The organism is Variovorax sp. GW821-FHT10B04 (genome assembly GCF_059415645.1).
The window spans coordinates 1-111,693 of sequence record NZ_JBWKNQ010000006.1; the positions used below are offsets into that span (position 1 = coordinate 1).

Sequence of the window (111,693 nt, forward strand, 5' to 3'; positions counted from 1 at the left end):
GCCGCCGCCGCGCTGCTCGAACGCGTGGGGCTCGGTGCGTCGGCGATCAACCGCTTCCCGCACGAGTTCTCGGGCGGTCAGCGCCAGCGCATCTCGATTGCACGGGCGCTGGCACTGAAGCCGCGCCTGCTGATCGCCGACGAAGCCGTGTCGGCGCTCGACGTGTCGATCCAGTCCCAGGTGCTGGCGCTGCTGGCGGAGCTCAAGGCCGAGCTCGGCCTGACCATGATGTTCATCACCCACGACCTGCGCGTGGCCGCGGAGATCTCCAACTCGGTGGTCGTGATGCAGAAGGGCCAGATCGTCGAGCGCGGCGCGCCCGGCGCGCTCTTCAGCAACCCGCAGCATGCCTACACGCGCACGCTCCTGGGCGCGATGCCGGGGCTGGACTTCTTCGAGCACAAGGTGACGGCATGACATGGAACGCAGCCGAGACTTCGGCACGCCAAGAACTGGCCACTCTCTATCGCCTGATCGCGCATTTCGGGATGACCGACCTGATCGACACGCACATCAGTGCCCGCATACCCGATACGCCCGATCACTTCTTGATCAACCGCTACGGCGTGCTGTTCCACGAGATGCGTCCGGAAGACCTCGTGAAGATCGACCCCGCCGGGCGCGCGATCGACGACGTCCGCGGCGCCCATGTCAACGTTGCCGGCTTCATCATCCATTCGGCAGCGCACATGGCGCGCCACGATCTGGCCTGCGTGATACACACCCACACGGCCGACGGGATTGCCGTCTCGTGCCAGTCACAGGGCCTGTTGCCGATCAGCCAGCATGCCCTCAAGTTCCACGGACGCCTCGCGTACCACGATTACGAGGGCATCGCGCTGGATCTGGACGAGCGGTCGCGGCTGGTACACGACCTCGGGACGCACCACGCCATGATCCTGCGCAATCACGGCCTGCTGGCCGCAGGCCGGACGATCGCCGAGGCATTCGCCAACATCTACTTTCTGGAACGCGCATGCCAGATCCAGATCAAGGCGCAGAGCGGCGGACAGGCGCTCTGCGTGCCGTCGACCGCAGTTCAGCAACGCACCGCGGCGCAGTTCGATCCCGACACCAGCGCCTGGCACAGCACGCTGCTTTGGGCGTCCGCCCGGCGGCTGGTCGACGCCTCCTGGACCGAGCCTTGAGCCAAGGCGCTCGCGGGCGCCATGCCGGGTCAGCGGCCGTCGAATTCGGCGACGTCGTAGCGATAGACGCCCTCGGTGCCGCAGACCTCTGACGCGAAGGCGAACTGCGTCGGATCGGACAGCCGCGACGGGTAGAGCCGTCCTTCGAGGTGATCGCATTCGTGCTGCAGCAGCGCCGCGTGGTAGCCCGAGCAGGGGCGTGTGACCTGCTCGCCTTCGGGGGTCTGGAAGTGGATGCGGATATGCTTGAAACGCGGAACCTTGGCGTAGAGACCGGGCAACGAGAGGCAGCGCTCCCACAGATAGGTCTCGTCGGTGCCGACCGGCTCCACGACCGGATTGACCATCGCCGTCCACGGCACCGGCGCGGTCTGCGCGCCGGCGGGAATGCGCGAAGCCGGCAGGCAGTAGAGCACCATCCGCAGCGGTGCACCCACTTGCGGCGCGGCAATGCCGATGCCGGACACCGCATCGAGCGTGTCGCGCATGTCGTCGAAGAGCGCCCGGATCTCGGGTGCGGTCGGGTCGGCCACTTCGTCGCTCACGACGAGCAGGCCGGCATTGCCCATCTTCAAAATTTCTCGAACAGCCATGGTGGGGATGTGTTTCAGTTGAAGGGAATCAGCATCGTCGACGTCAATCCGGCCGGATGCTCATCCGGTCGTACAGGGTCTTCAGTTCGCTCGAGCCGACGAAGTGGCCTCTGTCGAGAATCGGCAGGCCGGCGATCCACATAGACTGGTCGAGCACCAGTCCGTCCGGATGGTTCTCGCCGCCGCCGGGCTCCCACCAGGGCAACCCCATTCCGATCGCATTGCTGCCGGGAAGGCGTATGTCTTCGATGAACTGATTTCCCGTGAATCTCGCGGCGGGATGAAAGCCGTAGGTGAAGTGGACGAAAGTACCCAGCCCGTCCTTTCCGCTTGCGCGGCGCAACGCACGATCGAAGCTCTGCTGGTCCTCGACGCCGGCCCCGGTGAAGCCGGTGATGGTTCCCTCGGAAGAGATCGTGATCGGCTTGCGCAGCTTGCGGTAGTGCTCATCGAAGAGCGCCTGGATCACGATGCGGCCGCGCACGCTGCCCTTGACCGGATACAGGCTCTGGGCGCCGGGGACCGTGTCCATGCCGGGCTTGTCGAACACCCGTGCACGCTTGAGCTTGACCTTGTCGAGCACGAAGCTCACGTCGGTGCCCGCATCGCACTGGAACCGGACGGTCTCGCCCGCCGCAGCCGAGACGAACTCCATGAAGGCGATGTTGAAATCGAGCAGCGCCTGATAGTCCGCGCCGCCGTACAGGCGCTCGAAACTCGCCGCGCTGGCCATCGCCAGCAACCCATAGCGGCAGCGCTGCGCAGCCATTGCCGCACTGTGGATTCCCGAACCAGCGTGATAGGGAAAGCAGAAGTCCAGCCAGACGTCCGATGCCGCGGCTGCAGCGCCCAGCGAGTCGCTGACGTAAGGGTCGGAAAGTCCGCCTTGAAAGGGCAACGAAGGCGCGATGGCGACCAGGGGCTTCGCCCCGGCGCGTGCCACGCTGCTGGCGACAGCGTCGATCAGACTGCGCTCCGTCGCGGCATCCGCGGTGATGAGTACGCTCTCACCAGGCGAGACGGCGAACTGGTCGCGCACGAGGCAGTCGGCGGCACGCGCGAGGCGCGGGGAAGTCAGTGTGTGCATGGGTGAAGCTGTTAGAGGAATGGAACCGCTTGCACGGGCGATCTCACAGATCGAGCACGAGCGAGGCAGTCCTGGCGCGCGACACACACACCGCCATGCAGTCGCCGCGCGCCTTGACCTGATCGTTGAGGAAGTCGTCGCGATGGTCGGGCGTGCCTTCGACGATGTCGACGACGCACATCCCGCATTGGCCCTCGCGGCAGGAATAGGGAACATCGACGTCGTGGTCGAGAAGTGCCTGCAGCAGCGTGCTGTCGGCAGGCACCTGCACCACCTGCCCCGAGCGGGACAGGTGGAGCGTGACGGGCCGGTCGCCGTCCGAAGCCGGCGGGGCACCGCCGAAGCTCTCCCAGCGGACGGCGTCGGGCGGCCATCCGCCCGCGCAGATCGCCCGCACCAGGTCGATGAACCGGCGCGGCCCGCACACATGGACCGCTGCGCCCTGCGAGCCATCGGCCAGGCGTTCGCGGAGCCGGGCATCGACCGTCGGTACGTCGCAGCCGAAGTGGAACGTGACACGGTCGCTGAACGCACAAGCGCCGAGCTCGCCCGCAAAGGCAGCGGCGTCGGCACTCTGCGCGAAGTAGTGGAGTTCGAACGAATGTGCACGCGCCGCCGCTTCTCTCGCCATGGCGATCAACGGCGTGATGCCGATGCCGGCGGCGACGAGGATCAGGTGGCGGCTTTCCCAGGAGACTTCGAAGTCGTTGCGGGGCGCATCCGCCTGGATGACGTCGCCGACGCGCAGCGCATGGACCGCGGCGGAGCCACCGGTCGACGCCGCATCGCGCTTGACCGCGATCAGGAAGGTCTCGCGGTCATCGGGACCATTGCACAGCGAATAGGCACGCACCAGGTTGCGGCCCAGGTGCAGCATGAGGTGCGCACCCGCGCGAAATTCGGGGAGCGCGCCCTGCTCCGGACGCAGGCGCACGGAGACGACGTCGCGCGCCTCGTTCTGGATCGCGGTGACGACGTAGCGCGCGCTCATGGGCACGATGCGCGCCGGGCCCGCGCCGGGCGATCCGCCGGATGCCGCGCGCGGCGCCAGGGTGCGGTCGGCATCCATTGCATCTCTTGCCATGCTCGACGGCCTCAGGCTCCGAACATCCGATCGACATAGCGACCGAGGAAGTGGTGGATCGGCTTCTCCATGACGGACAGTCGGCCGGGTTCGTAGTTGGGCAGCGCCATGGCCAGCTGCATCGACTCGATCATCGACCGGTCTTCCTCGTAGATCGCCGCCTGGTAGGTGCGATAGGTGGCGACCTTGTGCTCGAAGTCCGCATGGGCGTGGAACTCCTCGGGGAACATCATGTAGATCGAGACTTCGCAGCGATCCGGGCCGACCGGCCACGCCGTGATGATCTTGACCATGTCGATCCGACCGAAGAGCGTCATGTTGGGCGGATAGAAGGCCGTGCAGGCGAAGGTGTTGTCCTCGTCTTCGAGCCACGGCGCCTTGCCGAAGAGGCTCTTGCCGTCCGGAGTCGAAGGCGACGATTTGTAGTGCATCGTCAGGCCGCCGTTCGGCTTGAGCACCAGGTTCTCCGGTGTCCATGAGAAGCGCGCGCCAAAGGTCTTCACGTGCAGCACGCCGACGTGGTAGTAGTCCATGAGGTTTTCATGGAAAAACTTCCAGTTGCAGTTGAGCGTCATGCGCGTGACGTCGGCAAGCCGGCAATTCTCCGTGTGCAGGATGGCGAAGTCGCGCTCCAGATCAGCGGTCGCCTCGGTGAAGGTCGCGGGCTCTTCGGCAAAGCTGATGAAGATGTTGCCGCGCCAGACTTCCAGATGGATGCGGGGCAGCCGGCAACCCGAGGGATCGAAGCCGTCGGTCTCCTTCATGTAGGCGGCACCGACCAGTTGCCCGTCGAGGTCATAGGTCCAGCCGTGGTACGGACACTTGAAGGAACGCGCGTTGCCCTTGCCCTCGGCCACCTCGACGCCGCGGTGGCGGCACATGTTGTGGAACGCGTGAAGCTCTCCTTGCTTGTTTCTCGCAATGATCAGCGGGCGTCCCAGGATGCGCCGGGCTTCGTAGTCACCGGGATTCGGAAACTGCTCGACACGGCCCATGAAGAGCCAGTCCTTGAAGAAGTACTCCTCGAGCTCTTTCGCGTAGATGTCCGGCGACGTGTAGATGTTGCCGGGCAGATGGCGCGACTGGCTCAGCTCGGTGGCACTGATGGCGGGCTTGACGCGGGGATGAAACTGGACGGGCTGGATGTTGTCGCTCACAGGCTGCTCCTTCGGATCGTGGGATGGCACTCGGGTCGGCGGCAAGCTCGGACCGGTCTGCTTCGTCAAACTCTATACGAGTGTATTATTGAATGATGCAGCAATTCGAAGGTGGGAGCAAGCGTTTTCAGAGACGGTGCATTCCGGCACGTCGGCAAGGGCGCAGCCGCAAGAGCAATGGCGCCAGGGACCAGCGCATCAAGACTCTATACTTTCGAATAATTTGCGGATGCACGCCGGCTCACATCGATTGCCAGTCATGCGTGCATGCATCGTGCTGATGCCTTCCGCCATCACCGCCCAGGTGACCGCGCGCGGGCAGCAGCGACCCAGCGCTACCGCCCAACCCGATCGGAACGACACGATTCATGGACCCAGCCATCCAGCCGCAGCGGCGCCCATTTCTGAAAAAGGCCGCGGACGTCCGACGCCAGGAACTGATCGACGCCACATTCCGATGCCTCTGCCGGATCGGCGTCTCGGACACGAGCGTCCGGACGATCGCGGCCGAGGCCGGACTGTCGCTCGGGATGGTCAGGCATCACTTCAATTCGAAGGACGAGCTTCTCGCGGCGACCTACCGTTACCTGTCGGATCGGCTGCAGCAGCAATCGCAGGATGCACTCGAGGCCGCCGGCGACACGCCCATGGCGCAGTTGCTGGCCTTCATCTACGCGGGGCTCCAACCGCCTTTGCTCGACCGCGACTATGTCCGGATCCGGTTCCTGTTCTGGGAACTGACGCACACGAATGCGACCGTTCGCACGGTGCATGAGGAAATCTACGAACGCTTCGGCGCGCATCTGACGCTGCTGGTACGTGCCGCGGCATCTGCCGATGTGGCGGACGTCGAATGCGCGCTCATCGCCAGAACCATCACGGCTTTCCTGAAGGGCGTGTGGGCGGAGTGGACGTTGTCGAGCGACGACTTCGACCCGCGCACGCTGGTCGACCAGGTCATGCCGTTCTTCCAGTATTCGCTCACCGGAAGTCGCAGCAGCCTCAAGCCGCGCGCCAAGCGTCCGGCTTCGGCAGCCTGACGCGATGGCGGCGTGCATCGGGTGCCGGGTCGGGTCACCCGTTCAACCGCGCGCCAACGCGCGCTCGTGCCAGGCCTGAAATTCCGGTGGGCGCGGGTGCAGGTCCAGCCGGCGCCCGGCCTTCACGATCTGGCTTGGAATGGCGTGGCCGATCAATCCGGGAAGACGTCGTGCGGACTGCAGTACCACGGACAGGTCGCAACCTGTGCCATAGCCCATCAGTTCCAGCGCATGCACGATCTCCTCGCTGCAGATGTTGCCGCTGGCACCGGGCGCATAAGGGCAGCCTCCGAGGCCGCCCAGCGACGCATCGAAACGGTCGGCCCCGGCGTCGATCGACGCCAGGACATTGGCGAGCCCCATGCCACGCGTGTTGTGGAAATGCAGGGTCAGTTCAGAGCCTGGAAAGCGCCCGCGAAAGCCACGTGTCAACGCTTCGGCCTGCGTCGGAAAGGCCATGCCGGTGGTGTCGCACAGCGTGATGCCGCGCGCGCCGAGCGCGACGAACCGTGCGGCCAACGCGAGCACCACCTCGGGCGGCACCTCGCCCTCCATCGGACAGCCGAACGCACAGGAGAGCGACACGTTGACAGCCACGCGAGCCGCCCGTGCCAGGGACACGACTTCGGACAACGCCGCGACGGACTGCTCGCGCGTCATGCGCAGGTTGGCGATGTTGTGGGTCTCGCTGCACGACATCACGAGGTTCAGCTCATCGGCACGGGCGTCGATCGCGCGCTCCGCACCGCGCAGATTCGGCACCAGGCAGGTGTAGACGATGCCTGGCACACGACGGATCTCGCGCAACACGATCTCCGCATCCCGCAATGCAGGAATCGCCCGGGGCGAGACGAAGGAAGTCACCTCGATCTTCGAGAACCCCGCGTCGGACAGTAGATTCACCAACGCGATTTTCTCGGCGGTGGGCACGAAGGCTTCTTCCATCTGAAGGCCGTCGCGCAAGCCCACTTCCTGCATATGGATCCGGCGCCCGCCGCCTTGCCAGACCGAATGCGCGCCTGCCATCGATATGTTCATGCGACCACGCCTTTCTCGCGCAGCAGCTCGATCTGCGCGTCGGTGAGTCCGGCCTCGCGCAGCACGGCCTGCGTGTCGTCTCCCAGCCCCGGCGCGGCAGTCCGGACGCTGCCGGGCGTGGCGGAGAGCTTGGGCACGATGCCGGGCACGTCCACCGTGTGGCCGTCGCGTGTCTGCTGCGACAGGATCATGTCGCGCGCGCGGTAGTGCGGGTCTTCATGGATGTCCCGGGCGGTGTAGACCTTGCCGGCCGGCACCCTGGCCGCGCCCAGCACGGAGAGCACGTCGGCGATCGGCCGGGCCCGCGTCCATGCACCGATGGCGGCATCGATCTCCTCGACACGCAGCACGCGCCCGGCATTGCTCTGCAGATCGGGCGCGCTGCCCAGGTCGGGCCGTCCGATGGCGTCCATGAGCCTGCGAAATATGCTGTCGCCATTGCCCGCCACCAGCACGTAGCCGTCGGCGCACGGGTAGGCGTTGCTGGGCGCGATGCCCGGCAGCGCGCTGCCGGCCGCGTCGCGTACCGCACCGAAGGCGCTGAATTCGGGGATGAGGCTCTCCATCACATTGAATACGGCCTCGTGCAATGCCACGTCGATCATCTGGCCCTCGCCGCCATTCACCTTGCGGTGATAGAGCGCCGTCAGCACGCCGATCGCGCCGTGGAGCGCGGCCAGCGTGTCCCCGATGGAGACGCCCACGCGCACCGGCACCCGGCCGGGTTCCCCGGTCAGGTGGCGCAGGCCACCCATGGCCTCGCCTATCGCGCCGAAACCGGGCAGGTCGCGGTAGGGGCCGGTTTGTCCATAGCCGGAGATGCGCAGCATCACGAGACCCGGGTTGCGCCTGTGCAATTCGTCCCAGCCGAGCCCCCAGCCTTCCAGCGTGCCGGGACGGAAGTTCTCGATGAGGACGTCGGCCTCGGATATCAACCTGCGCGCGATCTCCTGGCCCTCGGCGCTGCGCAAGTCCAGCGCGATGCTGCGCTTGTTGCGGGACTGCACCTGCCACCAGACAGACGTGCCGTCCTGCATCAGCCGCCAGTTGCGCAGCGGATCGCCCGTGCCCGGCGATTCGATCTTGATCACGTCGGCGCCGAATTCGCCCAGCGTCTTGCTGCAGAACGGGCCTGCGATCAGCTGTCCCATCTCGATGATGCGGACATCGGCGAGTGCACCCCTTGGCGGTGGCGAAGAAAAGGTGGAAGGCATGGCGTGTCCTGGGTTCGCAATGCCGCCCGGGGTTGGATGGCATCGGCTGGCAACCGATGATCGTCGTGCATCGGCCGGCTGCAAAGCACCCATTCGCGAACGCACCATCGCATTGCGCGATGATGCCGCTACCGCACGCGGCTTCTGATCTTCCGACGTCATCCCCGCCCATGAAACTCGACCCGATCTCCCTGCGCCTGTTCGTTGCGGTGATGGAGACCGGCACCATCGCGGCAGCCGCCGCACGAGAACACATCGCTGCGGCCGCCGCCAGCCGACGGCTCGGTGAACTCGAATCGGCCTTGTCCGCGGTGCTGTTCGCACGCAGCAACAAGGGCGCCGAACCCACTGCCGCGGCCTATGCGCTGCTGGGACTTGCGCGCGGCGTGCTCAACGGCCTGGACGACATTGCCACGCAGATGCAGGGTTACGCAGACGGCGTCCGCGGCCAGGTGCGAGTGGCGGCCAACATCTCGGCCATCACGCAGTTCCTGCCTGCTGAATTGCGCGATTTCATGGACAGCTATCCGTTGGTGCGCGTTCATCTGCGCGAGCAGATCAGCACCGCCGTGGCACGCGAGGTTGCAGAGAACGTCGCCGATGTCGGCATCCTGAACGCGGGGCACTACGGCGACCATCGCATCGCATTGCTCCCCTACAGACAGGACGAGCTGGTGGTCATCGTGCCCAAGGGGCATGTGCTGGCGCGCCGCCGGAGCACGACGCTGCGCGACGCATTGGCGCACGACTTCGTGGGCATGCATCCGGGCAGCGCCATCAACGACCGGGTCACGCAAGCGACCGCCAAGATGGGACTGACGCTGACGACCCGCATGCAGGTGACCGGCTACGACGCCCTTTGCCTGATGGTGGCGAATGGGATGGGCTTCGGTGTGCTGCCGTGCGGCAGCGCGAGCCTGTATCTCCGGGCGCTGCCCCTCACGACCGTGCAACTCGATGAACCCTGGGCGCGGCGCGATCTCATGCTGTGCGTGCGACAAGGCGGAGAACTGCCGCCCGCGACGCGCCTGCTGGTCGAGCACCTGAAGCAGCGCCGACACTTGCAGCCATGACGGCGGTGGCGATACGGCGCGTCAGCCGTGCGCCGGCTGACCCAGCAGCACGCTCGCGGCCGTCGCCTCGCGGCACACGGCGCGCGCGATCGGGCCGCCGACCTGCGGATCGAAGCCGCCGGTCGCGCCCAGCGCCGTGAGCACGCCACAGACGCGCCCGGTGTAGTCGTGCAGCGGCGCCGCGACGGCGCTGATGCCTCGCAGATTCGTGTCCTTCACCGCGGCGCAGCCGGCCGCACGCACATCGCGCCGCAAGGTGTCGATCGGCTGGCGCGCATCGAGCTGCGCGCGCAGTTCGGCCGGGGCCTTGGCCAGTTCCCGCTCGGCCATCACGCGCACCTGCGTTTCGTCGACGAAGCCGAGAAAGGCGCGCCCGGTCGCCGACCACAGCATCGACAAGACCGAACCGACGCGCACGTTCACGGTGACGGGCAAACCAGGCTCCTCGAAACGCACGATGGTCGGCCCCTTGTTGCCCATCACCGCGAGGAAGCAGGTGACCTCGAGCTGCTCGCGCAACCGCACCAGCGAGGGTTCCGCCACGCGGATCGGGTCGGCCTGCCGCATCGCGGCCAGACCGATCTGGATCGCCTCGGGCCCCAGGTGGTAGTGCTGCGAGCCGGCGTCCTGCGATACCAGTTCCTCTTCCTGCAGGCTGACCAGGTAGCGATGCACCTTGGCCGGGCTTTCGCCGACATGGGCGGCCAGCGCCGTGAGGCTGGCGCGCCCGCCCAGCCGGGCCAGCCCCTTGAGCACGGCCATGCCGGTCTCGGCAGCCTGGACGCGCTGGCGCCGTTCGCGAACGCGGGCGGCGGGTGGGATATCGGCAGCGTTCACGGAGGGAGCCTGTGGGTGGTCGGATGCATGAGGTCGATCGTACGGACTGGCAGCGGCGGAAGTTCCGGAAGGCCGATTCTTCGTTCAGGGTTAACCCCGTTCTCGATATTACGCAATGCGGATGAAACTTACGCAATACGTGATTAAGAGTTTTCCCTGACCACCTTGAACGAGGAGACACGATGAAGCGATTCTTTGCAGGCTGCCTGCTGGCACTGCCCTTCCTGGCCACCACGAGCGCCATGGCCGCCGACGCCCCCGGCACCTTCACCAAGCCGGTTCGCTGGCTGGTTCCCTATGCCGCCGGCGGCGGTTCCGACTTCCTGGCACGCACCATCGGGCTGACGCTGTCGACGCAGATCGGCCAGGCCGTGCTGGTCGACAACAAGCCGGGCGGCAACACGGCGATCGCCGCTGCCGAGACGGCACGTTCCGCACCGGACGGCTACACGATCCTGTCGGCCGACAACGGCACGCTGGTCTACAACCCGGCGCTGTACAAGACGCTCTCGTACAACCCGACGAAGGACCTGGCGCCCGTCACGCTGATGGGCCGCTTCCCGATGATCCTGGTGGTCGGCCCCGGCATGCCGGTGAAGGACGCCAAGGACTTCATCGCGCAGGTCAAGGCCAAGCCGGGCGGCATCAATTACGCATCGGCCGGCGCGGGCAGCCCGCACCACCTGGCCATGGAACTGCTGCGCGTCGAGGCCGGCCTGACCATGACGCATGCGCCCTACCGCGGCGCCGCACCGGCACTCGCCGACGTGGCCGGCGGGCAGGTGCCGGCCATGATGGTCGACCTGGCCGCAGGTGCAGGCTTCATCAAGGGCGGCAAGGTGCGTCCGCTGGCCGTGGCCAATGCCAAGCGCCTGGCACAACTGCCCGACGTGCCGACCTTCGCCGAACTCGGCCTGAAGAACGTGGAAGCCGCCGCGCTCGTCGGCCTGGTCGTGCCGGCGGCGACGCCCGTCGACACCATCAACGCACTGAACAAGCAGGTCGTGGCAGCCATCAACGACCCGGCCGTGCACAAGAAGCTGATCGACTTCGGCGTCGAGCCCGTCGGCAACACGCCCGCGCAATTCACCGAACTGCTGCAGAACGAAACGGTGCGCTGGCAAAAGCTGATCCGTGACCTGAACATCACGCTGGACTGACCCGCCGCGCCGCCGGGTGGGCCAAGGCGGCACCCGGCGGCGTTCGCTTTTTTTCTCCGCCGCTGCCTGAGCTCCACGATGAACACAATCGCCACCGAACGCCCGGCCACCCGCGGCTGCCCCGTCGCCCACGGCCCCCTGTCGTCCCATGTCGCACCCGGCGGCTGCCCCGTGAGCCAGCGTGCGGCCGATTTCGATCCGTTCGGCGACGGCTACCAGCAGGACCCGCCCGAGTACGTGCGCTGGGCGCGCGAGCAGGAGCCGGTGTTCTACAGCCCGCAGCTGGGCTACTGGGTGGTGACGCGCTTCGAGGACATCAAGGCCATCTTCCGCGACAACATCACCTTCAGCCCATCGATCGCGCTGGAGAAGATCACGCCGACCGGCCCCGAGGCCAACGCCGTGCTGGCGTCCTACGGCTTCGCGCTGAACCGGACGCTGGTCAACGAGGACGAGCCCGCCCACATGCCGCGCCGCCGCGCGCTGATGGACCCGTTCACGCCGGAGGAGCTCAAGCACCACGAGCCGATGGTTCGCCAGCTCGCACGCGATTACGTCGATCGCTTCATCGACGACGGCCGCGCCGACCTGGTCGACCAGATGCTCTGGGAAGTGCCGCTGACCGTCGCCCTGCATTTCCTCGGCGTGCCCGAGGAAGACATGGACACGCTGCGGCAGTATTCGATCGCCCACACCGTCAACACCTGGGGCCGGCCGAAGGCCGAGGAGCAGGTGGCGGTGGCACATGCGGTGGGCAACTTCTGGACCTTCGCCGGCAAGGTGCTCGACAAGATGCGCCAGAACCCGGAGGCGCCGGGCTGGATGCAGTACGGCCTGCGCAAGCAGAAGGAGTTGCCCGAGGTCGTCACCGATTCGTACCTGCACTCGATGATGATGGCCGGCATCGTGGCCGCGCACGAGACCACGGCCAATGCGACGGCCAACGCCATGAAGCTGCTGTTGCAGCATCCGGCGGTCTGGCGCGAGATCTGCGAAGACCCGAGCCTGATCCCCAATGCGGTCGAGGAATGCCTGCGCCACAACGGCTCGGTGGCCGCGTGGCGCCGACTGGCCACGAAGGACGTGCAGGTGGGCGGCGTGGACATCGCCGCGGGCGCCAAGCTGCTGATCGTCACCTCATCGGCCAACCACGACGAACTTCATTTCTCCGATGCCGACCTGTTCGACATCCGCCGCGACAACGCGAGCGACCACCTGACCTTCGGCTACGGATCGCACCAGTGCATGGGCAAGAACCTGGCACGCATGGAGATGCAGATCTTCCTGGAGGAATTCACGCGCCGGCTGCCGCACATGAAGCTGGCCGAGCAGACCTTCAGCTACGTGCCGAACACCTCCTTCCGCGGCCCCGAACATCTGTGGGTCGAATGGGACGCCACGCAGAACCCCGAGCGCCACGACGCCACGCGCCTGCAGCCGCAGACGCCGGTGCGCATCGGCGAACCGTCCAGGCATGCGATCACGCGCACTGTCCTCGTCGAGCAGGCGATGCCGGTGGCCGAAGGCATCGTGCGCCTGCGCCTGGTGTCGCCCGATGGCCGCGCGATGCCGCGCTGGGCGCCGGGCTCGCACATCGACGTCGAATGCGGCGACACCGGGCTGTCGCGCCAGTACTCGCTGTGCGGCGATCCGGCCGACGCGCATGCGCTGGAGATCGCCGTGCTGCGCGAGCCCGACAGCCGCGGCGGCTCGGCCTGGATGCATGCGCATGCCAAGGTTGGCGACCGGCTGAAGATTCGCGGGCCGCGCAACCATTTCAGGCTCGACGAAAGCGCACGGCGCCTGGTCTTCGTGGCCGGCGGCATCGGCATCACGCCGGTCAGCGCCATGGCGCGTCGGGCACGTGAGCTGGGCATCGACTACGTGCTGCACTACAGCGGCGGCAGTCGCCGCACGATGGCGCTGCTCGACGAACTGGCGGCGCTGCACGGCGAACGACTGCAGCTGCACGTGCGCGACGAAGGCGGCCGCAACGACCTGCCGGCGCTGCTGCGCGCGCCGGCCGAGGGCACGCAGATCTATGCCTGCGGACCGAAGCGGATGCTCGACGCGCTCGAAGCGGCGTGCGCGCACTGGCCCGAGGATGCGTTGCGCGTGGAGCATTTCGAATCGACCATCGGCACGCTGGACCCGTCACGCGAGCATGGCTTCGAAGTCGAGCTCAAGGACTCCGGCATCACCGTGCAGGTGCGGCCCGACCAGACGCTGCTGGCGGCGCTGCGCGGTGCCAACATCGACGTGCAGAGCGACTGCGAGGAAGGCCTGTGCGGTTCGTGCGAAGTGCGCGTGCTGGCCGGCGAGGTCGATCACCGCGATCTGGTGCTCACCCGCAGCGAACGCGATGCCGGACAACGGATGATGAGCTGCTGCTCCCGTGCCTGCGGGCAGCGGATCGTGCTGGAACTGTGAGGCGGCGTTGCGGACTGAATCGACCGTCTCCGGCGTCGGACGCGTCCATGACCTCGCCCGAGACAACCGACCGCGCTCTGGCTTAGCATGTCGCCTTTCGGCCTGCATGGCCGAAACGTCGAGCGATGGCTGCCCCGCCAGCGACGGCCTGCCCCACCGCTCACCTTCATCCGCTCTCCGACGAAAGACGCTTCATGACCACTTCCTATCCCTCCACGCAGTTGCTCATCGCCAATGAATGGGTGGACGCCCAGAGCGGCAAGACGATCGACGTGCGCAACCCCGCCACCGGCCAAGTGATCGGCACCGTCGCCCACGCAGGCATCACCGATCTCGACCGTGCGCTGGCTGCAGCGCAAAAGGGCTTCGAAGCCTGGCGCGACGTGCCGGCCAACGAACGCGCGGCCATCATGCGGCGCGCCGCTGCACTCATCCGCGAACGCGCTGCCGAGATCGCGCCCCTGCTCACCCAGGAACAGGGCAAGCCACTGGCCGAAGCGCGCGGCGAAACGCTGGCTTCGGCCGACATCATCGAGTGGTTCGCCGACGAAGGCCGCCGCGTCTACGGCCGCATCGTGCCGTCGCGCAACCTTGCAGCGCAGCAGCTGGTGATGAAGGAACCGGTCGGCCCGGTCGCCGCCTTCACGCCCTGGAACTTCCCGATCAACCAGGTGGTGCGCAAGCTCGGCGCCGCGCTGGCCGCCGGCTGCTCGTTCCTGGTGAAGGCCCCGGAAGAAACGCCCGCGTCGCCTGCGGCGCTGATCAAGGCCTTCGTCGATGCCGGCGTGCCGGCCGGCACGGTCGGCCTGGTGTTCGGTGACCCGGCCGAGATCTCGAACTACCTGATCCCGCATCCGATCATCCGCAAGATCACCTTCACCGGCTCGACGCCCGTGGGCAAGCAGCTCGCATCGCTGGCCGGCCTGCACATGAAGCGCGCCACGATGGAACTCGGCGGCCACGCACCGGTGATCGTGGCCGAGGACGCCGACGTGGCGCTGGCCGTCAAGGCTGCGGGCGCAGCCAAGTTCCGCAACGCCGGCCAGGTCTGCATCTCGCCGACCCGCTTCCTGGTGCACAACAGCCTGAAGGCCGAGTTCGCGTCGCTGCTGGTCAAGCACGCACAGGGTCTGAAGCTCGGCGACGGCCTGGCCGAAGGCACGACGATCGGCCCGCTGGCCAATGACCGCCGCCTGAGCGCGATGGCGAAGATCGTGCAGGACGCCCACGCCACCGGGGCCACGGTCGCCACCGGCGGCGAACGCGTCGGCAGCAGCGGCAACTTCTTCGCACCGACGGTGCTGACCGACGTGTCGCTCGAATCCGACGTGTTCAACAACGAGCCCTTCGGCCCGATCGCCGCGATCCGCGGCTTCGACAAGCTGGAAGAAGCCATCGCCGAATCGAACCGCCTGCCCTTCGGCCTGGCCGGCTATGCGTTCACCTCGTCGATCAAGAACGCGCACCTGCTGTCGCGCCGCGTCGAAGTCGGCATGCTGTGGATCAACCAGCCCGCCACGCCGTCGCCGGAAATGCCTTTCGGCGGCGTGAAGGACTCGGGCTACGGTTCGGAAGGCGGCCCCGAAGCCGTCGAGGCTTACCTCAACACCAAGGCCGTGTCGATCATGTCCTGAGTGCCGGCCGTCAAGGGCGTGCGGACTGGATCGGGATGTAGATCTCGCCGCCGCCGCTCTTGAATTCGGCCGACTTGCCCGCCATGCCGTCTCGCATGGCGGCGTCTTCGTCCAGACCACGCTGTGCCGCGTAGTCGCGCACCTCCTGCGTGATCTTCATCGAGCAGAACTTCGGGCCGCACATCGAGCAGAAGTGCGCCGTCTTGCTCGCATCCTTGGGCAGCGTTTCGTCGTGGAAGTCGCGGGCCGTGTCCGGGTCCAGACCCAGGTTGAACTGGTCCTGCCAGCGGAACTCGAAGCGCGCCTTGCTCAACGCGTCGTCGCGCGACCTCGCCCCCGGATGGCCCTTGGCGACGTCGGCCGCGTGCGCCGCGATCTTGTACGCAATGATTCCCTGCTTCACATCGTCCCGGTCGGGCAGGCCGAGGTGTTCCTTGGGCGTGACGTAGCACAGCATCGCGGTGCCGGCCCAGCCGATCATGGCCGCGCCGATCGCGCTGGCGATGTGGTCGTAGCCCGGCGCGATGTCGATGGTCAGCGGCCCGAGCGTGTAGAACGGCGCTTCGTGGCAGTGCTTGAGCTGCTCGTCCATGTTGGCCTGGATCATGTGCATCGGCACATGGCCGGGCCCTTCGATCATGGTCTGCACGTCATGCTTCCACGCGACCTGCGTGAGTTCGCCAAGGGTGCGAAGCTCGGCGAACTGGGCTTCGTCGTTCGCGTCGGCGCCGCTGCCGGGCCGCAGGCCATCGCCGAGCGAGAAGCTCACGTCATAGGCCTTCATGATGTCGCAGATGTCTTCGAAGTGCGTGTAGAGAAAGCTCTCCTGGTGGTGCGCGATGCACCACTTGGCCATGATCGATCCGCCGCGCGACACGATGCCCGTCATGCGGTCGGCCGTGAGATGGATGAAGGGCAGGCGCAGCCCCGCGTGGATGGTGAAGTAGTCGACGCCCTGCTCCGCCTGCTCGATCAGCGTGTCGCGGTAGATCGCCCAGGTCAGATCCTCGGCCACGCCACCCACTTTCTCCAGCGCCTGGTAGATCGGCACCGTGCCGATGGGCACCGGGCTGTTGCGCACGATCCAGTCGCGCGTGGTGTGGATGTTCTTGCCGGTGCTCAGGTCCATCACGTTGTCCGCGCCCCAGCGGATCGCCCACACCAGCTTCTCCACTTCTTCCTCGATGCTCGAGGTGACGGCCGAATTGCCGATGTTCGCGTTGATCTTCACCTTGAAGTTGCGCCCGATCGCCATCGGCTCGACCTCGGGATGGTTGATGTTGGCCGGAATGATCGCGCGGCCCCGCGCCACTTCGTCACGGACGAACTCGGGCGTGATGATCTTCGGGATCGACGCGCCCATCGGGTTGCCCATGACGCGCTTCGCGCGCTCGGCATTCGCCAGGTACTCGGCCATCCATTCGCGCTTGCCGTTCTCGCGCAGCGCCACGTACTCCATCTCGGGCGTCACGATGCCGCGACGGGCGTAGTGCATCTGCGTGACGTTGCCGCCCCCCTTGGCGCGGCGCGGCATGCGTTGCAGCGCGGCCGCATCGGCGCGCAACTGGGCGATGCGCGCGTTCTCTTCGCCCTTCACGCCGTCGTCAAGTGCAGCAGGCTGACGGCCGGCATAGATCTCTGTGTCGCCACGTTCCGCGACCCATGCGCCACGCACGTCGGGCAGGCCACGGCGCACATCGATGTCGACTGCCGCATCGGTGTAAGGCCCGGAGGTGTCGTAGAGCGATACGGTCTCGCCATTGGTCAACGCGACGTCGCGCACGGGCACGCGCAGGTCGGGCCGGCTGCCGGCAATGGTGGACTTGACCGAGGAAGGAAATGGCTCGCGCGTCAGCGTGAGCAGCGAGGCGAACTTGTCGATGGCGTTCATGGGGCACTCCTGGTTGGCATGGATGTGCTCCGCAATCGCTCGACGGACCCACGGCCCGGAACGGACCTGTGGATCAGGGGAACTGCAGCTCTTCTTCCGCCGGTACTAACCGGTTCAAGTTCGCGGGTTCGGCGATAGGATTCGCCATCTCAGCACGTCATGCACGTGCGCCCCGGAGCGTCGCGGATTCTAGGGCGGCGATGTCGGCGGCGTCCAGTCGAACGATCCTTGTTGCGTACGCAATTCGCTTTGAACGGCGCCTCTCCAAAGCATGCTATACTCCGCCTCTTGCCCATCGAGTTGTTGGGCAATGCCTGCGCAGGCAAGCCGGATCTCATAACGGCACGTCGACCAAGAGTTACCACGACGAGAAAAATACAAGGTAGCTCCTGCAAGTGAACATGCCGTAACGTGGACCGCGTAAGTGTCCACGGCCACATTCCAGAAAAAAGCCGCCCTCGAGGCGGCTTTTTCGTTTCCGAGCGATCGATGGGTGCGCACGTGCTGCGCCGGTTGTTCTCGCCCGTCGCATGGTGCGGTCGCCGTCACGATCCCCTCAGCGGCTGCTTTACATCGTCACCGACACGTGATCCGCGTCCGAGGCTTGGCAAACAGGTCATGAACCCGGCCTTCCCATGCGACATCTCGAAAGGCACTAACGCAGCCTTCGGGACGGCCGTCCCGGGCCGTGCCTGGGCGGCGATGGGGCTCCCGCGTTACCCAACGCTACCAACCGCAGGCCGTTAGCATATTTATCGCGCTTTCAAGACGATCGAACCACGACATCCGATGAAGGCCTGCAGCACAGGCCGTCCGCCTCGACAGCCGATGCAATCGGTGCCGATATCAACGCGCCTTGCCCGCCAGCGCCAGCTTGCGTTCGAGCTCCGCGATCCTCGCTTCCCTGGAAAGCAGCTCGGCTTCCAGCGCAATGATCCGCTGGGTCTGGCTTTCGACGCTTCCCGCCAGGCGACGCCCCGTAATTTCCTGCGCCGTGCCGTACAACGCCGTGACGCCTCCACGTTCGTCGCGTTGCGAAGCACCACGCGCTTCCAGCCAGCCACGGCGCCCGCTGCTGTGGACGTATTCGAGTTCCAGCGTATAGGGCTCGCCGTTCTTCACCGCCTGGTCCACCGTCCGGACCAGGCGCTGCCAGCTTTCGGGCGTGTAGCAGACTGCATGCTCCTGAAAGCTCGGCGGTCCCGCTGCCGGGTCACGACCGAAAAGTGCATGGAGCTGCAACGACCAGGTCATCGTTCCGCTGGTTGCATCCAGGGTCCAGCTGCCGATCTGCCCCAGCGCCTGTGCCTGCCGGAGATTGGCACTGCTCTTCTGCAGTGCGGCCAGGGCCTTCTCCTTGTCGTCGACCTGTTGCTGCAGCTGTACCTGCATGTCGTACAGCCGGGTCACGTCGGTCACCTGCACGACGAAGCCGATGACCTTGCCGTTCACGATGTGCGGAAGGAAGTTGACCAGGCCCGGCCGATGGATGCGCTCCGAGTCTGTCGGCACTCGATCGAACTCCTGCGGTTCTCCCCGCAGCACGCCACGAATGTAGGGCTCGCTCCTCGCGAAGATTTCGGGGCCGAGAAGATCGATCAATGCACTGTCGAACAACTGCGAAGGCTTGACGCCGAACCAGTCCTCGTGCGCGCGGTTCGCGAAACGGCAGCGCAGGTCGCGGTCCCAATAGGACAGCATGGACGGCAGGCTTCGAAGAATGGCCCAGACGGGATCGTTGAAGTCGATCGGTGGTTCTTGGTTCATCGCGCTGTGCTCCTGATCGTCGTTGCCTGAAGCGACACGCACCGGCGACGGCGCATGTCCATGCATGAAGTTTAGGGGCGCCGGTACGGCCTCGAAGACGCGTGCATGGCTTGGCCGCGCGGCAACGCGGTGCGCGCTGCACCAGTTCGGCCGTATCGCCCTGCAATCAGCAGGCCCTTCACGCGCCAACACGGCGCATCCACGCCTCGGGACTTTCCCTGAACGCTGGCCCGAAGCTTGCATCTGCCAAAAATATAGTTGAATATTTCAACTATTGAATATTTCTACAAAACACCATGAAGCCGCTCAAGCTCAAGACCGACTACATCAACGTCCTGCTCGACATGGCAAGCGAGCGCACGCGCGACCGCGGCTCGCGCGTGTACGAGATCGAGATCGGCCTGTCGATCCGCGACATCCGCCTGCTGCGCGCGATCGGCACCACGCCCGGCATCACGATGGGCCAGCTGGTGCAGGTCTGCGCGATCGAGAAGACGCTCGTCTCCAAGCTGATCAGCGCGCTGGTGCAGCGCGAGCTGGTGACGCGGCAGATCGGCAACGAGGACGCGCGCCAGATCCACTTGTTCCTGACCGATGGCGGCGTCGACATCGTCCAGCGCGCCGAGCCGATCGGCAAGGAGATGGAAGCGCGCTTCCTCGACTGCCTGACCGTCTCCGAGGTCGACACGCTGCGCCGCATCCTCCACAAGCTCATCGACGCCGAGGCCGGCTCGCGCGACATCTTCGAGTTCCTGCTGGCCGAGTTGCGCGCCAGCAAGACCGCTTCCAAGGCCTCCACCCCGTCGTCCCGCCCGTCCCGTTCCCCTTCCCCCGCTCCCCGAAAGAAGTAAGACACCATGGCTATTCCAATTTCGCTTCGCCGTGCGCTCGCGCTGTCCGTGTCGGCGCTGGCCCTGACGCTTTCCGCCGGCGCATCGGCCGAAACCGTGCTGCGCACCGTGCCCTCGTCCGACCTGAAGATCCTCGATCCGATCTGGACCACGGCCAACATCACGCGCAATCACGGCTTCATGATCTACGACACCCTGTTCGGCATGGACGAGAAGGGTGTGATCAAGCCGCAGATGGTCGACAAGTACAGCGCCAGCGCGGACAACAAGGTCTGGACCTTCACGCTGCGCCCCGGCCTGAAATTCCATGACGGTGCGCCGGTCACATCGCAGGACGTGATCGCCTCGCTCGCGCGTTGGGCCAAGCGCGACACCCTGGGCCAGAAGATGTACGAGGCCATGGACAGCATCGTGGCCGAGGGCCCGAACGGCTTCCGCATGAGCTTCAAGGTGCCTTTCGGCGTGGTGCTCGACGCGCTCGGCAAGCCGAGCCCGCTGGTCCCCTTCATCATGCCCAGGCGCGTGGCCGACACGCCCGCCGACAAGCAGATCGACGAGATGATCGGCTCCGGCCCCTTCACGCTGTCGAAGGAAGACTTCCGGCCCGGCGACCGCGTCATCTACCGCAAGAACACGGCTTACGTGCCGCGCAAGGAAGCTGCGTCGGGCCTTGCCGGCGGCAAGGTGGTGCACGTCGACAGCGTCGAATGGGTGATGCTGCGCGACCCGCAGACGCAGGCCAATGCGCTGCTCAACGGCGAGGTCGACATGCTCGAGACGGTACCCGTGTCGGCCTTCGTCGGCATGCGCACCGACCCGAAGATCGAGCTGGTGGACGTGATGCCCGCCGGCCCGTTCACCGTGATCTACAACCACAAGGTGCCGCCCTTCAACAACCCGAAGGCGCTGAAGGCCGCGATGCTCGCGATCAACCAGGAAGCGATGCTGCGGGCACAGGCGACCTACCGCGACTTCTACAAGCCCTGCGCATCGATCTATCTCTGCGGTTCGGTCTACGCCAGCGACAAGACCGGCTTCTACACCGGCAAGCCGCAGTTCGAGGAAGCGCGCAAGCTGCTGAAGGAATCGGGCTACGACGGCAAGCCGGTCGTGATCATGCTGCCCGGCGATTCGCCGGCGCTCAACAAGCTGCCGGCCGTGTACGGCCAGTTGCTCAAGCAGGTCGGCTTCAACGTCGACGTGCAGACCACCGACTGGGCGACGCTGGTGACGCGCCGCACCCGCAAGGACCCGCCGGAGAACGGCGGCTGGAACGCCTTCATCACCTTCTGGGGCGGCATCGACGCGAGCAGCCCGCTCACCTACAGCCCGCTGACCGGCAACGGCGACCAGGGCTACTTCGGCTGGCCGACCGACCCCGAGCTGGAGGCGCTGAAGTCGCGCTTCATCGCGACGGCCGACCTCGCCCAGCGCAAGGAAATCGCCACCCAGATCCAGACGCGTGCGCTCGAAGGCGGCGTGATCGCGCCGCTCGGCGAAGGCAAGGCACCCACCGCCGTCCGCCGCGGCACGATCACCGGCCTGCTGCCTTCACCCGCGGTGCTGTACTGGAACGTACAGAAGAAGTAACGCCTCGGAACCCACCGACATGTTCAACTTCCTGACGCGGCGCGGGCTCGCCACCGTACCGGTCCTGCTGATCGTGGCCGTCATCGTGTTCCTGCTGTTGCGCATGACGCCCGGCGACCCGGCCGCCGCCATCGCAGGTGACGGCGCGACCGCGCTGGACATCGAACGCATCCGCACGCAGCTCGGGCTGAACGACTCGATCGTCAGCCAGTTCGCCAGCTGGCTCGGCCATGTGCTGCGCGGCGATCTCGGCTACTCGTTCTTCTACAAGATGCGCGTGACCGACCTGATCGGCCAGCGGCTCGAACCCACGCTTTCGGTGGCCGCGGTGACGGTGGTGCTCACCGTGCTGATCGCGGTGCCGCTCGGCGTGCTGGCTGCGTCGCAACGCGGCGGCCGGCTCGACCGCTTCATCATGGGTGCCTCGGTGCTCGGCTTCTCGGTGCCGGTGTTCGTGGCCGGCTACCTGATGATCTGGCTGTTCTCGATGCAACTCGGCTGGCTGCCGTCGCAGGGCTACAGCCGCATCGCGAACGGCATCGGGCCGTGGCTGCGCAACCTGGTGCTGCCGTGCATCACGCTGGCCGTGATGTATGCGGCATTGATCGCCCGCGTCACCCGTGCCGCGGTCTCCGAAGCACTGACCGAAGACTACGTGCGCACGGCGCGCGCCAAGGGCATCTCGGAATGGCGCATGCTGCTGCGCCATGCGCTGGCCAACGCAGCCGTGCCGATCGCCACCATCATCGGACTCAGCGTGGCGGGACTGATCGGCGGCGTGGTCGTGACCGAGACCATCTACGCGATACCCGGCCTGGGCCAGCTCACGGTCGATGCCGTGCTGTCGCGCGACTACCCGCTGATCCAGGGCATCACGCTGTTCTTCTCGCTGGTCTACGTGGTCGTCAACCTGCTGGTCGACCTGAGCTACCTGCTGCTCGACCCGCGCATCCGCTACTGATGCACCGCGCCCCTTCATCGAAACCGCCGAGCCCCTCGAGACCTTCTCCATGACTTCGATCCCTCTTCCCGCAGGCAACCCTCCGACGCCGGCAAGGCGCAAGCCTTCGTTGCCGCGCCGCGTGCTCTCCAACGGCTCCGTGCGCATCGGCGCGGCGATGCTGTGCCTCATGGTGCTGGTCGCCGTGGCGGCGCCGTGGCTCTACACCATCGATCCCAATGCGATGGACCCGGCCAATTCGCACCTGTCGCCCGGCGCACACGCCGAATTCGTCACGCTGGCCGGCGACAGCTTCGAGCGCTTCTTCCCGATGGGCACCGACAGCATGGGCCGCGACATCTGGAGCCGAACCGCCTACGGCGCGCGCATCTCGCTGTCGGTCGGCGTCAGCGTGGCGCTCGGCTCGACCGCGCTCGGCCTGCTGGTCGGCATGGTGGCCGGCTACTTCCGGCGGCTCGACGGCATCGTCATGCGCGTCATGGACGGCGTGATGGCCATCCCCGGCATCCTCTTCGCCATCGTCCTGGTGGCCGTGTGGCGACCGAGCCTGTGGACCGTGATGCTCGCCATCGTCGTGCCCGAGACGCCACGCGTCGCGCGGCTGGTGCGCTCGGTCGTGCTGTCGGTGCGCGAGGAGCCCTATGTCGAGGCCGCCGTGGCGCTCGACACGCCGACCTGGAAGCTGATGCTGCGGCACATCCTGCCGAACACGGTGGCGCCGCTGATCGTGCAGGGCACCTTCGTCTGCGCCGCCGCGATGCTGGTGGAGGCGGTCATGTCCTTCCTCGGCATCGGCCTGCCGTCCGACGTGCCGACCTGGGGCAACATCATGTCCGAAGGCCGTGCCTATTTCACGACGCATCCGTCGACCGTGCTGCTGCCAGGCGCCTTCCTCGCGCTCACCGTGCTGGCGGTGAACATGCTGGGCGACGGCCTGCGCGACGCGCTCGATCCCAAGTTCAAACCGCGGGGTGCCTGAGATGACGACAGCTGCATCCAACGCGGCGCCCTGCCTGCGCGTGCGCGACCTGTGCATCGACCTGCCGCCGGGCGCCGACCGGCCGCACGCCGTGCATGACATCTCCTTCGACGTGATGCCTGGCCAGGTGGTCTGCCTGCTGGGCGAATCGGGCTCCGGCAAATCGGTGATCGCGCAGGCGGTGATGGGGCTGCTGCCGGCATCGCTGGTGCCGTCTCGCGGGCGCATCGAGGTCCAGGGCGAGAACGTGCTCGACGCCGATGCCGCCCGGCTGCGCGCCTTGCGCGGCGCGCGCATGGCGATGGTCTTCCAGGAGCCGATGACCGCGCTGAACCCGGTGATGCGCTGCGGCGCGCAGGTCGACGAGATCCTTGCCGAGCACACGCAGCTCGGTGCTGCCGAGCGGCGGCGCAAGGTGCTCGAGATCTTCGCGCGCGTCCGCCTGCCGGAGCCGGAACGCATCCACGACGCGTATCCGCACCAGCTCTCGGGCGGGCAGCGCCAGCGCATCGTGATTGCCATTGCGCTGATCCTGCGTCCGGCGCTGCTGATCTGCGACGAGCCGACCACCGCGCTCGACGTGACCACGCAGGCCGAGATCCTCGCGCTGATCCGCGAGATGCAGCAGGAGAACGGCACGGCGGTGCTGTTCATCACGCACGACTTCGGCGTGGTGGCGGACATCGCCGACCAGGTGGTGGTGCTGCAGCTCGGCCGCCAGGTCGAGAGCGGCTTGAAGGACGAGGTGCTGCGCCGCCCGCGCGAGCCCTACACGCGCATGTTGCTCGACGCCGTGCCGCGCCTCGAGCCCGCCACGCGGCCGCCGGTGCCGGACGAAGCGCCGCTGCTCGACGCCCATGGCGTGACCAAGATCTACCGATCGGGCGCCTGGCCGGGCAAGCGCCGCGAAGTGCATGCCGCCGCCGACGTATCGCTGCAATTGCGTGCCGGCGAGACGGTCGGCATCGTCGGCGAATCGGGCTCGGGCAAGTCGACCGTCGCGCGCTGCATCGCGGGCCTGATCGAACCCACCAGCGGCGACGTGCGCATGCCGCGCATCGAATCGCAGCACTCGAAGCGCGCGCGCCTGTCGGCCTTTCGCCGCATGGTGCAGGTCGTGTTCCAGGACCCGAACCGTTCGCTCAACCCGCGCCGCACGGTCGGCCAGTCGATCGTGGAAGGGCCGGTCAATTTCGGCGTACCGCCGGCGCAGGCCTGGAAGCGCGCGGAGGAACTGATGGACCTCGTGCGCCTGAAGCCCGACGTGCTGCACCGCTACCCGAGCGAATTTTCGGGCGGCCAGCGGCAACGCCTGTGCATCGCCCGCGCGCTGGCTTGCGAGCCGCAGGTGCTGATCGCGGACGAGGCCGTTTCGGCGCTCGACGTGTCGGTGCAGGACCAGATCCTCAAGCTGCTCACCGAGATCCAGCAGCGGCTTTCCATCGGCATCCTCTTCATCACGCACGACCTGCGGGTCGCCAGCCAGATCTGCGACCGGCTGATCGTGATGCACAAGGGCCGCATCGTCGAACAGGGCACGGCCCGCGACGTGCTGCTCGCGCCGCAGGAGGCCTACACGCGCTCGCTGCTGGCCGCGGCACCCGGCCAGGGCTACGCCTTCGGGCGCGGCTGAGCCATCGGCGGCCGCACGCCGTCGTCCGACCCTTCGAATCGATCCAACGCAACGCAAGACAAACCATGACCACACCCTTGTACGAACTCAGCGCCGTCCAGCTCCTGGCACGCTACCGCGACCGCGACCTCTCTCCCGTCGACGTGACGAACGCGGTGCTTGCACGCATCGAACACTGGGAGCCGAGCATCCGGGCGACCTACGGGCTGGACGCCGACGCCGCGCTGGCTGCAGCGCGCGCGTCGGAAGCCCGATGGGCCAGCGGCGCACCGCAGGGCGAACTCGACGGCGTGCCCGTCACGCTCAAGGAAAACATCGCGACCCGCGGCACGCCGGTGCCGCTGGGCAGTGCATCGACCGTGCTCGCACCGGCGGCAGCCGACGCACCCGCGGCGGCCCGCCTGCGCGAGGCCGGCGCCGTGATCGTGACCAAGACCACGATGCCCGACTTCGGCTTCCTGGGCGCGGCGCCGTCGAGCTTTCACCCGCTCACGCGCAACCCGTGGGACGTGAGCCGCAACACCGGCGGCTCCAGCTCGGGCGCGGGCGCAGCCGCTGCGGCGGGCTATGGGCCGCTGCACCTGGGCACCGACATCGGCGGCTCGGTACGCATTCCGGCGAGCTTCTGCGGCGTCTTCGGGCTGAAGCCCAGCCATGGCCGCATCCCGGTCGACCCACCGGCGGCTGCACGCGTGATCGGGCCGATGACCCGCACCGTCGCCGACGCCGCGCTGCTGATGCAGGTGGTGACGCACCCGGACGCACGCGACTACATGAGCCTGCCGGCCCAGGACATCGCGTGGCGGCAACTCGGCCGCGACCTGCGCGGTGTGCGCATCGGCCTGTGGATGGAGCCCGCGGGCGGCTGGGCGATCGACGCCGAAGTGCACGACGCCGTGCTGGCCGCGGCGCGCACCTTCGATCAGGCCGGCGCCATCGTCGAGCCGCTGACGGACTGGACGACGCTCGACATGCGGATGGGCATGGCGCACTTCTTCACGATGCGCTGCCGCGTGGACCTCGCCGCGATGCCGCCGGAACGTGCCAGGCTGGCCGCCGACTACATCCACGGTGCGGCGCAATTCGCCGCCCAGCTCACGCCCGAGGACACCTTCCGCGCGTTCTCGCGCATGCAGGCGATGCGCGCCGCGACGGTCGCCGCCACGCAGGCCTTCGACTACGTGCTGTCACCGGTATCGCCCGTCCTGCCGTTCGCGGCCGAGGCCACCAACAGCGGCTCCGAGAACCTGCTGAAGGACTCGCACTTCACGTCGGTGTTCAACCAGTCCGAGCAGCCGGCCGCGTCGATCAACTGCGGCTACTCGGCCGGCGGCCTGCCGATCGGCCTGCAGATCGCCGGACGCCGCTTCGACGACCTGGGCGTGCTGCAGATGGCCGCCTTCTACGAATCGGCGCGCGGGGCGCAGGCGCCGTGGCCGGAACCCGGCCAGGCCAGCCGCTGAGTCGTTCGATGGTGCTCGGGGAAGCCGGCCGGGCTTGAACACAAGCGGGATACACGGCACCATGGCGCCCGGCACGGTCGCAGCATCCGCATGCCGATTCCGCGACTGGCCCCGCCCACAAGGTTTCCCCCACAGACCACAGGAACGCACCATGTTCGGATTGACTCCCCTCGGCCTGGTCCATACGGCCATCAGCCTCGTCGCACTTGTCGCCGGCATCGCCGCGATGATCCGCTTCAGCGAGATCCCGGCGCGACACGCGCTCGGCCGCACCTACATCTGGGCCACGGTGCTGACCTGCCTGACGAGCTTCGGCATCTTCCGGCATGGCGGTTTCGGGGCGCCGCATGCGCTCGGCATCATCACGCTCCTGGTGCTCGCGGTTGCGGTCCTCGCCGGTACCCGGCCGGTGTTCGGGCGCGCGTCGCGCTACATCGAGACCATCGCCTATTCGGTCACGCTGTTCTTCCACATGATTCCGGGACTGAACGAGACCTTCACGCGCCTGCCGGTCGGCGCACCGCTGTTCACCGGCCCGGACGATCCGGCGCTGCAGAAGGTGATCGGCGTGTTCTTCGTGCTGCTGCTGATCGGCTGCGCACTGCAGGTGCGCCGCCTGTACGCAGGCCGGTCGCCCTGGCAGCCGCCGGTCCGGCCCGTGCTCTGACCTGACTGACCTGACCTTGCCTCGGCCGAGATGATCGGCCGCCCGGGTTTCTGCGCTGCATCAAGAGACGGTGCCGAACGCACCGCATGAAGCCCGACGGCAATGCAGGCGCAATCGACCGGGCGCACACTCTGGTTGTGTTCGGCAATGCCGAGCGCTCCGGCGCGCGGCATGCCGACCCTCGTTCATCAACTGCACCTTTGGAAAGCGAACTGCCATGACAACCAACACCGAGAGCCAGTCTGCCCAGCTGCAAGCCCGCCGCAAGGCGCCGCTGGCCACGCCGAGCGACCTCCCCGCCGAGGCGACGCGTGACATCACCGCCGCGCTCAACGGCGTGCTCGCCGATGTCTTCGCGCTGTACCTGAAGACCAAGAACTTCCACTGGCACATGAGCGGCGCGCATTTCCGCGACTACCACCTGCTGCTGGACGAACAGGGCGACCAGCTGTACGCCATGACCGACCCGATCGCCGAGCGCATCCGCAAGGTGGGCGGCACCACGCTGCGCTCGATCGGCCACATCGCACGCACGCAGCGCATCAGCGACAACGATGCCGACTACGTCGAGCCGCTGGACATGCTGGCCGAGCTGCGCGAAGACAACAAGACGCTGGCTGCCCGCATGCGCGAAGCCCACAACGTGACCGACGAGCACCGCGACATCGCGTCCTCCAGCCTGCTTGAAAACTGGATCGACGAGACCGAACGCCGCACCTGGTTCCTGTTCGAGTCGAGCCGCAACGCCGGCTGATCGCCCAGCGCCCGCCATGAGCAAGCAATGCACGCATACCGCCGGCATCCGGCACGTCGTTCCGAGTGCGCTGGGGTGCGAGGACTGCCTGAAGTCCGGCAGCGTCTGGGTCCATCTGCGCGTGTGCCGCACCTGCGGACACGTCGGCTGCTGCGACGAGTCTCCCAACCGCCATGCGCGGGCGCACTTCCACGCGACCGATCATCCGATCATCGAAGGCTACGACCCGCCCGAAGGCTGGGGCTGGTGCTTCATCGACAAGGTCGGGCTCGACCTGGGCGGCGACACCACGCCGCAGAACGGCCCGATTCCGCGCTACGTCTGAACGCGAGACCGGCATGACCATCCGCACGCCCATGGCCGCCCTGCTCCTGGTTGCCGCCGCGGCCGTCATGCCGATGGCGCAGGCGCAGGCGCCGCAGGACGGCACCCGCACGACGGACTACGCAGGCCCGCTGTTCGACACGCACCTGCACTACAACCAGGAAGCCTGGGACGGCAACACAGGGCCCTACCCGCCGGCCGAGGCGCTGGCGCGCATGCAGCGCAACGACGTCCGCGCGATCATCGCGAACTCCCGGCCCAACGCCGGCACGCAAACCCTGGCCGCCGCCCGCGAGACGCGCGAAGCCGGCGTCACGGTGGTGCCCTTCGTGCGCCTGTACCGCAACCGCGACGACTACACCAACTGGTTTCGCGACGAAAGCATCCATGAGATGGTGCAGGCCGAACTGGCGCGTGGCACGCCCAGCGGGCCGTACCGCGGGCTCGGCGAGTTCCACCTGTACGACAGCGCCAACGCCAACGGCCCGGTGGCGAAGAAACTGATGGCGCTGGCGGAACGGCAGCAGCTTGCGGTGCTGGCTCACGTCGACGACGTGGCGGTCGACCTGCTGATGGCCAACACGCCATCCAAAGGCCGGTCGGTGCGGCTGATCTGGGCCCACACGGGCATCGGCGGCCCACCGATCGAGCGGGTCGAGTCGCTGCTGGCGCGCTATCCGCAACTGATGGGCGAACTCTCGTACCGGCCGGGGCTGACCTGCGACGGTGGCCGGCTGTGCCCCGAATGGCGCGCACTGATCCTCAAGTACCCAGACCGCTTCCTGGTCGGCTCCGACACCTGGGTCAACCAGCGCTGGAGCGCCTACGACCAGACCATGCGCGGCTACCGCGTGTGGCTCGGCGACCTGCCGCCGGACGTGGCGCAGCGTGTCGCCTGGGGCAACGCGGCCGCGCTGTTCGACGTTCGCTGAACGCAACCCGACCGAACGCGGGCGCACCGCCCGGGCGCGGTCGATTCCGCGCCGCCGTATCTGGATTACCACAGCCTGGCCGCCCGGCATGGTGACGGCAGCACGGATTGGCCGCGAAAATATCGGCATGGATCAAGTGCTCGCCCAACTCTCCGAAACCGTCGCCAACGCCGCCACTCTGGAAGACCTGACGCGCCCGATGCTCGAAATGCTGGAGGCCGTCACCGGCTGCGAATCCACCTACCTCACCTCGGTCGATCTCGACGGTGGCATCCAGCACGTGGTCATCGCGCGCAATGGCAGGAGCGACGGACTTCTCATCCCCGAGGGCCTCAAGGTGCCTTGGGCCGATACCCTCTGCAAGCGCGCACTCGACGAAGGCCGGCCCTACACGAGCAACGTCGCCGAGTGCTGGGGAGACTCCGACGCGGCACGCGAGCTCGGGATCCGCACCTATGTCAGCGCGCCGGTGCGCACGGACGACGGCAATCTCTACGGCACGCTGTGCGCCGCCAGCATGGCCGAGGTGCCGCTGCGGCTCGACGCGCAGCACGTGCTGGAGCTGTTCTCGCGCCTGATCGGCCAGCATGTCGAACGAGAGCGCCTGGTGTCCCAGCTGCGCGTCGCCAATGCCCAGCTCGCAACGAGCATGCGGACCGACGCCTTGACGGAGCTCCCGAACCGGCGCTCGCTCATGGAGGAGCTGCAGGCCATGATCGCGCGAGGCGCACGCGCCGGGGAATCCGTGCTGGTGGCGTTCATCGATCTCGACGGCTTCAAGGCGATCAACGACGTCCATGGCCACGAATGCGGCGACGGCTTCCTGCGCGCGATGGCCCAGCGGCTCAGCACCACGCTGCGCAAGGGCGACCTGCTCGCCCGGCTGGGCGGCGACGAGTTCGTCGTGATCGGCCCCGGCCCGGCGCTGGGCGAGGTCACCGCCGCGGTGACCGACGCCCTGGCCCAGCGGCTCGGCGACGCCACGATCGGCGACGTCGCGGTGGGTTCGCTGGTCCTGCGCTACACCGGCGCCAGCGTGGGCGCGGTCGCCATCGACCCGCAGATCTGCGGCGCGGACCACGCGCTGCGCAAGGCCGACGCAGCGATGTACGAGGTGAAGCGCCAGCGGGCAGCGACCCGGCGCTGAAGCGCCGGCCCCCAGGGCAATCGGCGCCCTATTGCGGCACCACGCCCGCCGCCTTCACCAGGTCGGCATGAAGCTTGATCTCTTCCGAGATGACCTGGCCCAGCGGCTTGGCGTCGTCGAGTGCCGGCTCCATGCCGATCTCCAGCAGCTTGGCCTTGGCATCACCCTGCAGCAGCGTCTTCACGGACTTGTTGAGCCGGTCCAGGATCGGTTGCGGCGTCCTGGCCGGGGCCAGCAGGCCGATCCATGCGGACAGCACCACGTTGTTGACGCCGCCCTCGCGCAGCGTCGGGATGTCGGGCGCCGACACGGCACGCCTGTCGCTCAGCACGCCGACCGCATACAGCTTGCCCGCCTTGATGTGCGGCAGCGCCTCCGGCAGCGGCGCGAACACCATGTCGACCACGCCACCCATCAGGTCAGTGATGGCCGGTGCGCCGCCCTTGTAGGGAATGTGCAGAAGCTGGACGCCGGTGCGGCTCTCGAACAGCAGGCCCGCGAGATGCTGCGGGCTGCCGTCGCCCGAGGACGCGAAGGTCAGCTTGCCGGGATTCGCCTTGGCCGCCGCCAGCACGTCGGCCACGGTGGCGAAGCGCGCCTTGTCGCGCACGACCAGCACCATGGCCTGGTTGACCAGCTTGGTCACCGGCGCGAAGTCGGTCTCGGGGTTGTACGGCAGCGTCTTGAAGATGCTCTTGTTGGTGGTCAGGAAGGACGCGGGCGACACCATGATGGTGTAGCCGTCTGGCGCCGCCTTCGCCACGGCCGGCACGCCGATCTGGCCGGACGCGCCGGCCCGGTTGTCGACCACGAAGGGCTGGCCCAGGTCGCTCGCCAGCTGCTGGCTGATCAGCCGCGCCACCATGTCCACGCTGCCGCCGGCCGGCAGCGCGACGATGACTTTCACGGGACGGTTCGGATAGCCGTCCTGCGCCGAAGACGGCAGGGCCAGCATCATCAGGCCGGCGGCGGCGCCGAGCGCCAGGGCGAGGGATCGGGTGAACGACATGCGGATCGATCGCTTTCGTGAGGAGGACATGGGCGCAGCGCCTTGGCGCGCGGCGGTGGACGACGGGCGTCTTGCAGGTTCTGTGCCGGCCTGCAGGCCGCGGCATGCGGCGCCACCGCAGTTCAGCGCTTCCGCCAGGTACGTCCGTCGACGGACGTGTAGGTTCCACCGGTGGCGCAACAGCCTCCGGCGCCGAAGGCCTGGCGGCCCAGTTCGACCGTCACCGTTCCCGCCTTGACCGAGAGCGACTGGCGCATGCACGTGGTCCAGAGCGGATAGAAATCCGGCTCCAGCACGCTCGTCCACTTCACGCCGCCGCCTTCACGAGATTCGACGCGAAAGACCTCGCAGTCGTGAACGAGCAGGAAGGTGCTTTCGCCTGCCAGCTGTCCCTGGAACATCAGCTCCTGCGGTGTCTCGCGCGTCGCGATCGCCTCCTTGCTGAGCAAGGGGTCGGACGGCTTCTCCGAAAAAAGGAGATCGCAGCCCGACAAACTGCCGATTGCCAGCAGCGCGGACAGGATTCGATAATGCGTCGGTCTCATGCGTACCGAGCATGCCACCTTCGGCAGCACCGGTCGCCGTGCTCAACGACAGGAGAAAGAATGCTCCCCAAGAACACGATCTGCCTTTGGTACGAAAGCGCTGCCCTGGACGCCGCGCAGTTCTATGCCAAGACCTTTCCGGACAGCGCCGTCGGCGCCGTGCACCGCGCGCCCGGCGACTTTCCCTCGGGCAAGCAAGGCGACGTGCTGACGGTCGAGTTCACCGTCATCGGCATCCCGTGCCTCGGCCTGAACGGCGGCCCGGCGTTCAAGCAGAGCGAGGCCTTCTCGTTCCAGATCGCCACCGACGACCAGGCCGAGACGGATCGCCTGTGGAACGCGATCGTCGGCAACGGCGGCCAGGAAAGCGCGTGCGGCTGGTGCAAGGACAAGTGGGGCCTGTCGTGGCAGATCACGCCACGGGCACTCACGGACGCGATCGTCGACCCCGATCCGGCGGCCGCCAGGCGCGCCTTCGAAGCCATGATGCAGATGACGAAGATCGATATCGCCACCATCGAAGCGGCCCGACGCGGCTGATTCCGCCGATCGTTCGCACCCGCACCCGCGCGGGCGCCGGCGCCCGCGAATTCACTGCAGCCGCATGCCCCGCCCGGCCTGGCGGGCGGCCAGCAGTTCCGCCACCGTGAACGCCAACCGGCTGCGCCCCGTCACGCCCAGCTTCGCGGCCGCGTTCTTCAGGTAGTACCGCACGGTCGTCACCTCCACCGCCAGCGCACGCGCGATCTCCTTGTCGGCGGCGCCGCGGAACACCAGCAGCGCGACGTCGGCCTCGCGCTTCGTCAGGCCGGCCGCCGCCAGCGCCTGGCCGTCGCCCGGCACCGCTGCGGCGCCTGCAGCGGGCTCGGGCTTCGGCTGCAGCCGGACGAAGGCCGCGGTCAGCGCGGGTTCGATCAGGCGCAGCAGTTCGACGTCGTTCTTCTCGAAATCGGGGCGCGCCCGCGAGCGGAACACCAGCAGGTCGCCGACGCACTGGCCGCCGGCCATCGCATACAGGTTCATCCCCCAGTGCATGCCGTGCGGCAGCAGGAAGTCGTTGAAGAACTCGGTGCGGTGCAGGTGCCCCATGTCCATCGCCTGCGTGAACGACGCACAGCCGCGCGGCTTGAGTGCGGGCGTGACCGGGTCGCAGAACTGGTAGTACTGGTCGTAGGCCCGGGCATGGACCGGGTCGATGTTGTGGGCGACGCGGATCGTGTAGGTCGACGTCGAGGGGTCCAGGTCGCGCGACACCGCGGACTCCGCACCGAGCAGGCGCGTGATGGGCGCGCCCAGGTCCTGCCGCAATTCGTCCAGGTCCTGGGCGTTGACGAGCAGCCGAAAGCTCTCGGCCAGCGCGGTGGTCTGTGCGTCGGACAAGTACATGGGGGCTCCAGGACGGTGCAGGCAGGGAATGGTCGCCGCGCAACCGGCCCCTTTCCCGTGCCGTGTCGATGCGGTGCCAGCGCCGCATGCAGGAAGAGTGCCCGCTCGCAGCCGTCGCCGTCCCCTCGGTTTTGAGGGGAGCTTTTCGGACGCCCGATCCCTAAGCTGAAGCCTCGCCGACGGGGGAACCGAGCTTCCCGCAGTCGCTGACCAACGAACGTGAAACCAGTGCCGGGAATCGACATGGAACTGCATGAATACGGGGTGCGCCAGCTCAGGGACGCATTGAGAAACAAGGACTTCAGCTGCGCGGAGCACTCGCAGGCGCTGGCCGCGCGCACGGCCGCGCTGTCGCGGCTGAACGGCTATGTCGACTTCGACGCCGCGCCCTTCCTGGCGCAGGCACGCGACGCCGACGCCGCACTCGCCCGCGGCGACACCGCACCGCTGCTGGGCGTGCCGCTGGGCCTGAAGGACAACATCAACACCGCGCACCTGCCGACCAGCGCCGGCACCGGCGCGCTGCGCGGCAAGACGCCCAACGCCGACGCGCGCATCGTGCAGCGGCTGCGCGGCGCCGGCGCGGTAATTTCGGGCAAGGCCAACATGCACGAACTCGCCTTCGGCATCTCCAGCCACAACGGCGTGACGGGCGCCGTGCGCAACCCGTGGGCGACCGACCGCATCCCCGGCGGCAGCAGCGGCGGCTCGGCCGCGATCGTCGCGGCCGGGCTGGTGCCGGGTGCGATCGGCACCGACACCGGCGCGTCGGTCCGGCTGCCGGCCGCGCTCTGCGGCATCGCGGGCCTGCGCCCGACCGTGGGCCGCATCGACGGCACCGGCATCGCGCCGATCGCCTCGACCCGCGACACCGCCGGCCCGATGGCGTGGAACGTCGGCGACCTCGCGCTGCTGGACGCGGTGCTGGCCGGCGAGCCGTCGCCGCTCGCACCGCCGGCATCGGTCGACCTGCACGGCCTGCGGCTCGGCCTGCCGCGCGCACGCTTCTGGGGTCCGATGGACGCCGCAGTCGCCGCGATGATGGATGAGACGCTCGGCACGCTCCAGCGCGCCGGCGTGGTGCTGGTCGAGGTCGACCTGCCGGGCCTGGACGCGCTGAACGACGCGGTCGGCTTCCCGGTCGCGCTGTATGAATTCATGGTGGAGATGCCGGCCTACCTGCGCGCGTCCGGCCACACGGTCGACATGGCGGCGCTGATCGCGGGCATCGGCAGCCCGGACGTGGCGGCCATCTTGCAGCCGCTGCTGACCGGCGGCGCGATCGGCGAAGACGCCTACCGCGCCGCGATGGCGGCACGCGAGCGGCTGCAGGCGCTGTACCGCGACGCCTTCGCGCGCCACGACGTGCAGGCGCTGGTGTTCCCGACCTCGCCGCTGACCGCGCGCCAGGTCGGCCCGGAGAGCATGACGGAATTCAACGGCGAGGTGCTACCGGCCTTCCCGACCTTCATCCGCAACACCGACCCCGGCAGCAATGCCGGCATTCCGGGCCTGAGCCTGCCGGCCGGCCTCGGCGCCGACGGCCTGCCGGTCGGCCTCGCGCTGGACGGCCCGGCCGGTGCCGACCGCCATCTGCTGGCCATCGGCGCCGCGCTCGAAGCCGTGCTGCCGCCAGTCACCCGGCCCACCGGCCTGTGATCGCCCGATCCGACCGACCACCCGCCCGATTCCTTCATCCACGTCCCTGGAGTTCCACATGAACCGTCGCCATTTCGTCTCCTTCGCCAGCACGCTGGCGGGCGCCTGCGCCGCGCTCGGCACGCAGGCCGCCTTCGCCGCCACGCCGCTCAAGGTCGCGGTGCTCATTCCGCAGAGCGGCCCGGCCAGCCTGTTCGGCCCCTCGGCCAAGGCCTGCGCCGAGCTGGCGGTCGAGCAGCTCAACGCGCGCGGCGGCATCCTGGGGCGCAAGGTCGAGATCCTGTTCGGCGATTCCGGCCTGCCGCCGGCGGAGGCCGCGCAGACCGCGCTGAAACTCTGGAAAGGCTCGAAGGCCGAGGCCGTGATCGGCATGCACGACAGCGCGGTGCGCGGCGCGCTGACCGCGCTCTTCAAGGGCCAGGTGCCCTACTTCTACACGCCGGTGTACGAAGGCGGCGAATGCGCCGCCGCCACCTTCATGAACGGCGAGACGCCCTCGCAGCAGCTCGAACCCGTGATCCCCTGGCTGACCGCCGAACGCAAGATCAAGAAGTGGTACCTGATCGGCAACGACTACATCTGGGGCCGCAACACCAACGGCGCGGCCAAGGGCTACATCACCAAGGCCGGTGCGCAGGTGGTCGGCGACGAGTACGTGGCCTTCAGCGTCGACAACTTCGACTCGAGCCTGGCGCGCATCCGCGACTCGGGCGCCGACGCGGTGCTGGTGTCGCTGGTCGGCGGCTCGTCCGTCACCTTCAACAAGGCCTTCGCCGGCTTCGGCCTGGCCGACAAGGCGGTGCGCCTGGGCAGCCTGATCGAGGAGAACACGCTGGCCGGCATCGGCGTGGAGAACGCGAAGAACCTGTACGCCAGCATGGGCTACTTCGCGAGCCTGGCGACACCCGACGCGGTGGCTTTCGCGCAGGCCTATGCCAAGCGCTTCGGCCCGAAGGCGCCGATGCTCAACGGCCTGGCCGAGTCGGTGTACGAAGGCTTCCTGATGCTCGACGCCATCGCCACCAAGGCCGGCGACCTGGCCGCCGCCAAGCTCGAACGCGCCAGCGAAGGCGCCAGCTACAAGGGCCCGCGCGGCACGGTGACGATGCACGCGCGCCACGTCGACCAGGACATCTTCGTGGCCGACGTCACGCCGCAGGGCTTCCGCCCGGTCAAGACCTTCGCGCACGTGCCCTCGGGCCAGAGCTGCAAGGCCTGAGGCCCGCGCAGCGACATCCAAGTCCACGTCCACGGCGATGAACGACACCCTTCTCCTGCACATCCTCAACATCGTCTACCAGCTCTCGACGCTGGCGATGATCACGCTCGGCCTGGCCGTCGTGTTCGGCCTGCTCGGCGTGCTGAACATGGCGCATGGCGAGTTCGTCATGCTCGGCGCGTATTCGGTGGTCTTCGTGCAGGACCAGGGGCTGCCGCTCGTCACCGCGGTGCCGGTGGCGGTCGCGGTGTGCGGCGCCATCGGCTGGGCGGTGGAGCGCTGGCTGATCCGCCCGCTCTACGCGCGCCCCTTCGACACGCTGCTGGCGACCTGGGCGCTCGCGATGCTGCTGCGCAAGATCGTCGAGGGCCTGTTCGGCAAGGGCTACCGCAACGTCGAGACCGAGATCGCCTCGTCGGTCTCGTTCCTGGGCGTGGGCTATCCGGCGTATCGGCTGGTGCTGATCGCGCTGGTGGTGGTCGTGATGGCCGCGCTCGCGCTCTGGTACCGCCGCAGTTCGGCCGGCCTGCGCGTGCGCGCCATGACGGCCAACCCGGTGCTCGCGCAGGCGCTGGGCATCGACACCCGCAAGCTCGCCTCGCGCGCCTTCGTGATCGGCGTGACGCTGGCCGGCCTGGCCGGCGTGATGCTCGCACCGCTGGTGCGCATCGAGCCCGGCATCGGTGTCGACTACCTGCTCGACTCCTTCTTCGTGCTGGTGGTCGGCGGGCTCGGCACGCTGTCCGGGCTGGGCGGCGGCGTCGCGCTGATCGGCGGCACCAAGGCCGTCGTGTCGAGCATCGCCGACCAGACCAGCGGCTATGCCGTCGTGCTGATCCTTTCCACTCTCTTCCTCTGGTTGCGCCCCCATGGACTCTTCGGCCGCCGTTGACCTCACGCCCGTACCCGCACCGTCCGCACGCGCCGGACGCGCGCAGGCCTGGCGCCCCTGGGCCGGCCCGGCCGCACTGGCCGTCGGGCTGCTCGCGATCGGCCTGCTGGCCGACGATTTCCTGGCCTACCAGATCGCGCTGTTCCTGCTCTACGGCGTGGCAACCCAGGGCGTCACGCTGTGCTGGGGCCAGGCCGGCTTCCTGCCGCTGGGCAACGCGCTCTTCTTCGGGCTCGGCGCCTACCTGTGCGGCGGCGTGCTGAAGGCCGCCGAGCATCAGGCGCTGTGGCTCGCGCTGCTGCCGCTCGCGGTCCTGCTGCCGGCCGCGCTGGCCTGGCTGCTGGCGCACATGGTGTTCGTGCGCAATGCGCAGAGCGGCCCCTTCTTCTCGCTGATCACGCTGGCCGTGACGATGCTCGGCTTTCTGGCCGCGCAGCAATGGAGCGACGTCACCGGTGGCTTCAACGGACTGGCGGGCATTCCCGACCTGCCGGGCACCGAGCGCTTCGGCACGCTGTACTGGGCGATCGCCGCGCTGGCGCTGCTCAGCACCGCGCTGCTCACCGTGCTGCTGCGCCGGCCGGTCGGCGTGCTCTGGCGCGCCATCGCGCAGAACGAGGACCGGCTGCAGTTCTTCGGCTTCGCCACGCACCGCTGGAAGGCCGGCGCCTTCGCGCTGTCGGCCGGGCTGACCGCGCTGGCCGGTGCCTTCTTCGCGGCGCACCAGGGCATCGTCACGCCGCTCGCGATGGGCTACGTGCTGTCGACCGAGTTCGTGATCTGGGCCGCGGTCGGCGGCAAGGCCAGCCCGCTCGGCGCCCTGCTGGGCGCGGTCGTCGTGGGCTATGCGTCGTCCGAACTGCGCGACCACTTCAGCGCGTGGGAAGTGATCGTCGCGATCGCCTTCATGCTGGTCGTGCGCTTCCTGCCGCAGGGCTTCGCGGGCCTCTTCGCGAAGCGCGCCGGCCACGCCGCACCGGCCGTGGCGCGCAGCCCAGCGCCGGCCATCGCGGCGCGCGGCACGCCGTCGCTGGTGTTCGACCAGGTCGCGACCGGCCACTCGGGCGTGGTGATCCTCGACGGCCTTCGACTGGCCGTCGAAGGGCCGGGCATCCGCTGCGTGATCGGCCCGAACGGGGCCGGCAAGACATCCAGCTTCAACGTGATGACCGGACGCCTGCCGGTGCGCGGCGGGCAGATCCGCGTGGGCGGCGTCGACATCTCGGGTTGGCCGGCCTGGCGCGTGGCGCGGCTGGCGGTCGGGCGCAAGTTCCAGATCCCGTCGGTGTTCCCCGCGCTGAGCGTGGCGCAGAACCTCGCGATCGCGCTCTGGGCAGGCCGGCTGAAACCGCTGCAGGCGCTGGCCTCGGCGCCGCTGGGCTGGCAGAGCCCGCTGCTCGGGGAGATGCTCGCGCTGTTTCCGATGCTCGGCCAGCAACTCGACGTGCCGGCCGGCGCCCTCGCGCAGGGCGACCGGCAGGCGCTGGAGTTCGTCATGACGGTGCTGCCCGAGCCCGCGCTGCTGCTGCTCGACGAGCCCTGCGCGGGCCTGTCGCCCGCGGAAACGCGGCGGATGATCGACGCCATCATGGCCAGCGCCCGCATGCTCGACGCGGCGGCACTTGTCATCGAGCACGACATGGCGGCGGTGTCGGTCATCGCCGGCCACGTCTTCGTGCTGAGCCAGGGCAAGCTGCTTTCGGAAGGCACGCTGGCGCAGATCCAGGCCGACCCGAAGGTGCGCGCCGTCTATGCCGGAGGCCGGAAATGAACACGACCGTGCCGTCGACCGCGGCCCACGACGCCTTGACCTTCGACGACCTGAGCGCCGGCTACGGCGACACGACCGTGCTGCGCAACGTGAGCGGTTCCGTCCGCGCGGGCGAGGTGCTGTGCGTGCTCGGCCGCAACGGTGTCGGCAAGACGACGCTGATGCGCGCGCTCGCCGGCTTCCTGCCGCTGATGGGCGGCCGCGTCGCCTTCGGCCCGCTCGACCTGGCGCGGCGCCCGCCCCATGCGCGCCTGGCGGCCGGCATCGCCTACGGGCCGCAGGAGGACATCGTCTTCACCGAACTCAGCGTGGGCGACAACCTGCGCCTGCATCTGCCCGACGGCGACCTGTCCCGCTATGCGGACTACTTCGACGCCTTTCCCCGCCTGAAGGAGCGCACCGCGCAACGCGCCGGCTCGTTGAGCGGCGGCGAGCGCAAGCTGCTGGCCTTCACCCGCACGCTCGCGCTGGAGGCGCCGGTCAGCCTGCTGGACGAGCCGACCGAAGGCGTGCAGCCGGAGAACATCGACCGCATGTCGCGGCTCGTGCGGATGCGCGCGCAGGCCGGTGCGTGCTTCGTCATCGTCGAGCAGAACCTGTCCTTCGTGCTGCAGACCGCCGACCAGGTGCTGCTGCTCGATCACGGCGCGGTGGTGGCCGGCGGCCCGATCGCGCAGTTTCCGCGCGAGGCGCTGGAGGACCATCTGGCGGTGTGACTCAGGCCCCTTGCACAGCCGGCGCGGGCCGCAGCGCATCCGCCCTCAGCGTCTGCGAGGGAAGCTCCGCGAACAGGCGCCTGTATTCGGACGCGAAGTGGCTCAGGTGCGAGAAGCCCGCCTGCGTCGCGATGTCGCCGATGCCGACCTGGTGCGGCAGCGTCCGGTGCAGCGTGCGGCGCACGAGGTTCAGCCGCATGCATCGCAGGTAGTCGGTCGGCGTCGTTCGCGCGACCTTCTGGAAGCTGTCCTGCAGCGAACGCCGGCTCGTGCGCAAGCGGACGCAGAGTTCCTCGATCGTGGGTGGCGAATCCGGCCGGGCCATGGTCAGGCGGTGGCACTCGCTCACGAGCACGTGCGCCGACAGGCCCTTGACGCGACGGCCTTCCCGGTTCGCGTCACGCAGCACACCGAGCAGCAGGGACTGCACGAGGTCTTCCATGGCGAAGTCGGAGCGTGACGGCAGCGCGTAGTCGGTGCCGCCGGTTCCGCAGACGAACATCGCGCCCAGACTGGCCTTGAGCCGGGCCAATGCGGCCGGCGCGGCGTCGAACACGGTGCGGCGCAACAAGGCCTGCAGCGGCACGGCGTCGGGCTGCTGGCTCAGGAGCTGGCCGAACTGGCGCTCGTCGACGGTCACGGCCAGCAGTTCCATCTGCGCCGGCCGATGCAACACGAATTCCTCACCGCCGCGAATCACGAAGACGCTGCTGTCCGTGACCTCGCGGCCCTGCATCCGCGCCGGTCCGGTGGTGCGCGCGAGGAAGGCGAAGCAGAGCTTCCCCACCGGTGGGCAGCCTTGCTGGACGACACGCTGGTTCATGGTCTTCCAGAACAGATGGGTGCCCCCGACCGTGATCTCGGTCATCGCGCTGCGCATCGCACCGCGGGATATCTGCTGGTAGCGCTGGTTCCATTCCGGCGCGGAAGCACCGTAGGTATGGAAGTCGTCGAAGTGGTCCAACTTGAACTGCATGGTGTCGATGGCGGAACGGAGCGAGGTCGGGCGAAGTGTGGCGAAGCGGGGGCGAGATGGCGCGTCGGTCGCCGAGGTTTGCACGCGGGTCCTGCGGCGTCAACATCCGGACCTTGCCGCGGGCCTGCGTTTCTGCCGATTTGGGCTACCGCATGCGGGCGGAGGTGCCCGACACTGCGCCGCCATTCTGAAAGGTTTCCCATGTGGACACGCCGTGTCTCGATCTCCCTGTCGTTGGCGCTCGCGGTCGGCCTTGCCGGCTGCGCGTCGACGGCTTCTCCACCCAAGACTGAAGGAAGCACCGCCATGAACCTCGACCAGACCCGACAAGCCCTGGTGGGCGAATGGGTGAGCATCGCACCCGAGATCCGTCCGAGCGCCAGCAAGAACCCCGACGGCACGCTCAAGCCCTTCTATCTGAAGCGCGACTTCAACTACGCCGCGGGCGACCGGTTCGAACTGAGCATCGTCAACTTCGCCGACCCCCACGGTGCCGTGCCGCTGACCCGCATCGTCATCAAGGGCCACATGGTCTGGCGCGGCGACCATCCGATTGCGGCCGGCGCCCAGAAGGTGGACTTCATCGCCGACGAAGGCTATGAGGTGACCCCGCTCATCCAGGGCTTCGCGGACCTGCTGAACAAGGTCGCCGGCAACGGCTTCCAGAAGTGGGAAGTGAACGGCACGCAGAGCGTCTTCGGCAAGACCTTCATTCCCTTCGGCCTGGCGGAAGGGAAGAACTTCATGGAATTCGACCTGGTCTACCTGAACCACGACATGCTGTTCTGGGGCGCCCGCAACATCGACGGGCGCGGCTTCGACACGGAGCAGAACCGCCCCACCAACCTGCAGATCCCGCTGGTCCGCAAATAGGCGAGGCCGGCCGCCCGGTCACTTGTTGCGCTGGGCCGCCACCATCTCCGGCGTCACCTTGCCCGCCTTGTTGCCGAACTGCGCGATGACGTAGTTGGCGAGCAAGGCGACTTCGGTGTCGGTGTAGGCCTTGCCGAACGCCGGCATGTACACGTCGTTGCCACGGACCCGCATGTTCACGCCCTGCAGGATCATCTGCGTCACGTTCGCGCCGTCGGGGTCGTTCACGCTGCGTGAACCGAGCAGCGCGGCGTACGGCGTCTGCTGGCCCTGGCCGTTCCATTGGTGGCAACTGGCGCAGGCCGCCGCAAACAGCTTCAGGCCCTGCGCGTGGCCTTCGGCCGTGTTGCTGGCCGGCGCCGCCGCACTCGCAGCCACCGCCCACGGCGCCTTGGCATCGATGGCGACCGGCGAATCTCCCTGCCGCGGCGGCACGCTGCGCAGGTAGCTGACCAGCGCGGCGATGTCCTGCGGCGCCAGGTACTGCAGGCTGTGGTCGACCGCCTCACCCATGGGTCCGCCGGCCGAGCCGCGCCCGTCCGCATGGCCGGTGGCGAGGTAGCTCGCGAGTTCGGCGTCGCTCCAGGCACCCACGCCGGATTTCGGGTCCGACGTGATGTTCCAGGCGCGCCAGCCCTGCAGCGTCGCGCCGGCCAGGTCGTTGCCCTTGTCCATCGCGAAGCCCACGTTGCGTGGCGTGTGGCATTCGGCGCAATGGCCCAGCGCCGTGGCCAGGTAGGCACCCTGGTTCCACTGCGCCGGCTTCGCCGGGTCGGCGACGAAGCGTTCGCTCTTGAAGAACGCGGCGTTCCAGAACCACATGGCCCAGCGCTGGTTGAACGGGAAGCCGAGGTCCGCCTCCTTGTTCGGCTGGCTCACCTTCGGCAGGCTGAAGATGTAGGCCTTGATCGCCAGCACGTCGCTTCGGCTGAGCTGCGTGTACGAGGTGTACGGGAACGCCGGGTACAGCCGTTGGCCGTCGCTGCGCACGCCGTTGTGCACCGCGCGCACGAACTCGTCGTCGGTCCACCGGCCGATGCCGGTGTCGGGATCGGCGGTGATGTTGGACGAGTAGATGGTGCCGAACGGCAGCACGAAAGGCACGCCGCCCGCGAACGGCTGGCCCTTGCCGGCCACCGTGTGGCAGGCGATACAGTCCGCCGCCTTCGTCAGGTATTCGCCACGCACCAGCACCGACGCGTCGACGGGTGCGCCGGCCAGCACCGGCGCCTGGCCTTCGGATGCATCGGTGCGGTTCAGGAACAAGCCGAGTGCGGCGCCGATGACCAGCAGCGCAACGATCACGATCGACAGCCGCTTCATGCTGCGCTCCCTTCTTCGCTGCGCGCCGGGCCCATGGCCACCTTCTTGAGCGCCTCCTTGCCTTGCACCAGCAAGGCACGGTTCACCGGCAGCTCGCGCAGGCGCACGCCGGTTGCCGCGAAGATCGCGTTGGCCAGCGCCGGCGCCGCGATCGCGGTACCGACCTCGCCGAGCCCGCCCGGGTCCTCCGCGCTCTTGACCACATGCACCTCGACCGTCGGCGTCTCGTTGATCCGCAGGCTCCGGTAGTCATGGAAGTTGCTCTGCTGGATCGCGCCGTTCTCGATCGTGATCTCGTTGAAGAGCGCCGCGCTCAGCCCGAACAGCAGGCCGCCCTGCGCCTGGGCCTCGACCGAGCTCAGGTTGACCGCGATGCCGCAATCGAGCGCCACCACCGCGCGCCGCAGCCGGACCTCGCCTTGCGGCGTGACCTCGACCTCGACCATCGCGCAGACGCGGCTGCCGAACGGATCGCCCACCGCCACGCCGCGCCCGACGCGTGCGGCCAGCGTGCCCTTGCCCCATCCCATCTTGTCGGCCGCCAGGTCGAGCAGGGCCAGGGTGCGCGGGTTCTTCTGCAGCATCGTGCGGCGGTAGGCCACCGGATCCTGCCTGGCGCGCGATGCCAGTTCGTCGATGAAGCTCTCGATGACGAAGAGGTTGTGCGTCGGCCCGACCCCGCGCCACCAGCCGACGTCCAGGCCGGGCGGCATGTCGTGGCGCACCCACTCGACCTTCAGGTTCGGGAAGTCGTAGGCCGGCTCGGCCACGCATTCGATCAGGTCGCCGTCCATGCCGTTCTTGCCCATGAACGCTGGTGCCCAGCGGCCCAGCACGGTGCCGCCGCTGATGCGGTCGCCGAACCAGAGCAGCTTGCCGGCGGCATCGACCACCGCGGAGATGTTGTCGTGGTACATCGGCCGCACGATGTCGTGGCCGATGTCTTCCTCGCGGGTCCAGACGACCTTGAGCGGATACGGCACCTGCCTGGCGAAGGCCACGGCCTGTTCGACCGAATCGGTCTCGAGCCGCCGGCCGAAGCCACCGCCCAAATACTGGTTGTGCAGCACGACCTTGGCTTCCGGCAGGCCGGTGATCTTCGCCGCGACGCTCACGCAGCGCGCGGGCACCTGCGTGCCGACCCAGATCTCGCACTGGCCGGCCGTGACGTGCACCGTCGTGTTCAGCGGCTCCATGGTGGCGTGCGCCAGCATGGGCAACTGGTAGGTCGCTTCGACCAGCGTGCCGTCGGGCCGCTTGCCGACCTCGCGGCCGACGATGGACTTGCCCTTGGCCAGGCTGTCGGCCAGCGCGTCGCGCAGCTTGCGGGTGCTGAGGCCGGCGTTCGCGCCGGGTGCCCACTTGATCTTCAGCGCATCGAGCCCCTGCTTGGCCGCCCAGAAGTGCTCGCCGACGACGGCGACCGCGTTCGCGATGCGGATGACGTCGATCACACCCGGAATGGCGCGTGCGGCCTTGTCGTCGACCGATGCCAGCGTGCCGCCGAGCGTCGGACACGCCTTGACCGTCGCGACCTTCATGCCGGGCAGGCGGACGTCGATGCCGAACTGCGTGGCGCCATTGACCTTGTCCGGCGAATCGACCCGGCGCAGGGGCTTGCCGATGACGGTGAAGTCCTTCGGGCTCTTCAACGTGAGCTTGCCCGGCATCGGGAGTCTGGCCGCGTCCGCCGCCAGCGGGCCGAAGCCGAGTTGCCGGCCCGAAGGCGCATGGCTCACCACGCCGCGGGCGACCGTGCACGTCGCCGGATCGACCTTCCAGCGCGCGGCGGCCGCGGCCACCAGCAGCGTGCGCGCGACCGCGCCGGCATCGCGCAGCACGCCCCAGGTGCTGCGCGTGCTGGTCGAGCCGCCGGTGATCTGGCCGCCCAGGAGCGGCATGCCGTAGAGCGCTTCGTTGGGCGGCGAATGCTCGACCCGGACCTGGTCGAGCTCGACCCCCAGTTCCTCGGCGACCAGCATGGCCGAGCCGGTGTAGATGCCCTGCCCCATTTCGACCATGGGCATGACCAGCCGCACGCTGCCGTCCGCATCGACGCGGATGAAGGCGTTGGGCGCGAAGGGCGGGTTGCCGTCGGCCAGCGCAGCGGCCGGGTCGCCGGGCTGCTGGCGTGAATTGATGGCGGCAATGGCCTTGCCTGCGCCGCCGAGCCATGTGAAGGCGATGGCGAGGCCGCCGGCCTGGAGCAGGCGCCGGCGATCGAATGGTGGCACCGGGTTCATGAGGCGCTCCCGGCCGGTGCGGACACGATCGACTGCAGCACCTCGGGCTTGCCCGTGGCCGCCTGCTTGATGGCGGCACGGATCCGCACATAGGTCGCACAGCGGCAGATGTTGCCGGACATGGCCAGGTCGATGTCCGCATCGCTCGGGTTGGGAACGCGCTTCAGGAGCGCCGCCGCCGACATGACCTGCCCGGACTGGCAGTAGCCGCACTGCACCACGTCGACGTCGAGCCATGCCTTCTGCACCTGCTTGCCGCTGGCGGTCTCTGCGACGCCTTCGATGGTGGTGACCGGCTTGGCGCCGATGCTGCCGACCGGCAGCACGCACGAGCGGACCGCCTGGCCGTCGACGTGCACGGTGCAGGCACCGCACTGTGCGATGCCGCAGCCGAACTTGGTGCCCGTCAGCCCGACGACGTCGCGCAGGACCCAGAGCAGGGGCATGTCCCTGGGTACGTCGACGGCATAGGGCTTGCCGTTGATTTGGAGATCGATCATGGGGTTCCTTTTGTTATCTTTTCGCTCGCCCATGTTTCCGGGCAGCGCCGTCACACCGGAAGATTCCACCACGATTCGCTTCTTCGCGTCGAGACTGTGCAGCGCGCGCACACCGAACCGACGGCCTGGTCACAATCCTGCGGGTACTGAAAGTGAGAAGCCGATGACCCGTCTTTCGAGAATGCTCGCCATGCTGCTGCCCTTCGGGGCCATGCTGCTTGCCGCCTGTTCGACCTTGCCGCCGCCGGTCGACCGCACGCCGGTGGCCGCGATCGCCGCCAGCCCGCAGGAGCTTCTGGGCCGCGTTGCGGCGCAGAGCGTGCCGGCGGGCAAGGGCTCGGGCTTTCGGCCGCTCCCGCTGAGCGCCTGGTCGATGGACGCGCGGCTCACGCTGGTGCGCAACGCGCAGAAGAGCCTGGACCTGCAGTACTACCTGCTGCAGAACGACGTGACCGGCCACACGCTGGTCCGCGCGGTGCGCGATGCGGCCCTGCGTGGCGTGCGCGTTCGGCTGCTGGTCGACGACCTCTACACGGCCGACAGCGACGCGATGCTGCTGGCCCTGGCGGCCTATCCGAACGTGGAGATCCGGCTGTTCAACCCGTTCCCCTCGGGCCGGTCCTTCTTCCTCACGCGCTGGGCCTTCGCGCTGGGCGACTTCTCCCGCATCAACCACCGCATGCACAACAAGATGCTGATCGCCGACGGCGCCTTCGCGGTGGCCGGCGGACGCAACATCGCCGACGAGTATTTCTTCGGCAGCAAGGGCGGCAATTTCGTCGACTTCGACCTGCTGATCGCCGGCGCCGCCATACCGCGCCTGGCCGGCATCTTCGACGTCTACTGGAACAGTCCCCGCATCTATCCGCTGCACGCGGTGGCCATGAGCCGAAAGACCACCGACACGCTGCGCGAGGACTTCGAGCGGCTCACGGCCGACGCCGTCTCGGCCTATCCGAGTCCGCCTGCCGACAAGCCCGACCTGCTGGGCTATCTGCCGCTGAGCGCCGACATGGCGAGCCCGCCGCTGCGGCTGCTGTACGGACACATCGACGCCTTCGCCGACGACCCCGAGAAGGTCAATGGGCGTGCGCAGGACGGCAACGATCCCACCACCGTCACCGCGCGCGTGGGCAGGGCCATCTCGCAAGCCAAGGCCGAGGTGGTGCTCGGCTCGCCTTATTTCATTCCCGGCAAGCCGGGCATGGACGGCATGCGCAACGCGCTGCAGAACGACGTGCGCGTGGAGGTCATCACCAATTCGCTGGCATCGAACGACGAGCCCTTTGCCAGCGCCGCCTATGGCCGCTATCGGGTCGACATGCTGAAGATGGGTGTCGAGCTGTACGAGATCGACTCCAGCCAACTGCACAACGATTCGCTGATCAGTGCCGCGCTGCACGCGTCGATCGGGCGCTCGCATTCCAAGCTCATCGTGTTCGATCGCGAGACCACCTTCGTCGGCTCGATGAACATGGACCTGCGTTCCTCGCGCGTGAACACGGAGCTCGGCATGCTGGTGCATTCACCCGAACTGGCGGAAGACGTGCTGCGCCTCGCCGGCCGGCTGCGCGAAGCCGGCAGCTACCGCCTGCGCCTGAAGCAGCCGGGGGACCACCTGCAATGGGTCGGCGTCGAGAACGGCGTGGAGACCGTGCATGACAGCGAGCCGAACGTCGACTTCGGCACGAAACTGCAGCTGTGGCTGGTGTTTCCTTTCGTCAGCGAGAGCCTGCTGTAGCGGTGGGTTGCGCCGCAGGCCCCACGATCGCTTCACGCAAGGGCGGCGCCCACCCGGTCGGCGAGCACCATGAGGCGCTTCTTGTCCACCAGGTTCAGGTTCGAAGGCGGTTGCTGGCTCGGATCGGCCGGGAAGAACAACGGGGTCCGCACGTGCAGTTCGAAATCCTCGTCGGTCTGGAACACATGGCCTCCGTTCACGGCCCTGAGATAGCAGGCCGCGAGCGGTCCCGCGACCTGTATGACCTCATGGCAGCTCGCGAAGAAGCTGTTGGGCAACAGCGGGATGGCGTCCCGGACCGCCGCCTGCACGCGCGAGAAGCTTGCACCGTCTGCATCCAGCGTCGTCCGTCGCAGCGCATCGGCCAGCGCCTTCTTCTGAGGTGTCACGCCGCGTTCGCCAGATACCGGCCCCGGTGACTCAAACGCAGGTGCCGCGCCGGACGCTTCCATCAACGCTTTCGACAGCTTGGCGTGCAATTCAGCATGGAGCACCTTGTCGTTGCGCTGCAAGTGCTGACGCAACTGCCACACCGTCTTCTGGAATTTCGGATCGTTGCTCAGTTCCCCGATCTGCCCGAGGAGCGCCAGGTTGGTACCGGTTGCAGGGACATGGCCCTTGTCGAGCGCGAACTTCTTCGACAGGTCCGACAGCTTCTGGATGGGCGTGCCTGTCGGCAGTGTCGTGTCGGGCGTCGCAACGGAGGCCGCACTCCCGGACGGATTCAGTTGCGGGAGCGGCAGGCCGCCGAGGTGCTGGGTCTTCGTGAATCCTGCGGGAGCGATCATGGCAAGTCCTTGGTGAAACGCCGAAGCGGCGCGGCCGCACTATCCCGTGCGCCGCCAGCCAGCGCCGTCAGCAGCGCGAAGCGACGCCCACCGGCGCGAGCCTTCGGCAGCGGCCTGGGTCCGGCACTGACCCGCGCGGTCAGCCCATGCCTACAGGCGCGCGCCGCGCCCGCGCCACCATGCATGGATGCCCGAGCAAAGTCCCCTGCGCCTTCTTTCCCTGTTCGTCGACGAGCTGGAAAGCGGTGCCTTTCACTGGTTTCTCTGCGAGCGCGATCCGGTCAGCCTGAAGTGGGAAGAGATCGAGAGCGGTGGCTATCCTTTCGAGATGTGGATCGACGCCTGGGATGATGGCTGCCTCGCACTGCATGCACAGGTGGGCGACATGCGCATCGGCCCGCGCCGGCAGGCGTAGGCATCGATAGATACGAACAGACAAGGGCACACCCATGCGCGGCGGCATCGACCTCAGTTCCTGGCAAGGCGCCGTTTCGACGCTGTTCGGGCTCGTCATCGTGTCGCTCGTGGCGGTCGGCATCCGCCTGCTGGTGATGCACAGCGTGCAGCAGCGGCGCGAGCGGCAGAACCGGCAGGTCAACGAGCGGTTGAAGATCCTGATCGCGGCCTACAAGACGCTGGGCGGCTCGTTCACCGGCGACCTGGCGGTCGACCCGAGCCACATGCGGCAGCTGCGCATGCAGGCCGATGCCGCCGACGCAGCGCTGGAGCGGGCCGAGGCGGCGATCGAGGCCCAGGGCCAGCCCGCTGCGGCGCCGCGCCCCGCCACGGAAAGCTCGGACCGGCGTCGCCGCATCCGCGACGCGGTGGAAGCCGCGCTGTCCGACGTCATCCTGCTCGGGACGCAGGAGCAGGTGCAGTTGGCGGTTCGCGCGGCCAACGACATGGTGGCGGGCCGCGTCATCGAGACGGCGGACCTGGTGACGTCGCTGCGCACCTTCATCCGCGACGTGCTCGATCTCGAAAGCCTGCCGCCGGCGCTCGTGATCCCCAAGCAGGGGCCGGTGCGCGTGAGCGGCACGGCCAGCAGCCGCAACCGTGCGGGGCAGAACGCAGGCGGCGGAGGCTCCGGTGGTGGTGGTGGTGGCGGCGGACGTGGCGGGGCGGACCAGGGCGGAGGCGGCAGCGTTGGGGGCGGCCATGCAGATGCCGCGTTCTCGCACCGCGACAGCGCACTCGACCCCGACGCGACGCATCACGCATAGAGATCGCGCAGACAGACCACGACGGAAAGGGACGTAAAGGGACGGAAACGAACGGAAAGGCGACCGGCACCGGCCGCCGGACGATGGACGCCAGCCGAATTCAGCGCCCGGCCACCTCGGTCCTGCCCCGCTGGCGCCGCTTGACCACGTACAGCGCCGCATCCGCGCTGGCCATCCAGGCCCGGGAGGACGCCATCGCCGGCTCATAGCAGGCGATGCCGGTGCTGATGCTGATGGCCGGATCGCCGCCGATCAGCGCCATGCGCAGCCGCAGGTCGACCTGCAACTGCTCCGCGAAAGCGATCGCCTGCGCAGCGCCCGCGTCCTGCAGCAGCACGACGAACTCGTCGCCGCCGTAGCGCGCCGCCAGGTAGCCACGGCGAGCCCGCATGCGCAGCACTTCGCCCATCTCGCGGATGACGAGGTCACCGGCCGCATGGCCGCCGGCATCGTTGATCTGCTTGAAGTGGTCGACGTCGCACAGCAGGAGCACGGCGTCGGGCGTCTCCGGCGCGGCGCGCATCAGGCGGAAGATCGCGTCGAAGGTGTCCTCGAAGCTGCGGCGGTTGTGGACACCCGAAAGCGCGTCCTCCAGGCTCATGCGGCGCAGCGCCTCGCGGCTGCGGTGCAGGTTGCGCGCGAGCAGCAGCATGGTCCAGCCGAAAGCCGGAAAGTAGAGCGCCAGCACCGGCAGGCAGGCGACCTGCACGCGCAGGCTGGAGTCGGGCGTGAAATGCCAGGGCAGGAACAGGGATGTCGCCACCATGCCCAGCACGCCGGCGCCGACGCCCTGGCACCACAGGCGCCAGCCGCCGACCGACAGGTTGTTCATGCTGATGATGGTCAGCGCGATCGCGCTCGGCACCAGGTTGCCGCCGATGACATAGACGCCGTAGGTGGCCAGCGCCGCGTCCACCAGCAGGTTGCGCTTCTCGGCCTGGTCGGGCGTGCGCGAGCGCATGGAGCGCTGGTACGCGATGTGGGGCCAGATCAGCGCGCCGAAGATCACCATCGCCCATGTCCAGGGCGGGCCGCCCCGCTCGAACAGCGCCATCGCCATTCCGAGACCGCCCAGCCCGAGGCCCGCAGCGCGCGGCAGATAGATCTGCTGGGGCAGACCGGCGCCGGCACGCGGCGGTCGGGGGTCGAAGATCGGCATGGCCGATCATCGCAGCAGAAGCGCTCGGATTACCAGTTCAAGAGGCTGCCTTGGCGTCGCGCAGGTTGTCCCGCAGCCATTCCGGCACGCGTTCGTCGAAGCCCAGCGCCACGCGCCGCACTTCGGGTGTGTCGGTCGGTGCGTGGCCGACGCCCAGCGCGCTCGCGCGCGGCGCGTCGACCGCCACCACGGTGCCCGCGACGCGGCCGAGACCGGTGATCTCGCAGGCCACCTCGCTGCCCGCATCCACCGACCGCGAATGGCAGGGCGTGCCCATCAGGATCACGTCGCCGGCCACCAGCGTGATGTGGCGCGCGATGTCGGCGATCACGTAGTGCGGTCCCCAGATGGTCTCGTCGCCGATGTGCGCCTCCTGCACGATGCGGCCGTTGACGAAGGTTCGCAGCGTCTGCGCGAACAGGTCGACGCCGCGCACGATGCCGGGGCCGATCGGCAGCAGCGTGTCGGCGCCCTTCACGCGCAGCATCGAACCCTGGTCGGTGTCGCGGAAGTCCTGCAGGCCCATGTCGAGCGCCGGGCAGAAGCCCTCGATGAAGTCCCAGGCCTCGTCGGGCGTGACGTTGCGGCAGGTCTTGCCGATGACGACCGCGTACTCGCCCTCGTAGTTCAGGTACTTGCAATCGGCCGGCTTCAGGATCTGGCCGCCGTGGCCGTTGAGCGACGTCGGCGGCTTGGTGAAGTAGGTCGGCGTTTCGCTGGGCTTGGGGCGCTGCCGCGTCTCCTGGCTGCGCGAGCTGTACGAGATGTGGACCGCGATGATCTTGCTCGGCGCGACCGGCGGCAGGTAGTTCTGTTGCGCCGGATCTAGCAGCCGGCCGTCGTCGAGCCGCAGCCGGCCCTGCGACGGGCCGTCCTCGACCATCGTGCCCCAGAAGGCGCTGCCGCCGAGCAGCACGCGGCGGCGTTCGACCCGCGGGCCGCTCAACACGGCGGGCAGGGTATGGAAGGGAAATTCGAAGTTCATGTCGGTGTTGGCGTGGCGTCGAACCACACGTGGATGTTGCCGGTGCCGCGCGCGTTCTCGTAGTCCGACAGCGGCTCGCCGACCGCGCGGCAGGCCACGCCGCCCATGGCGCCGAGCATCTGGAGGTAGTGCGCGCCGAAGGCTTCCCACGGCCTGCGGCGGTAGTCGTCGTTCCAGCGCGCGAGGATCTCGTCGTGCCGGCCCTGGCGCATCCAGTCGATCGCGGCCTTGTCGCTCACCACGTTCTCGGGGCTCGACACGTTGCTCTCATGAAAGATGCGCGGATTGCGCGGGCGCCAGTCGATGCCGTTGAAGCGGTGGCTGAGCGCGCCCGACGCCAGCAGCACCACGTTCAGGTCGCTGCGCCGGATCGCCTCGCCGATGTCCTCGCCGGAGCGCAGGAAGTGCGGCCATTCGCAGTTCTGGCAGGAGCTGACCGTCAGCACCCGCGTGCCGCGCAGGTCGAACTGCAGTTGCTTGACGACGTTGATCGTCGCGTAGTGCTTGCCCAGCCCCGGATGGCGGATCGCACGCACGTAGCCCTGGCGCTCGCGCGAGACCGCCTCGATCTGCACCGCAAGGTCCGGGCAGCCGCGGTAGTCGTAAGGCACGCCGTGCAGGTACCACGGCATCTCGTCGGAGATGTAGCTGCCCTGGTAATGGTCGCCGCCATCGACCAGGTGGTAGCCGGTCGTGAACCAGTGCGAATCGAAGATCACGACCACGTCGGGCGCAAGCGCCTCGATGCGGCGGCGCAGCCGGCCGTAGCCGGCGATCAGGTCGGAATCGGCGCCTGCGCCCTGCAGCACGCGGAACTCCTCGCACTGCATCAGGCCGGGGTGGTGCGAGACGATCGCGGCACCAAGGATGTGTCCCATGGGTGGTTCCCTCGTTCTGGAATCTTTGAACCGGTTGTGGCTTCAGCGATGGCTGAAGCTGGCCCTGAAGGGCTTCTTGGGCAGCACGATGTCCTTCACGTCGCAGAAGAACTCGAAGCTCCAGTCGCCGCCTTCGCGGCCGACGCCGGAGCGCTTGATGCCGCCGAAGGGCGCGGCCAGGTCGCGGATGCCGAAGCTGTTGACCCAGATGAAGCCGGTGCGCACGCGCTCGGCCACCTGCGCCGCATGCGCCGTCTCGCCGTAGCACACGCCGCCGAGCCCGTAGTCGGTGCCGTTGGCCAGCGCGACCGCTTCGTCGTCGCTGTCGAAGGTCTGCAAGGTCAGGACCGGGCCGAAGACCTCGTTCTGCACGATCTCGCTGTCCTGCGCGACGTCGGTCAGCAGGGTCGGCTGGTAGTACTGCGCACCGAACGCATGGCGCGCGCCGCCCCACAGCACGCGGGCGCCGGCCGCGACCGCGCGCTCGACGAAGCCCGCCACGCGCTCCAGCTGGCGCGGATGGATGATCGGGCCGACCTCGGTCGCCGCGTCGCGCGGATCGCCGACCGTGAGCCGCTCGACCTGCGCGCGCATCGCAGCCACGAACGCATCGGCCACCCGCCGGTGCACCAGGATGCGCGTGCCCGCCAGGCAGACCTGGCCGGCGTTGCGGTACATCAACGCGCCGGTCGCGGCCGCCTGGTCGAGGTCGGCATCCTCCAGCACGATGAACGGGCTCTTGCCGCCCAGCTCCAGGCTGCAGGGCACGAGGTTGGCGCCCGCGGCCTGCGCGATGCGCCGCGCGGTCGGCACCGAGCCGGTGAAGGACACGCGCGCGATGCGCGGGTCGCCGACCAGCTGGGCGCCCGTGGTGGCGCCCGCGCCCTGCACCACGTTGAACACACCCGGCGGCAGGCCGGCCGCATGGGCGGCATCGGCCAGCAGCGAGCAGGTCAGCGGTGCCCATTCCGGCGGCTTCAGGATGCAGGTGTTGCCCGCGGCCAGTGCGGGGCCGAGCTTCCAGGTCGACAGCATCAGCGGCGCGTTCCAGGGCGTGACGATCGCGACCACGCCGGCCGGGTCGTGGCGCACGCGGTGGAGCGCCTGCTCGGTATCGATCTCGCGGTTCTGCAGGTCGAGCGCGTGCTGCGCGAACCAGGTGATGTTGAGCATCGCGCGCGGCGCCACGCCGTGGCGCATGCGCGAGAGCAGCACGCCGGCATCGTTGCTCTCCAGCAGGCAGAAGGCGTCGGCGCGCTGGCCGATCTCCTCGGCGAAGCGGTCGAGAAAGGGCTTGCGTTCGGCCGCCGTCAGCACGCTCCACGCCGGGAAGGCCTGCTGCGCCGCCGCGATGGCGGCGTCCACGTGCGCAGGCAGGCCTTCGGCGATCCGGCCCAGCAGGCGCTGGTCGATCGGGCTGTGCAGTTCGAACGTTTCGTCCGAGGCGATCCGCCGGCCGCCGATGTAGTGGTCGGGCGACACGGCGATGCCGGCGATGTCGAGGAGGCTCGAGGTGACGGAGGACATGGGTAGGCTTTCTGGCTGCCGCATCACACGAAGCGTGCGGAGATGGAACCGAGCGGGCCGTAGTCCGCGTGGAAGACGTCGCCGCGGCCGCAGGCCACCGGCCGGGTGAAGGAACCCGCGAGCACGATCTCGCCGGCCTCCAGCGACTGGCCGTGCGCACCGAGCCGGTTCGCGAGCCAGGCGATGCCGTTGGCCGGATGGTTGAGCACCGCGGCGCCCAGCCCGGACTCCTCGATCACGCCGTTCTTGAACAGCAGGGCGCCGGCCCAGCGCCAGTCCACCGCATCCGGCCGCATCGGCCGTCCGCCCAGCACGATGGCACCGTTGGCCGCGTTGTCGGCGATGGTGTCCAGCACCCGGCGCGGTGCGCTGGTGTGGCGATCGAACTGCTCGATGCGGGCATCGATCAGCTCCAGCGCGGGGACGACGTAGTCGGTGGCGTTGAGCACGTCGAAGATCGTGACGCCCGGCCCGCGCAGCGGGCGCGCCAGGATGAAGGCGAACTCGACCTCCAGCCGCGGCACGATGAAGCGATCGACCGGTATCTCCGCGCCGTCGCGCAGCAGCATGTCGTCGAGCAGCGTGCCGTGGTCGGGCTCGGTGATCTGCGAAGCGATCTGCATCGCGCGCGAGGTGAGCCCGATCTTGTGGCCGATCACGCGGCGGCCTTCGGCCAGGCACAGCGCCATCCAGGCGCGCTGGATCGCATAGCTGTCGTCGATGTCCATGTCCGGATGCAGGCGGGAGAAATGCGCGAGCTGCAGGCGCGAGCGCTGCGCGTCGTGCAGCTGGCGCGCCAGCTCGGCATGGGTGTCGGGAAGGAGATTCACGGTCGCTGGGGCGGGCCCGGAGTGGATGGCGGTCGCAGTATCCGAGCACCCTTCCTTCACGACAATCGACAAATATTGACCGATTAGTAAGCAGCGCCGGACAATCGCCGCGCGCCGCCGCGCCCCACCTCATGCACGCACGCCAACCATGCCCCTGACCCGTTTCACGCTCCGCCAGTTCGAGGCCTTCGCGGCCGTCGCCGAGTTGCGCAGCTTCTCCGCGGCCAGTGCGCAGATGGGGCTGTCGTCGTCCGCGGTGAGCCAGTTGATCGCCGAACTGGAAACGACGCTGGGCTTTCGCCTGTTCGACCGCAACACGCGGCGGGTCGACCTGTCGAGCGCGGGGCGCGACTTTCTCGGATCGGCACGCAGCGTGCTGCGCCATGCGCAGATGGCCGAGTCCGCCGCGTCGGATGTGCGCAACCGGGCCTCGGGCGTGGTGCGGGTCGGCGCGCCGCTGGTGCTGGCCAGCGCGGTGTTGCCGGGCGCGATCCGCGCGTTCTGCGCCGACCGGCCGAACGTGGTCGTGCGCATCCGCGACACCGCCGTGGACGACCTGGTCGACCGCATCGCGGGCGGCGACCTGGACCTGGCCGTTGGCCCCGACCGCAGCGGCATCGGCCAGGTCGAAGCCATGCCGGCCTTCGACAGTCCGTGGGTGCTGTGGTGCTCGCCGGGCCATCCGCTGGCCGCGCGCAAGTCGCTCGTCTGGACCGACCTGCGCAACGTCCGCCTGGTCGCCGCCGGACGCGATCACGAACGCAGCGTCGCGCAGATGCACCTCAACGCGCCCGAGGGCACGCGCATCCAGGCGGTCGACGTGGTCGACAACATCTCGACCGCACTCGGCATCGCCGCCCAGGGCCTCGCGGCGACGCTGGCACCGGCCTACGTGGGCGTGGTCGCGCTGCCGCTCGGGCTGGTGATGCGGCGCGTCCGGGCACCGGAGGCGATCCGCCAGGTCTGCGTGTACCGGTCGACGGTACGTGCATCGCCGCCGGCGGCGGAAGCCTTCCACGAGTTCCTGCTCGGCTGGTTGAAGGACTGGCATCGGGCGTCGAAGGCACGTCCGGCAGCGAGGTGACGGGCGCTCGCTGATATGTGCATAATGCACACATATTCAACCTGACCGAAGCGTGCCCTGCGTGCGCCGGTCATCGCATCGGCGGAGCGGAACATGAAAGCAGCGATCGTTGTCGAGGCGGGCCGGGCTCCGGTCTACGGTGACTTCAAGGACCCGACGGCATCGGCCGGCCAGCGCCTCGTCCGGGTGACGGCCTCGTCGATCAGCCATGTGACGAAGAGCCGTGCATCGGGCACGCACTACAGCGCCGGCGGCGCGCTGCCCTTCATCCCCGGCATCGACGGCACGGGCGTCGACGAGAACGGACGGCGCGTCTATTTCATCCTGCCGGAGCCGCCGTACGGTGCGATGGCCGAGCATTGCGTCGTGGACGCGGACCATTGCATCGCGCTGCCGGACGGCCTCGGCGACGACACCGCCGCGGCGATGGCGATCCCGGGCATGTCGTCATGGGCGGCGCTGCGCGAGCGCGCGCAGTTGCGCGCCGGCGAGACCGTGCTGGTCAACGGCGCGACCGGCAGCTCGGGCCGGCTTGCGATCCAGATCGCCAGGCACCTCGGCGCCGGCAAGGTGATCGCGACCGGCCGGCATGCCGCGTCGTTCGACGACCTGCGGCGCCTCGGCGCCGACGTCACGATTGCGCTCACGCAGGACCGCGACGCGCTGGAGGCGGCGTTCAAGGCCGAGTTCCGCCAGGGCATCGACGTGGTGCTCGACTACCTGTGGGGGCCAAGCGCAGAAGCGCTGGTGGTGGCCGCCGCCAAGGCCGGGCCCGAGGGCGTGCCGATCCGCCATGTGCAGATCGGCGCGGCCGGCGGCCAAAGCATCGACCTGCCGAGTGCGGCACTGCGGTCGTCCGCCCTGCAGCTCATGGGCAGCGGGATCGGCAGCATCCCGTTCCCACGGCTGCTGCGGGCCATCGAGGGCGTGCTGGCGGCGGCACCCGATGCGGGCTTCGAGATCGCGACCGGGACGATGCCGCTCGCGGACATCGCAACGGCGTGGGCTGCCGGCACGACGGGGCACGCGGGCGCGAGGATCGTGCTGCGGCCGTGAGCCGTGGCCCACGGCGCATGCGCCATCACGCATCCGGCCGCTCTTCGAAGAAGAAGCAGTCCGGCAGGAAGGCCGGCGCCACGTAATCGATGTCTTCGGCCGAGACACCGCACGAGAAGAAGCCATCGCGCCAGTGCCGCGCGACATCGACGATCCGGTCGATTTCGGCGCGCGCTGCCTCTGCCGACAAACCGAAGCGGCCCGCCTGCGACAGCAGGTTGTAGATGCTGGCGGTGCGGCCGTAGTTGCCGACTGTCAACGCGAGGTCGCGCCGCTCCAGGCTGACGACGGGTGCCGGCACCAGGTCGTAGGCCGGCGACAGGCGCCACCCCTTCTGCCGACGCAGCAATGCATGGTTGCGCGGATGGTCATCGTTGTTGGTCACTGCCGCATTGAAGACCATTCGCCTGAACAACTCGGCGCAATCGGCCTCGGGCTTGTCGGACCACCGGCGAAGGTTGTCGGCCATCAGCGGGTAGGACCAGCGTTCCCGATCCAGATGGCTGTCACCACATTCCAGCACCGTGAGTCCGCTGACGAGCCCGATGCGCAGGTAGCCTCCGTCCGTGTATTCGCGGTCGAAGCGCTGCAGCATCAACACGTCGTTCTCGCCGACCGCCTGCAATCGCGCCTGTGTGACGTTCAGTCCGCAACGGCGCGCGAGATCGAGCGTTGCGAACTCCACCCGCTGCATGTTGAAGCGGTCATCCCTGGCCGGGAACTTGCCAAGCCAGAGATTCTGCGCATCTTCGATGGTGGCCTTCGGCCGCGCACCGCCCATGCTGGTGCCGGGATCGAGTTGTGCGAGCAGATGCGCACCGACGGCGCGCCCCTCCTCGATCGCCTGCGTCGCCGAAATCAGTTCGGCCAACTGATGCGTGCGGTTGTACTGGCGCCTTGGCGCGGGCGGCTCGGCTGTCAACCCGAAGCTCAGGCAGCCCGCGCCATCCTGCGGCCCATGCAACAGGTAATCGACCTCCTGGAGATCGGCCGCGCTGCGCTCCAGCTTGTGTTCGATGACGCGTCGACCCCAGGCGTCGGGACTGGCATCTCGCACCGCACCCGGAATTCCCTTGAGCAGGGTGAACTCGAAGACTTGCCTGGCAAGCGGCAGTTGAAACGGATCGAGTGCGATGGCCTCCGCCCGCTGCAGGTAGCGGTCGCCGTAACGGAACCGCCCGACCTGTGTGCCGTTGGGCAAGGTCTGCACCCTGAGCAGCGCTGCCGGCACGGTCTCCAGGCTGCCGGGCAGTTGGAGGTAGACGTAAGCCTGGCGCTCAGAAGTCATAGTCGTCGTCCGCCTTGCGCGGCTTGCCTGCGCGTACCGGGCGGCGCGAGGCTTCGAGTGCCTTGCCATGGAGATCGGCATCGGGGTCGGCGACCGCGTCCAGCGACTTCTCGATGCCCAGCGCCCACAGCACGGTGATGCAAACCCCCAGCGCGGTACCCGGCTTGCCAAGCTCGAGCGACGTCAGCGTGTTGCGGGTGATGCCGGCCTTGGCGGCGAGCTCCGCAGCCGACCAACCGCGACGCAGTCGCGCAGTTCGAATGCGCTGGCCGATCTGCGCAACCTGCTCCGCAAGCTGCGGCGGCATTGTGAATTTGCTCATTAAATTGGGCATTGAGTTCTTCAATGCCCAACATATTAAGCTTTCAGGAGAAACCTGCGCGCCTCACTGCGCCGTGACGTGCACCCCTGGCCGTTGCCCGGCGTTCCACTTGCCGCCCAGCGCGCGCTCGATCTGCGCGGCCAGCTGCAGCAGCAGGCCGTCGTTGGCCTGGCGTGCCTGCGCCTGGATGCCCAGCGGCAGGCCGGTCTCCTGCTGCGCCATCGGCAGCGAGATGCCCGGCATGCCGCACAGGTTGGCCAGCGGCGTGTACGCGAAGTTCTGCCACAGGTTGGCAAACCAGTCGTAGACCGACGGATTGGTGCTGGTCGTCAGGTACTCGGTGGTGCCGACCCTGGGCGTCGGCAGCGCGGTGATCGGCGTGAGGATGATGTCCCACTCCTCGAAGAACTGACCGAAGGCGCGCGACGTGGTGTTGAACACCGCCTGCATCTTCGAGCGTTCGGTGTACGAGGTGTTCAGGCCGGCTTCCCAGATCTTGATGTTGATCGGTTCGAGCAGATCGGCCGGCGGCCGCTCGTAGCCCAGCCGGGCGATCTGGCCCGCGATGACCTGCGCGAAATTGCTGATGTAGCAGGTGGTCTGCGCGGCAAAGGCGCCCTGGAAGTCGACCTTCGGCAGCGCCCATTCCACGTGATGGCCCAGGCCTTCGAGGAAGCGGCCGACGCGCTCGAGTTCGGCGACGAAGTGCGGCGTGGCGCGGAAGTCGCCCCACTCGTGCGACAGCGCGATACGCAGCTTGCCCGGGTCGCGCCGGACCAGTTCGCTGTAGGGCTCGGCCGGCGACCAGAAGGGCATGAACTCGCCCGGCGCGCCGCCGCGGACATGGTCGACGAAGGCGGCCGTGTCGCGCACGGTGCGGCTGTGGCAGCCCTGGATCGACACCAGGCCCGACAGGTCCGACAGGCCGGGCGCCAGCGAGAACACGCCACGCGACACCTTCAGGCCGATGTTGCCGTTCACGCCGGCCGGAATGCGGATCGAGCCGCCGCCGTCGGTCGCGTGCGACATCGGCAGCACGCCGGCCGCGACCGCTGCCGCGGTGCCGGCGGACGAGCCGCAGGTGGTGTAGTCGAGATCCCACGGGTTGCGCGTGACGAAGAGGCTGTTCTCCACGGAACTGCAGACACCGAACTCGGGCGTGGTGCTGCGGCCGATGATGTTCAGGCCGGCCCGGCGCAGCTGGCCGGTGAGAAAGCTGTCCTCGGCCGGGCGATGGCCCTGCATCAGCAGCGAGCCGAATTCCTGCAGCCGGCCCTTCAGCGTCGGGCCCAGGTCCTTCATCAGATAGGGCACGCCGGCGAAGACGCCGTCGGGGTTCATGCCGTCCTTCAGCGGGTCGGCCACCACGTCATCGAAGACCTGGACCACGGCGCTCAGCGACGCATCGGTCTTCGCGATGGCGGCCGCGGCCTGCGTCGCCAGTTCGGCTGGCGTCACCTCGCCCTTGCGCACCCGATCCGCCAACGCCACCGCGTCGTGATCGGCCCATTCGTCCCAGCTCATTGCCAGCGTCATGTCGGTTGTCCGTTCTCTTCCGTGAATGCGGCGCCCCATGGCGCCGCGGTTGTCGATCCGGGGCCGGCCAGGCCGCACCCCGATCCACGGAGGTTAGCCTCTACCGACGGAGATCGTCACGGCCGGCCCGTTTCGCCGAGCGCGCCAGTACAGCAATGCGCCGACCGGCCGCGCCGTCGACCGATCACCAGACCTTCCACCAGGGGTCGTCCTTGGAGCGGAATCCGCGGGTGACGTACTCGCTCTTGGGGTAGTTGGCCGACAGCACGCGCTTGGTGTCGTCGCGCAGGTCGTTCAGGCCCAGCGCGTCGTACGACTGCACCATGATGTACAGCGCCTCTTCCAGGGCCGGCACGCCGCGGTAGTCGTTGAGCGCGAGCTGTGCCCGGTTGATCGCCGCGAGGTAGGCGCCGCGCTGGTAGTAGTAGCGCGCCACGTGCACCTCGTACTGCGCCAGCGAGTTCACCACGTAGGTCATGCGCTGGCGCGCGTCGGGCGTGTAGCGCGACTCGGGGAAGCGCGTGACCAGTTCCTTGAACGACTCGAAGGATTCCTTGGCCGCCTTCTGGTCGCGCTCGGACAGGTCCTGGCGGGTCATGAAGGAGAACATGCCCAGGTCGTCGTTGAAGTTGATCACGCCCTTCAGGTAGAGCGCGTAATCGATGGCGGGGCTGGCGGGGTGCAGCTTGAGGAAGCGGTCGAGGGTGGCGATGGCGGCAGCCTTCTCGCCGCCCTTGTACTGGGCGTAGGCCTTGTCGAGCTGGGCCTGCTGGGCCAGGGGCGTGCCTGCGGCGCGGCCTTCGAGCTTCTCGTACAGCGGCACGGCCTTGTCGAAGGCGCCGGAGTCGGCCTCGTCCTTGGCTTCGCTGTAGATCTTGTTGGGACTCCAGTTCGCGGTCTCGTCGACCTTCGTCGTCGAGCAACCGGCCACCAGCCATGCGGCTGCGCACAGCGCCAGCAACGCGGGCCGGGCCAATGGATGGCGGAGTGCCGGGTCGGCGACCGGGGCGGATGTGCGGACGTAGGGCATGCGGTTCGTAGATGGAGAAATGGGTGCGCGCTGCGCGCCGTGGGTGGTCGTCATTCGCTGCGGTAGCCGAAGATACCGCCGTTGCGCGTCACGACCACGACGGTCCGCCCGGCCAGCACGGGCGGAGCGGCAATGCCCGACCCGTCGGGCGTGACGCGGCCGAGCAGCGTGCCGTCCTCGCTCGACACGAAGTGCAGCGTGCCCGAGTCCTCGCCGATCGCTAGCATCGGTCCGACGGCCAGCGGCGCGGTGAGTTCGCGGTAGCGCAGGCGCTGCGACGTCCAGGCGGGTTCGCCGTCGCTGCGGCGCCAGGCCACGACATCGCCGTTCGCTTCGGTGCCATAGACGCGTTGTGCGTCGCCGCCGAGCCCTTGCGCCCCCATCGATGGCCGCGACCAACGCAGCGTCGCCTGCGCGGTGTCGACGCAGCCAACGGTTGCCTGGTAGGCGCGCGCGCAGACCACGTCGCCCACGCGGCTCGCGGGGCCGGTCAGGTCGACCAGCCGCTCGACGTCGTTGGTGCCACGCGGCGCCGCGAGAGAGGCTTCCCAGCGGCTGCTTCCGTTGGCCGGATTCAAGCCGATGAGCCGGCCGCCGGCACCGGCGACGAGCGTGTCGCCGACGGCCAGCAGCACGCCGGGCCGCTTGAGCACGAGGTTGTCCGCCGTGCGCGGCTGCGACCAGAGCCGGCGGCCGCTCGCGCCGTCCCACGCGCTGAGCGTGCGGTCGGCCGTCTGCACGAAGACCCGTTGCCCCGACACCCACGGCGCCGTGTAGCCCTGCGCCGCCAGACGCTGGCGCCAGAGCGGATGCCCGTCCTTCAGCACCACGAGTTCGTTGTCCTGCGTGATCACCGCGGCCAGGCTGCCGTCGCTGCCGACGCCCGCCAGCAGCGGTGCGCCGACCGACACGCGCCAGCGCTCGGTGCCCGATGCGGCATCGATGGCCGCCACGGTGCCGTCCGACGCGGCCACCGTCACGGTGCCGTCGTTGACCGCGATGCGCAGCGGAAACGTCGTCGCCGGAAGGTGCGCCGCCCAGGCTTGCCGGACATGCGGCGATCCGGCATCGGCCGGCAGCGCAACGGGCTTCGGCTTCTCGCCGTTCGACGCGCAGGCAGCGAGCGCGGCCAGCATGCAGGCGACGGCGAAGGCACGGACCCCGGCCGACACGCGCGGCGAAGAAAGGGCAACCGCGCTCACGGCTTCGACTCCAGGGGCGGGTAGCTGGTGGGCAGCGGCGCCTTCGCGGTCGGCACGGGCGCGGCTGCGGCCGGCGGGAACCTGCGCAGTTCGTCCTCCGAGGCCTCGAGCCGTGGCACCTTGCCCACGTGCCGATGCGGGTCGAGCATGGCGACGAAGTCCTGCTCGCTCGGCATGCGGTCGGCCACGATGCGGCTCAACGCATCGCCGTCGAAGAACAGCGCCAGACCCAGGCGCTGCTGCGCCACGCCCTGCCGGTCGATCGTGAAGATGTAGTCCCAGCGGTCGGCATGGAAGATGTCGGTCAGCAGCGATGTGCCGACGATCTCTCGCACCTGCTGGCGCGACATGCCGACCTTCAGCGCGTCGACCTGCTCGCTCGATACGACGTTGCCCTGGACGACTTCGACCTGGTAGGGCGTGACGGCGGCAAGCGCGCCTTGCGTGCGGCCGGTCAGGCTGCCGCAGGCGGAAAGGCCAAGCACGGCGATGAGCGCCAGCGGGCACCACCTCAGTGGACGGGGAATGGAAGGAAGCATCGAAGATGAAAGGCTGCGCAGCGATGCCGGTGAAGGAGGCTGCATGGGGGAAAAGGCGACGCACGCGCGGCGGTGACGCGCCACGCGCACAGGACGCGAGAACGATCCGGACACGCCTGCAGGATGGCCGACAACCTTGGAGAAATCTGGTTCGGCACCGCAAGGCCCGTGCGGACGCCAGGCATGCCGGAGATTGCATGACAAGAAACGGAGTTTCGAGATGGCGACGCGCACCTAATGTCCGCTTCGGTCAGCCGGGTGCATGCATCTGCCCGACCGATCCGTTCACATCAAGGAGGCAATCATGAAATCGATCATCGACAGCGGCAACGGCCGCAATGGCCGTCGCCACGTCATCGGGCAGCTCGGCGCAGGTGCCGCAGTGCCTGCCGCGGCCGTGGGCGCCAACGCGGCACGCGCGAAGTCCCGGGATGACGAAGACGGCGTCACCGCACTCCAGCAGCTCGGACTGATCCGCAAGGCCTGAAGGATGGGCACGCGACCGACATCCCCGGCGCTGCCGTTCGCGGTGCCCTTCGACACAGAGAGCGTCGGGCGCTCGCTCGACGCGCATGGCCATGCGGTGCTGCGTTCGCTGCTCGACGTGCAGGCCTGCCGGGAACTGGCCGCCCTGTATGCGCGGACGGACGTCTATCGAAGCCGGGTCGTCATGGCCCGCCACGGGTTCGGCCGCGGCGAATACAAGTACTTTGCCTATCCGCTGCCGCCGCTGCTCGAAGGGTTGCGCCATGCGCTGTACTCGCAGTTGGCACCGATGGCGAACCGCTGGAACCGGCTGCTGGGGATCGACGTCCGCTATCCCGATACCCTCGACGACTTTCTCGCCCGATGCCATCGGGCGGGTCAGACGCGGCCCACGCCGCTCATCCTCGAATACGGCACCGGCGACTTCAACTGCCTGCATCAAGACCTGTATGGGGAGCACGTCTTCCCGCTGCAGGGGGCGATCCTGCTGTCCGAACCGGAGACAGACTTCACCGGCGGGCATTTCGTCATGACCCAGACCGCCGGCAACCGGCAACATGCCGATGTCGTGCCGCTGCAGCAGGGCGACGCCGTGGTATTCGCCGTGCATCGGCGGCCGGTGCCGGGCAAGCGCAGCGGCACGCGTTCCGTGACGATGCGCCACGGCGTGAGCCGGGTCCACACGGGACGGCGGCATACCGTGGGCCTGATCTTCCATGACGCGCTCTGACCGTCTCCGCGGCATGGGCCGGCGATGCCGGAATTCGACAGCAAGAATCGGATTTCCCATGGTCGCAGGCGCGCCTATCCTGAGCCCGTTGATCGATCGTCAAAGGGGGAAATTGCCATGAGTGAAGTCCACAAGGATCCGACGGCCTATGCGACGGACGAGCTGCGCTGGCAGGCGGTGCAGGAAGGCGATCCGGCCGCGGACGGCCACTTCGTCTATGCCGTGCGCACCACGGGCATCTATGGCCGGCCCAGTTCCTCGGCACGCATGCCGCGGCGCGAAAACGTGTTCTTCTTCGAGTCCGCGGAAGCAGCGGAAGCGGCGGGCTACCGGCCGAGCCGCCGCGCCCACGGAGACCGGACCCGCGTCGCCGCCGCGCGCGCCGAGGTCATCGCACAGGCTTGCCGCCTGATCGAATCGTCCGAGACGCCGCCCAACCTCGACGAACTCGCCGCAAAGACAGGCCTGAGCCCCTTCCACTTTCATCGCATGTTCAAGGCGGAGACCGGCGTCACGCCCAAGGCCTACGCGGCAACCGACAGGGCCCGAAAGCTGCGGCAGGAGCTTGGCAGCGATGGCGTGTCGGTGACCGATGCGATCTACGGGGCCGGCTTCAATTCCAACAGCCGCTTCTACGAAGCGTCCGAACAGTTGCTGGGCATGCGCGCGCGGGACTACCGCGCCGGCGGCGTCGGCGCGGTCATCCGCTTCGCGGTAGGCCAGTGTTCGCTGGGCGCCATCCTCGCGGCACAGAGCCAGCGAGGCATCTGCGCCATCCTGCTCGGCGACGATCCGGATCGACTGGTGCGCGATCTGCAGGACCGCTTCCCGAAAGCGCGGCTGATCGGCGGCGATGGCGACTTCGAGCAGTTGTTCGCGCAGGTGGTCGGCCTGGTGGAGGCACCCGCCATCGGCCTGAACCTGCCGCTCGACGTTCGCGGCACCGCGTTCCAGGAACGCGTGTGGCAGGCCCTGCGTGAAGTGCCGCCCGGCACGACGGTGAGCTATGCCGAGATCGCCCAACGCATCGGGTCACCGAAAGCGGTCCGCGCCGTCGCGCAGGCCTGCGGCGCCAACAACATTGCCGTAGCCATCCCCTGCCATCGCGTCGTGCGGCGCGATGGCGATGTCTCCGGCTACCGCTGGGGCGTGGAACGCAAGCGCGAATTGCTCCGGCGCGAAGCAGGATCGTGAAGGGCGGCCAGTCGATGGCGCCGGCCATGTCCGCGACGGCCGCCACAGACGTCATCCGCGACGAGGACTGGCGGGCAGTCCACCGGCAACTGGATGCGGAAGGCCATGCGCCCCTCCCCACGCGACTCGATGCGGCGCAGATGCAATGCTGCGCGCGCATGGCCCGGGAAGGCACGGGACTGCACCGCGTTGCGCCGGTACCGGACGGGCTCGGGCGCGGCGACCTGCTTCGTTTCGACGGCGACCTGCCCGCACCGTTGTCGGCCTGGCAAGCGATGCTCTACCGCCAGTTGGTGCCCATCGCCAACGCGTGGAACGAGAGACTGGGCATCGATCGCCGCTACCCGCCCGAGTTCGAACGCTTCATCGAACACAACCGCCGCGCCGGGCAGACCCGTACGCAGTCGCAGCTGATCCGGCTGCGCGAACACGACCACCTCGCGCTGCATCAGCGCAACGACGGGGAGCACGTCTTTCCATTGCAGGTGGTGGTCTTGCTGTCCACGCCCGGGCGCGACTTCACGGGTGGCGAATTCGTCATGACGGAGCAGCGTCCACGCATGCAGTCGCGCCCCGTCGTCGTGCCGATGAATCGCGGCGACGCGGCCGTCATTGCAACAGGCCAACGCCCGGTCGATGGCGCCAACGGCCCTTACCGGGTCAACCTGAAGCACGCCATTGGCCATGTGCGCGGCGGCGAAAGGCTCGGCCTCGAACTGACCTTCCACAACGCGTCCTGACGCCGCAGCGCATCAATCAATGCACAGGCAGCCTCGTCACCGCGCCCCGCACCTCCGCGATCAGCGCCAGCACGCTGGGCGCTGCGATCGCACCCTCGCGCTGCGCGATGCCGATCTCACGCCGCGTGGTCGCCAGCGGGAAGTTCAGCACCTGCAGCATGCCGGCATCGATCTCGTAATGCAGTTGCCGGGCCGAGATCGCAGTCACCATGTCGCTCTGGAGCAGCAGGCCGCGCAGCAGCGCGAGGTCGCCGGTTTCCACCGCGGGCTCCGGGGAGGCCCGGCCGGAATGCAGGAAAAACCTTTCCAGCAGCTCGCGTGACGGCGCACCCGGGCGCGACAGCACCCAGCGCGCGCGCTGCAGGTCGTCGAAGCCGATGCGGCGCTTCGACGCCAGCGGATGGCCGCTGCGCGCCACCAGCGAGATGTAGTCGTCGAACAGCGGCTCCTGCCGCAGGTCGCGGGCTTCGGCCGGCGGCCGCAGCGCGCCGAGGATGAAGTCGACGTCGCCGCTGCGCAGCGCGGCGGCAAGCACCTCGTAAGGACTCTCGACCGTGCTGACATGGACGCGTGGATGGCGTGCCAGCAGGCCCGCCACCGCATCCGGCAGCACCAGCGTGCGCGACAGCGGCAGCGCACCCACGACCACGCTGCCCTGCACCACGCCACGGATGCCCGCCACGTCCGAATCGATGCTGCGCAGCTCGGCCAGCACGCGCTTGCAGCGGAACGCGAGTTGCGCGCCGACGCGCGTCGGCACCACGCCGCGCGCCGAACGCGTGAACAGGGTGCAGGCCGTGCGCGCCTCCAGTTCGCGAATGAAGGCGCTCAGCGCCGGCTGCGTCACGCCGAAGGCACGCGCGGCGGCGGGCATGTTGTGCAGGTCGGAAAGGCTCGCGAACAGCGCCAGCCGGCGGCCGCTGAACATCGCGGCCATCAGGCTGCGTGCATCGAGCGCACGCGTGGCATGGCCCTGCGCCAGCTCCTGGCAGGCCGCGGCGAATTCACGCTCGACGCGCTCCGCCCGCACCAGCACCGCCTTGCCATGGCCGTTCAGCAACATGCCTCGCGCCTTGCGCTCGAACAGCGGCGTGCCCAGCGCGGCCTCCAGCTCGGCCACCGCGCGCGTGACGGCGGACGCCACGCGAAACAGCGCCTCCGCCGCACGCGTCACGCTGCCCGTCGCCGCCACGGCTGCAAAGGCCTGCAGATGGCGCAGGTTCAGCTTCAGCGCGGCTTCGCCGACGACGCGTGCCGTGGAAGTGTCGATAAGTTTTGTCGCTGCCATGGGTATCGCCTTCGTTCGATTGCACTCGGAGCGGCTGCGGGCCGACGCCAGGGTTAACCCTATTCGATAAAGAAGTGAGAACGCAGCGCAAGCAGAACTCACGCAACACGACGCGCAGCCGCAGGAGACTTGGCCGCATGGCTTCACTCCTGTCCGACGACCTCATCGCACTGCCCTGCATGCTCTGGCGCGGCGGCACGTCGAAGGCCGCGTTCTTCCATGCCAGCGACCTGCCCGCACCCGGGCCGGCACGCGATGCGCTGATCCTCGCGGCGATGGGCTTCCCCGACACGCGGCAGGTCGACGGCATCGGTGGCGGCCATCCGCTGACCACCAAGGTCGCGATCGTGTCGCCCTCCGCGGACCCGCGTGCCGACGTGGACTATCTGTTCGCGCAGGTCGTGCCCGCGGAGTCGCGCATCGACTACGCGCCGACCTGCGGCAACATCCTGTCGGCCGTCGGCCCCTTCGCACTCGAGGAAGGCCTCGTCGCTGCGCAGGGCGAGGTGTCGGTGGTGCGCATCCGCATGGTCAACACCCAGTCCTACTGCGACGCGGTGATGCAGACGCCCGGCGGCCGCGTGGCCTATGCCGGCACGACGCGGATCAGCGGCGTGCCCGGCATGTCGTCGCCGGTCGAGCTGCGTTTTTCCGACGTCATGGGCTCCAGCTGCGGCGCGCTGCTGCCCACCGGCGAAGCGCTGGACCGCATCGACGGCATCGACGTCACCTGCATCGACAACGGCATGCCGGTGGTGCTGATGCGGGCGGCGGACCTCGGCTGCAGCGGCGACGAGTCGCCCGCCGAACTCGACGCGAACCTGCCGCTGAAGGCCCGCATCGAGTCGATCCGGCTGCAGGCCGGCGTACGCATGGGCCTGGGCGACGTGCGCGCCAAGGTCGTGCCGAAGATGACGCTGGTCTCGCCGGCCCGCGCGGGCGGTGCGCTCGGCACGCGCACCTTCATCCCGCACAAGTGCCACGACGCCATCGGCGTGCTGGGTGCGGTGTCGGTCGCGTCGGCCTGCGTGATTCCGGGCACGGTGACCGAGCCGCTGTGCCGCCCCGCGCCAGCCGCGCTGCACGACCTGTCGATCGAGCACCCGACCGGTGAATTCACCGTGCGCCTGCCGATGGACGAAAGCCGCACCGCCATCACCGGCGCCGCGCTGCTGCGCACCGCCCGCCCGCTGATGCGCGGGCAGGTGCTCGTGCCCTCGCCCTCCACAACCGAACAGGAACCCGCCGCGGGCCTTTCATGATCATCGACTGCCACGGCCACTACACGACCGCACCCAGGGCGCTCGAACTCTGGCGCAACCGCCAGATCGCCAGCCTGGGCAACCGCGCCGAGGCGCCCTCGGTGTCCGAGCTGCGCATCAGCGACGACGAGCTGCGCGAATCGATCGAGCAGAACCAGTTGCAGAAGATGCGCGAGCGCGGCAGCGACCTCACGATCTTCTCGCCGCGCGCGAGCTTCATGGCGCACCACATCGGCGACGTCGAGACCAGCGCGACCTGGGCCGCGATCTGCAACGAGCTGTGCCACCGCGTCGCCGAACTCTTTCCCGACCACTTCATCGGCGCGGCGATGCTGCCGCAGTCACCGGGCGTCGACCCGCGCAGCTGCATTCCGGAACTGGAGCGCTGCGTGAACGGCTACGGCTTCGTCGGCATCAACCTGAACCCGGACCCGTCGGGCGGCCACTGGACGTCGCCGCCGCTGTCGGACCGGCACTGGTATCCGGTCTACGAAAAGATGGTCGAGCACGACATCCCGGCGATGGTCCACGTGAGCACCAGCTGCAACGCGTGCTTCCACACCACCGGCGCGCACTACCTGAATGCCGACACCACGGCCTTCATGCAGTGCCTGACCTCGGACCTGTTCACGGACTTCCCGACGCTGCGCTTCGTGATCCCGCACGGCGGCGGCGCGGTGCCCTACCACTGGGGGCGCTTTCGCGGGCTCGCGCAGGAGCTGAAGAAGCCGCTGCTCAAGGACCACCTGCTGAACAACATCTTCTTCGACACCTGCGTGTACCACCAGCCGGGCATCGACCTGCTGACGCGCGTGATACCGGTCGACAACGTGCTGTTCGCCAGCGAAATGATCGGCGCGGTGCGCGGCATCGACCCCGAGACCGGCTTCGCCTTCGACGACACGCGGCGCTACATCGACGCCGCCACCACGCTCGACGCGGCGCAGCGCCGGCAGATCTACGAAGGCAATGCGCGCCGGGTGTATCCGCGGCTGGACCGCACGCTCAAGGACAAGGGACTCTGAAGCACATGACCACATCCACCCACTTCCAGGCGCTCGGCGTCGTGCACCGCCGCATCACGCGCGCCGACCCCGCGGCGGTCGAGCAGCTGTCGCGCTACGGCGTGTCGACCGTCCACGAAGCGATGGGCCGGCTCGGCCTGATGCAGCCGCGCATCCGCCCGATCTACCCGCAGGCGCGCTGCTGCGGCACCGCCATCACCGTGCTGCTGCACCCGGGCGACAACTGGATGATGCATGTGGCGGCAGAGCAGATCCAGCCCGGCGACGTCGTCGTCGCGGCCTGCACCGCCGACAGCACGGACGGCTTCTTCGGCGACCTGCTGGCGACCTCGTTCAAGTCGCGCGGCTGCCGCGGCCTGGTGATCGACGGCGGCGTGCGCGACGTGCGCGACCTCACCGAGATGGATTTCCCGGTGTTCAGCCGCGCGATCCATGCCAAGGGCACGATCAAGGCGACGCTCGGCTCGGTCAACGTGCCGGTGGTCTGCGCGGGCGCACTCGTGAACCCGGGCGACGTGATCGTGGCCGACATCGACGGCGTGGTGGTCGTGCCCGCGGCGATGGCCGCGCAGGTCGCCGCGGCGGCGCAGGCGCGCGAAGCCAACGAGGCACAGAAGCGCGCGCGGCTGGCCAGCGGTGAACTCGGGCTGGACATGTACGCGATGCGCGAGCCGCTGGCCAAGGCCGGACTGCGCTACGTGGACTGAAGGAGACCGACCATGGCCCGCATCATCGGCGCGATCGCCTGCTCCCACACGCCCACCATCGGCTTCGCCTTCGACAAGAACAAGCAGCAGGACCCGGTCTGGGCACCGATCTTCGCGGCCTTCGAACCGGTGCAGCGCTGGCTCGCCGAGCGCAAGCCGGACGTGCTGTTCTTCATCTACAACGACCACGTCAGTTCCTTCTTCTTCGACCATTACTCGGCCTTCGCGCTGGGCGTGGGCGAGCAGCACCGCGTGGCCGACGAAGGCGGCGGCGCGCGCGACCTGCCTGCGCTGGCCGGGCATCCGGCACTGGCGCAGCACATCGGCCGCTCGCTGGTGGCCGACGAGTTCGACATGTCCTTCTTCCAGGACCGCGCGCTCGACCACGGCGTGTTCTCGCCGATGTCGCTGCTGTGCCCGCACCAGCCCGAATGGCCGATCCCGGTGGTGCCGCTGCAGGTCGGCGTGCTGCAGTCGCCGGTGCCTTCGGCGCGACGCTGCTGGCGGCTCGGCCAGGCGCTGCGCCGCGCGATCGAGAGCTACCCCGAAGACATCGACGTGGCGATCGTCGCCACCGGCGGCCTGTCGCACCAGGTGCACGGCGAACGTGCCGGCTTCAACAACACGGCGTGGGACGCCCAGTTCCTCGACCTGATCGAGAACGACCCGGTGCGCCTCACCGAAATGACACAGGCCGAACTCGCCACGCTGGGCGGCCTCGAAGGGGCGGAAGTGATCATGTGGCTCGTGATGCGCGGCGCCATGTCGAGCAACATCCGCAAGACGCACCAGAGCTACTACCTGCCGTCGATGACCGGCATCGCCACCGCGATCTACGAGAACCTGGCGAGCCCGCCGGTCGCGGGCGAGGTGCGGCGGCACCGCGCGCACATGGCCACGCAGCTCGCTGGCGTCGAGGCGCTCACGGGCACCTACCCGTTCACGCTGGAGATGGGCGTGCGCGCCTACCGGCTCAACAAGTTCCTGCACGGCATGACGCAGCCGGCGCACCGCGCGGCCTTCGTCGCCGACGAGGAACTCGCCTTCGAGACCGCCGCGCTGACCGCCGAGGAGCGCGACCTGCTGCGCCGGCGCGACTGGCGCGGGCTCATCCACTACGGCGTGATCTTCTTCATGCTGGAGAAGCTCGGCGCGGTCGTCGGCGTGTCGAATCTGCACATCTACGCCGCCATGCGCGGCCAGTCGCTCGAAGAATTCCAGCAGACGCGCAATGCGCCCGGCGCGCTGTATTCGGTGGCGGGCAAGGACGCTGCACCGCAGGGCTGGGACGCGCCGGCACCGGCCGCGCGCTGAGCCCTCCTCCACAAGAAGACGAGCATCCTCATGAGACATCGCCTGCGTTCCTTCATCGCCGCGGCCGGCCTGCTGGCTTTCGGCGCCCTCCACGCGGCGGGCGCGGCCGACGCCTACCCGACGAAGCCGATCCGCGTCTTCGTCGGCTACAGCGCCGGCGGCGCGGTCGACGCCATCGCGCGCACGGTCGGCCAGAAGATGGCGGCCATCCTCGGCCAGCCGGTCATCGTCGAGAACAAGCCCGGCGCCGGCACCAACATCGCGGTGAAGGCGCTGACCACCAGCGCGCCCGACGGCTACACGCTGCTGCTCGCGGCCAACGCGCTGTCGGTCAACCCCGCGCTCTTCAAGCCCGCGCCCTACGACCTCGACAAGGACCTGCTGCCGGTGGCGCTGGTCGGGCGCGTGCCGGTGGTGTTCACGGTGCGCGAGGGTGCCGAGTTCAAGACGCTGCAGGAACTGGTCGCGGCCGCCAAGGCCCGGCCCGGTGCCATCACGGTCGCCACGCCGGGCAACGGCTCGACGCCGCATCTGGCCATGGAGCTGTTCCAGCACACGGCCGGCCTGTCGGTGCGCCACGTGCCGTACAAGGGTGGCGCCCAGGCGCTGACCGACGTGCTGGGCGGGCATGTCGACGTGGTCGCGGTCAATGCGCTCGAGGCCCTTCCGCTGGCCACGGCCGGCAAGCTGCGCGTGCTGGCCGTGATGAGCGCCGAGCGCTCCGACGTGCTGCCGGGCGTGCCGACCGTCGCGCAGTCGGGGTATCCGGGCTTCGAGGCCAGCGTCTGGTACGGCTTCGTCGTGCCGGCCGGAACGCCCAAGGCGATCGTCGCGACGCTGCATGACGCGGTGCAGAAGGCATTGGCATCGGACGACGTGCGCAAGCAGCTCGCCGCGGCCGGCGGCGTGACCTTGCCCGGCCCGACCGAGCAGTTCGCCAGGTTGCTCAAGAGCGACGCAGCGCGCTATGGCCAGCTGATCCGCGAAGCCGGCATCCAGCCGGACTGACGAACCCGATGGGCCGAGGCACGGGCATCCGCGCCCTCGCTGCCTCGCCCTACCTCGCCCTGCCCGACACCCCAAACCGGAGACCTCCATGCCCCAAGGCATCACCCGCCGCCAAGCCTGCCTGTCGGCAGCCGCCAGCGGCCTGCTGGGCGTCCGCCCCGCTTTCGCCGCGGCCGACTACCCGAACCGGCCGCTGCACATCGTCGTGCCCTTCACGCCCGGCGGCTCGTCCGACCTGCTGGGCCGCGCGATCGGCCAGGAACTCGGCCGCGCCTGGAACCAGCCGGTCGTGATCGACAACCTCGCCGGCGCGGGCGGCTCGGTCGGCGCCGAGCGCGTCGCCAAGTCGCCGGCCGACGGCTACACGCTGCTGATGGGCCACATCGGCACGCTGGCGGTCAACCCGTCGCTGTACCCGAAGCTGGAGTACGACCCGGTGCGCAGCTTCGCCCCCGTGGCCTGGGTGGCACGCGTGCCGAACGTGCTCGTCGTGCATTCGTCGGTGCCTGCGCACTCGCTGGCCGAACTGATCGCGCTGGCCAAGGCCAAGCCCGGCCAGCTGGCCTTCGGCTCGGGCGGCAATGGCAGCGCCGCGCACATCACCATGGAATACCTGAAGCTGCAGACCGGCAGCTCCTTCCTGCACATCCCCTACCGTGGCACGGCGCCGTCGATCAACGACCTGCTGGCCGGCCAGCTGCAGGTGCTGTTCACCGGCGCACCGGCGCTGCTGCCGCACATCAAGGCCGGCAAGCTGCGCGCGCTGGCGGTGTCGAGCCCGCACCGCGTCGCGATGCTGCCCGACGTGCCGACGGTGGCCGAGAGCGGCGTGCCCGGCACGAAGGGCTTCGAGGCCGACCAGTGGTATGGCCTGGTCGCGCCCGCCGGCACGCCGCCGGCGATCGTCGCGGCGCTGAACCAGCAGATCAACCGCTCGCTGACGTCGAACGAAGTCAAGACGCGCCTCGCCGCCGAAGGCGCGGAAGCCACGCCGACCACGCCGCAGGCCTTCGCGCAGTTGATCTCGACCGAGATCGACCGCTGGGCCCGCGTGATCAAGACCGCGCACGTGACGGTCGACTGAGCATCCGCGGCGCACGACGGAGACACGCATGCGAACCCTGATCCGAATCCTCTCGACCCTGCTGCTCGCAGCCTGGCTGCCCGCCGCGTTCGCGCAACCGGCCGACGGCAAGACCGAGGTGCTCTGGCTCGGCCAGTCGGCCTTCCGCATCACCACGCCCGGCGGCAAGGTGATCGTGACCGACCCGTGGCTCAAGCAGAACCCGCTGACGCCGCCCGAGTACAAGAACCTGGAGGCACTCGGCAAGGTCGACGTGCTGCTGGTGACGCACGGGCATCTCGACCATTTCGCCGATGCGCCGGCGCTCGCGCTGATGCACCAGATCCCGATGTATGCGCCGGGCGACATGAACCAGACGGTGAGCTTGCTGGGCATCCTGCCGCCCAACCTGGCGCCGCGCTTCAACAAGGGCGGCACCATCACGCCCGCACCGGGCATCAAGGTGACGGCGGTGCATGCCGAGCATTCCTCCGTGATCGTCTGGAAGAACCCGGCCACCGGCAAGGACGAGGCGCACGTGGGCGGCGAACCCGTGGGCTACATCATCGAGCTGGAGAACGGCTTCCGCATCTACCACATGGGCGACACGGGACCGTTCTCCGACATGGCCTTCATCGCGTCGTACTACAAGCCCGACCTGGTGCTGATGCCGATCGGCGGCCATTTCACGATGGGGCCGGCCGACGCGGCCTACGTGACCCGCGAATGGCTCAAGCCGCGGTTCGTGATCCCGATGCACTACGGCGCCAATCCGCTGGGCAAGGGCACGCCGGAAGAGTTCGTGCGTGCGCTCGGCGACAGCCCCACGCGCGTGCTGGCGCTGAAGCCGGGCGAGGCGGTGCGCTTCTGAGCCTGCAGGCCTTCGAGCCTCTGGACCTCGACGCGATCGGCACTTCCTTCGGCTGTTCGGGCATCCGGCTGGCCGATGCGGCACGGGCCAGCGGCGGCAAGGTCACGACCATGGAGCTGCACGCGCACAAGTCCGCCTACGCACGCGAGATGGCGGTGAAGCCCGGCGCTATCGCGATGCGGTGCGCGCCAAGCCCGGCATCAGGAGCGTGCTGATGCCGGTGGGCACCGGTGTCGAGATCAGCCGGTTCGATCCGCTGTGACGGCAACCGGCCGCGCTATCCGAACGTGAAGGCATAGCCCCGGGCACCGGGATCGAGGAACTCGACCTCCACGGTGCGCGCCTTCACCGCGCCGCGCTGGCGCACCAGCTGGTAGAGGCGGGTCGCGTCCATGACCCCGTTGCCTTCCGCGTCCACGTCGGTCCCGTGATCGGGGCCGGGCGGCTGGCCGTCCACGGTCACGCGAAAGCGCATCCGCTGCGTGGCGCCGGCCTCGAGCACCAGGTTCGCATCGCGGGCCTGGAAGCGCATCGCCAGCCTGTTGCCGGGCTGGTTGGCTTCCACGAATTCCGGCGTCAGCGTCCAGTTGCCGGCCAGCGACCAGGTGTTGAGCTGCAGCGGCGCAGCCGTGTAGTTCGCCGGCTGGTCGGGCCTGGTGTTGCCGCCGATGCGCGGGCTGCGTCCCTTCTCGTAGCCGAGATAGGTTTCCGGGCTGCGGAGCGTGTCTTCGTCGGCCGCCAGCCCGAGGCCCCGGGTGTCCGGCACGGCGCCGGCCTGCACCGCACTGCTGCCGGGCGAGGCCCCGGCTTCGCGCAGCAGGTCCTCGATCACGCGCTCGGAGGCCGCATAGCCGCCTTCGCCGAACTGGTGATGCCGCACGCGGCCTTGCGCGTCGACGAAGTACAGCGCGGGCCAATACTGGTTGCCGAAGCCGCGCCAGATGCGGAACTCGTTGTCCTGCACCACCGGGTAGCCGATCTTCAGGTCCTGCAAGGCCTTGCCGACGTTGCTCGAATCCTTCTCGAACGCGAATTCCGGGGTGTGCACGCCCACCACCACGAGCCCGCGGTCCGCGTACTTCTGCGCCCATGCCTTCACGTACGGCAACGTGCGCAGGCAGTTGACGCAGGAGTAGGTCCAGAAATTCACGAGCACGACCTTGCCGCGAAGCGCGGGTATCGACAGCGGCGCGCCGTTCAACCAACGCGTGCCGCCTTCGAGGCTGGCCTGCATCGATTCGACGGGCAGCCTGCTGGGCACCGGCGCGCCGTCGCCCCGGTCGCCGACCCGCTCCGCAGCGTCGGCACGCGGCATTGCGCGCTGCAGCAGCCCGGCTTCGAACCCGCCGCCGCCTTGCCCGCCGAAGCCGGCGAGCACGGTGGCATCGACACCGGTCGCGACGGCCACGACGCACGCCAGCATGGCGGCGCCCGCCATGCGGCGGCTGGCCGTGCCGGGCAGCCACCGGGCCTTCAGCGCGCGCAAGGTCCCGGCGCCCAGCCGCAGTGCCACGCCGAGTGCCACGGCGGCACCGGCGCCATACGACAGCAGCAGGAGCGAGGTGTGCGTGCCGGGGCCGAGCAGCGCGGCGGTCGAGAGAAGCACGCCCAGCACCGGGCCGGCGCAGGGCGACCAGACCAGCCCGGTGGCCACGCCCAGCAGCGCGGAGCTCAGCCAGGGGCTGCCGGTCTCCAGGCGCGCCAGGCGCTCGCCGGCATCGACCAGCGGACGGCTCCACCACGCGGCCATGCGCGGAAGCATGAGCGACGCCGCGAACAGGGCCAGCGACACCAGCGCGAGCCAGCGGCCGATCTGGTTCAGGTCGGCCGCCCATGCGCCCGCCACCGCGCCCAGGGAGGCGACCACCGCGAACGTCACGGCCATGCCTGCGAGCAGGGGCAGGCTGCCTTGCGCGAAGGGGCGGTCGTGGCGGGCGAAGACGAAGGGAAGGACCGGCAGGATGCAGGGGCTGAGCAGGGTCAGCATCCCGCCGAAGAACGCGACGATGTAGAGAGTCATGACGGCTCCAGCGAATCGATGGATGCGGGCTCAGAGCCGCGTGACGTCCATCACCGCCTGTGCGAAGGCCGCCGGCGCTTCCTGCGGAAGGTTGTGGCCGATGCCGCCGTCCAGGTTGCGGTGCTGGTACCTGCCGGTGAACTTCCTGGCGTACGCCGCCGGATCGGGATGGGCCGCGCCATTGGCATCGCCCTCCATCGTGATGGCGGGCACCGCGATGTCCGGCGCCGCGGCCAGCCGCGCTTCCAGCGCGTCGAAGCGGGACTCGCCGGCCGCCAGGCCGATGCGCCAGCGGTAGTTGTGGACCACGATCGCCACGTGATCCGGATTCTCGAAAGACTGCGCGCTGCGTTGATAGGTCGCATCGTCGAACTGCCATTTCGGCGAGGCCTGCTGCCAGATGAAGCGGTTGAAGGCGGCGCGATTGGCCGCATAGCCGTCGCGGCCGCGGTCGGTCGCGAAATAGGACTGGTACCACCAGGCGAACTCCGCCGCGGGCGGCAGCGGCCGGGCGTTGGCCTTCGGGTTGCCGATCAGGTAGCCGCTCACCGACACCAGTCCGGCGACGCGTTCGGGCCAGATGGCGGCCATGATGCAGGCGGTGCGCGCGCCCCAGTCGAAGGCGCCCAGCACGGCCTGGCGGATACCCAGTGCATCCATCAACGCGATGATGTCCTGCGCCACGGCACCCTGCTGGCCATTGCGGAAGGTGTCGGCCGACAAGAACCGCGTGCCACCGTAGCCGCGCAGCGACGGCACGATCACGCGGTAGCCCGCGGCCGCCAGACGCGGGGCGACGTCGACGAAGGCATGGATGTCGTAGGGCCAGCCGTGCAGCAGGATGGCGACGGGGCCGTCGGCCGGGCCGGCTTCCGCATATTCGACGCGCAGGTCGCCCGCGTCGACCGTCTTGAGCGATTCGAAGCGGGTGGCACCGGCACTGTTGCTGCTTGCAGCGGCACGCGCCGGGACGGCGAGCAGGCTGCCGAGCGAGGCGATGTTCAGGCCCGCCAGGCTCAGTGCGGCGCCGCCGAGGAAGCTGCGGCGACGGGTCTGCGGGGTCCGCGTGGCATGTGGGGTCTGGGTGTGGAGGGCGTTCATGTTCCGGCCTTTCAGGGTGGGTTTGGCGACAACCGACGCAAGGTCGTCGGCTGGCTCCAGTACACCGCCGCGATGTATGCGGCATGTGTCCCCGATGCCCCGGAACGGAATGACCGTGTACCTGCTCAGGCCTGCGGATACACGGCCATACAAAGCCGTCGCCTAGGCGTCCTGCGCCTCGACCTGCATCGCCAGGACGTAGCCCTCGCTGCGCACGGTCTTGATGTAGCGCGGCTCGCGCGCGTCGTCGCCCAGGCACTTGCGCAGGCGGCTGATCATGAGGTCGATGGAGCGCTCGAACAGGTCCGCCTCGCGCCCCTGCGTGATCGACAGGATCTGGTCCCGGCTCAGCACCTTCTGCGGATGGTCCACCAGCACGCGCAGCAGCCGGTATTCCGCGCCGCTGAGCGACACGACCGTGCCTTCCCGGTCCAGCAGAACCCGCTCGACGGTGTCCAGCCGCCAGTCGCCGAAAGCCAGGTAGCGTGCCTCGTCGGTGCTGCGCATGTTGGGCGGCAGCATGCGGGTCCGCCGCAGCACGGACTTGATGCGCGCCAGCAGTTCGCGCGCCGCAAAGGGCTTGGGCATGTAGTCGTCGGCGCCCATCTCGAGCCCGAGCACGCGGTCGGTCTCGTCGCCACGCGCGGTGAGCATGATGACCGGCAGCGCCTTGAACTTGCCGGCGCGCAGATCCCGGCAGAGCGTCAGGCCGTCTTCGCCCGGCAGCATCAGGTCGAGGACGACGAGGTCGAAGGGGCCTGCCGTTTCGAGCGTCTGGCGCATGTGCCGGCCCGTGGGCACGGTGGTGACGCGCAGGCCGTTCTTCTGCAGGTACGCGCTGACCAGATCGCGGATCTCGCGGTCGTCATCGACCACGAGGATGTGATCGATCGATGGGACGGTGCTTGTCATGGTGGTGATGATGGTTCAGGCAGGCAATCGAAGGCTGGCCCGCAAACCGCCCTCCGGACGGTTGTGCAGCGACAGTTCTCCGCCCAGCGACAGCGCCAGCTGGTGCGCGATCGCAAGGCCCAGCCCGGTGCCGCCGGTTTCCCGGTTGCGGGAGCTTTCGACCCGGTAGAAAGGCTGCAGCACGGCCGCCAACTGGTCTTCAGGGATGCCCGGCCCTTCGTCGCGGATGTCGATGTGCAGGCACCCGGCCTGCAGCCGTATGCCGACCTCGGCGCTCTGCCCGTACTTCAGCGCGTTGTCGACCAGGTTGGTGATGACGCGGCGCAGCGCGTTCGGGCGGGTCTGGAGGGGCACGCCCGTCTCGCCCGCCATCGTGACCGGGCTGCCGGTGTCCGCATAGTCGTTGACGACGCTGCGCACCAGGGCGTCGATGTCCAGGCGGCGCACCTTCTCGTCGGAGCCCTGCAGCGTCTTCGCATAGGTCACGCCTTCCTGCACCAGCAGGCGCATGGCTTCGAGGTCCTGGCGGAACTTGTCGGCCTCGGGCATGCCCTCCATGAGGTCGACGCGAAGACGCATGCGGGTGATGGGCGTCTGCAGGTCGTGCGAGATCGACGCGAGGATCTGCATGCGCTCATGCAGGTAGCCGGCCATGCGCTTCTGCATCGCGTTGAAGGCACGCGCGGCTCTCCTCACCTCGATGGACCCGGTCTCAGGGACGACCGACGGCTGCAGGTCCGGGCCGAGCCGGTCCGCCGCGACCGCGAGACGCTCGAGGGGCCGCGTGACCAGGCGGATGCCGAGCCAGGCGAAGGCCGCCAGCACCAGCAGTTGGGACAGCAGAAGCCAGGTGACCCAGTCCGAGACCGGCATCGGCACCCGGCGCGCCAGGACATAGAGCGACGTGCCGTCACCGAGCCGGACCTGCAGGCGAACCGCTTCGCGCACACCGCTCAGCTGACCCACGGACACGACCGGGTAGGGGCGCAGCGCGTTCACCAGCACGTCCACGAAACGGCTCAATGCCGGCGAAGTCGGTGGCGGCGTGTCGACGACACCTTCCAGCGAGAAGCTGTAGTTCGGGCGCTCGAGCTTCTGGAACCACTCGCGGCGTTCTCCGGCGGGCAGGCGGTCGAGGATCGCCACCGAACTCGCGATGTCGCGTTCGACACCGCTGATCATCAGGTTCATGAGCGTCTGCCCGCGTTCGTAGCGGATCGCCACGTACGTGAGCAGCTGCGCGACGGCCATGCCCAGCACCACCAGCAAGGTCACCCGTGCCAGCAGGGTGGACGGCCACAGGCGCCGGAGAAATGCGGACACGGGATTCCTTGTGGTGTGGGCCCGGCCCGGGCGGGACGCGCCGTGTTCAGGCGACAGACAGATCGACCTCGATGTTGCCTCGGATCGCCCTGGAATAGGGGCACAGCTGGTGCGCGCCCTGCACGACGGCCAGCGCCTTGTCGCGGTCGATGCCGGGCACGGTCACTTTCAGGCGAGCCGACAGCGCGAAGCCATCGGCACCTTGCACGAGATCGACCTCGGCGTCGACGGCCACGTCGTCCGGCAGCTTCAGGCCGAGAGGCTGCGCCGCACGCGCCATCGCACCCATGAAGCAGGCGGACCAGCCCGCCGCGAACAGCTGCTCGGGATTGGTGCCGTTGCCGACGGCGCCGAAGCGTGTGAGCACGATGTCCAGACGGCCATCGTCGCTGCGCGACACGCCGTTGCGGCCGCCGGTGGTGTGCGTGCGGCCTGTGTAGAGAACCTTGTCTCCTGCTGCGGTCATGGTGAATCCTCCAAGGGGTTGCCTGTCGAAATGACGGCGCGATTGTTCAACCGCCCCGCGCCCCGCCCGAGGGGATTCCTGACCCCATGTAGCGCCTCCAGGGCACGCGTACAAAACTATACAAAACTCTCCGGGGCCGGTCGTCTGCGAATGGACGTGATGCGCGACGCGCCGGCCTACCCTTCGGGCCGCGCGCGGATTTCATGCACGAGGGCCACCAGCGCACGCAGCGCCGCGGGCACATGGCGATGTCCCGAGTAGTAGAGACACAGCCCCGGCGACTGCGGTGCGCAGTCGTCGAGCACGGTGCTCAAGCGGCCATCGGCAATGTCGTCCGCCACATACCAGCGCGCCAGTTGCGCCAGGCCCATGCCGCTGCGCGCGGCTTCCCGCATGAGCAGCGGGGCATCGAACACCTGCGAGCCCGGTACGTCGACATGGACGGGCTTTGCGTTCGCGACCAGCTGCCACGGCGAGAGTGCGCCGTTGGGAAGCCGCGCCCGGATGCACCTGTGGCCGGCCAGGTCAGCGACCTGGCGCGGCTTCGGGTATCGCGCGAAATACTCGGGGGACCCGACGATGGCCATCTGCACGCCGGAGCCGAGCTCCACACGGATCATGTCCTTCGGAACGAGATGGCTCGGCCGCAGTCCGGCGTCGAAACCGTCGGCAATGATGTCGACCATCTGCCCTTCCGTCACGATGTCCAGCGTCACATCGGGATAGCGCCGCGAGAACTCGCCGAGCAACGGACCGTAGCTCATCAGCGCCGCGCCGAGCGAGCTGTTGATCCGGAGCGTTCCCGAGGGACTCAGCCGTCGGTCGTTGACGGTGGCCTCCGCGTCCTGGATCTGCTTGACCGCCGGTGCGATCTGTTCGACGAACAGCCGGCCCGCATCCGTTAGCGCCACGCTGCGGGTCGTTCGATGGAAAAGCCGCACGCCCAGGCGTGCCTCCAATCCGGCGACGGCACTGCTGACCGCCGACGTCGACATGTCCAGTTCGGCCGCCGCGGCACGGAAGCTGTGTCGCCGGGCGACGGCGAGCAACACCTGGAGATCGATGAGTCCACTCTTGTGCATTGTGCTGATTATCAGCATGACTCATCGCGGTTTGGACATATTGTCGGAACAAAAGCCACTGCCTAGACTGCCGCTCCCGTCGTTCCCTCGGCGATATTTCAAGGAGCAGTCATGCGTGAATTCAACAAGGCCTATATCGACGGCGGCTTCGTGCCCGTGCAAGGCGATACGGTGCTTCGAAGCATCGACCCGACGACGGAACGAGTCATCGGACACACCACACTGGCCAATCGCGACGATGCCCGGTCGGCCATTGCCGCAGCCAGCCGCGTGCAGGCCTGGATGGGCAGGACCACCAAGGCGGAGCGAATCGAGATGCTGAAGCGGCTGGAAGCCGCGGTGCTTGCCGGCGCCGACCGGATCCGGGACGTCACCATCGAGGAATACGGCGGGCCGCTGTCGCGTTCGCAATGGGTCAGCCAATACGCATCGCAATGCTTTGCCAGGACCGCGGAGATCCTTCGCGATTACGACTTCACGCGCCGCATCGGCGATACCGTCGTGCGCATGGAGCCGGTCGGCGTCGCCGCCTTGATCGCACCCTGGAACAGCGTCGCGGGGACGATCTGCAACAAGCTGGCCTCCGCCATCGCCGCCGGCTGCGCCAGCGTCATCAAGCCCAGCGAGCTGAGTCCCTGGCAGACCGAGGTGACCGCCGAGGCCCTGCACGCCGCGGGCTTGCCCGCAGGCGTCTTCAACATCCTGCTGGGCCGTGGCGACGATGTAGGCGACGAACTGAGCACCAGCCCCGACGTCGCCAAGATCTCGTTCACCGGCTCTACGCAGACGGGCAAGATCATCGCGCAGGCGGCGGTCGGCACCCTGAAGCGCGTGAGCCTGGGCCTGACGGGGAAGTCGGCCAGCATCGTCCTCGACGACGCCGACTTCTCGCAGGCGATTCCCCAGGCCCTGGGTGCCGCCTTCATGAACAACGGCCAGGCCTGTGTGGCGGGCACGCGCCTGCTGGTACCAGCGCAAGGGCTGGATGAAGCCATTTCGCGCGTGCAGGCGCATGTCGCAGCCCTGCGCGTGGGCCGTCCGCAGGATGCGGCCACCGACATCGGTCCGCTCGCCAGCATCGGCCAGTACGAGCGGATCCAGCGCTACATCCGGCGGGGCCTGGCGCAGGGAGCCACGCTCGTCGCGGGTGGCGAGGGCCGGCCCGACGGTTTGGAAACCGGCTTCTTCGCAAGGCCCACCGTCTTCGCGCACGTGCGCAATGACATGGACATCGCACGCGAGGAGATATTCGGGCCGGTACTTTCGATCCTGTCCTATGCCGACGACGCCGACGCCATCGCGATGGCCAACGACTCGATCTATGGGTTGCAGGCCTATGTGTTCTCCTCGGATGCAGAACGAGGCCGGCATGTCGCAGAGCGACTCGAAGCCGGAACGGTCCTCGTCAATCGGATCATGACGGACCCGCTCGCACCTTTCGGCGGACTGAAGCAGTCGGGCATCGGCAGGGAGAACGGCCTGTTCGGCCTGGAGGCATTCCTGGAGCCGAGGGCCATCGTCGTTCGCTAGAAGAACCATTGCGCTGTCGCGCGGCAACCCGTCGAAGGCGTTGCTGCCGAGGATCGGGGCGCGTTCGGCCGGTCAGGCTTCCCTCAGGTTCGCACGGCAAGCTCGCTCACCGATCCGACGGAGAGAAAAAGAATGAGGACACGTGCGGCCCCGACCCTCTGCACCTGCGACGAACGCGAGCTGGTGCGCATCCATCGGACGTGGTGGATGCGGCTCGTGTCGTCCAAGCGCCTGTACGAATGCCGGGGCTGCGGCGCCCGGCTCTTCGTGCCGAAGCAGGCCGTCGAGCGCATTCCACGGCAGCTTCCGCCCGTCCTCTGATCCGGTGGCCCCTGGAACGTGGGGCAGGCACGAGGCGCATGCCGTGCAACACTGCACGGCATTCGACCCCGTCGACTGACGAAGGACATCGGCCCCATGTATCCGAAGAACCGCCTCGAAGCGCTCACCGACGGCATCTTTGCCGTGGCGATGACCCTGCTCGTGCTCGACCTCCGGATACCGGAAGACGCCGGTCCGACGGACGAAGCCTCGCTCGTCCGGGCGCTGGTCGCACTCACACCGAAACTCGTCCCGTACCTGCTGAGCTTCTACCTGCTCGGCGTCAGCTGGCTCTCGCTGATCAGGGTCCGCTCGCGCAGCGAAACGGTGGGGTCCGCCTATGCGAGATGGTGCCTGCTGTACCTGCTGTTCGTCACGCTGCTGCCCTTTTCCACGGTGGTCATGGGCCGCTTCACGGCCGACGCCGCGGCGACCGCGCTGTATGCGACCAACCTCGGCCTCGTGGCGGGCACCGCCTTCATCCTGATGTCGGTGCTGCCCGAACCGATACGCGACGAGAACTGGCTGGTTCGCCGCGTGTCGCTGGTGGTGCTGTTCACCTCCTGCGTCCTGACCTTCGCCGTGAGCTTTGCCAGCCCCGGCAATGCCTTGTGGGCGCTGGCGCTGAACGTGGCGACGGGCCCGATGGCACGGGTGTACCGGCGCTTCGCCCGAGGCGCCTGACGGCACCGGTCATCACTTCGCCCGCATCAGCAGGCCCGTTCCCGCAGCGAGGTTGTCGACCGACAACGGCGTGTCGAACGAGAACTCGGGCGCCGCACCCGTCGACTTGTCGACGATGCCCAGCGTCCGGGCGCGGCCGAGCCGCTCCAGCGCCTGCGGGTCCAGGGCCGAGGTCGCGCGGTAGCTCACCACGTCGGCCGCCTCCGCACCCTGGCTCCACGCGCGCAGCGGCTCGGTGCGCAGGCGCTCGCCGTCGACCTCGATGACGATCTGCGGCATCTGGCCGACCGGGAAGCTGGCGATGCGCGCGTCGGGCAACAGCGACCGGCGCATGGCGAGGCCGGCCGCCACCACCAGGCGGCCGTCGACGACGGTCAACACCAGCGTCGCCTCCCGCCCGGGCGAAAGGGGCTGGCGCACCCGCAGGAAGGGCAGGCCGTCGGCACGCGCGCCGATCTCCCACCGCACCAGTGCGCCGCCGATGCTGTCGACCTTGAGCGTGCGCATCTGCGCGGACGACAGCCAGTACATCTTGTCCGGCGGAACGACCGATGCGATGTCGACGATGCGCCGGTCCAGCCCCATGTCTTCCACGTAGCGCGACAGGACCACCAGCGTGGTCTGCGTGGCGCTGTCGCCGATGTTGCCGGCGCGCGAGGCGAACTGGTGGACACCGAAGCGGCCGCCTTCGGCCACGGTCCGCCGGACGCCGCCCATGAAAGCCAGCGTGCAGGCCGAGGCGCACACGGCACCGCTGACGAAGGCCGAAGACGCCGTGCCGGCAATGCCGGTGCCGTCGGCTCGCAGGTACGTGCCGGCCACACGCGTCGACAGTTGCAGCCGGCGGATCAGCCGCCCCATCGCCATGCTGCCGGCGACGCTGCCACCCGGGCTGTCGAAGGCGACGACGGGATGCGGCGGCAAGGGTTCGCCACGGGCCTGCGCGTCCTGCAGGAAGCGTTCGAGCTTCGCGCCCGAGTCGCGTTCGACGGACCCTTGCGCCAGCACCTGCGGTGCGCAGGCATCGCCGCTGTCGCCACAGGGCCGGAACACCGAAAACGCCATCGGCGCAGCGACCGTCGCATGGGCCGGCGCAACGGCCAGCAGCGCCAACCCCGCCGAAACCGCCAACCCCGTCGACATCGCCGTGGCGGCCATCCAGATCGATCGGACCATTGCGCTTTCTCCCGGGTGAGCTGACTGAAGCCACCGAGTCTCCCGCAGAAAGCGCCGATGCGGCAATGCGGGCCGCCCCGGGGCCGGCGCCCGGTCGCTCAGTGGCCCGTCTGCGTGCGCCGGCGCTCCAGCCGCGCCAGCAGGCGCGTCATCGGCCACAGCAGTGCGAGGTACAGCAGTGCCGCCAGCACGATCGGCGACGGGTTGTAGACCAGCGACTGCGTGTCGCGCGCCGCGCGCAGCAGTTCGGGCAGGCCGACCACGCTCGCGATGGTGGTGAGCTTGACGATCTCGATGCAGTTGCCCAGCAGGTCGGGCAGCACGTTGCGCACGGCCTGCGGCAGCACGACGTGGCGCAGCGCCTGCATCTTGGTGAGGCCGGTGGAGCGCGCGGCCTCCATCTGGCCCCTGGGCACCGCCTCCAGGCCGGCGCGGAACACCTCGGCGAAGTAGCTCGCGTTGTTCAGCACGAACGCGATCACGACCGCGCCCAGCTTGGGCACGTCGCCGCCCAGGAAGGGCAGGCCGAAGTACAGGAAGATCAGCAGCACCAGCGGCGGGAAGGCGCGGAAGAAGTCGATGAAGGCGACGATCGCCCAGCGCACAGAGCGGCGCGTCGACTGCGTCTGGCCGAGTGCCAGCGCCAGTCCCGCAGCCGCGCCCAGCGGTATCACGATGACCGACAGCCACAGCGTGGTCCAGAGCCCGCCCAGCAGATAGGGCAGCACCTGGCCGTAGACCGGCAGGTTGAAGAAGTTCTCGATCAGGGCGTCCATCGGTCGTTCCCGTTCAATGCCGGCCGGCGCGGTGTTCGAGCCAGCGCGCGAACACCACGATGGGCAGGAAGACCAGCAGGTACATGAAGGCCCCGACGGTCAGCGGCGTCGGATTGCCGGCCACGGCGGACGCGGCCTGCGCGTTGCTCAGGATCTCGCCGAGCGCCACGACCGAGCCGAGCGCGGTGTTCTTGGTGGTGGAGATCACGCGGTTGGTGAGCGGCGGCACGGCGCGGCGCAGCGCCTGCGGCAGCACCACCCAGCGCATCGCCTGCCACCAGCCCAGGCCGGTGGAACGCGCGGCCTCCATCTGGCCGTGCGGCAGCGAGGACATGCCGGCAAAGATGCTCTCCTGCGCATAGGCGGCCAGCACCATCGACAGCGACAGCCAGGTGGCGGTGAAGGACGACAGCGGCAGCCCGAGCGAGGGCAGGCCGAAATACAGCACGATGATGATGACCAGCGGCGGCAGCGAGCGCAGCACGTCGGAGAACACGACCACCGGCACCCGCAGCAGGGCACGGTCGGTGGCGCGCGCGATGGCCAGCGCCAGGCCCCACAGCACGCCGGTCACGACCACCGCGACGCCGACGCCGACGGTGACCACCATGCCCCAGGCGATCTCGCGCCAGTACTGCGCGGCGACCGCCGGGTTGAAGAAGGTGAACAGCAGGCCGGAGCTGGGGCCGCTCATGGAGACACCTTCATGCCGCGCTCGCCGTCTTGGCGTTCATGTAGCGGCCCACGAAGCTGCGCGTGCGCAGGTTCTGCGGCCGTTCGAAGATGTCGGCGGCGCTGCCCTCCTCGGCCACGACGCCGCCGTCCATGAAGACCACGCGATCGGCTGCCGCATGCGCGAAGGCCATCTCGTGCGTCACGACCAGCATGGTCATGCCGCTGTCGCGCAGCGCGCGCATCACGCGCAGCACTTCGTCGACCAGTTCGGGGTCGAGCGCGCTCGTCGGCTCGTCGAACAGCATGACCTTGGGCTTGAGCGCCACCGCGCGCGCGATGCCCACGCGCTGTTGCTGCCCGCCCGAGAGCTGGGCCGGAAAGGCGTCGGCCTTCTCCGCCAGGCCGACCTGCGCCAGCGCCTCGCGGCCGATCTGCTCGGCCGCGGCCTTGCCGTGGCCCTGCACGCGGCGCAGTGCGAGCGTGACGTTGCCCAGCACGCTCAGGTGCGGGTACAGGTTGAAATGCTGGAACACCATGCCGACACCCTGGCGCACGCGGTTCACGTCGACGCCGGGCCGCATGATGTCCAGCCCGTCGACCACGACCTGCCCGCCGCTCGGCTCCTCGAGCCGGTTGCAGCAGCGCAGCATGGTGCTCTTGCCGGAGCCGGACGGCCCGATCACGCACACCAGCTCGGCCGGCCGCACGCGCAGGTCGACGCCGCGCAGGACCTCCTGCGCCCCATAGGACTTGCGCAGGCCGACCAGCTCGAGGATGGGAGCATTCATGGGTGCGTCAGATCAGGAGCACTTCGGCGTGACCGGGGTCGCGTCGTAGTTCTCGGTGCCGGGCACGCCATGGCCCGGGGCGACGGTCTTCTCGACGCTGCCGGCCGCGGGTTCGACGCCATACCACTTGGTCGCCAGCTTGGCGATGGTGCCATCGAGCTTCATGCACTTGAGCGCGTTCGACACCAGGTCGCGGCCGGCCTTGTCGTTCAGGCGGAACGGAATGGCCCAGACCAGGCCGGTCTTGACCGTGTAGCCGGTCTGCAGCGCGGCGTTCTGCTTGGCGGCCCAGCCGACGACGGTGTTGCCGGCGAGGTTGTAGTCCGCGCGGCTCGACATCACGGCCTGGATCGCGTCGGCGTTGGTGCCGTACACGTCGTACTTGAAGCCGTATTTCTCGGCGTTGTCCTTGGCCCAGCCTTCGTAGTTGGAGCCCTTGTTCACGGCCACGACCTTGCCCTTGAGCGCTTCGAGCGTCTCCAGCTTCGGCGCGCTCTTGCGGCCGAGGAATGTGTAGTTGGTCTCGGTGTAGCCCTCGGTGAAGAGCAGCGTCTTGGCGCGCTCGGGCGTCACGGTGACGGGTGCGAGCAGGAAGTCGTACTTGCCGCTGTTCAGGCCGGGCACGAGGCCGGAGAACTCGGTCGCCTCGATGTCGAGCTTGCGATGCAGGCGCTTGGCCAGTTCTTCGCCGAGCTCGACGTTGAAGCCCTGGATGCCGCCGCCGAGCTTGACCATGGCCTGCGGCGCGAAGGTCGGGTCGAGTGCGGTCTTGAGCGGCGCGGGTTCCTGCGCGGCAGCGCCGAACACGGTGCCCAGGGCGAGCGTCAACGCGGCGACGCGGAAGAGGGAGAAGTTCGGGGACGACATGGATTCAGCTCCTGAAAAAGAAAGCGACGGTGAAACAGGCCAGGGAAGGAAAACGGAAATCGATGTGGATCGGCAGGTGTCAGGCGGCGCGCTCCAGCCCGACGAGCGCGCTGAACGCGCCACGCCCGCCAGCCGCCGGCGTGGGCGCGCCGAGCGGCTTCGACGGGCCGCGTGCGACGAAGAGGCCGGAGCCGCGTTCGGCATGCAGCGCACCTGCGCGCACCACCGGACGGCCGCGGCTGAACACCTCTTCGGGCCAGCCCGTGAGCTGCATGCCTTCGTACGGCGTGTAGCCCACGTTGTCGTGCAGCATCCCGGCGCTCACCGCGACTTCGCGCGTCGGGTTCCAGATGGCGATGTCGGCGTCCGCGCCCACGGCGATGGCACCCTTGCGCGGCGCCAGGCCGTACATGTGCGCATGGTTGGTGGAGGTCAGCGCGACGAACTGCTCGACCGACATGCGGCCCTTCATCACGCCCTCGGAGAACAGCAGCGGCAGCCGCAGCTCGATGCCCGGCACGCCGTTGGCCATTTCCTTGAAGGTCGTGGCGTCGCCCTTGGGCAGCTTGCCCGACGCATCGAAGCGGTACGGTGCGTGGTCGGACGAATACACGCCCAGCGTGCCGTCGAGCAGGCCGGCCCAGACGGCCTCCTGCGAGGCCTTGTCGCGCGGCGGTGGGCTGCAGCAGAACTTGGCGCCTTCGACGCCCGGCAGGTCGGCGTCCGACGCTTCGAGAAACAGGTACTGCGGGCAGCTCTCGGCATGCACCTGCGCGCCCAGGCGGCGCGCCTGGCGGATGACCTCGACCGTCTCGGCGCCCGCGACGTGGACGATCAGCACCGGCACGTCGACCAGGCGCGACAGCAGGATCGCGCGGTTCGTCGCCTCGGTTTCGGCCAGCGGGTCGTGCGCCACGCCGTGGAACTTCGGCGCCACGTGGCCGCGCTCCAGCAGGCGGTGCGCGATCCAGCGGATCATGTCGTGGTTCTCGGCATGCACCATCACCATCGCGCCTTCGCGGCCGGCGGTGGCCATGACGTCGAGTAGCGCATGGTCGTCCAGCCGCAGCCGGTCGTAGGTCATGTAGACCTTCAGCGAGGTGATGCCGCCGCGGATCGCCGCCGGCAGGTGCACCTTCAGCGCCTCCTCGTCGGGCCGCGTGAGGATCAGGTGGAAGCCGTAGTCGATCACCGCCTTCTCGCGCGCCAGCTTCGCATAGGCGTCGAGCACCTCGGGGATGCTGTCCTCGCGGTGCTGGGCCGCGAACGACAGGATGGTGGTCGTGCCGCCGAAGGCCGCCGACACGGTGCCGGAATAGAAGTCGTCCGCGCACATCACGCCCATGCCCGAGAGCTGCTCGATGTGGCAGTGGCTGTCGATGCCGCCGGGCAGCACCCAGCGGCCGGTCGCGTCCACGTCCTCGCGGCCCGGCGGCAGGCCGGGCGCGATGGCGGCGATGCGGCCGTCGCGCACGCCCACGTCGGCGTCGATGCTGCCGTCGGCATTGCAGACGCGGCCGCCGCGGATCGTGAGGTCGAAGGAAGTGGACATGGTCGTTTCGCTCGGGAGATGCTCAGGCGGCGCTCAGAAGGTGCCGGGGTACACGCCGCCGTCCATCAGCAGGTTCTGCCCGGTGATGAAGCCGGCCTGCGCGCTGCACAGGTAGGCGCAGGCATCGCCGAACTCGGCCGGGTCGCCCAGGCGCTTCGCCGGGTTGGCGGCGCGGCGCGCGTCGAGTTCCTGCGCGACCGTGCGGCCGCTCTTCTGTGCCCACTTGGTGGCGGTGTCGACCAGGCGGTCGGTCTCGAACGGACCGGGCAGCAGGTTGTTGATGGTGACGTTGCGCGCCACCGTCGTGCGGGCCAGTCCGGCGACGAAGCCGGTCAACCCGGAGCGTGCGCCGTTGGACAGGCCCAGGATGTCGATCGGCGCCTTCACCGCGCCCGAGGTGATGTTGACGATCCGGCCGAAACCGCGCGCCATCATGCCGTCGACCGTGGCCTTGATCAGCTCGATCGGCGTGAGCATGTTGGCGTCGATCGCGGCGAGCCAGGTGTCGCGGTTCCAGTCGCGGAAGTCGCCGGGCGGCGGACCGCCCGCGTTGTTCACGAGGATGTCGGGCGACGGGCAGACGGCCAGCACGGCCGCGCGGCCTTCGGGCGTCGTGATGTCGGCAGCGACCACGTTGACGCGCACGCCGGTCTCGGCGCGGATCGCCTCGGCCGTGGCTTCGAGCGTGGCGGCGGTACGCGCCACCAGCGTGAGCTCGCAGCCTTCGCGCGCCAGCGACAGCGCACAGGCACGGCCCAGGCCGCGGCTCGATGCGCAGACCAGCGCGTGGCGTCCTTCGATTCCGAGTTTCATGGGGCGGCGTCCTCAGGCGATGGCGAACACGCCGCGGTGTTCGAGCGACAGGCCGACGCGGGCCACGGTGGCTTCGAGCTCGCGCGCGGTCAGCGCGTCGATGCGCATGCCGGGCGAACGGATGGCGCTGCTCGCGATCACGCCGCGCTTCTGGTAGGTGTACTTGCGCAGCGCCAGGCCGATCTTGGGCTGGAACTCGTAGCGGATCAGCGGGCAGTAGCGGTCGAAGGTGGCGGCCGCGCCGACCAGGTCGCCGGCCGCGAACTGCGCATGGATGCGCACCAGGATCTCGGGGAAGGCAAAGCCGGTCATGGTGCCGACCGCGCCGCGCTGCAGCTCCTCGAGGAAGTACACGCCACCCAGCCCGCCGAACACGCGCATCGAGCCCTCGGCCAGGTCGAGGATCTTCGAGATCTTCTGGCCGACCGGCGGCTCTTCCATCTTGATCATGCCGACGCCGCCTTCGCGGCCCAGGCGCGCGACCAGCTCGGCGCTGATCTCGGTGCCGAAGGAATCGGGGAAGTCATGGATCACGACCGGGATCTTCACGGCGCGCGCCAGCTCCTGGTAATAGGCGAACTGCTGCGCGTCGGAGGCCTTGTCCATCGGCGCGGCGAACACGGCCTCGGCACCCAGGGCCTCGGCCTCGCGGGCCTGCTCGATGGCGCCGGCAATGCCGAGGGCGCGCACGCCCACCCACACCGGTACGCGGCCGGCCGCTTCCTTCACGAAGCTGGCGACGACCTGCGTGCGCTCCGCCTGCGACAGCTTGTGCGCCTCGCCCAGGAAGCCCAGGATCGCCAGGCCGGTGACGCCGGCTTCGATCTGGAACGCGACCAGCGAGGCGATGCTCGCCAGGTCGAGCGCGCCGTCTTCGCCGAAGGGCGTGGGGCAGATGGTGAACACGCCGCGGGCTTTTGCAAGCGGGTCGGTGGAGGAGGTAACGATCGAAGTCATGCGGTGGTCTCTCTGTGGCCATGCGAGTGCGTGGCGTTGGAGAAATTATTCGGGCGCAACCCCGTGGTGTCGCGTGCCTTTTTGTGGGCAGCCCTTAACGCCTTGTTAATGGCGGGTGGTTCAGGCGTCCACGGACACGGGCACCTGCGCGGTCGCGAAGCCTTCGCTCTTCATCAGCTGGCGCAGCACCTTCACGAAGGACTGGGCCAGTTGCGACATCGGCTCGAAACGCGGATGCACCAGGTTGGCGTGCAAGGTGGGAGTGCCTTGCACCGGACGCACCACGAGCTGGCTCGCGGGCCAGCTGCGCACCGAGAACTCGTCGACCAGCGCGATGCCCGCACCGGCCTGCACCAGCGAGCACGCGTTCTGCGGGGAGCCGACCTCGACCGCGGCGCGCACGGTTTCGCCGGCCGCCTCGAACAGCTCGCCGACCATCTTGCCGAAGGGCGAACTGCGGTCGTACGAGATCAGCGGATAGGGCAGCAGGTCGGCCACGGAGAGCGTGGCCCGGCGCGACAGCGGGTGGTTGTAGGGGCAGATGCAGACCAGCCGCCCCGTGCCGAGCGAGGTCATCTCCAGGTTCGGGTGCTCGACCGGCAGGATCGTGACGGCGATATCGGCCTGGTGATTGAGGATGCGCTCCACCAGCGGCGTGTAGCCGAGGTACTGGAAGGTGATCTTCACGTTCGGATGGCGCGCCCTGAATGCCGCGACCGCCTGCGGAATGACCATCTGCCCGACGCTCGGGCTGGAGACGATGTTCAGGATGCCTTCGCGGTTCTCCTGCAGGTCGCGCGCGAGCTCGTTCACGCGCTGCACGCCCGCATAGACGTGCTCGACTTCGCGGAACAGCTTCTTGGCCTCGGGCGTCGCATAGAGGCGGCCCTTGATGCGCTCGAACAAGGCGAAGCCGACGCGTGCCTCGGTATGGGAGAGCAGGCGACTGATGGCCGGCTGCGAGACGAACAGCAGTTGCGAGGCGCCGCTGATGGAGCCCGTGATCATCACGGCGCGGAACACCTCGATCTGCCGGAGGTTGAGAGACATGAATCCGGTGCCGACGCACCATCCATAACAAAGGGTTAATGACGACGCACAAGTTAGCAAGTGCCATGCCGCGCACGCCGTCCTAGACTGAGTCATGCCCAAGGCCATCTACGTCATCAACCCCAACAGCAATGCCGCGGTGACCGCGGAACTCGACGCCGCGGTCGCGTCGCTGCGCCTCGCCGGCGGACCCGACATCCGCTGCGTCACGCTGGCCGACGGCCCGCCGGGCGTCGAGTCGCAACAGGACGTCGACCGCGCGGCGCTGGCCGTCCACGCGTTCGCGCAAGCGCACCAGGACGACGCGGCCGCCTTCGTGGTCGCCTGCTTCAGCGACCCCGGACTGCACCTGCTGCGCGAGACCGTGCGGATGCCGGCCCTGGGCATCAGCGAGTCGGGCGTGCTGACGGCGCTCTCGATGGGTCAGACCTTCGGCGTGATCGCGATCCTGCCGCGCTCCATTCCGCGCCACCTGCGCAACTGGGGCGCGATGGGCGTGACGCAGCGGCTGGCCGGCGAGTTCGCGATCGGCCGCGGCGTGTCGCAACTGGCCAACCGCGAAGCCACGCTGGCCGCCATGTGCGACGCCGGGCGCCGGCTGCGCGACGAGCGCGGCGCCCAGGTGCTGGTGATGGGCTGCGCCGGCATGGCGCCGTTCCGCGAGCCGCTGCAGGAAGCCACCGGGCTGCCGGTGGTCGAGCCGACCCAGGCGGCCGTCGCGATGGCGCTGGGCCGCGTCCAGCTCGGCTGGTAGACCCTTTCCACCCACGAACACAGACACCCCCGCAGGACACGAGCGATGTACTCCCCCGCCGACTTCGCGCAGGCTCCGGCCGCGCCCCATCCCGAGCTGATCCGCCGGCTGCACGCCGTGGTCGGCGATGCCGGCCTGATCACCGACACCGAGGCGCAGGCGCCCTACCTGACCGACTGGCTCGGCAAGTGGCGCGGACGCACCGCGCTGGTGGTGCGCCCGCGAGACACCGACGAGACCGCGGCGGTGATCCGCATCTGCCACGAGACGCACACGCCGGTCGTCGCCCAGGGCGGCAACACCGGCATGAGCGGCGGCGCCACGCCGGATGCGAGCGGCGCGCAGGTCGTGCTGAACATGTCCCGCATGAACGCGATCCGCGCGGTCGACCCGATCAACAACACGCTGACGGCCGAAGCCGGCGTGCTGCTGGCGCACGTGCAGCAGGCCGCGCAGGACGTGGAGCGCTTCTTCCCGCTGAGCCTGGGCTCCGAAGGCAGCTGCACCATCGGCGGCAACCTCGCGACCAATGCGGGCGGCATCGCCGTGCTGCGCTACGGCAACACGCGCGACCTGGTGCTCGGCATCGAGGCCGTGCTGCCCGACGGCCGCGTGTGGAACGGCCTGCGCGCGCTGCGCAAGGACAACACCGGCTACGACCTGCGGCACCTGTTCATCGGGTCGGAAGGCACGCTCGGCATCATCACGGCGGCGGTGCTCAAGCTGTTTCCGAAGCCGCTGGGCCGTGCCACGGCCTGGGTCGGTGCGTCGTCGCTCGACTCGCTGATCAGCCTGCTGTCGCTGCTGCGTTCCCGCGGCGGTGAGCGGCTGGTGGCCTTCGAGATGATGTCCGACGCGTCGCTCGCGCTGGTGCTGCAGCACGTGGTCGACACGCGTGCGCCGCTGGCCGGCACGCACGCCTTCCACGCGCTGGTCGAGCTGGCCGACACGCAGCAGGAAGGGCTCGACGAATTGCTCGAAGAAGGCCTGGGCGCCGCGCTGGAAAGCGGCCTGGCCGAGGACGTGGCGGTGAGCCGCAGCCAGGCGCAGACGACGGCCTTCTGGAAGATCCGCGAAGGCATCTCGCAGGCGCAGGTGCGCGCGGGCAAGGCCATCAAGCACGACATCGCGCTGCCGATCTCGTCGCTGGCCGATTTCGCGCGGCAGGCCGATGCGGCGCTGCGTGCGGTGCAGCCCGGCGTGAACATCATCAACTTCGGCCACCTGGGCGATGGCAACCTGCACTACAACGTGCTGATGCCGGCCGACATCACGGCCGAGCAGCTGGCCGCGCAGACCGAACTGCTCAACCGCGTGGTGCACGACCTGGTCACGCACATGGGCGGCAGCATCAGCGCCGAGCATGGCATCGGCCAGTTGCGGCGCGACGAGATGCGCCACTACAAGCCGGCGCTGGAGTTCGAACTGATGATGCGCATCAAGCAGGCGCTCGACCCCAACCACCTCATGAACCCGGGCAAGCTGCTCTGAGCGGCCGGGCTTCTTCCTTCCTCCCTTGTTTCAGGACGTCCCGCAATGAGCCGAGTACCACTGGTCGACATCGATCCCTTCTTGAACGGCAGCGCCGCCGACCGCGACGCGGTCGCACGCCAGGTCGACGCCGCCTGCCGCGATTCCGGCTTCCTCATGGTGGCCGGACACGGCATTGCGGCCGAACTGATGGCGCGCTACGAGAAGCACCTGACCGACTTCTTCGCGCTGCCGCTGGAAGACAAGCAACGCATCGGCGTGACGCGCGACAGCAACCGCGGCTACCGCGGCCGTGACGCGACCGCCCTTGCCCATTCGCGCGGCGAGTACACGCCGCCCGACCTGATGGAGCGTTTCACCACCGGCCGCACCGACATACCCGACGACGAATACCACCGTGCGCGCGCGCACAACCACTTCCAGCCGAACCGCTGGCCCGCCGACCCGGACTTCGTCGAGACCGCGATCGCGTACTACGCGGCGATGGAGCGCCTCGCATCCGACCTGATGGAGGTGTTCGCGCTCGCCCTCGCACTGCCCCGGGACTACTTCGTCCCCTATTGCGATCGCCACATCTCGCACCTGGTCGCCAACTACTACCCCACGCAGACGCAAGCCGCCGCGGCCGGCCAGTTCCGCGCCGGTGCGCACACCGACTTCGGCGCACTCACGCTGCTCAACCCGGCGCGCTCGCCGCGCGGCCTGCAGGTGCAGGCGGCTGATGGCGGGTGGGAAGACGTGGAACACGTGCCCGGCAGCTTCATCGTCAACATCGGCGACCTGATGGCCCGCTGGACCAATGACCGCTGGGTGTCGACGATGCACCGGGTCGTGCCGCCTGGGGGCGCGGGCGACCGCATGTCGATCGCCTTCTTCCTGCAGCCCAACGACGACGCACTGATCGCGTGCCTGCCGACATGCACCGATGCCGTGCATCCGCCGCTGTATGAACCGGTGACATCGGGCGCGCACTACCAGATGAAGAGCAACAGCTCCTGGATCGGCAAGAAATCATTGCCGACCGCCGCGGCAACCTGACGCCATCTTCGTTATTGAATTGGGGCGCAATCGCATCACAATGGTGCATGCGATATGCGCCGCCTTTGAATTCAATTCAATGTGCAAGTCAACTTGTACTCGTCACTTTTGTGGCCGAAATAGCTGAATCTAGAGAATTCTTCCGACTGATTCGGTGAGTCGTATGACGACCATAGACTGCCAATTTGCTGCTGCCTTCAGGGCGTGGGAATTGAGATCCTATGACACGCATACGCATACCTCCGCAGCAAGGAGCCGCCACGGCTCCGATTCGCCGGACGACAAAGCACATCAGTCGTCGTATCGAATCACGACGCTGTATCGATGCGAATGCATCGAACAGATCGACAGACCTCCTGTCCAAGAGAAATAGGTCCTCGCGCAGGCAGGCCAGCCGGCGCAGGCCACCCGTTCTCGAGTCTCTCCATTTGCCGCTTCGCGTTGCGCCGCGAACGTGCAATATGTCTTTCGTTTCTCCAGAAAGTCAGTGCAGGTATCCAGCATGCAGTGCCCAATCGGCACGCCTTCCTGCGGCCAATTGCGACTCGGTCAAATCATCTTCTTTGCGTTGCGATCGATATCGATTTTCAGTCATCGAACTCGAAACGATTGTTCACTTTCCGGACCATCACCTGCTTCGCTAGCAGGAACGGATGTTCGCCAGCCCCCCTGTCGTTGACGACACGCCTCCTAACCTGACACCCACATACCAGGAAGTGAAGACGCGAATGATTTATCCGAATTACCTAGCCGCCATCCAGATTCTTCGCATGGGAGAACAATTGCCTCGACGACTGCAGGAGTTGCTTGCGGAAGACCGGTATGCCGAGGCGGCAACCATCGTCCGTGACGCATTGTCGACCGGTGGAACGCCGCTCTTCATGGCCCAGCACTGGCAGTTGCTGGGCGACATTCAGTTGTTGATCGGTAACTTTGAAGCCGTCGAGACCATTCACGAAAAGTCCCTGGCCTTGATGGACGGCCATCCGTTGTTGAGTTCGATGTCCTGTCGCACCACGGGTCTGCTGATGCTGGTTCGCGGGCGGATCGAGACCGCCTCGCGCTGCTTCGTACGCAACCTGCAGAGTCCCGACGAGGGTATGCGACTCGAAGCACTCGCAGCGTGTGCATTGCTGTTCCGCGAAGGCGGCATGCTGCGCGAAGCAGCATCGTTCTCTACGCAATTGCTGGATGCCGCATCGGCCATTCACCATGATGGATGGCGTTATCTGGCGCACACGCTCAACCGTGACATCGGCGTGTATCGAGAACTGCTGAGCTCGCCGCGCCTGCACGACCACGTCTACTGGCACGCCGGCCCCTCGGGTGCTTCGCCATCGAACACCCTGACACCCAGCGTGATCTTTCCGAACACTCCGAATGCCGTGCATTCGATCCTCGAGCATCGCCAGCATCAGCTGACACAGCTTCTCGCCGTGGCGCATGGCGAGACTCCGGTTCAGCGATCGGGCGAATCCGGAGTGCGCTCGTCCCACCCTTGGCCGAGCAGTGCCGCATGGTCCGCGCGAATGAGCCTGCAGGAACTCGCGCTGGCGGCATTGGCCGGAGGTCAACCCGCCACAGCGGCACGGCTGCTCGCCAACGTTCCCGCGAACATCGCCAGCATTGCTCAATCCGCCCCGATCGCCGGGGTGGTCAGGCCCGCACAGATCGAGTTTGCATACTGCATGGCCAAGTCGATGATGGAACGCGGGCAACCTGCCGAGGGACTGGCGCTGTATCGGCGGTACCTGAAGCTCGCGATGGACACGATCCGCAGCCTCGCCGCAACGCTCAATCAGCTTCATGACAATGTCCCGTGCACGCCCGAATCCGCACTGCCGGCGTCCGATGATCCCGTCACCTTGCTACCGCAGCGCTATCGCCGCGCCTACGAGTATCTGCGGGAGCATCACGGCCGCGTCGACCTCTCCGTCCACGAAGTGGCTGCATCCATCGGCGTGAGCGAACGAGCGCTGCAGATGCGATTCAAGAGCGTGCTTGGCATCTCGCCGCGCGAAGCCATTCAGCAGCTGCGCGCGCACCGCTGGGTTGGCAATGCGCCAGTTGCGCGCGGTGCATGAATGAGCAGAAAAACAGGAGACAACGATGATTCACAGACAGTACCTTCTGGCGATGACCGCGGCATGGGTGCGCGAGCTGCCCAATGCCACACTGTTCCTGCGCCAGGTCGAGGCCGGCCGCCCGGTCTCGGCGCGCGAACTGGCCTTGCACGCGGCCGAACACACGCAGGACCCCGTGCACTCGGCCCTGTGGCTCCAGGCCAGTGCCGACATGGCATTGCTGGCAGGCAATCTCGACGAGGCGCATTCGGCTTATGGTCGATCGCTGCGCCAGGCACATGGGTCGTTCGCAACCTTCCTCGCCGAGCGTGCCGATGCGCGCAAGGCGTTGTCGGGTGCTCCCGTCACACCGGCGGCACAGGCGTTCTGGCGCTCGCCAGCAACGGGCGGACCATGGGATGACGGCATGGAGCGCCTGGCAGGATGCGCATTGCTGTGCCACGACGGTGCATTTCCTCAAGCTGCACAGCGCCACGCGAACGACCTCGCGGCGCGCGCGCTCGCACGCCACGACGCGGATTGGCACTGCATCGCGGATGTCCTGTTGCAGGACCTGAATCTGAGCGATCGCATTCATCGGCTTCAGGAACTCAGCGACCATGTCTATTGGGTATGCAACGACGCATGGGGAATTTCGACGCTCGAAGCCGTCCCCGTCATGCCCATGGAATGTGAGCAAGGATGGGCTTTCAACCTGATGTCCGTGAGATGCGTCCAGCTCCGGAGATTGTTCGACACCATGGCCGGCGCACGTACAGCGTGCACGTCGTCGGAGGACAGCGCAACTTACTCCCAGTTCGCTGCATCGGTCCAGCAGGCCGAATATCTCGAGTCTGCGATGGTTTCCCTGGCCGTCAAGCGGCTTCCTCAAGCCGAAGAGCTTCTTCAACGATTCGAGCGGCAGGACAACGCGCACATCGCTTCGAACGATTCGCTTCAATGCGAGCTTCTCTATTGCCTCTCCCGACTGCGGATGCTTCAAGGACGCCAGGAGGAAGGCGCAGACCTCTATCGGCGCTACGCCAGCAGTGCGGTACGACGCGTCAGGCAGCGCCAGGTAACGATACGCCGGCTGGGCGAATTGCCGGGCATCTCACAGCCTGCCGTGAGCGACGACATCGGCGCCCGGCTGCCGGCACGCTACCGCAGAGCCTACGACTGGATGGTCTCGCACATCGGTGATGCAGGGCTTTCCGTCAAGGACGTCGCGGCCACCGCCGGCGTCACCGAACGCGCGTTGCAACAGACCTTCAAACGCCACATCGGAGACTCGCCGACCGAAGTCATGCGCCAGTTGCGCATGCAGCAGATCCACCATGCCTTGAAGCACGAAGGCAACGGCCGCGAACTCATCATGGACATCGCGCAACGCTTCGGCGTCAACAACCGGACCACGCTGGCAACGTCCTATCGAAAGTACTACGCGCAGTCGCCTTCGCAGTCGCTGGGACTGTAGGCGAGCAGGGGGCCAGGTCGGGGATGATGCCCCGCTTCGCCTGTCCGAACCGGGATTCGTTTGACGGCGCACTCTCCACAGCAGTTTTTCAACAATGGGGGATGCCTGAATTTCCACGGATCGAAACGCAACGGCTGGTGTTGCGAGAACTCCTTCCCGCCGACGCACCGGCACTGCTGGCCATCTATCAGCAGAAGGAGGCCATGCGCTGGCGCGGCGCAGATTGCCCGACATCCCAGGAACAGGTCGAGCACATGCTGGCATGGTTCTCGAATGCCAGAGCGGCCAGCGGCGAAACGCAGTGGGGCATCGAGAAGAAATCGACGCCGGGGATCATCGGCATCACCGGACTGCGCGCTTGGGACTTCCACGCACACCAATGTCTGCTGGGCTACGAGCTCTGCCCATCCCAGCGAGGCAATGGCTATGTGGCCGAAACACTGTTTGCCGTACTTGAATGGGCCTTCGACACGATCGGATTCAACCGGATCGCGGCCTGGGTGCACCCTGAAAATGAGTCGTCGCTGCGGGTGCTGAGAAGGTCGGCGTTCCGGTTCGAGGGCCTGATGCGCCAGGCTGGCCGGTGGAATGACACCTACCACGACTTGATGGCGTTCAGCCTGCTGCGCCAGGATTTCCAGGCCGTCGCACAGGCGCGTCGAGACCGTGCGCTCGCATCCTCACCGGCACCCGAGCGGCAGCATTCGACGGCATAGCCGCACACGCAAATGCAGCGAGCCCGCCGCCCGCTGTGGAGGCGGTCCCTTCAGTGCTGCGCAGGCGGTTTCAGCTCAGCGAACTGCCGGACCATGGCGCCGAAGCGCAACAAGGTCGAGGCAAGTGAAGGAGGGTCGTAGAACTCGGCGTTCAGCGCCATCGTGAGCAACAACCTTCCGGCCCCGTCCATGGCGGCGCTGGCGCCGAGACACATGCCTGCGTGGACGTTTGTCTGCAATACAAGACGTATCGTGGCCGCGTCTTCGTTGTCCAGCATGTCGAGTCGACTCACCAGCATCAGCTTGCACATGGGCACCTGCACTTCGGCAGGCGTCTCCATCAAGATGACGCGATGTCCGTCGATCGACAGCATCGATGCACTCGCCGCGTCGCGGGCATCCGCTTGCGACAGGCCCAGACAGCGTGCGGCCTGCTCGAGCGTGCTCCATGCCGTACCGGACAGGGCAAATTCCGTACTTTCTTCTTCGTCCATCGGATGGCCTCGTCAACGGCCTGCGTGAATCAGGTCCAGTGCACCGACAGCCGCGGTAAGCGCGTCCGCGAACAACAGAGCGTCCTGCGCGGCGGCGCGGGGGAGTGTTCGAATGGCATCACGGGCTTCGTTGGCCGATTCCGAGAGCGCATGTCGCGCGAGCGCAAGGTCCTCGGCGCTCAGCTGTCCACTGCCCACGGGGCTTGCAAGTTGCGCAACCAGAGTGCACAGCTCCAGGGTCAGTAGCGGATAGGGTACGTTCGCCATGAATCGACTTTCTGTGTGATCTTGGAAAGAGGCGATGCAGCAGCGCGGGTAGGCATGGCTGCATCGCCCTTCTGCAGATGGCTGGACTACTGCATGCAGCTCATCGACGCACAGGTGCAGGCACCGCCGCCACAGGACGGACAGCCCATGCTTTGCGCACAGCCGGAGCCCGCTTTTGCGTCCTGGATCGCTTTTGCGGCAGCAGCGGGGGAATAGCCCATGCGCACCATCTGGTCGATGGCATCCTGGTCGGGATTCGTTGCGATGCCGCCGCCACCGCTGCATCCACCACTGCCGCATCCACCTCCGCTACCGGGGACGGCACCTGCAGCCCGCCTTCGCGCGCTTTGCTGCTCAAGCGCCTTCAGGGCATCCGCCGCCGCCTGCCGTTCCTGATCCGCCTTGGTCCGATTCGGATCGCCCTGATTGGAGATCGGCGGCGACCATCCTGCGGAAGGTGTGCTTGTTGCTCCGACAGTCATGGATCACATCCCCTTCCCGAAGAGGAACTCGTTCTCCTTCAGCTTCGCCATGTTCTTGGCGAGCCCCAGAGAAGCGGCAAGCGGAGAATTTGCGCCAAGAAGGTTTTTCAGAGCGCCGGCCCCATTTCCGAACAGTTCGGCGACCATCCCGTTCACTCCGCCCCCGGTTGCCAGGGAGCTGAGGACATCCAAACCCTTGCTCAAGATCGATCCGATCATTTCATCTCTCCTTTAAGAACCCTGCCCAGCGACATGATGGACATGAGGTCGACTTGAGCGTAGGTCGGCTCGGCCGTGCACTCCGGGTCCGACGCGCAGCGGCATTCACTCCAGCGAAGCATTCATGTCTCCCACATCACCTGGCATTCAGCCCCGCAGGAACACCATGCGGCGATCGCGGTTCGCGTTCACGGAGGGCACCGCCTCCGCTGGCGCAGAGGCGACGAGCGGGGGATCCACCCGGTCGGTCGCAGGCGGCACGCCGGGATGGTCCGCGACGACTTCGGCTTGTGCCTTTGCCGCTGCCGGCTTCGCGTCCGTGTCGCCGCGCAGCGACTTCATCAGGAAAACGCCATTCGGATCCCAGCCCTCGTCGATGACGATCTGCGCCTGAACGAGCCATGACGGATCGCCTTGCGCACACAGCACCATCGCGAGCAAGGTGCGCGCGGATCCGGACTCGGATCCCAGTGCTTCGACGGCCGCTGTGAGATGGCGCGTCGCGCCCAGCAGGTCGCCACGGCGCATGCAGAACCAGCCCTCGAAGGAATCGACCCGCGGCGACTTGGGCCGGAAGCGGCTGACCAACTCGAACATGGGTTGCGCAAACTGGTCGGCGTCCCGCGACAGCGCCAGTCCCGTGAGCGCCATCAGCATGTTGATCTTGTGCGGATGCGCGGTGTCGATGTCTTGATTCATGGTGTCTCCTGAGGTCGGCGATTGATCTCGCGCCGCAAGCCGTCGATATCGGCTTCCAGTCGGTGAAGGCTGGCCGCCAATGTCGCCGGCGGGGTGCTGCTACTGGCGGCGAGCACCGCGTCCCGCCGTGCGAGCGTGTCTGCGAGCTCGGCCTGCAAGATGCCGCGAGCCTCGCGGTCGCGCGCGCCCTGGACTGCAGGCTCGATGCGGCTGTTCGATCGTTGCGGCGTGGCGGGCGCGGTGAGCGTGGTGCGCGGCGCAGCGGCGATCACGGAAGCCGCGTTGGCGGGCATGCATGAGCGCATCGCACGGCCCACTGGCTGATCGGTGAAGACATCTCCGCATTTCCATAGGTCACCGCCGTGCGCAACGGGAAGCGCGAGCAGGCAAACCAGGGTCGCAATCCATCGAATCATGGGCTCACCTGACCTATCGGCACGAGTTCCAGGTAGGCGCCCAGCTCTTGAAAGGAATACACCTGCAGCCAGGGCAGGCGTGGCTGGATCATCTTGCGTACGTAGCGCCGTATGTCCATGGACGTGACGAGCGCCAAGCTGCCGTTGGGCACCGGACCGGCGCCCTGCGCGATGCGCTCGACCAGGCGCGTGATGTCGTCCTGCGGCAGAGTGAGAAAGTTGCCGGTGGGCGTGGGCTTGATGGCCTGGCGTATCTGCTGCTCGACCTCGACGTCGAGAAACAGCGCATCGATGCGCGGCGCACCGCCCGCCGCGCGGAACGCGATCAGGCGGCCGAGGTCGCCGCGCACGTACTCGGTGAGCATCAGCACGTCCTTCTCCTTCGGCCCCCAATAGACCAGGCTCTCCAGGATGTTGCGCATGCCGCGGATCGGCACCTGCTCTTCCAGCAGGCGCCGCAGCACGTCGGCGATGCGCTGCAGCGGCAGCACCTTCTGGACTTCGGTGGTCAGGCCGAGGTATTCGGCATTGAGCTTGTCCATGATCCATTGCGTCTCCTGGATGCCCACGAAGAGATGCGCCTGCTCGGTCACGCATGCAGCGATGTAGCGCGCGATGACGGTCTCCAGCGTCAGCAGCGACGCATCGGCGCGCGATGCAGCTTCCGGCGATGTCCAGAACACGCCGGGCAGCTGGGCGATGGCCACCCAGCCCTCCGCAGGCGCACCCGCACAAGCGATGGCGACACGCCCCTTGGGCACCGACAGGCGGCCCGCCGGGACTTCCTGCAGCAGGATCTCGCATTCCTGGGACGGAATCGCCGCCGCGCGCCAGACACCCATTCCGGGAAACGGCAGGCCCAATTCGCCTTCGAGTGATTCGCGTGCCTTGAGCATCGCCTGGTCCAGCGCGGGCGACGAGATGCGTGCATGCAGGTCATGGGACAGCCGCAGCCCGATCGGTGGCGAGAACGGCGGCGCGCTCAGCCCGATGACCGGGCCTTCACCCTTCGCGCCGAAGCCACGCAACGCCGGCATCGCCTCCAGGCCGGCGCCATCGCCGCCTTCGGCCAGTGACTTCGACGGCGCCTTCCCCAGCGCCCTGCCACCCGCAGCGAGCAAGGCCGCAAGACCCAGGAAGAGCCACATCGGAAAACCCGGGATCAGCGAGAAGCCGGCCAGCAGGCCTGCCGTCATGTACAGCGCGCGCCGGTCCTTGAACAGCTGCCGCATGATTTCCTGCCCCAGCGGCACCTGGCGCGCCTGCTGCTTGTCGGCCACGCGCGTGGTCAGCACACCGGCCGACACGGAGATCAGCAGCGACGGAATCTGCGACACCATGCCGTCGCCGACCGACAGCACCGCGAAGCGCTGGGCCGAATCGCCCATCGTCATGCCGTGATAGACCACGCCGACCGCAATGCCGGCGACGATGTTCACGACGGTGATCAGCAAGCCGGCAATCGCATCGCCCTTGACGAACTTCATCGCGCCATCCATCCCGCCGAGCAGTTGGCTTTCCATCGCCAGCTGCGAGCGCTTGCGCTTGGCCTCGTCGGACGTGATCGAGCCGGCACGCTGCTCCGCATCGATGCTCATCTGCTGGCCCGGCAGACCGTCCAGCGCAAAGCGTGCGCTGACCTCGGACGAGCGCTCCGAGCCCTTGGCGATCACGATGAACTGCACCACGGCAATGATCAGGAAGACCACCAGGCCGACCACCAGGTTGCCGCCGACCACAAGATTGCCGAACGCATCGACGATGTGGCCGGCCTCGGCATGCAGCAGGATGGCCTTGGTCGTGGCGATGTTCAGCGACAGGCGCAGCAACGTGGTGAAGAGCAGCATCGACGGAAAGGTCGACAGCGAAGTAAGTGACGGCGCATAGAGCGCCACCATCAGCAGCAACACCGACAGTCCGATGTTCATCGACAGCAGCGCGTCGATGGCGACCGGCGGCAACGGCAGGATCATCAGGCTGAGGATGGCCACCAGCAGGCCCGCAACGGCGAACTCGCCGCTGCGGCTCATGAGCAATGCGGCCAGCTTCATGCGAGCTCCTGCACGGGCGGCGCAGCCACGCGATACAGCCACTGGGCCATCAGGCGCACGGGCAACATGCAATCGGCCGGCACGGGGGCTGGCGGAAACACGTGCGCCATGCGTGTCGCCAACCGAGCGTGCTCCACGATGGGAACGCCTGCCTTCACGGCCATGCCGCGTACGGCGAGAGCACGCAGCCCCTGTTCGAAAGCAGTGACCTGGTACGTGCCATCGGCATTCGGTGCCAGCACCCTCGCGGCGAAGCCCGGTCCGAGCAGCACGAACACCCCTTGACCTTGCAAGACTGGCAGCGGACGCTGCGATGCGCCAGGCATCTGCCCGAAGACCCGTACCGGCGGCATCGCCGAGCCGGTGCGCAGCAGCCGCCACATGAAGGCCGGCAGGCTGCGACGCCGGACCCGACCAGACCATAGTGCAAACATTCGCGGCACCGCTGGCGCATATGCAGCTCGGGCCAGTATCGGCATGCGTGCCGACACGACTGCGCCTGCACGCACGCCGGTCCAACGAAAAGTGTTCAGGAACATTCGCAAGACCAGGTGAGCTCGCCACGAGCACACGGCTCCAGATTGCCAGCGCACAGGCAGGGCCAGCGCGCCTGCTGCTTGATGTGCCCACAGTCGAGCTACCGCGACAATGTGTGCGAAGCCGGACCACCACATGCCGTGCTTCACCATGACAAGGATGGCAATCCCCTGCCGCGGCGGGCGCAGAGGCGACAACCCGCGCCGTGTGCCCATCGAGTCCCCGCGCGAGGCCCATGCGTGCGTGCAAGCCGCCGCTGCGAATGCCAGTGCGAAGAGCACAGGCAACCCGGCGACCTGCCAGGGAATCGACATGCACAGCCTCGAACCGCCACGCCACAACTCCGATGACACGGCGTCGAAGACCAGCCACGCCCGTGCATCGAACAGGCCGGGCCTCTCGGCGAGCGCGCCGGACGCATCGCGCATTGCGTCATCCGACCTCATGGCATGCGCCGAGTGGGCGTGCGAGCCCCGATGGCACGTACCCATTGCAGGACGATCGCCACGGCCTGATAGGTTTCCGGCGGCACCGGATGCCCGACCTCCACCAGATAGAGCCGCCGTGCCAATGCAGGTTGCTCTATCACCGGCACCAGCGCATGTTCTGCCCAGATGCGCAATGCCAGCGCCTTCTCGTCCTCGCCTTTCGCGACGACAGTCGGCACACCTTGTCCATGCACATAGCTCAGCGCGACCGAGTAATGGGTCGGATTGGCGAGCACCACGTCGGGCCGACCGGCCATGCCTGCCGGCGTCTCGTTGGCCGCCTCGCGAGCGAGCTCCTTCTGCTTGCCCTTGATCTCCGGGTTGCCGTTCAGGTCCTTTCCCTCGCGTTTGACCTCTTCCTCGCTCATGCGCTTGTCGCGGACGAACAGCCAGCGTTGCAACCGGAAATCGATCGCCGCAGCCACGCCGATGAAAACGGCCGCGGTGAACATGAGCTTCAGCGACAAGTCCCAGAGCAGTGAGGCCACCATCTCGGGCGGCCGCGATGCGGCACCGGCAAGCAACGGCAACATGCTGCGGATGCTGAACGCCAGCAGCGTTCCCATCAGCACCAGCTTGACCACGGTCTTGACGCCATCGGTCATGGTGCGCGCGGAAAACAATCGGCCGACACCGGCTATCGGGTCCGCGTTCTCGAACTTCATCTGGACCTTCTTCATCGACATCGTGACGCTCCCCTGCAGCGCCACGCCGACGATGCCGGCCAGCGAGGCAGCCAGAGCGAAGGGCACCGTCGCTATCGCCAGCTGCAGGCCCAGCGCGTAGATACGGCTGGTCAGTGCTTCAGGCGGCATCGTTGCGAAGTCCAGCGCCAATCGCACGATCAACGTCAACCTGTCGGCCATGCCCGCCGCACCGGCCGACAGGACCACCAACGGCAGAACCAGCGCCACGGCGGCCGTGAGATCCTGGCTGACCGCAGTTTCTCCGTCTTCCCGCGCCTTGCGGAGGCGGTGCGCGGTGGGTGGCTTCGTCTTTTCGCCGGACATGTCGATGCTGCAGCGGGCTAGCAGACGATGCCGTCCCCCATCTGCAGGTCGAGCCAGCCTCCGCTGTACGTGGGCAGGAGACAGCGCATGCTCGTCGTGCTGCCGTCGGTCAACCGGCTGTACGAACTTCTCGCGAACCGCTGCTGGCCGATCTCGCTGAGCGCGTAATCCAATGGAGCGACTCCCGCATTGGGGCAATCGCACGTGCAGGGCATCGGAATGGTCTTCGAGCGACGATCGACGGGAACGAACTGGTTCACCGTGTAGGGCGGGCCCATCGAGGCCATCCGGCGAGCGTCCTGTCGACGCGCATCCTGACGGCGGGCGTCGCGCACGTCGGCATCCTGCCTGCGCTCCTCTTGCACGCGCTCCTCCTGCATGTGCGTTTGTCGTTGCGAATCCCGAATCCAGCTCAGCTTCGATTCATCTATTTCGTCCCAGGCTTTTCTGTCCGTCCAAACCGGCGAGTCCGGAGGGGTGTACATGAACGCACCACCCTTGTTCAACGCACTCAGCAACGCTGGGTAGCCACCCCTTATCAAGTCGTTGCGATCGACGCTCGCCTGCGTGATTTCCTGGCCTGTCTGAGGATCGACCAGCCGCCCTTTGACAGGGTCGAATTTCATCTGGTTGGCCCATTGCAGATTGAGGATCGATGTCGTCAGGCCCGGACTGTTCGGATAGCTCTCACCCATCCGCAGCGGTCCGTCGCCATGAAGGTTGTCGATGGTGACGATGCCGTCCTTTTCACTGCCGATCATTACCGAGCCGTTGAAGGTCGGTTCCTTCTGGCCCGGGATGGGCGTGCCGTTGTCGGCAGTGACTCGCTTGAGGACGATGGTGGTCCCGTTCGGCTCCGGCAACGGGATCGTGACCCCCATGTCGCCCGACGAATCGAAATGCTGACCTGGTCCCGACTCGCCCGCCTTGCTGACAGTTTCGTGCGGATCTCCGGTGCTCTCGCCCTGGGCGGTCACGATCCCGCGATCGAGCGTCTGCCATGTGACTCGACCACCGTCGGCCTTGCTCGCCGTCACGATGAGGTTGTCGGACGAGACCCTGATATCCCCATTGGGCAATGTGTCGACTTTCCAATTGTTGGATGCCGGCTGCGGCTGTGGCAACGGCGCCCATAGGCGCGACGACATCATCGTGGTCGTCGTGGTGGTCTGAGTGAGAGTGGTCATGCGCTGCTCCTGGTCGAAGGCTGGAATGAAATGGGTGAAGACAGCTTATGGCCGTGCCCTTGCGCCATGAACCGCCTTCCGAAGCCCTGCGCACCCGCGCGAAGCAGTCAAGGAAGAATCCGCGGCGACACGAGAAACAGCCGAACCGCACTCTGGGTCGACTTCGTGTCGTAGCGAAACAGCCGGCCGATGCCGGGCAATGACGAAAGGCCGGGCACGCCGCTGCGCCGCACTTCTTCCTTCTCCATGGTGTAGCCAGCCAGCAGCAGGCTCTCGCCGTCCGAGACCACCGCCTGCGTGTCGATGCGATTGTTGGAAATGATCGGAATGCCGCCGACCGACTGCTCCTGCAGGGTGCCGTCCTGCACACTCACGTTCATGCGGATGCGCCAGACGCCGTCCTCGTTGGATGCAGAAGGTGTCACGCGCAGGACCGTGCCCGCCTGCAGCGCGAAGAGCTGCGCACTCTGATAGGCCTCGACCTTCACGTACAGGGTCTGCTGGCTGCTCATCACCGCTTCCTGATGGTTGAGCGTTGCGACCTTGGGTCGCCCCACGATCCGCGCACGCCCTTGACCGGCATACGCGCCAATGCGTGCGAGCAGATAACGCCCGGAGTTGCCGAGGACGGCTGTCAGCAGGCCACCCTTCACGGCTGTCTGCGCCGCATCCGCCGCGCCTGGCAGCGCGCCGCTGAAGCCCGCCTGCGTACCCTGTCCCGATCCGGTCTGTGCGTCCACGCGATTGGAATGGAGACGCCAGTCGACGCCCAATTCATCGAGCGCGTCGCCCTGAACGTCGATGATCTGCACCTCTACCTCGAGTTGAGACACCCGTCGGTCCAGTTCAGCGATCAGCACCTCGTACTGCGCCAGGCGCTCGGGCAGGTCACGCACGACGACGGAGTTGCTCGCGGCGTCGGCCTGAAAGACCGGGAGCTGTTCTTTCTCGGCTTCGTCTTCGGACTCGTCTGCACGCAGCGTCGGCGTGGGCTGCACGGCCTGCGAGGCCTTGCCCTCGTCCCCGCGTCCGCCGCCTGCCCAGGCCGGCGTGCTGCGGATCGGAGGCACGCCTGAACCCATTGCCGGCAGGGCGTCCAGGGATTCGCCACCCACGAGGGTGCGCTGCATGAAGCGCATGCTCGCAGCGGTGTTCCTGGTGGACTGGGACGCGAGGGACTGGTCCGCACGTCCGTGCAAATCCCGCAGCAAAGACGCGACGCCGCGCACCGGCGGACTGTTCGGCTGCTCACCGGGGCGGTCGGCAGCCCATGCATTGCGCAACGGAAACACGCGAACCTGCGCCGTGCCCTGCTTCGCGCTGCGTGCCTCGAGACGCGCAGCCATTTCCACCACCAACGCCACGTATGGCACCGGCCCCTGAACGATCGCGGTGTTGGTGTCGTCGTCGTACTGCAAGGGGAAGCGCTCGGCATCCAGGCCCAGCCGTCCGATGGCTTCACGCAGTTGGCTGGTCCGGGCCGCCGATAGCTTGAGCACCCGCGTCTGGATGTCCTTGGCAGACACGATGTGCAGAACCGCACCGTCGAAGTACCAGAGAAAACCGTACGCACGCGCCATCAGATCCAGGAAGCCACCGGGCGCCAGATCGAACTTGCCGGCCACCACGCCTTCGAGGTCGTTCGAGATCGTGACGGCCATGCCCTGGCTGGACGCGAAGTCGCGCAGAACCTCGCGAAGCGGCTTGCCTTCAGCTGCGTACTGGTAGCGCCGACCAGACCACGCCGGCGTCACGGCGACAGCCGCCTGCGAGGCCAGGCACACGGCGACAGCCAGGAGCATGGCACGTGGAATGGACTTCAGAATGTCTCGCATGGCGTCTACTCTTTTTCGTTGGATCTCAGGCTTCGAGCTGCACGCTCGACAGGGTCGGCAGCGCGCCGCGAAGGCGTTTGACCAGGCTGTTTGCATGCTGGGCGAGCAGCTCGCGGCTGCCCCAGTCGGAGGTCTCGAAGCGGAGCGTCAGCACGCCGTGCTCGCAGTTCAGATGCAACGTCGTGGCCACGAGCAGATCGGCCGACAGCGGCACATGCGCGGCCCAGCCGCCATGCGCAGACGCATGAACGGCGAAGGCCACCACGAGCCCGCCGAGCCTGGCCAGCGCAGGAGGCAGCTGACCGTCGGACTGGCCTTGCCCACCGGCTTCCATCGGCACGGGCGCACCGGTGTGCGGGTCGTCCCGGGCGTCCTGCCGGTCGCTGCCCGCGCCCCCGTCCTGCACGGCAAGCAGGGCCCCCGCGCCGACGTGCCGCGGTTCGAGTTCCTGATGCGACTCCGCAGCATCCCAGTCCATCTGTGCCGGTGCCGAGAAGTCAGGCACGGGCCCTGGCCTGGGCACAGGACGTGCAGAACGCGTAGCAGGCAGTGGCACCGGGGCCTGGCCCGGACGCGCCGGTGCGACCGGCGGCACGCGACGCACCGAATCGCTCATCTCGGCAGCTCCAGCCGCCGCAACATCGACATGAGTTCGCCGAGTTGCAGGCCGGACTTGATCTCGTCCATGAACAGCCCGGCGAACAGGATCAGCGAAAAGATCGCCGTGGCGGCCTTCACGGGCGTCGCCATGGAGGATGTGTCGACACCCTTCGCGGCCCGCGACACCAATGCCATGGCGATGTCGATCAAGGTAAGCAGGAAGAGCAGCGGCATGGCCGCCGATGCAATCAGCCGCATCATTGAATCCAGCCCGGCGCCGACCGCCGCCGCGCCGTCGCCGCCGATCCAGCCCGGCCACTGTGGCAATGGCTGCCAGACCGGCCACCAGCGCCAGCTCTCGAAAAGCGCAGCCGCCAGAAAGGTGAGTCCCCCCATCACGAGAAATGCCGCAGCCGCGAGTTGAAACAGGATGTCGGACAGCGGTGTGCTCTGCTCCGGACTGGAGGGATTGAGCAACTGAACGTTGTTGTAGCCGGCCAGGTTGTCCACCAGCGCCCCGACGCTCTGCGCCACCCAGAACACCTTGCCGGCCACCAAGGCCAGCACCAGGCCGACAGCGGCCTCTCGCACCAGCGTCAACGCCATCGTCTGGGCAGTGGCCGCCATCATGGCTTCGGTGGGCGCTCCGGCCGCAGCGAATACGGCGATGGCCAGCCCGAACTGGAAACGCGCCGTGGCCGTGAGGATCGGCTCATCGGTTGCCGGGAACATGCCCAGCATCACCATCGGACGTACCGCATACAACGCGACCATCGCCAGAAACTGCTGCCAGCCAATGCTCAGGCCGAGCAGGTCCAGGCCCATCATGGCCCCACCTCCAGTTCCCCTTGCGCAGCGACAGCCGCCGCGCGCGCCGCCATCAGCAGCCGGCCGGCATAGGCTTCCTCCCGCTCGTCTTCCTCTGCGTCCTCCACGCCCTGCGCGTGGGCCGCCAGCGCTTTCTCTCGCAGGCCTTGCAGCGACTTCACCTGTTCGTCGTTGGCGGCGATCAAGCGACGCTGTTCGGCGCATTCCGCCGCGCGCTGCACGACATCGCGGTCAGCGGATTCGCGCGTGCGTACCGCGTCGCGATGTTCCTCTTCGAGCGTGTCGCGCCGTGCCCGCAGGCGCAGTGCCTCGTCCACCTGCATCGCGACGCGCGACGACAACCGTGCACGCAGCCTGTCGACGCCGGTGCGGAACGCCGCCATCGCCCGGTCCTGGGCGTCGGCGGCCTGCCGAGCGACGGCAACCTGGTCCTGATGCGCCCGCACGCGGCGCTGCAGCTCGGCCTGCAACCTGCGGCCGCGAGCCTGTCGTGCATGCACCAGCAC

109 protein-coding genes and 1 riboswitch (1 of these 110 only partly in view) are annotated in these 111,693 nt (G+C 68.1%); of the genes, 51 read left to right on the plus strand and 58 right to left on the minus strand.

The features are described 5' to 3' along the window. On the plus strand, positions 1–417 hold a 417-nt coding region (locus tag AC07PZ_RS16185; RefSeq protein ID WP_495296136.1), incomplete at its 5' end, for an ATP-binding cassette domain-containing protein. Continuing rightward, positions 414–1,148 carry a class II aldolase/adducin family protein gene (locus AC07PZ_RS16190; RefSeq protein ID WP_495296137.1) on the plus strand — a complete coding sequence of 245 codons (735 nt, stop codon included), beginning with the start codon at positions 414–416 and terminating at the stop codon, positions 1,146–1,148. The genes AC07PZ_RS16185 and AC07PZ_RS16190, both read left to right, overlap by 4 nt. 29 nt (positions 1,149–1,177) lie before the next feature. Here the strand turns inward: AC07PZ_RS16190 and AC07PZ_RS16195 are convergent, their stop codons facing one another. Genes AC07PZ_RS16195 through AC07PZ_RS16210 form a run of 4 tightly spaced genes read right to left on the minus strand, consistent with a single transcriptional unit; the run spans position 1,178 to position 5,069 of the window. Then, entirely contained in the window at positions 1,178–1,741 is a 564-nt protein-coding gene (locus AC07PZ_RS16195) for a peptide deformylase (RefSeq protein ID WP_495296138.1), read from the minus strand. A 43-nt stretch (positions 1,742–1,784) separates the two neighbouring features. Then, positions 1,785–2,828, minus strand: coding sequence for a 2,5-dihydroxypyridine 5,6-dioxygenase NicX family protein (locus AC07PZ_RS16200; RefSeq protein WP_495296139.1), 1,044 nt, complete (start codon positions 2,826–2,828; stop codon positions 1,785–1,787). 43 nt (positions 2,829–2,871) lie between these two features. After that, positions 2,872–3,897, minus strand: coding sequence for a PDR/VanB family oxidoreductase (locus AC07PZ_RS16205; RefSeq protein ID WP_495296140.1), 1,026 nt, complete (start codon positions 3,895–3,897; stop codon positions 2,872–2,874). A gap of 26 nt (positions 3,898–3,923) precedes the next feature. Further along, positions 3,924–5,069, minus strand: a complete 1,146-nt coding sequence (locus tag AC07PZ_RS16210; protein WP_495296141.1) for an aromatic ring-hydroxylating oxygenase subunit alpha — start codon at positions 5,067–5,069, stop codon at positions 3,924–3,926. A gap of 368 nt (positions 5,070–5,437) precedes the next feature. Between AC07PZ_RS16210 and AC07PZ_RS16215 the strand changes: the two genes are divergently transcribed. Further along, a complete protein-coding gene (locus AC07PZ_RS16215) occupies positions 5,438–6,109 on the plus strand; it encodes a TetR/AcrR family transcriptional regulator (RefSeq protein WP_495296142.1) in 672 nt (223 codons plus the stop codon). Positions 6,110–6,151: 42 nt separating this feature from the next. Here the strand turns inward: AC07PZ_RS16215 and AC07PZ_RS16220 are convergent, their stop codons facing one another. Continuing rightward, on the minus strand, positions 6,152–7,147 hold the full coding sequence (locus tag AC07PZ_RS16220; protein WP_495296143.1) for a hydroxymethylglutaryl-CoA lyase: 996 nt from the start codon (positions 7,145–7,147) through the stop codon (positions 6,152–6,154). Then, positions 7,144–8,361 (minus strand): CaiB/BaiF CoA transferase family protein, encoded by a 1,218-nt coding sequence (locus AC07PZ_RS16225; RefSeq protein ID WP_495296144.1) that lies wholly within the window; start codon positions 8,359–8,361, stop codon positions 7,144–7,146. Before AC07PZ_RS16225 ends, AC07PZ_RS16220 begins: the two co-directional genes overlap by 4 nt. 170 nt (positions 8,362–8,531) lie before the next feature. Between AC07PZ_RS16225 and AC07PZ_RS16230 the strand changes: the two genes are divergently transcribed. After that, positions 8,532–9,434 carry a LysR family transcriptional regulator gene (locus AC07PZ_RS16230; RefSeq protein ID WP_495296145.1) on the plus strand — a complete coding sequence of 301 codons (903 nt, stop codon included), beginning with the start codon at positions 8,532–8,534 and terminating at the stop codon, positions 9,432–9,434. 21 nt (positions 9,435–9,455) lie between these two features. On the opposite strand, the gene AC07PZ_RS16235 is transcribed toward AC07PZ_RS16230, so the two are convergent. Continuing rightward, complete coding sequence (locus AC07PZ_RS16235; RefSeq protein WP_495296146.1) at positions 9,456–10,271, minus strand: IclR family transcriptional regulator; 816 nt, start codon at positions 10,269–10,271, stop codon at positions 9,456–9,458. A gap of 182 nt (positions 10,272–10,453) precedes the next feature. Here AC07PZ_RS16235 and AC07PZ_RS16240 point away from each other — a divergent pair, with 182 nt between their 5' ends. From AC07PZ_RS16240 to AC07PZ_RS16250, 3 genes are all read left to right on the plus strand, one after another. Next, complete coding sequence (locus AC07PZ_RS16240) at positions 10,454–11,431, plus strand: Bug family tripartite tricarboxylate transporter substrate binding protein (RefSeq protein WP_495296147.1); 978 nt, start codon at positions 10,454–10,456, stop codon at positions 11,429–11,431. A 78-nt stretch (positions 11,432–11,509) separates the two neighbouring features. After that, on the plus strand, positions 11,510–13,861 hold the full coding sequence (locus AC07PZ_RS16245) for a cytochrome P450/oxidoreductase (RefSeq protein ID WP_495296148.1): 2,352 nt from the start codon (positions 11,510–11,512) through the stop codon (positions 13,859–13,861). 194 nt (positions 13,862–14,055) lie between these two features. After that, positions 14,056–15,495: an NAD-dependent succinate-semialdehyde dehydrogenase gene (locus AC07PZ_RS16250; protein ID WP_495296149.1), complete on the plus strand. Its 1,440-nt coding sequence runs from the start codon at positions 14,056–14,058 to the stop codon at positions 15,493–15,495. Between the two features lie 10 nt (positions 15,496–15,505). Here the strand turns inward: AC07PZ_RS16250 and thiC are convergent, their stop codons facing one another. Beyond that, the gene (gene thiC, locus AC07PZ_RS16255) at positions 15,506–17,386 is read right to left on the minus strand and encodes a phosphomethylpyrimidine synthase ThiC (RefSeq protein ID WP_495296150.1); all 1,881 of its coding nucleotides are present in this window, start codon (positions 17,384–17,386) and stop codon (positions 15,506–15,508) included. Between the two features lie 74 nt (positions 17,387–17,460). Continuing rightward, positions 17,461–17,571, minus strand: a riboswitch (TPP riboswitch). 661 nt (positions 17,572–18,232) lie between these two features. Continuing rightward, positions 18,233–19,345 carry a PAS domain-containing protein gene (locus AC07PZ_RS16260; protein ID WP_495296151.1) on the minus strand — a complete coding sequence of 371 codons (1,113 nt, stop codon included), beginning with the start codon at positions 19,343–19,345 and terminating at the stop codon, positions 18,233–18,235. 104 nt (positions 19,346–19,449) lie between these two features. Between AC07PZ_RS16260 and AC07PZ_RS16265 the strand changes: the two genes are divergently transcribed. From AC07PZ_RS16265 to AC07PZ_RS16320, 12 genes are all read left to right on the plus strand, one after another. Then, positions 19,450–20,004: a MarR family winged helix-turn-helix transcriptional regulator gene (locus tag AC07PZ_RS16265; RefSeq protein ID WP_495296152.1), complete on the plus strand. Its 555-nt coding sequence runs from the start codon at positions 19,450–19,452 to the stop codon at positions 20,002–20,004. Between the two features lie 6 nt (positions 20,005–20,010). Further along, on the plus strand, positions 20,011–21,594 hold the full coding sequence (locus AC07PZ_RS16270; RefSeq protein ID WP_495296153.1) for an ABC transporter substrate-binding protein: 1,584 nt from the start codon (positions 20,011–20,013) through the stop codon (positions 21,592–21,594). 19 nt (positions 21,595–21,613) lie between these two features. Then, positions 21,614–22,555 carry an ABC transporter permease gene (locus AC07PZ_RS16275; protein ID WP_495296154.1) on the plus strand — a complete coding sequence of 314 codons (942 nt, stop codon included), beginning with the start codon at positions 21,614–21,616 and terminating at the stop codon, positions 22,553–22,555. Positions 22,556–22,604: 49 nt separating this feature from the next. Continuing rightward, on the plus strand, positions 22,605–23,534 hold the full coding sequence (locus AC07PZ_RS16280) for an ABC transporter permease (protein WP_495296155.1): 930 nt from the start codon (positions 22,605–22,607) through the stop codon (positions 23,532–23,534). Between the two features lies 1 nt (position 23,535). After that, positions 23,536–25,167 (plus strand): dipeptide ABC transporter ATP-binding protein, encoded by a 1,632-nt coding sequence (locus AC07PZ_RS16285; RefSeq protein ID WP_495296156.1) that lies wholly within the window; start codon positions 23,536–23,538, stop codon positions 25,165–25,167. Between the two features lie 65 nt (positions 25,168–25,232). Then, on the plus strand, positions 25,233–26,630 hold the full coding sequence (locus tag AC07PZ_RS16290) for an amidase (RefSeq protein ID WP_495296157.1): 1,398 nt from the start codon (positions 25,233–25,235) through the stop codon (positions 26,628–26,630). A gap of 151 nt (positions 26,631–26,781) precedes the next feature. Beyond that, positions 26,782–27,297 carry a DUF2306 domain-containing protein gene (locus AC07PZ_RS16295; RefSeq protein ID WP_495296158.1) on the plus strand — a complete coding sequence of 172 codons (516 nt, stop codon included), beginning with the start codon at positions 26,782–26,784 and terminating at the stop codon, positions 27,295–27,297. A gap of 86 nt (positions 27,298–27,383) precedes the next feature. Next, positions 27,384–27,518, plus strand: coding sequence for a hypothetical protein (locus tag AC07PZ_RS16300; protein WP_495296159.1), 135 nt, complete (start codon positions 27,384–27,386; stop codon positions 27,516–27,518). After that, complete coding sequence (locus AC07PZ_RS16305) at positions 27,515–28,051, plus strand: Dps family protein (RefSeq protein ID WP_495296160.1); 537 nt, start codon at positions 27,515–27,517, stop codon at positions 28,049–28,051. The genes AC07PZ_RS16300 and AC07PZ_RS16305 overlap by 4 nt, the downstream gene beginning before the upstream one ends. 16 nt (positions 28,052–28,067) lie before the next feature. After that, complete coding sequence (locus AC07PZ_RS16310) at positions 28,068–28,376, plus strand: UBP-type zinc finger domain-containing protein (protein WP_495296161.1); 309 nt, start codon at positions 28,068–28,070, stop codon at positions 28,374–28,376. 73 nt (positions 28,377–28,449) lie between these two features. After that, positions 28,450–29,307, plus strand: coding sequence for an amidohydrolase family protein (locus AC07PZ_RS16315; RefSeq protein ID WP_495296461.1), 858 nt, complete (start codon positions 28,450–28,452; stop codon positions 29,305–29,307). 127 nt (positions 29,308–29,434) lie between these two features. Continuing rightward, a complete protein-coding gene (locus AC07PZ_RS16320; protein WP_495296162.1) occupies positions 29,435–30,454 on the plus strand; it encodes a sensor domain-containing diguanylate cyclase in 1,020 nt (339 codons plus the stop codon). A gap of 28 nt (positions 30,455–30,482) precedes the next feature. Here AC07PZ_RS16320 and AC07PZ_RS16325 read toward each other — a convergent pair whose 3' ends face one another. Then, positions 30,483–31,493, minus strand: coding sequence for a Bug family tripartite tricarboxylate transporter substrate binding protein (locus AC07PZ_RS16325; protein WP_495296163.1), 1,011 nt, complete (start codon positions 31,491–31,493; stop codon positions 30,483–30,485). Between the two features lie 92 nt (positions 31,494–31,585). After that, positions 31,586–32,038 (minus strand): hypothetical protein, encoded by a 453-nt coding sequence (locus AC07PZ_RS16330; protein ID WP_495296164.1) that lies wholly within the window; start codon positions 32,036–32,038, stop codon positions 31,586–31,588. A gap of 30 nt (positions 32,039–32,068) precedes the next feature. On the opposite strand from AC07PZ_RS16330, the gene AC07PZ_RS16335 reads away from it, so the two are divergent. After that, positions 32,069–32,548, plus strand: a complete 480-nt coding sequence (locus AC07PZ_RS16335; RefSeq protein WP_495296165.1) for a VOC family protein — start codon at positions 32,069–32,071, stop codon at positions 32,546–32,548. A gap of 51 nt (positions 32,549–32,599) precedes the next feature. Here AC07PZ_RS16335 and AC07PZ_RS16340 read toward each other — a convergent pair whose 3' ends face one another. After that, positions 32,600–33,394: a helix-turn-helix transcriptional regulator gene (locus tag AC07PZ_RS16340; RefSeq protein WP_495296166.1), complete on the minus strand. Its 795-nt coding sequence runs from the start codon at positions 33,392–33,394 to the stop codon at positions 32,600–32,602. Between the two features lie 243 nt (positions 33,395–33,637). On the opposite strand from AC07PZ_RS16340, the gene iaaH reads away from it, so the two are divergent. The 5 genes from iaaH to AC07PZ_RS16365 are packed head-to-tail and all read left to right on the plus strand — an operon-like array spanning position 33,638 to position 39,651. After that, complete coding sequence (gene iaaH, locus AC07PZ_RS16345; protein ID WP_495296167.1) at positions 33,638–35,053, plus strand: indoleacetamide hydrolase; 1,416 nt, start codon at positions 33,638–33,640, stop codon at positions 35,051–35,053. Positions 35,054–35,111: 58 nt separating this feature from the next. After that, entirely contained in the window at positions 35,112–36,272 is a 1,161-nt protein-coding gene (locus AC07PZ_RS16350) for a substrate-binding domain-containing protein (protein ID WP_495296168.1), read from the plus strand. A 37-nt stretch (positions 36,273–36,309) separates the two neighbouring features. Next, a complete protein-coding gene (locus tag AC07PZ_RS16355; RefSeq protein WP_495296169.1) occupies positions 36,310–37,164 on the plus strand; it encodes a branched-chain amino acid ABC transporter permease in 855 nt (284 codons plus the stop codon). Next, positions 37,142–38,935, plus strand: a complete 1,794-nt coding sequence (locus tag AC07PZ_RS16360) for a branched-chain amino acid ABC transporter ATP-binding protein/permease (protein ID WP_495296170.1) — start codon at positions 37,142–37,144, stop codon at positions 38,933–38,935. Before AC07PZ_RS16355 ends, AC07PZ_RS16360 begins: the two co-directional genes overlap by 23 nt. Then, entirely contained in the window at positions 38,932–39,651 is a 720-nt protein-coding gene (locus AC07PZ_RS16365) for an ATP-binding cassette domain-containing protein (RefSeq protein ID WP_495296171.1), read from the plus strand. The genes AC07PZ_RS16360 and AC07PZ_RS16365 overlap by 4 nt, the downstream gene beginning before the upstream one ends. A 1-nt stretch (position 39,652) precedes the next feature. Here AC07PZ_RS16365 and AC07PZ_RS16370 read toward each other — a convergent pair whose 3' ends face one another. Continuing rightward, the gene (locus AC07PZ_RS16370; RefSeq protein WP_495296172.1) at positions 39,653–40,627 is read right to left on the minus strand and encodes a helix-turn-helix domain-containing protein; all 975 of its coding nucleotides are present in this window, start codon (positions 40,625–40,627) and stop codon (positions 39,653–39,655) included. A 306-nt stretch (positions 40,628–40,933) separates the two neighbouring features. On the opposite strand from AC07PZ_RS16370, the gene AC07PZ_RS16375 reads away from it, so the two are divergent. Beyond that, complete coding sequence (locus AC07PZ_RS16375; RefSeq protein WP_495296173.1) at positions 40,934–41,500, plus strand: hypothetical protein; 567 nt, start codon at positions 40,934–40,936, stop codon at positions 41,498–41,500. 18 nt (positions 41,501–41,518) lie between these two features. Here AC07PZ_RS16375 and AC07PZ_RS16380 read toward each other — a convergent pair whose 3' ends face one another. From AC07PZ_RS16380 to AC07PZ_RS16390, 3 genes are read right to left on the minus strand one after another with little or no spacing between them, the layout of a single operon-like run. Further along, positions 41,519–42,823: a c-type cytochrome gene (locus AC07PZ_RS16380; protein ID WP_495296174.1), complete on the minus strand. Its 1,305-nt coding sequence runs from the start codon at positions 42,821–42,823 to the stop codon at positions 41,519–41,521. Beyond that, the gene (locus AC07PZ_RS16385) at positions 42,820–45,066 is read right to left on the minus strand and encodes a xanthine dehydrogenase family protein molybdopterin-binding subunit (RefSeq protein WP_495296175.1); all 2,247 of its coding nucleotides are present in this window, start codon (positions 45,064–45,066) and stop codon (positions 42,820–42,822) included. Before AC07PZ_RS16385 ends, AC07PZ_RS16380 begins: the two co-directional genes overlap by 4 nt. Then, positions 45,063–45,566 (minus strand): (2Fe-2S)-binding protein, encoded by a 504-nt coding sequence (locus AC07PZ_RS16390; RefSeq protein WP_495296176.1) that lies wholly within the window; start codon positions 45,564–45,566, stop codon positions 45,063–45,065. The genes AC07PZ_RS16385 and AC07PZ_RS16390 overlap by 4 nt, the downstream gene beginning before the upstream one ends. Positions 45,567–45,729: 163 nt before the next feature. Here AC07PZ_RS16390 and AC07PZ_RS16395 point away from each other — a divergent pair, with 163 nt between their 5' ends. Beyond that, positions 45,730–47,307: a phospholipase D family protein gene (locus AC07PZ_RS16395; protein ID WP_495296177.1), complete on the plus strand. Its 1,578-nt coding sequence runs from the start codon at positions 45,730–45,732 to the stop codon at positions 47,305–47,307. A gap of 32 nt (positions 47,308–47,339) precedes the next feature. Here AC07PZ_RS16395 and AC07PZ_RS16400 read toward each other — a convergent pair whose 3' ends face one another. Then, positions 47,340–48,095 carry a hypothetical protein gene (locus AC07PZ_RS16400; protein WP_495296178.1) on the minus strand — a complete coding sequence of 252 codons (756 nt, stop codon included), beginning with the start codon at positions 48,093–48,095 and terminating at the stop codon, positions 47,340–47,342. Between the two features lie 187 nt (positions 48,096–48,282). On the opposite strand from AC07PZ_RS16400, the gene AC07PZ_RS16405 reads away from it, so the two are divergent. Next, positions 48,283–48,510, plus strand: coding sequence for a hypothetical protein (locus AC07PZ_RS16405; protein ID WP_495296179.1), 228 nt, complete (start codon positions 48,283–48,285; stop codon positions 48,508–48,510). Positions 48,511–48,544: 34 nt separating this feature from the next. Continuing rightward, on the plus strand, positions 48,545–49,318 hold the full coding sequence (locus AC07PZ_RS16410; protein WP_495296180.1) for a hypothetical protein: 774 nt from the start codon (positions 48,545–48,547) through the stop codon (positions 49,316–49,318). A gap of 100 nt (positions 49,319–49,418) precedes the next feature. Here AC07PZ_RS16410 and AC07PZ_RS16415 read toward each other — a convergent pair whose 3' ends face one another. Genes AC07PZ_RS16415 through hpaH form a run of 5 tightly spaced genes read right to left on the minus strand, consistent with a single transcriptional unit; the run spans position 49,419 to position 54,697 of the window. Continuing rightward, on the minus strand, positions 49,419–50,477 hold the full coding sequence (locus tag AC07PZ_RS16415) for a diguanylate cyclase (RefSeq protein ID WP_495296181.1): 1,059 nt from the start codon (positions 50,475–50,477) through the stop codon (positions 49,419–49,421). A 37-nt stretch (positions 50,478–50,514) separates the two neighbouring features. Next, the gene (locus tag AC07PZ_RS16420) at positions 50,515–51,462 is read right to left on the minus strand and encodes a fumarylacetoacetate hydrolase family protein (protein WP_495296182.1); all 948 of its coding nucleotides are present in this window, start codon (positions 51,460–51,462) and stop codon (positions 50,515–50,517) included. After that, positions 51,459–52,340 (minus strand): DODA-type extradiol aromatic ring-opening family dioxygenase, encoded by an 882-nt coding sequence (locus AC07PZ_RS16425; RefSeq protein WP_495296183.1) that lies wholly within the window; start codon positions 52,338–52,340, stop codon positions 51,459–51,461. Before AC07PZ_RS16425 ends, AC07PZ_RS16420 begins: the two co-directional genes overlap by 4 nt. Before the next feature lie 42 nt (positions 52,341–52,382). Then, complete coding sequence (locus tag AC07PZ_RS16430) at positions 52,383–53,867, minus strand: aldehyde dehydrogenase family protein (RefSeq protein WP_495296184.1); 1,485 nt, start codon at positions 53,865–53,867, stop codon at positions 52,383–52,385. Between the two features lie 23 nt (positions 53,868–53,890). Then, positions 53,891–54,697 carry a 2-oxo-hept-4-ene-1,7-dioate hydratase gene (gene hpaH, locus AC07PZ_RS16435; RefSeq protein WP_495296185.1) on the minus strand — a complete coding sequence of 269 codons (807 nt, stop codon included), beginning with the start codon at positions 54,695–54,697 and terminating at the stop codon, positions 53,891–53,893. Positions 54,698–54,845: 148 nt separating this feature from the next. Between hpaH and AC07PZ_RS16440 the strand changes: the two genes are divergently transcribed. Together AC07PZ_RS16440 and AC07PZ_RS16445 are read left to right on the plus strand one after the other, a co-directional pair. Then, positions 54,846–55,781 (plus strand): LysR family transcriptional regulator, encoded by a 936-nt coding sequence (locus tag AC07PZ_RS16440; protein ID WP_495296186.1) that lies wholly within the window; start codon positions 54,846–54,848, stop codon positions 55,779–55,781. 93 nt (positions 55,782–55,874) lie between these two features. Beyond that, positions 55,875–56,837 carry a quinone oxidoreductase family protein gene (locus tag AC07PZ_RS16445; protein WP_495296187.1) on the plus strand — a complete coding sequence of 321 codons (963 nt, stop codon included), beginning with the start codon at positions 55,875–55,877 and terminating at the stop codon, positions 56,835–56,837. 25 nt (positions 56,838–56,862) lie between these two features. Here the strand turns inward: AC07PZ_RS16445 and AC07PZ_RS16450 are convergent, their stop codons facing one another. The 6 genes from AC07PZ_RS16450 to AC07PZ_RS16475 all read right to left on the minus strand — a co-directional run bounded on the left by AC07PZ_RS16450 (position 56,863) and on the right by AC07PZ_RS16475 (position 62,700). After that, positions 56,863–58,125: a type II toxin-antitoxin system HipA family toxin gene (locus tag AC07PZ_RS16450; RefSeq protein WP_495296188.1), complete on the minus strand. Its 1,263-nt coding sequence runs from the start codon at positions 58,123–58,125 to the stop codon at positions 56,863–56,865. Continuing rightward, positions 58,115–58,447, minus strand: coding sequence for a helix-turn-helix domain-containing protein (locus AC07PZ_RS16455; RefSeq protein ID WP_495296189.1), 333 nt, complete (start codon positions 58,445–58,447; stop codon positions 58,115–58,117). The genes AC07PZ_RS16450 and AC07PZ_RS16455 overlap by 11 nt, the downstream gene beginning before the upstream one ends. Positions 58,448–58,510: 63 nt before the next feature. After that, a complete protein-coding gene (locus AC07PZ_RS16460) occupies positions 58,511–59,983 on the minus strand; it encodes an amidase (protein ID WP_495296190.1) in 1,473 nt (490 codons plus the stop codon). A gap of 184 nt (positions 59,984–60,167) precedes the next feature. Continuing rightward, on the minus strand, positions 60,168–61,013 hold the full coding sequence (locus tag AC07PZ_RS16465) for an outer membrane protein assembly factor BamD (RefSeq protein ID WP_495296462.1): 846 nt from the start codon (positions 61,011–61,013) through the stop codon (positions 60,168–60,170). Positions 61,014–61,063: 50 nt separating this feature from the next. Continuing rightward, complete coding sequence (bamB, locus tag AC07PZ_RS16470; protein WP_495296191.1) at positions 61,064–62,215, minus strand: outer membrane protein assembly factor BamB; 1,152 nt, start codon at positions 62,213–62,215, stop codon at positions 61,064–61,066. Then, entirely contained in the window at positions 62,212–62,700 is a 489-nt protein-coding gene (locus AC07PZ_RS16475; RefSeq protein WP_495296192.1) for an outer membrane protein assembly factor BamE, read from the minus strand. The genes bamB and AC07PZ_RS16475 overlap by 4 nt, the downstream gene beginning before the upstream one ends. A 358-nt stretch (positions 62,701–63,058) precedes the next feature. Here AC07PZ_RS16475 and AC07PZ_RS16480 point away from each other — a divergent pair, with 358 nt between their 5' ends. From AC07PZ_RS16480 to AC07PZ_RS16495, 4 genes are all read left to right on the plus strand, one after another. Next, entirely contained in the window at positions 63,059–63,241 is a 183-nt protein-coding gene (locus AC07PZ_RS16480) for a hypothetical protein (protein WP_495296193.1), read from the plus strand. A 3-nt stretch (positions 63,242–63,244) separates the two neighbouring features. Next, positions 63,245–63,970 carry a 2OG-Fe(II) oxygenase gene (locus tag AC07PZ_RS16485; protein WP_495296194.1) on the plus strand — a complete coding sequence of 242 codons (726 nt, stop codon included), beginning with the start codon at positions 63,245–63,247 and terminating at the stop codon, positions 63,968–63,970. Between the two features lie 117 nt (positions 63,971–64,087). Then, positions 64,088–65,164, plus strand: coding sequence for a bifunctional DNA-binding transcriptional regulator/O6-methylguanine-DNA methyltransferase Ada (ada, locus tag AC07PZ_RS16490; RefSeq protein ID WP_495296463.1), 1,077 nt, complete (start codon positions 64,088–64,090; stop codon positions 65,162–65,164). A gap of 26 nt (positions 65,165–65,190) precedes the next feature. After that, complete coding sequence (locus tag AC07PZ_RS16495) at positions 65,191–65,904, plus strand: 2OG-Fe(II) oxygenase (RefSeq protein WP_495296195.1); 714 nt, start codon at positions 65,191–65,193, stop codon at positions 65,902–65,904. Positions 65,905–65,920: 16 nt separating this feature from the next. On the opposite strand, the gene AC07PZ_RS16500 is transcribed toward AC07PZ_RS16495, so the two are convergent. Further along, positions 65,921–67,192, minus strand: coding sequence for a LysR family transcriptional regulator (locus AC07PZ_RS16500; RefSeq protein WP_495296196.1), 1,272 nt, complete (start codon positions 67,190–67,192; stop codon positions 65,921–65,923). Positions 67,193–67,329: 137 nt separating this feature from the next. On the opposite strand from AC07PZ_RS16500, the gene AC07PZ_RS16505 reads away from it, so the two are divergent. The 7 genes from AC07PZ_RS16505 (at position 67,330) to AC07PZ_RS16535 (ending at position 74,442) form a co-directional block, all read left to right on the plus strand. Beyond that, positions 67,330–68,454 (plus strand): 4-oxalomesaconate tautomerase, encoded by a 1,125-nt coding sequence (locus tag AC07PZ_RS16505; protein ID WP_495296197.1) that lies wholly within the window; start codon positions 67,330–67,332, stop codon positions 68,452–68,454. Then, positions 68,451–69,479 carry an amidohydrolase family protein gene (locus AC07PZ_RS16510; RefSeq protein ID WP_495296198.1) on the plus strand — a complete coding sequence of 343 codons (1,029 nt, stop codon included), beginning with the start codon at positions 68,451–68,453 and terminating at the stop codon, positions 69,477–69,479. Before AC07PZ_RS16505 ends, AC07PZ_RS16510 begins: the two co-directional genes overlap by 4 nt. A gap of 5 nt (positions 69,480–69,484) precedes the next feature. Continuing rightward, on the plus strand, positions 69,485–70,186 hold the full coding sequence (gene ligK, locus AC07PZ_RS16515) for a 4-carboxy-4-hydroxy-2-oxoadipate aldolase/oxaloacetate decarboxylase (RefSeq protein WP_495296199.1): 702 nt from the start codon (positions 69,485–69,487) through the stop codon (positions 70,184–70,186). A gap of 12 nt (positions 70,187–70,198) precedes the next feature. Then, positions 70,199–71,500, plus strand: a complete 1,302-nt coding sequence (locus tag AC07PZ_RS16520) for a gallate dioxygenase (RefSeq protein WP_495296200.1) — start codon at positions 70,199–70,201, stop codon at positions 71,498–71,500. 30 nt (positions 71,501–71,530) lie between these two features. Further along, on the plus strand, positions 71,531–72,508 hold the full coding sequence (locus AC07PZ_RS16525) for a Bug family tripartite tricarboxylate transporter substrate binding protein (protein WP_495296201.1): 978 nt from the start codon (positions 71,531–71,533) through the stop codon (positions 72,506–72,508). 88 nt (positions 72,509–72,596) lie between these two features. Then, positions 72,597–73,592: a Bug family tripartite tricarboxylate transporter substrate binding protein gene (locus AC07PZ_RS16530; protein ID WP_495296202.1), complete on the plus strand. Its 996-nt coding sequence runs from the start codon at positions 72,597–72,599 to the stop codon at positions 73,590–73,592. Between the two features lie 28 nt (positions 73,593–73,620). Further along, positions 73,621–74,442 (plus strand): metal-dependent hydrolase, encoded by an 822-nt coding sequence (locus tag AC07PZ_RS16535; protein WP_495296203.1) that lies wholly within the window; start codon positions 73,621–73,623, stop codon positions 74,440–74,442. Between the two features lie 277 nt (positions 74,443–74,719). Here the strand turns inward: AC07PZ_RS16535 and AC07PZ_RS16540 are convergent, their stop codons facing one another. The 6 genes from AC07PZ_RS16540 to AC07PZ_RS16565 all read right to left on the minus strand — a co-directional run bounded on the left by AC07PZ_RS16540 (position 74,720) and on the right by AC07PZ_RS16565 (position 81,346). After that, positions 74,720–76,462 carry a cytochrome c biogenesis protein DipZ gene (locus AC07PZ_RS16540; protein WP_495296204.1) on the minus strand — a complete coding sequence of 581 codons (1,743 nt, stop codon included), beginning with the start codon at positions 76,460–76,462 and terminating at the stop codon, positions 74,720–74,722. Between the two features lie 30 nt (positions 76,463–76,492). Then, a complete protein-coding gene (locus tag AC07PZ_RS16545; RefSeq protein ID WP_495296205.1) occupies positions 76,493–77,563 on the minus strand; it encodes an alpha/beta fold hydrolase in 1,071 nt (356 codons plus the stop codon). A 162-nt stretch (positions 77,564–77,725) separates the two neighbouring features. Continuing rightward, positions 77,726–78,475, minus strand: coding sequence for a response regulator (locus AC07PZ_RS16550; RefSeq protein ID WP_495296206.1), 750 nt, complete (start codon positions 78,473–78,475; stop codon positions 77,726–77,728). Positions 78,476–78,490: 15 nt separating this feature from the next. After that, the gene (locus tag AC07PZ_RS16555; RefSeq protein ID WP_495296207.1) at positions 78,491–79,798 is read right to left on the minus strand and encodes an ATP-binding protein; all 1,308 of its coding nucleotides are present in this window, start codon (positions 79,796–79,798) and stop codon (positions 78,491–78,493) included. A 46-nt stretch (positions 79,799–79,844) separates the two neighbouring features. Continuing rightward, entirely contained in the window at positions 79,845–80,264 is a 420-nt protein-coding gene (locus AC07PZ_RS16560; protein ID WP_495296208.1) for an organic hydroperoxide resistance protein, read from the minus strand. 176 nt (positions 80,265–80,440) lie between these two features. Then, entirely contained in the window at positions 80,441–81,346 is a 906-nt protein-coding gene (locus AC07PZ_RS16565; protein WP_495296209.1) for a LysR family transcriptional regulator, read from the minus strand. 111 nt (positions 81,347–81,457) lie between these two features. Between AC07PZ_RS16565 and AC07PZ_RS16570 the strand changes: the two genes are divergently transcribed. The 3 genes from AC07PZ_RS16570 to AC07PZ_RS16580 all read left to right on the plus strand — a co-directional run bounded on the left by AC07PZ_RS16570 (position 81,458) and on the right by AC07PZ_RS16580 (position 83,881). Further along, positions 81,458–82,876 carry an aldehyde dehydrogenase family protein gene (locus AC07PZ_RS16570; protein ID WP_495296210.1) on the plus strand — a complete coding sequence of 473 codons (1,419 nt, stop codon included), beginning with the start codon at positions 81,458–81,460 and terminating at the stop codon, positions 82,874–82,876. Between the two features lie 132 nt (positions 82,877–83,008). Continuing rightward, positions 83,009–83,197, plus strand: coding sequence for a hypothetical protein (locus tag AC07PZ_RS16575; protein WP_495296211.1), 189 nt, complete (start codon positions 83,009–83,011; stop codon positions 83,195–83,197). 96 nt (positions 83,198–83,293) lie between these two features. Continuing rightward, on the plus strand, positions 83,294–83,881 hold the full coding sequence (locus tag AC07PZ_RS16580) for a TMEM175 family protein (protein ID WP_495296212.1): 588 nt from the start codon (positions 83,294–83,296) through the stop codon (positions 83,879–83,881). A 12-nt stretch (positions 83,882–83,893) separates the two neighbouring features. Here the strand turns inward: AC07PZ_RS16580 and AC07PZ_RS16585 are convergent, their stop codons facing one another. The 9 genes from AC07PZ_RS16585 to AC07PZ_RS16625 form a co-directional block, all read right to left on the minus strand. Next, positions 83,894–85,057, minus strand: a complete 1,164-nt coding sequence (locus tag AC07PZ_RS16585; RefSeq protein WP_495296213.1) for a COG3904 family protein — start codon at positions 85,055–85,057, stop codon at positions 83,894–83,896. A 98-nt stretch (positions 85,058–85,155) separates the two neighbouring features. Next, entirely contained in the window at positions 85,156–85,833 is a 678-nt protein-coding gene (locus AC07PZ_RS16590; protein WP_495296214.1) for an amino acid ABC transporter permease, read from the minus strand. A gap of 13 nt (positions 85,834–85,846) precedes the next feature. Continuing rightward, a complete protein-coding gene (locus AC07PZ_RS16595; RefSeq protein ID WP_495296215.1) occupies positions 85,847–86,527 on the minus strand; it encodes an amino acid ABC transporter permease in 681 nt (226 codons plus the stop codon). A 10-nt stretch (positions 86,528–86,537) separates the two neighbouring features. After that, positions 86,538–87,296: an amino acid ABC transporter ATP-binding protein gene (locus tag AC07PZ_RS16600; RefSeq protein WP_495296216.1), complete on the minus strand. Its 759-nt coding sequence runs from the start codon at positions 87,294–87,296 to the stop codon at positions 86,538–86,540. A 12-nt stretch (positions 87,297–87,308) separates the two neighbouring features. Next, entirely contained in the window at positions 87,309–88,163 is an 855-nt protein-coding gene (locus tag AC07PZ_RS16605; protein WP_495296217.1) for a transporter substrate-binding domain-containing protein, read from the minus strand. 79 nt (positions 88,164–88,242) lie between these two features. Then, on the minus strand, positions 88,243–89,715 hold the full coding sequence (gene hydA / locus AC07PZ_RS16610) for a dihydropyrimidinase (protein WP_495296218.1): 1,473 nt from the start codon (positions 89,713–89,715) through the stop codon (positions 88,243–88,245). Between the two features lie 33 nt (positions 89,716–89,748). Beyond that, the gene (locus AC07PZ_RS16615; protein WP_495296219.1) at positions 89,749–90,528 is read right to left on the minus strand and encodes an SDR family oxidoreductase; all 780 of its coding nucleotides are present in this window, start codon (positions 90,526–90,528) and stop codon (positions 89,749–89,751) included. 12 nt (positions 90,529–90,540) lie between these two features. Beyond that, complete coding sequence (locus AC07PZ_RS16620; RefSeq protein ID WP_495296220.1) at positions 90,541–91,485, minus strand: dihydrodipicolinate synthase family protein; 945 nt, start codon at positions 91,483–91,485, stop codon at positions 90,541–90,543. A gap of 120 nt (positions 91,486–91,605) precedes the next feature. Next, positions 91,606–92,535: a LysR family transcriptional regulator gene (locus AC07PZ_RS16625; RefSeq protein ID WP_495296221.1), complete on the minus strand. Its 930-nt coding sequence runs from the start codon at positions 92,533–92,535 to the stop codon at positions 91,606–91,608. Positions 92,536–92,629: 94 nt separating this feature from the next. Here AC07PZ_RS16625 and AC07PZ_RS16630 point away from each other — a divergent pair, with 94 nt between their 5' ends. From AC07PZ_RS16630 to AC07PZ_RS16655, 6 genes are all read left to right on the plus strand, one after another. Then, positions 92,630–93,289 carry an aspartate/glutamate racemase family protein gene (locus AC07PZ_RS16630; RefSeq protein ID WP_495296222.1) on the plus strand — a complete coding sequence of 220 codons (660 nt, stop codon included), beginning with the start codon at positions 92,630–92,632 and terminating at the stop codon, positions 93,287–93,289. 45 nt (positions 93,290–93,334) lie between these two features. After that, positions 93,335–94,780, plus strand: a complete 1,446-nt coding sequence (locus AC07PZ_RS16635) for an FAD-binding oxidoreductase (RefSeq protein ID WP_495296223.1) — start codon at positions 93,335–93,337, stop codon at positions 94,778–94,780. Between the two features lie 45 nt (positions 94,781–94,825). Continuing rightward, positions 94,826–95,818 carry an isopenicillin N synthase family dioxygenase gene (locus AC07PZ_RS16640; RefSeq protein WP_495296224.1) on the plus strand — a complete coding sequence of 331 codons (993 nt, stop codon included), beginning with the start codon at positions 94,826–94,828 and terminating at the stop codon, positions 95,816–95,818. A gap of 728 nt (positions 95,819–96,546) precedes the next feature. Beyond that, positions 96,547–97,902 (plus strand): helix-turn-helix transcriptional regulator, encoded by a 1,356-nt coding sequence (locus AC07PZ_RS16645; RefSeq protein WP_495296225.1) that lies wholly within the window; start codon positions 96,547–96,549, stop codon positions 97,900–97,902. A gap of 52 nt (positions 97,903–97,954) precedes the next feature. Then, a complete protein-coding gene (locus tag AC07PZ_RS16650) occupies positions 97,955–99,358 on the plus strand; it encodes a helix-turn-helix domain-containing protein (RefSeq protein WP_495296226.1) in 1,404 nt (467 codons plus the stop codon). 26 nt (positions 99,359–99,384) lie between these two features. Further along, entirely contained in the window at positions 99,385–100,074 is a 690-nt protein-coding gene (locus AC07PZ_RS16655; protein ID WP_495296227.1) for a GNAT family N-acetyltransferase, read from the plus strand. Positions 100,075–100,124: 50 nt separating this feature from the next. Here the strand turns inward: AC07PZ_RS16655 and AC07PZ_RS16660 are convergent, their stop codons facing one another. The 14 genes from AC07PZ_RS16660 to AC07PZ_RS16725 form a co-directional block, all read right to left on the minus strand. Then, the gene (locus AC07PZ_RS16660) at positions 100,125–100,568 is read right to left on the minus strand and encodes a CesT family type III secretion system chaperone (RefSeq protein ID WP_495296228.1); all 444 of its coding nucleotides are present in this window, start codon (positions 100,566–100,568) and stop codon (positions 100,125–100,127) included. A 12-nt stretch (positions 100,569–100,580) separates the two neighbouring features. Beyond that, complete coding sequence (locus tag AC07PZ_RS16665; protein ID WP_495296229.1) at positions 100,581–100,835, minus strand: hypothetical protein; 255 nt, start codon at positions 100,833–100,835, stop codon at positions 100,581–100,583. An 86-nt stretch (positions 100,836–100,921) separates the two neighbouring features. Beyond that, complete coding sequence (locus AC07PZ_RS16670; RefSeq protein WP_495296230.1) at positions 100,922–101,317, minus strand: hypothetical protein; 396 nt, start codon at positions 101,315–101,317, stop codon at positions 100,922–100,924. 3 nt (positions 101,318–101,320) lie between these two features. Further along, the gene (locus AC07PZ_RS16675; protein WP_495296231.1) at positions 101,321–101,536 is read right to left on the minus strand and encodes a hypothetical protein; all 216 of its coding nucleotides are present in this window, start codon (positions 101,534–101,536) and stop codon (positions 101,321–101,323) included. 147 nt (positions 101,537–101,683) lie between these two features. Continuing rightward, on the minus strand, positions 101,684–102,235 hold the full coding sequence (locus AC07PZ_RS16680; RefSeq protein ID WP_495296232.1) for an HrpB1 family type III secretion system apparatus protein: 552 nt from the start codon (positions 102,233–102,235) through the stop codon (positions 101,684–101,686). Continuing rightward, the gene (locus AC07PZ_RS16685) at positions 102,232–102,651 is read right to left on the minus strand and encodes a hypothetical protein (protein WP_495296233.1); all 420 of its coding nucleotides are present in this window, start codon (positions 102,649–102,651) and stop codon (positions 102,232–102,234) included. The genes AC07PZ_RS16680 and AC07PZ_RS16685 overlap by 4 nt, the downstream gene beginning before the upstream one ends. Beyond that, positions 102,648–104,702, minus strand: a complete 2,055-nt coding sequence (sctV, locus tag AC07PZ_RS16690) for a type III secretion system export apparatus subunit SctV (RefSeq protein WP_495296234.1) — start codon at positions 104,700–104,702, stop codon at positions 102,648–102,650. Before sctV ends, AC07PZ_RS16685 begins: the two co-directional genes overlap by 4 nt. Then, positions 104,699–105,667: a hypothetical protein gene (locus tag AC07PZ_RS16695; RefSeq protein ID WP_495296235.1), complete on the minus strand. Its 969-nt coding sequence runs from the start codon at positions 105,665–105,667 to the stop codon at positions 104,699–104,701. Before AC07PZ_RS16695 ends, sctV begins: the two co-directional genes overlap by 4 nt. A gap of 14 nt (positions 105,668–105,681) precedes the next feature. Beyond that, positions 105,682–106,737 (minus strand): EscU/YscU/HrcU family type III secretion system export apparatus switch protein, encoded by a 1,056-nt coding sequence (locus tag AC07PZ_RS16700; RefSeq protein ID WP_495296236.1) that lies wholly within the window; start codon positions 106,735–106,737, stop codon positions 105,682–105,684. A gap of 17 nt (positions 106,738–106,754) precedes the next feature. Beyond that, entirely contained in the window at positions 106,755–107,924 is a 1,170-nt protein-coding gene (locus AC07PZ_RS16705; RefSeq protein ID WP_495296237.1) for a hypothetical protein, read from the minus strand. A gap of 107 nt (positions 107,925–108,031) precedes the next feature. Next, on the minus strand, positions 108,032–109,759 hold the full coding sequence (gene sctC / locus AC07PZ_RS16710) for a type III secretion system outer membrane ring subunit SctC (protein ID WP_495296238.1): 1,728 nt from the start codon (positions 109,757–109,759) through the stop codon (positions 108,032–108,034). 25 nt (positions 109,760–109,784) lie between these two features. Beyond that, on the minus strand, positions 109,785–110,264 hold the full coding sequence (locus tag AC07PZ_RS16715; protein ID WP_495296239.1) for a type III secretion HpaP family protein: 480 nt from the start codon (positions 110,262–110,264) through the stop codon (positions 109,785–109,787). Between the two features lie 107 nt (positions 110,265–110,371). After that, entirely contained in the window at positions 110,372–111,187 is an 816-nt protein-coding gene (locus tag AC07PZ_RS16720) for an EscT/YscT/HrcT family type III secretion system export apparatus protein (RefSeq protein WP_495296240.1), read from the minus strand. Beyond that, positions 111,184–111,693, minus strand: partial view of a hypothetical protein gene (locus AC07PZ_RS16725; RefSeq protein ID WP_495296241.1) — the 3' portion only. 39 nt of this gene lie beyond the right edge of the window; only the last 510 of its 549 coding nucleotides appear in the window; its start codon lies off the right edge, out of view; its stop codon occupies positions 111,184–111,186. Before AC07PZ_RS16725 ends, AC07PZ_RS16720 begins: the two co-directional genes overlap by 4 nt.

Bases quoted from the DNA above. Each gene is read 5' to 3' on its own strand.
- AC07PZ_RS16190 (WP_495296137.1), top strand. From the start codon at position 414: ATGACATGGAACGCAGCCGAGACTTCGGCACGCCAAGAACTGGCCACT.
- AC07PZ_RS16195 (WP_495296138.1), bottom strand. From the start codon at position 1,741: ATGGCTGTTCGAGAAATTTTGAAGATGGGCAATGCCGGCCTGCTCGTC.
- AC07PZ_RS16200 (WP_495296139.1), bottom strand. From the start codon at position 2,828: ATGCACACACTGACTTCCCCGCGCCTCGCGCGTGCCGCCGACTGCCTC.
- AC07PZ_RS16205 (WP_495296140.1), bottom strand. From the start codon at position 3,897: ATGGATGCCGACCGCACCCTGGCGCCGCGCGCGGCATCCGGCGGATCG.
- AC07PZ_RS16215 (WP_495296142.1), top strand. From the start codon at position 5,438: ATGGACCCAGCCATCCAGCCGCAGCGGCGCCCATTTCTGAAAAAGGCC.
- AC07PZ_RS16220 (WP_495296143.1), bottom strand. From the start codon at position 7,147: ATGAACATATCGATGGCAGGCGCGCATTCGGTCTGGCAAGGCGGCGGG.
- AC07PZ_RS16225 (WP_495296144.1), bottom strand. From the start codon at position 8,361: ATGCCTTCCACCTTTTCTTCGCCACCGCCAAGGGGTGCACTCGCCGAT.
- AC07PZ_RS16230 (WP_495296145.1), top strand. From the start codon at position 8,532: ATGAAACTCGACCCGATCTCCCTGCGCCTGTTCGTTGCGGTGATGGAG.
- AC07PZ_RS16240 (WP_495296147.1), top strand. From the start codon at position 10,454: ATGAAGCGATTCTTTGCAGGCTGCCTGCTGGCACTGCCCTTCCTGGCC.
- AC07PZ_RS16245 (WP_495296148.1), top strand. From the start codon at position 11,510: ATGAACACAATCGCCACCGAACGCCCGGCCACCCGCGGCTGCCCCGTC.
- AC07PZ_RS16250 (WP_495296149.1), top strand. From the start codon at position 14,056: ATGACCACTTCCTATCCCTCCACGCAGTTGCTCATCGCCAATGAATGG.
- thiC (WP_495296150.1), bottom strand. From the start codon at position 17,386: ATGAACGCCATCGACAAGTTCGCCTCGCTGCTCACGCTGACGCGCGAG.
- AC07PZ_RS16265 (WP_495296152.1), top strand. From the start codon at position 19,450: ATGAAGCCGCTCAAGCTCAAGACCGACTACATCAACGTCCTGCTCGAC.
- AC07PZ_RS16270 (WP_495296153.1), top strand. From the start codon at position 20,011: ATGGCTATTCCAATTTCGCTTCGCCGTGCGCTCGCGCTGTCCGTGTCG.
- AC07PZ_RS16275 (WP_495296154.1), top strand. From the start codon at position 21,614: ATGTTCAACTTCCTGACGCGGCGCGGGCTCGCCACCGTACCGGTCCTG.
- AC07PZ_RS16280 (WP_495296155.1), top strand. From the start codon at position 22,605: ATGACTTCGATCCCTCTTCCCGCAGGCAACCCTCCGACGCCGGCAAGG.
- AC07PZ_RS16285 (WP_495296156.1), top strand. From the start codon at position 23,536: ATGACGACAGCTGCATCCAACGCGGCGCCCTGCCTGCGCGTGCGCGAC.
- AC07PZ_RS16290 (WP_495296157.1), top strand. From the start codon at position 25,233: ATGACCACACCCTTGTACGAACTCAGCGCCGTCCAGCTCCTGGCACGC.
- AC07PZ_RS16295 (WP_495296158.1), top strand. From the start codon at position 26,782: ATGTTCGGATTGACTCCCCTCGGCCTGGTCCATACGGCCATCAGCCTC.
- AC07PZ_RS16300 (WP_495296159.1), top strand. From the start codon at position 27,384: ATGAAGCCCGACGGCAATGCAGGCGCAATCGACCGGGCGCACACTCTG.
- AC07PZ_RS16305 (WP_495296160.1), top strand. From the start codon at position 27,515: ATGACAACCAACACCGAGAGCCAGTCTGCCCAGCTGCAAGCCCGCCGC.
- AC07PZ_RS16310 (WP_495296161.1), top strand. From the start codon at position 28,068: ATGAGCAAGCAATGCACGCATACCGCCGGCATCCGGCACGTCGTTCCG.
- AC07PZ_RS16315 (WP_495296461.1), top strand. From the start codon at position 28,450: ATGGCGCAGGCGCAGGCGCCGCAGGACGGCACCCGCACGACGGACTAC.
- AC07PZ_RS16320 (WP_495296162.1), top strand. From the start codon at position 29,435: ATGGATCAAGTGCTCGCCCAACTCTCCGAAACCGTCGCCAACGCCGCC.
- AC07PZ_RS16325 (WP_495296163.1), bottom strand. From the start codon at position 31,493: ATGTCCTCCTCACGAAAGCGATCGATCCGCATGTCGTTCACCCGATCC.
- AC07PZ_RS16335 (WP_495296165.1), top strand. From the start codon at position 32,069: ATGCTCCCCAAGAACACGATCTGCCTTTGGTACGAAAGCGCTGCCCTG.
- AC07PZ_RS16340 (WP_495296166.1), bottom strand. From the start codon at position 33,394: ATGTACTTGTCCGACGCACAGACCACCGCGCTGGCCGAGAGCTTTCGG.
- iaaH (WP_495296167.1), top strand. From the start codon at position 33,638: ATGGAACTGCATGAATACGGGGTGCGCCAGCTCAGGGACGCATTGAGA.
- AC07PZ_RS16350 (WP_495296168.1), top strand. From the start codon at position 35,112: ATGAACCGTCGCCATTTCGTCTCCTTCGCCAGCACGCTGGCGGGCGCC.
- AC07PZ_RS16355 (WP_495296169.1), top strand. From the start codon at position 36,310: ATGAACGACACCCTTCTCCTGCACATCCTCAACATCGTCTACCAGCTC.
- AC07PZ_RS16360 (WP_495296170.1), top strand. From the start codon at position 37,142: ATGGACTCTTCGGCCGCCGTTGACCTCACGCCCGTACCCGCACCGTCC.
- AC07PZ_RS16365 (WP_495296171.1), top strand. From the start codon at position 38,932: ATGAACACGACCGTGCCGTCGACCGCGGCCCACGACGCCTTGACCTTC.
- AC07PZ_RS16370 (WP_495296172.1), bottom strand. From the start codon at position 40,627: ATGCAGTTCAAGTTGGACCACTTCGACGACTTCCATACCTACGGTGCT.
- AC07PZ_RS16375 (WP_495296173.1), top strand. From the start codon at position 40,934: ATGAACCTCGACCAGACCCGACAAGCCCTGGTGGGCGAATGGGTGAGC.
- AC07PZ_RS16380 (WP_495296174.1), bottom strand. From the start codon at position 42,823: ATGAAGCGGCTGTCGATCGTGATCGTTGCGCTGCTGGTCATCGGCGCC.
- AC07PZ_RS16385 (WP_495296175.1), bottom strand. From the start codon at position 45,066: ATGAACCCGGTGCCACCATTCGATCGCCGGCGCCTGCTCCAGGCCGGC.
- AC07PZ_RS16390 (WP_495296176.1), bottom strand. From the start codon at position 45,566: ATGATCGATCTCCAAATCAACGGCAAGCCCTATGCCGTCGACGTACCC.
- AC07PZ_RS16395 (WP_495296177.1), top strand. From the start codon at position 45,730: ATGACCCGTCTTTCGAGAATGCTCGCCATGCTGCTGCCCTTCGGGGCC.
- AC07PZ_RS16400 (WP_495296178.1), bottom strand. From the start codon at position 48,095: ATGATCGCTCCCGCAGGATTCACGAAGACCCAGCACCTCGGCGGCCTG.
- AC07PZ_RS16405 (WP_495296179.1), top strand. From the start codon at position 48,283: ATGCCCGAGCAAAGTCCCCTGCGCCTTCTTTCCCTGTTCGTCGACGAG.
- AC07PZ_RS16410 (WP_495296180.1), top strand. From the start codon at position 48,545: ATGCGCGGCGGCATCGACCTCAGTTCCTGGCAAGGCGCCGTTTCGACG.
- AC07PZ_RS16415 (WP_495296181.1), bottom strand. From the start codon at position 50,477: ATGCCGATCTTCGACCCCCGACCGCCGCGTGCCGGCGCCGGTCTGCCC.
- AC07PZ_RS16420 (WP_495296182.1), bottom strand. From the start codon at position 51,462: ATGAACTTCGAATTTCCCTTCCATACCCTGCCCGCCGTGTTGAGCGGC.
- AC07PZ_RS16425 (WP_495296183.1), bottom strand. From the start codon at position 52,340: ATGGGACACATCCTTGGTGCCGCGATCGTCTCGCACCACCCCGGCCTG.
- AC07PZ_RS16430 (WP_495296184.1), bottom strand. From the start codon at position 53,867: ATGTCCTCCGTCACCTCGAGCCTCCTCGACATCGCCGGCATCGCCGTG.
- AC07PZ_RS16440 (WP_495296186.1), top strand. From the start codon at position 54,846: ATGCCCCTGACCCGTTTCACGCTCCGCCAGTTCGAGGCCTTCGCGGCC.
- AC07PZ_RS16445 (WP_495296187.1), top strand. From the start codon at position 55,875: ATGAAAGCAGCGATCGTTGTCGAGGCGGGCCGGGCTCCGGTCTACGGT.
- AC07PZ_RS16450 (WP_495296188.1), bottom strand. From the start codon at position 58,125: ATGACTTCTGAGCGCCAGGCTTACGTCTACCTCCAACTGCCCGGCAGC.
- AC07PZ_RS16455 (WP_495296189.1), bottom strand. From the start codon at position 58,447: ATGAGCAAATTCACAATGCCGCCGCAGCTTGCGGAGCAGGTTGCGCAG.
- AC07PZ_RS16460 (WP_495296190.1), bottom strand. From the start codon at position 59,983: ATGACGCTGGCAATGAGCTGGGACGAATGGGCCGATCACGACGCGGTG.
- AC07PZ_RS16465 (WP_495296462.1), bottom strand. From the start codon at position 61,013: ATGCCCTACGTCCGCACATCCGCCCCGGTCGCCGACCCGGCACTCCGC.
- AC07PZ_RS16480 (WP_495296193.1), top strand. From the start codon at position 63,059: ATGAAATCGATCATCGACAGCGGCAACGGCCGCAATGGCCGTCGCCAC.
- AC07PZ_RS16485 (WP_495296194.1), top strand. From the start codon at position 63,245: ATGGGCACGCGACCGACATCCCCGGCGCTGCCGTTCGCGGTGCCCTTC.
- ada (WP_495296463.1), top strand. From the start codon at position 64,088: ATGAGTGAAGTCCACAAGGATCCGACGGCCTATGCGACGGACGAGCTG.
- AC07PZ_RS16495 (WP_495296195.1), top strand. From the start codon at position 65,191: ATGTCCGCGACGGCCGCCACAGACGTCATCCGCGACGAGGACTGGCGG.
- AC07PZ_RS16500 (WP_495296196.1), bottom strand. From the start codon at position 67,192: ATGGCAGCGACAAAACTTATCGACACTTCCACGGCACGCGTCGTCGGC.
- AC07PZ_RS16505 (WP_495296197.1), top strand. From the start codon at position 67,330: ATGGCTTCACTCCTGTCCGACGACCTCATCGCACTGCCCTGCATGCTC.
- AC07PZ_RS16510 (WP_495296198.1), top strand. From the start codon at position 68,451: ATGATCATCGACTGCCACGGCCACTACACGACCGCACCCAGGGCGCTC.
- ligK (WP_495296199.1), top strand. From the start codon at position 69,485: ATGACCACATCCACCCACTTCCAGGCGCTCGGCGTCGTGCACCGCCGC.
- AC07PZ_RS16520 (WP_495296200.1), top strand. From the start codon at position 70,199: ATGGCCCGCATCATCGGCGCGATCGCCTGCTCCCACACGCCCACCATC.
- AC07PZ_RS16525 (WP_495296201.1), top strand. From the start codon at position 71,531: ATGAGACATCGCCTGCGTTCCTTCATCGCCGCGGCCGGCCTGCTGGCT.
- AC07PZ_RS16530 (WP_495296202.1), top strand. From the start codon at position 72,597: ATGCCCCAAGGCATCACCCGCCGCCAAGCCTGCCTGTCGGCAGCCGCC.
- AC07PZ_RS16535 (WP_495296203.1), top strand. From the start codon at position 73,621: ATGCGAACCCTGATCCGAATCCTCTCGACCCTGCTGCTCGCAGCCTGG.
- AC07PZ_RS16540 (WP_495296204.1), bottom strand. From the start codon at position 76,462: ATGACTCTCTACATCGTCGCGTTCTTCGGCGGGATGCTGACCCTGCTC.
- AC07PZ_RS16545 (WP_495296205.1), bottom strand. From the start codon at position 77,563: ATGAACGCCCTCCACACCCAGACCCCACATGCCACGCGGACCCCGCAG.
- AC07PZ_RS16550 (WP_495296206.1), bottom strand. From the start codon at position 78,475: ATGACAAGCACCGTCCCATCGATCGATCACATCCTCGTGGTCGATGAC.
- AC07PZ_RS16560 (WP_495296208.1), bottom strand. From the start codon at position 80,264: ATGACCGCAGCAGGAGACAAGGTTCTCTACACAGGCCGCACGCACACC.
- AC07PZ_RS16565 (WP_495296209.1), bottom strand. From the start codon at position 81,346: ATGCACAAGAGTGGACTCATCGATCTCCAGGTGTTGCTCGCCGTCGCC.
- AC07PZ_RS16570 (WP_495296210.1), top strand. From the start codon at position 81,458: ATGCGTGAATTCAACAAGGCCTATATCGACGGCGGCTTCGTGCCCGTG.
- AC07PZ_RS16575 (WP_495296211.1), top strand. From the start codon at position 83,009: ATGAGGACACGTGCGGCCCCGACCCTCTGCACCTGCGACGAACGCGAG.
- AC07PZ_RS16580 (WP_495296212.1), top strand. From the start codon at position 83,294: ATGTATCCGAAGAACCGCCTCGAAGCGCTCACCGACGGCATCTTTGCC.
- AC07PZ_RS16585 (WP_495296213.1), bottom strand. From the start codon at position 85,057: ATGGTCCGATCGATCTGGATGGCCGCCACGGCGATGTCGACGGGGTTG.
- AC07PZ_RS16590 (WP_495296214.1), bottom strand. From the start codon at position 85,833: ATGGACGCCCTGATCGAGAACTTCTTCAACCTGCCGGTCTACGGCCAG.
- AC07PZ_RS16595 (WP_495296215.1), bottom strand. From the start codon at position 86,527: ATGAGCGGCCCCAGCTCCGGCCTGCTGTTCACCTTCTTCAACCCGGCG.
- AC07PZ_RS16600 (WP_495296216.1), bottom strand. From the start codon at position 87,296: ATGAATGCTCCCATCCTCGAGCTGGTCGGCCTGCGCAAGTCCTATGGG.
- AC07PZ_RS16605 (WP_495296217.1), bottom strand. From the start codon at position 88,163: ATGTCGTCCCCGAACTTCTCCCTCTTCCGCGTCGCCGCGTTGACGCTC.
- hydA (WP_495296218.1), bottom strand. From the start codon at position 89,715: ATGTCCACTTCCTTCGACCTCACGATCCGCGGCGGCCGCGTCTGCAAT.
- AC07PZ_RS16615 (WP_495296219.1), bottom strand. From the start codon at position 90,528: ATGAAACTCGGAATCGAAGGACGCCACGCGCTGGTCTGCGCATCGAGC.
- AC07PZ_RS16620 (WP_495296220.1), bottom strand. From the start codon at position 91,485: ATGACTTCGATCGTTACCTCCTCCACCGACCCGCTTGCAAAAGCCCGC.
- AC07PZ_RS16625 (WP_495296221.1), bottom strand. From the start codon at position 92,535: ATGTCTCTCAACCTCCGGCAGATCGAGGTGTTCCGCGCCGTGATGATC.
- AC07PZ_RS16630 (WP_495296222.1), top strand. From the start codon at position 92,630: ATGCCCAAGGCCATCTACGTCATCAACCCCAACAGCAATGCCGCGGTG.
- AC07PZ_RS16635 (WP_495296223.1), top strand. From the start codon at position 93,335: ATGTACTCCCCCGCCGACTTCGCGCAGGCTCCGGCCGCGCCCCATCCC.
- AC07PZ_RS16640 (WP_495296224.1), top strand. From the start codon at position 94,826: ATGAGCCGAGTACCACTGGTCGACATCGATCCCTTCTTGAACGGCAGC.
- AC07PZ_RS16645 (WP_495296225.1), top strand. From the start codon at position 96,547: ATGATTTATCCGAATTACCTAGCCGCCATCCAGATTCTTCGCATGGGA.
- AC07PZ_RS16650 (WP_495296226.1), top strand. From the start codon at position 97,955: ATGACCGCGGCATGGGTGCGCGAGCTGCCCAATGCCACACTGTTCCTG.
- AC07PZ_RS16655 (WP_495296227.1), top strand. From the start codon at position 99,385: ATGCCCCGCTTCGCCTGTCCGAACCGGGATTCGTTTGACGGCGCACTC.
- AC07PZ_RS16660 (WP_495296228.1), bottom strand. From the start codon at position 100,568: ATGGACGAAGAAGAAAGTACGGAATTTGCCCTGTCCGGTACGGCATGG.
- AC07PZ_RS16665 (WP_495296229.1), bottom strand. From the start codon at position 100,835: ATGGCGAACGTACCCTATCCGCTACTGACCCTGGAGCTGTGCACTCTG.
- AC07PZ_RS16670 (WP_495296230.1), bottom strand. From the start codon at position 101,317: ATGACTGTCGGAGCAACAAGCACACCTTCCGCAGGATGGTCGCCGCCG.
- AC07PZ_RS16675 (WP_495296231.1), bottom strand. From the start codon at position 101,536: ATGATCGGATCGATCTTGAGCAAGGGTTTGGATGTCCTCAGCTCCCTG.
- AC07PZ_RS16680 (WP_495296232.1), bottom strand. From the start codon at position 102,235: ATGAATCAAGACATCGACACCGCGCATCCGCACAAGATCAACATGCTG.
- AC07PZ_RS16685 (WP_495296233.1), bottom strand. From the start codon at position 102,651: ATGATTCGATGGATTGCGACCCTGGTTTGCCTGCTCGCGCTTCCCGTT.
- sctV (WP_495296234.1), bottom strand. From the start codon at position 104,702: ATGAAGCTGGCCGCATTGCTCATGAGCCGCAGCGGCGAGTTCGCCGTT.
- AC07PZ_RS16695 (WP_495296235.1), bottom strand. From the start codon at position 105,667: ATGCGCGATGCGTCCGGCGCGCTCGCCGAGAGGCCCGGCCTGTTCGAT.
- AC07PZ_RS16700 (WP_495296236.1), bottom strand. From the start codon at position 106,737: ATGTCCGGCGAAAAGACGAAGCCACCCACCGCGCACCGCCTCCGCAAG.
- AC07PZ_RS16705 (WP_495296237.1), bottom strand. From the start codon at position 107,924: ATGACCACTCTCACTCAGACCACCACGACGACCACGATGATGTCGTCG.
- sctC (WP_495296238.1), bottom strand. From the start codon at position 109,759: ATGCGAGACATTCTGAAGTCCATTCCACGTGCCATGCTCCTGGCTGTC.
- AC07PZ_RS16720 (WP_495296240.1), bottom strand. From the start codon at position 111,187: ATGATGGGCCTGGACCTGCTCGGCCTGAGCATTGGCTGGCAGCAGTTT.